Below are 113669 nucleotides of genomic sequence, written 5' to 3'. Positions count from 1 at the left end.
GGGCCCGGTCACCCGCAGCCGATGCCTGGGCCACGGCCTGCAGGGGTTCGACGCGCCGACCCGCCAGAACCACCCGGTACCCCCCCGCGAGCAGGGCCAGGGCCGCCGCACGCCCCACACCGCTGCCGGCCCCGGTGACCAGGGCCACCTTGCCCGTTGCGCCTGTCTGAGTTGCGCCTGTCTGAGTATTCATGCTGTTCTCCTTGAGCGAATGAGCCGCAGCACCAGCGGGATGATCCAGATGGCCAGCGTGATGACCCCCAGGGTACCCGCAATGGGCCGATCGAAGAAGGCGAGCAAGTGGCCATCGGACTTGATGAGCGAGCTCACCAGATTGCTTTCCAGCATGCCACCCAGGATGATGCCCAGGATGGTGGGCGCCAGGGGAAAGCCGTTTTCTTCCATGAGATAGGCGATCAGGCCGAACGCCAGGGTGACACCCACATCGAAGAAGCTGTTCTGGATGGAATACGAGCCCACCAGACAGAACAGCAGGATGATGGGCATGAGGATGTTGCGCGGCACCGAGAGCACCGTGCGCGCCAGGCGGATGGCCGCATAGCCCAGCGGCAGCATCAGCAGGTTGGCCAGGATGAAGATCAGGAAGATCGCATACAGCGGCACCGGGTTGACCATGAAGATGGTGGGCCCCGGATTCAGGTTCTTCATGTAGAGCACGCCGATCACGATGGCCGTGATCGAGTCGCCCGGGATGCCGAACACCAGCGCCGGTATCCACGCGCCGCCCAGCGAGGCATTGTTGGCCGAACTGGCCTCGACGATGCCTTCGACATGCCCGGTGCCGAATTTCTCGGGCTCCTTGGAGAACTTCTTGCTCAGCCCGTACGAGATGTAAGCCGCAATATCGGCGCCGGCCCCCGGCAGGGCCCCCACCACCACCCCCAGCGAACTGCCGCGCAGGACGGACACGGGATACTTGACGACCAGCCGGCCGATGCCCGAGAAAATCGGCCCCACGTTCGAGCCCACGCGCTCGAAGCCCTTGGCGCTGCTGATGGCATAGCGCAGGACCTCGGACACGGCAAACATGCCCACCATGATGGGGATCAGCGACAGCCCGCCCAGCAGATCACCCGAGCCGAAGGTGAAGCGGGGAAAACCGCCCGGGTTGTTCATGCCTATGGTGGTGACGAAGAGCCCGATCAGCAGCGACACGAACCCCTTGAGCGGGCTTTCGGAGGCGATGAAGATGGCGCAGGTAAGGCCCAGCAGAACCAGCCAGAAATACTCGTACGTGGAGAAGTCCAGGGCAAATTCGGCCAGCACGGGTGCAAAGAAGATCAGCACCAGAGTGCCGAACAGGCCGCCCAGCACGGAACACACCAGCCCCGCGCCCAGGGCCTTGCCCGCTTCGCCCTTGAGGGTCATCGCATGGGCTTCGTCGACATAGGCGGCCGAAGACGGCGTACCGGGAATGCGCAACAGGCAGCCCGGGATGTCGCCCGAGAAAATGGCCATGGCCGTAGCCGTGACCATGGCGGCAATCGCCGGCACGGGCGGCATGAAAAAGGTGACCGGAACCAGCAAAGCCACTGCCATGGTGGCACTCAGCCCGGGGACGGCACCCATGAACAGGCCGTACATGGCCGAGAACAGCACCACCAGCAATACGTAGGGGTCGGCGATCAGGGCCAGTGCGTTGAGCAGAATATCAAACATGTGTCAGCCCCTCTTACCAGGCAAAGGGTTCGAGAACCCCCCACGGCAGGGGTACGTGCAGCAGGGAATAGAAGATGTAGAAAATGACCAGGCTGCTCGCGATGGCGATCAGCAAGGCCTTGGTGGAGCGCACGCCGAACGCCAGGAAGAAGAACAGCAGGAACAGGGCCGAAAGAATGATGAAACCGATGAGATCGATGAACACCAGGTACAGCACGACCATGAGCGGCACCAGCCAGAAACGGAAGGTGGCGTGCGCGCTGCGGAATTCTTCGGCCAGTTTCAGCCACGGATCACGCGGATGCCTGGCAAGCCCCTGGCGCACCAGCAGTACGGCGCAGATCATGAAACCCACCCCGATCACGCTGGGGAAAGCCCTGGGGCCGAAGTCCTGGCCCGGGATATGGGGAAAGGTTTGCGAATACAGCAATACCGCCAGGCCAAAGAGCCCGAGGAACAGACCGGTCAAGACGTCGCTGACTTTCATGGAAGGACGTTTCCGAAAATTGAAGCCGGCGGGGCAGAACGCAGCCCAGCCGGCAAAGGTTTTACATCAATCAGACAATGGGCGGCAAGCCATTACTTCTTGGCCATGCCGAGCAGGTTCAGGACTTCGCCCATGTCGGCATCGCTCTTGGCCATGAATTCGCCGAATTTCTCGCCGCCATCCCAGGCGATCCCGTAACCCTGCTTGTTCATGAAGTCGCGATATTCTGCGCTATGGTTGATCTTGTCAAGGACTTCGACGTATTTGGCCGTGACCTCGGCCGGCAGGCCTGCAGGGGCCACCATGCCGCGCCAGGCCCCCATGGTCCAGTCTGATCCGGTGAGCGACTTGAGGGTGGGCACATCGGGATAGAGCACCGGGGGTTCGTTGGCCATCACCGCCAGCGGCTTGGCCTTGCCGGCATCGATCATCGAACGGGCCTCGGGAATCGAGACGGGCGCGACATCGACGCCACCGGCCACGAGTTCGAGCATGCCCGGCGCCGCACCATCGGAAGGCACCCAGCGGATGGAATCCGGCTTGATGTCGAGCGAATTGAGCATGCCGGCCAGCGCCAGGTGCCAGATGCCGCCTTCGCCGGTGCCCGATGCCTTGAGCTTGCCCGGTTCGGCCTTGGCCGCGTCGAGCAGATCATCCAGCGTCTTGAACGGGGAATTGGTGGCCACCGTGACGCCGGACGGATCGAAGTTCATGAGCGCCAGAGGCGTGTAGGCCTTGTAGGTGAGATCGGTCAGGCCGATGTAGTGCATCATGGTGATTTCCACCGTGGCCAGGCCAATGGTATAGCCATCGGGCTTGGCTTCGGCAATGGCCTTGTGCCCCACCACGCCATTGCCCCCCGCACGGTTGACCACATTGACGGGCTTGCCGAGTTCCTTTTCCATGATGCTGCCGATGATGCGCGCCGTGGCATCGGTGCCCCCGCCCGCCCCCCAGGGCACGATGAGGGTGATGGGCCTTTCCGGAAAGGCTGCCGTTGCCGGCACTGAAACCAGTGCGAGCGCCGTCGCCGTTGCAACCCCTGCCATTGAAAACCATTTCATGTCATTCTCCTTATCCATCGGATGATGCCAACAAGAGGTTATGATCCTAAAGAACATAGTGAATGCCCTACCACTAGGGATATCACCGACACCTCTGCCAAAAAACCTTGAAATACAGCCCTGCCATGAACCGCTCTCCAAGTCTGCTGCCAGAAGATCCAGCCCGGGCCCTGCTGATTGGCCGGATCCACGACCCCGAAGACCAGGGGCCCAGCATAGTGGCCATATACCGCGGCGCCGTGCATGATCTGACCCCCGTGTGCCCCACGGTATCACGCCTGCTCGAGCGTGACGACATCGCCGCCCTGGTGGCGCAAAGCGCACCCAGCACCCGCTGGGCGCTGGATGATCTGTTGCACCACACGCTCGAACCCAAGCCCCGGGCCGCCCACTTCGTGGCGCCTTGCGATCTGCAGGTGATCAAGGCCTGCGGCGTCACGTTTGCCGACAGCATGCTCGAGCGCGTCATCGAAGAACGGGCCGGGGGCAGCCCCGCCGAGGCCGCCCGCATCCGGGCGCAGATCGGCCAGGCCATCGGCACGGCCGTGTCCGACATCCGCCCCGGTTCAAAAGAAGCCGCCCAGGTGCGCGAATACCTGATCCAGGAAGGGCTCTGGTCACAGTACCTGGAAGTCGGCATTGGGCCCGATGCCGAAGTCTTCACCAAGGCCCCGGTGCTGTCCGCCGTGGGCACGGGCGCCGAAATCGGCATCCTCGAGGCGTCCGAGTGGAACAACCCGGAGCCCGAACTGGTGCTGGCGGTGAATTCGCGTGGCCAGATACGCGGCGTGACGCTGGGCAATGACGTCAACCTGCGCGATGTCGAAGGGCGCAGCGCGCTGCTGCTGGGCAAGGCCAAAGACAACAATGCCTCATGTGCCATCGGCCCGTTCATCCGGCTGTTCGACGCACAATTCACGCTCGACGAAGCGCGCCACCTGGAAATCCGCCTGAATGTCACCGGCACGGATGGCTTCGAACTCAATGGCTCGAGCTCGACCCATCGCATCAGCCGCGATCTGGAAGACCTGGTGGCCCAGACCTGTGGCCGCCACCACCAATACCCCGATGGCTTCATGCTGTTCACGGGCACGCTGTTTGCGCCCACCGACGATCGTGATGCCCCGGGCCAGGGCTTCACGCACCACCTGGGCGACATTGTGCGCATTTCATCACCCCGCCTGGGCTGCCTGGTGAACCGGGTCACCCATAGTGAAAAAGCCCCTGAATGGACGCGCGGCATCCACTGGCTCATGGACAATCTGGCGCGCCGCGGCCTGCTGGGCTGAGCGGTGGCAACAGGCGCGGGCATCAGCCGATCACCGTCATGAGGCGGGCATGCGCGCGTTTCAGGTGGCGCTGCATTGCCGCCATGGCCTGCAGCGGATCACGGTCGGCCACGGCGTGATAGATATCCGTGTGCTCCTGCAAGGCATCATCCCAGACTGTCTGCTTTTCGAACAGCCGGTGCATCGAGCCGGCGATGGGCATGTAGCGCTGATCGAACAGTTCACTGACCGTCTGTGAAAGCAGGCGGTTGTCGGCCGTGGCTGCCAGGGTCAGATGAAAGCTGCGGTCTGCATCGGCCAGCGTGCGGTCGCCCGGGCCACGCCGACGTTCAAGCGCGGTACGCATGGTCGCCAGGCTCTCGGCCAGATCCCTGATCTGGCTGCGCGAGATGTGGCGGGCTGCATGCGCCGCCACGCCGCTTTCCAGGAAGAAGCGCATCTCGCTCACCTCTTTCGGGCTGTAGCCCATGATGGTCTCGTTGACGGCATGGCCGACATCTGCTGCGGCCTCCTGGCGCGCCGCAGCCTGGCACAGGTAGATGCCCGAGCCCACGCGAATCTCGATCTCGCCCTGGAGTTCCAGCACGACCAGTGCCTCACGCAGGCTGGGCCGGGATACCCGCAGGCGCAGCGCCAGTTCACGCTCGGAGGGCAGGCGCGAGCCGGCCGGCAGGGACAGCCGGCTGATTTCGCGGCGCAGTGCCTCGGCGATCTGCAGGTAGCCCCGCGTCGACTCGACGACTGCCGGATGCTGGCTCGGGATCATGGCGCCTGCTCCTGTAGTTCATCAAAGCCCGCCCATTCTAGTCGCTCATGAGGTGTTGCAGACTACTTTGGTCAGACAGGTATCCATAAACTAGGGAAATCCATAACTGGTATTACCAATTTTTGTGTTTAGACTGTCGCAATGGGCCGTCAATTGCTTACTGGGGCCCGGTTCTTCTTGCCGCTGGAAAGCCCGCATGTCTTACCAATTCGACTTTGGCACCGTACTCGAATACTGGCCCATGCTGCTCGACGGCGCCGAAACCACACTGGTCATGTCGTTCTGGTCTACCCTGGCTGGTTTTGTGCTGGGTGTTGTCTGCGCCATTGCGCGCAGCTCAGGTGGGCCCGTGGTACGCAAGGCAGTCGGCGCCTATGTAGAAGTCATCCGCAATACGCCGCTCATCATTCAAAGCTACTTTTTCATCTTCGGCCTGTCCAGCGTGGGCTATACCATGTCCATCCTTGCGGGCGCCATCCTGGCCCTGGTCATCAATATCACCGCCTATACCTGTGAAATCGTGCGCGCCGGCATCGAGTCCGTGCCGCGCAGCCAGCGCGAAGCAGGTGAATGCCTGGGGCTGTCGCCCCTGCAAGTGTATTGGCACGTCATTCTGGTCCCTGCCCTGGAACGGGTCTATCCAGCGCTCACCAGCCAGTTCGTGCTGCTCATGCTGGTTACCAGCCTGCTGTCGGCAGTGGGCACCGAAGACCTCTTCGGCGTGGCTGAAAACATTCAGGCGCTGACCTTCCGCAATTTCGACGTATTCGTCGTGCTCTGGGTGATGTATCTGATCATGTCCGCGCTGGTGCGCGGCATGTTCATCCTGGCAGGCAAGTTCATGTTCGTCCGCAAACGCAAACTCGGCACGCTGCTCTGAGACCCTCTCATGAATCCCGACCAGATCCTGTATCTGCTGCAAGGCGCCTGGGGCACCGTCCTGCTCTCGGTGCTGACCTTCCTGTTTGCAGGCCTGCTGGGTCTGTGCATGGCATTGATGCGGGTATCCGACAATCGGCTGCTGCGGTACGGCGCATCAGGCTACATCCAGATTATCCAGGGCACGCCTTTGCTGGTCATCATGGGCCTGTGCTTTTATGGCCCGTCAGTCCTGGGGCTTGGCGACACGCCCGCACTGTTTGCCGCTGTGCTCGCCCTGACCATTCACTCGGCGGCGTTTCTCGGTGAGATCTGGCGCGGCTGCATCGAGTCAGTGCCACGCAGCCAATGGGAAGCGGCCGAATGCCTGGGCCTGAATCGCCTGCAGCGCATGTTCAAGGTGATTCTTCCGCAAGCCATCCGCATTGCGACGCCATCCACGGTGGGGTTCATGGTGCAGATCGTCAAGAACACCTCGTTTGCCTCATTGGTGATCGGTTTTGCCGAGCTCTCCTACAACGCCAAGATCCTGAACAACTCGACCTTCAAGCCATTCCTGTATTTCGGTGTGGCCGCCATGCTGTATTTCATCATCTGCTATCCGCTGTCCTGGCTCAGCCTGCGTCTGGAGCGCAGGCTGACGCTGGCAGGCTCCTGAGGAGGCCCGCATGACAGAAGTTGTACGCCTGACGAATGTACACAAGTGGTTCGGTGACAACCATGTACTCAAGGGCATTGACCTGAGCGTGTCCAGAGGCGAAATCATCGCCATCATCGGCCGCAGCGGCTCGGGCAAGAGTACGGCCCTGCGCTGCATGGATCACCTCGAAATCATCGACGAGGGCGAGATCATGGTGTGCGGGCATACCTTCGGCGCCGGCATGCGCAGCAAGGATCTCAAGCGCCTGCGCCTGGACGTGGGCATCGTCTTTCAGAGCTACAACCTCTTTCCGCACCTCACGGTTGAACAGAACATCACCCTGGCGCCGCGTTCGGTACGCAAGATGCCCCTGAGCCAGGCCCAGGACGTCGCGCGCAGGGTACTCACACAGGTGGGCCTGCTCGACAAGCTCCTGTTCTACCCCGAACAATTGTCCGGCGGGCAGCAGCAGCGCGTGGCCATCGCGCGGTCACTCGCCATGGATCCCAAACTGATGCTGTTCGACGAAGTCACCTCGGCACTGGATCCGCAACTCACCGCAGAGGTGCTGCGCGTCATTGAAACGCTGGCCAGCGAAGGCATGACCATGGTTCTGGTGACACACGAAATGGCTTTTGCCATGAGGCTTGCACATCGCATCATCTTCATGCACCAGGGCCGCGTGCATGAATCAGGGCCACCAGACATTCTGCGCAATCCGGGCACGCCCGAACTGCGCGATTTCGTCAGCAATGGGCTCTGACCTCCAACCAAGCCCGCATCCACTCGTCAGGAGACTGAAATGAAAACTTTTGCTCTGCATCGCAACATGACCACTCTGGCCATTGCCGCTTCCGCACTCATGCTGGCGGCTGTTCCCTCCTGGGCCGCCTCACTGGATCACGTCGAGCAGCAGAAAGTGCTGCGCGTGGCGGTCGACCTGAATGCGCCCCCCTACGGCATGAAAGATGCTGCGCTCAAAGAAGTCGGCTCCGACGTTGAAAGCGCGCAGCTGCTTGCCGGGGATCTGGGCGTGGCTCTCGAGATCGTGCCCACCACGCAGGCCAACCGCATCCCTTTCCTGCTCACCGACAAGGCCGATGTAGTGATCTCGAGTCTGACCATCACCCCCGAGCGCCAGAAAGTGGTTGACTTCACGATCCCCTACGCCGTCATCCAGTCGGTCATTGCAGCACCCGCCGATGTGGTCATCAAGAGCATGGACGACCTAGCCGGCAAGACAGTGGTCACGGCGCGCGGCACCACCAACGATGCCAATGTCACGAAAATGGCCCCCAAGAGCACAAGCATCGTACGCTACGAAAACGACGCAACAGCCATGACGGCCGTGACCAGCGGACGCGGCAACATCTACTCTGGTGCCCCCGCGATCATTGCCTCGCTCAACAAACAGCTCGAAGCCGATGGCAAGGCACCGCTGGAAACCAAGATCGTCATGGCCACCTCGCAACTGGGGATCGGCGTGGCCAAGGACAACCAGGCCCTGCTCGACAAGATGAACGAGCTGGTCCGCACGAACCTCAAGAACGGTGAGCTCAACACCATCTACAAGAAATACCACGGTGCGGATCTGCCCGACGAAATCGTGAACTGAGGGATCCCGCCGACGCGCTGCCCGGTTCGCCCCGCCGCCTGCTGCCTGCCGCCTGCCGCCTGACCCAGGGCAGCAGGTTCTTCCACTTACTGACGCCATAAGGTCGCCCCATGCCTGTCATCCAATCCATAGAAGTCCTGGATATCCGTTTTCCCACCTCGAAAAACCTCGATGGCTCGGACGCCATGAATCCGGATCCCGACTATTCAGCCGCCTATGCCATCCTGCATACGGATCAACCCAGGCTGCAAGGACACGGGCTGAGCTTCACCATCGGCCGGGGCAATGAAATCGTATGTGCCGCCATCGACGCTCTCAAGCCCCTGTTGCTGGGCCTGGAGCTGAAATGGATCACCGAGGACATGGGGCGCTTCTGGCGCCACATCACGTCAGACAGCCAACTGCGCTGGATCGGGCCCGACAAGGGGGCGATCCACCTGGCCACCGCCGCGCTGGTCAATACCGTCTGGGACCTCTGGGCCAAAGAACAGGGCAAGCCCGTCTGGCGCCTGGTAGCCGACCTCTCACCCGCAGAGTTGGTGCGCCTGATCGACTTCCGCTATATCACCGACTGCATCACGCCCGATGAAGCCCTGGCGCTGCTGACCCGACAGGCCGAAGGCAAGCAGGCACGCATCGACGAACTGACGGCCCACGGCTACCCCTGCTACACCACATCGGCGGGCTGGCTGGGCTACAGCGACGACAAGCTGCGCCGGCTGGCCCAGGAAGCCGTAGACGCGGGCTTCTCGCATATCAAGCTCAAGGTCGGTCGGGATCTGGAAGACGACATCCGCCGCCTGCGCATCGCGCGCGAGGTCATCGGGCCGGAGCGCCACCTGATGATCGACGCCAACCAGGTCTGGGAAGTCGACCAGGCCATCGATTGGCTCAAGGAACTGGCCTTTGCCCGCCCCTGGTTCATCGAGGAACCCACCAGCCCCGACGACATAGCCGGCCACCGGCGCATCCGAGCCGCCATGCAGGACAGCATGCAGGTGGCCACCGGCGAGATGTGCCAGAATCGCATCCTGTTCAAGCAGTTCATCATGGAATCCGCCATCGACGTGGTGCAGATCGATGCCTGTCGGCTGGGCGGGGTCAACGAGGTTCTGGCCGTGATGCTCATGGCCGCCAAATACGGCCTCAAGGTCTGCCCACATGCCGGCGGCGTCGGCCTGTGCGAATACGTGCAGCACCTGTCCATGATCGACTATCTGTGCTTTTCGGGCACCAAAGAGGGCCGCGTCATCGAATACGTCGATCACCTGCACGAGCATTTCGTGGATCCCTGCAGCATACGCAATGCGGCCTACATGCCGCCTGTCCAACCCGGCTATTCCGTCGAGATGAAACCCGCCTCGCTGGCACAATATCGATTCGGGGCATGAGCCGCGAACGGCTCACCATCGACCCTGAACACGCAGAAACTCGCACGCCCACACCTGATCCAGCGGTTGTAGCCCAGGGCACCACCGCCGGATCCGCACTTTCAGGAGGCCTTTCGCCATGTCCGCTTCAGAAAAACCCCGGTTGCGCAGCCGGCGGTGGTTCGACAACCCCGACAATCCCGGCATGACGGCGCTCTATATCGAGCGCTACATGAATTACGGCATCACCCGCGCCGAATTGCAGTCGGGCAAGCCCATCATCGGGATTGCCCAGACCGGCTCGGACCTTGCCCCCTGCAACCGCCACCACATACAGCTGGCCGAGCGCGTGCGCGACGGCATCCGCGAAATGGGCGGCATCCCGCTTGAATTTCCCGTCTATCCCATCCAGGAAACCGGCAAGCGCCCCACGGCCGCCATGGACCGCAACCTGGCCTACCTGGGCCTGGTCGAAGTCCTGCACGGCTACCCCATCGACGGGGTCGTACTGACCACCGGGTGTGACAAGACCACGCCCGCCTGCCTGATGGCGGCCGCCACGGTCAACATCCCGGCCATCGTCCTGTCGGGCGGCCCCATGCTCGATGGCTGGTGGCGCGGCAAACTGGCCGGCTCGGGTACCGTGATCTGGGATGCGCGCAAACATCTGGCCGCCGGCGACATCGATTACGAAGAATTCGTCGAAAGCGTGGCCAGCGCCGCACCGTCCGTGGGCCACTGCAACACCATGGGCACGGCCCTGTCCATGAACTCGCTGGCCGAAGCCCTGGGCATGTCCCTGCCTGGTTGCGCCGCCATTCCGGCCCCCTATCGCGACCGCGCCTGGATGGCCTATGAAACCGGCAGGCGCATCGTCGCGATGGTGCACGAAAACCTGCGCCCCTCAGACATCATGACCAAAGAGGCGTTCGACAATGCCGTGGTGGCCGCGGCCGCCCTGGGCGCTTCATCCAACTGCCCCATCCACATCATCGCGATCGCCCGCCACATGGGGGTGGAACACAGCCTGGCCGACTGGCAGCGCCTGGGGCCGGACATTCCCCTGCTGGTCAATTGCCAGCCCGCCGGCGAATACCTGGGCGAAGCCTTCTACCGGGCCGGTGGCGTACCCGCCGTCATGCGCGAACTGATGCAGGCCGGCAAATTGCATGGCAACGTCAAGACCGTCACCGGCAAGACGCTGGGCGAGGACCTGGCCTCGGTACCCGAGCCCGATCGCGAAGTCATCCGACCCTGGGACAACCCGCTGATGAAGGCAGCCGGCTACGTGGTGCTCACGGGCAACCTGTTCGACAACGCCGTGATCAAGATCAGCGTCATCGACGAAAAATTCCGCCAGCGCTACCTGAGCGATCCCGAACACCCCAACCGGGTGGACCTCAAGGCCGTGGTCTTCGAGGGCCCGGAAGACTACCACGAACGCATCGAGGACCCGGACCTGGGCGTGGACGAACACTCGCTGCTCGTCATCCGCAACGTGGGCCCGGTAGGCTACCCGGGGGGGCCCGAGGTGGTCAACATGCAGCCACCCGCCGCCCTCATATCGCGCGGCATCGATACGCTGCCCACCATGGGCGATGGGCGCCAGAGCGGTACCTCGGCCAGTCCGTCGATCCTGAACGTCTCGCCCGAATCGGCGGTGGGCGGGGGCCTGGTCCTGCTGCGCAGCGGCGACACGGTGCGTATCGACCTGAATGCCCATCGGGTCGATGTACTGATTTCCGACGACGAACTCACCAGCCGCCGCAATGCCTGGAAGCCACCCATCCTGAAGAACCAGACCCCCTGGGAAGAAATCTACCGCAAGACGGTCGGCCAGCATGGCACGGGTGCCTGCATGGAGCCCGCCACCCAGTACCTGGACATCATCATGCAGCGCGGTGAAGCCCGCGACAACCACTGAACACTGCATCCTGCGCTGGACGTGCCACCCTGACCCAGGTGCAGGATGGCGCGCACCAGGACCAGGCTACCGGTTCAGGCCGCCGGTTCAGTTGACCCAGCCACCATCGATGATGTTCGTGGTGCCACTGGTGTACGCGGATTCATCGGCCGCCAGATAGGCTGCCAGTGCAGCAATTTCCTCGGGCCGGCCCAGCCGGCCCACAGGCTGGCGCGCAATGAACGCCTGCCGGACCTGCTCGAATGTCTGCCCCTGTGCCCGGGCCTGTTCGTGCATGCGCTGCTCGAGCGAGGGTGACTCAACCGTACCCGGACAAATCGCATTGCAACGCACACGGCCAATGAAATCAGCGGCAATGGCTTTGGTCAGACCAATGACCGCCGCCTTGGTGGCGCCATACACAAAGCGGTTGGGTACGCCTTTTACACTGGAGGCGACCGATGCCACATTGATGATCGAGCCACCGCCATGCTCGAGCATGCCCGGCAACACGGCACGGCACATTTCATACATCGAGGTGACATTGAGCCGAAAAGAGAAATCCCAGGCCTCGCGCGAGCAGTCAAGAATGGAACCGCTGTCGACAAAGCCGGCACAGTTGAACAGCACATCGATGCGCCCCACGGCCTTCACCAGCGCCCCTATGGCTGCGGAATCGGTGACATCGAGCACATGGGTCTCGCAACCGGCCAGTGACTGCAGCGGCTCGGCCTGGATATCAGTGGCAATCACATGTGCCCCCTCGGCCTGAAAGCGCAAGGCGGTGGCCCGCCCGATTCCATTGCCGGCTGCCGTGAGCAGCGCGGTCTTCCCCGCAAGACGACCTGTCATAATAAACACTCCTCCAAATGCAAGAGCATAGGTCTTTCAGTCACCGGACCGCAACGCATCTCACACCAACCAGGAGCCCATGATGTCTGCAGATCACGCATCTCCCACCCCAGTCTGGTTCATTTCGGGTTGTTCTACCGGCTTTGGCCGCGAACTGGCTGATCAAGTCGTGGCATGCGGCTGGCGAGTGGTCGCCACCGCCCGCCGACCGGAAAACCTGCAGGCATGGGCGGCCCAACATCCCGGTCAGTCTCTGGCTCTGCCGCTCGACGTGACGCGGCAGGGCCAGATCGATGCAGCCGTCAAGCAGGCCCGCGCGCAATTCGGGCGCATCGATGTGCTGGTGAACAATGCCGGCTACGGCTACCAATCATCCATCGAAGAGGGCGATGAGGCCGAAATCCGCGCCATGTTCGATGCCAATGTATTCGGCCTGTTCGCCCTCACCCGGGCCATCCTGCCCATCATGCGAGAACAGCGCAAAGGGCACGTGTTCAACATCACATCGCTGGCCGGTCTGCGCGGGTATGCCGGCTCTGGCTACTATGCCGCCACCAAGCACGCCATCGAAGGCTGGGCCGATGCCCTGGCTCAGGAATGCAACCCCCTGGGCATCCAGGTCACCAACATCGAACCCGGCCCATTTCGAACCGACTGGGCGGGCCGCTCGCTGCACCAGACCCCCTCAGTGATCGAAGACTATGCAGAGACAGCACGTGCGCGCATGCAGAGCATCAAGGACATCAGCGGCAAACAGCCAGGCGACCCCCGGCGGGTGGGGCAACTCATGCTCGACCTGTCACTGGAAAAAGACGCACCGCTGAACATCGCAGTGGGCGCGGCAGCCATCCGGTTTGGCAGCGAGCGCCTGCAGGCCAAGCTCGACAGCATCCAGGCCAACAAGGCACGCGGTCTGGCCACGGATTTTCCAGACCAGTAAGGCGCATGCGGCAGACTGCTTCGCGCAGGTGGGGGAACCGGCCACATGAGGCCCCCACCCCGACAAGGGCGCTGCGGATGTCCCGAAGAAATCGATATCAGATCGTCAATCAATTTGCTAAACTGGCCCTTCCAAAAATCGACCCGAACATTCAATCGGCGGGCCTGCCGTGAAATTGATACGATGGCCCAGCCCCCATCACTCACAGGAGATACAAGCATGCTGTCCAAATACAAGAAACTGGCCTGTCTCGTGGCCCTCACCGTGGCCGCTGGCGCCGCCCACGCGGCCTGGCCCGAGCGCCCCGTCACGCTGGTCGTACCCTATGCAGCAGGCGGGGGCACCGACGCCACGGCACGCATCATAGCGGCCATGCTCAAAGACCGGCTCGATACGCCGGTCAACGTGGTCAACCATCCCGCAGGCGGGGGCGTGGTAGGCCAGGAAACCATTGCCGGCGCCAAGCCCGATGGCTACACCATCGGCCTGGTCAGTGCAGAAACCTTCATGAACCACAACCTTGGGCTGACCAAGCGCAGTGAAAAGGATTACACCGCGCTGGCACTGATGAACAATGACCCATCTGCCGTAATCGTCAGCACCGCGTCCGATTACAAGAACATGGATGATCTGGTCAAGGCCATCAAGGACAACCCGGGCAAGCTCAAATCATCCGGCACGGGCACCGGCGGGGTCTGGAATCTGGCCATGGCCGGCATGCTCGATGGCCTCGATCTCCCGGCTGATTCCGTCAAATGGGTGCCTTCGGCCGGGGCGGCGCCGGCCCTGCTCGAACTGGTCGCCGGCGGGGTAGACTTCGTTCCGGTCTCGCTGCCCGAAGCCCGTTCAATGATCGAATCCGGCAAGGCCACGCCCCTGGCCGTGATGGCAACCGACCGGGTCGCGCTGTATCCTGACGTACCCACGCTGAAAGAAGCCACGGGCAGCGACTGGCTCGCTTCGGCATGGCGTGGCATTGTGGCCCCGGTGGGTCTGCCCGAAGACGTCACCAAAAAGTACGAAGCCGCGCTCGATGACATCAACCACAGCGACCAATACCGTGATTTCATGAAAAACCAGGGCTACGAGGTGGTCTACCTGAACGGCGAAGAATTCGCCAAGTTCATGTCCGAGGGCAATGAAGCCACCGGAAAGGTCATGGACAAGCTCGGGCTGATCAAGAAGTGATCCATGGCCGGGCGGCAACAGGCCGGCCCGGCAGATCCGTCCTCAAAGAGCCGACCCTCCGTGCCAGGCTGCGGCGCGGGGCTCGGCTCGATTCATTTCAGGAGTCATTCAATGAAGGTCTATGAAGTCATTGCACGTGCGCTGAAAGATGCCATGGATGACGTCGGGATCGAGCATCTGTTCGGGTTGATCGGCGACGCCAACCTGTACATGGTCGACAGTTACATGCGCGATTGCGGCGGCACCTACGTGCGTGCTGTCCATGAAGCCGGCGCGACCGCCATGGGGGTCGGCTACGCGCAGGTCCGCAATACCATCGGCGTGGCCACCGTGACCCAGGGCCCGGGCCTCACCAACACCCTCACGGCCCTGCTCGAAGGCGTCAAATCCGCCACACCCATGGTATTGCTGGCAGGTGATACGGCAGAAGAAGACCACAGCCACATCCAGTTCATCAACCAGCGCGAGCTGGTGATGAGCGCCGGCATTGGCTTCGAACAACTGCGTACCCCGCATACCATCGTTCAGGACCTGCACCGGGCCTTTCGCAGGGCCTGGGTCGAGCGCCGGCCCATCGTGTTCAACATGCCCTACAACTTCCAGTGGATGGATGCCGATTACCAGCGCCACACACTGCGCCTGCCCGAAGTCACCCTGTCCCCCACGCTGGGCGACGACATGGATCACGCCGTGGGGATCATCGCTTTTGCGCGCCAGCCGGTGGTGCTCGCGGGCCGCGCGGCGGCCGACGAGGCCACCAAGCACGCCATACAACGCTTTGCCGCGCGAATCGGCGCACCGCTGGCCACCACCGTGCGTGCCAAGGATCTGTTCATCGATGACCCCTTCAATCTGGGCATCTGCGGCACGCTGAGCAACGAAATTGCCAGTGATGTCCTGATGAACAGCGACTGCATCATCGCCTTTGGTGCGGGCCTGAACAAATATACAGGCGGGCTGGGCAGTTTCTTCGATCAAAAGAAGCGCATCGTGCATATCAGCCCGCACGCTGGGGACATCGGCCGGTATACCCCGGTCGAGGCAGGTCTGGTGGGCGATCCGGGCAGGATTGCAGATCAGATGGTCGAACTGCTGGACGAAGCCGAGATCCCCGCGTCAGCCAATCGCAGTGATGAACTGGCCGAAAGAATCCGCAATTACAGGCAGAAACCCAGGCTGTCCGATCAGAACGCCCCCGGCACGGTCGATATTCTCGAACTGTTCCACGCCTTGAACACGCGGTTTCCCCACGACAGGATCTATCTGACCGACGGCGGGCGCTACGAATACATTGCCTGGGTGGATGTCAAGGTCAGGACGCCACGCGATTTCGTCCACACCATCTGTTACGGGGCCATCGGGCTGGGCTTGCCCACGGCGATCGGCGCGTCCGTAGCCGGCGCGGGCAAACCGACCCTGCTGGTGGTGGGGGATGGCGGGCTCGAGCTCGGTGGCATGACCGAACTCATGACTGCCCGGCGCCAGAACCTGAATCTCGTGGTGGTCGTGTGCAACGATGGCAGCTACGGCGCCGAGTACGAGCAGTTCGTTGCGAGAGGCCTGGATCCAGAGCTGACCATGCTGGGCTCGCCCGATTTCGCACCCATTGCACAGGCCATGGGGGTTGCATCCATGACGGTTCGCAGCACCGAAGATCTGGATGCCGCCATGCGTTTCATCAACGAGCGCGACGGGCGATCGCCCTGCCTGATCGATGTGAAACTCGACCCGCGGTACATGAACCTGTAGGCGGCTCCCGCGCCAACGAACAGGCCGCCCCAAGGGGCGGCCTGTCTTTTTACTGCCGATGGCACCCGATCAACGGACCTCGAGCCACTTCGAGGTGCTGTCGGCCACCTTCTTGGGCAGTGACAGTTCGAGCACGCCGTCGGTACAACGTGCTTCGGACCCGGCCACGTCGATGTCATGGGCCAGGCTGAAGCGCCGTACCTGCACGCCACGATAACGTTCGCGACGCAAGACGGTTTCACCCTCTTTCTCGATGTCTTCGGCCGTTTTCTCGACGCGGATGGACACCGTGTTGCCCTCGATGGCCACCTTGACGTCTTCCTTGCGCACACCAGGCACCTCGGCCTTGACGGTGTAGGCCGAATCGGATTCGGTCACGTCGATATTGATGCGTGGCTCTTCGGCGCGCTGGGCAAGCCGGGAGGCCACGGGAAAGCGATTGAACAGTTCTTCAAACCCCGACAGTTCTGCAAAAGGGTTGAAGCGAGCCAGATCGTTGGTCATCTCGAATCTCCTTTCTAACCATGCTGACGATCGATGCAGGCCCGCCCGGGCCCGCATCATTTCCATGCCATGCAAATGGGGGCAGCAGCAGAAGTTTCAAGAGGAAACCGATGGGTGAATTCGCAAGCCTGCGCCGACCAAACCTCGCCGAGTACCTCGGCTTGCCTCAGGACGAGCTCTACAGCCTCATCCGCTCTATCCGGAGGGTACTTGTACTTGCGCAATATCCGCTTCACTATCAGCCGCAGGCTGGCGCGCACACTCTCGCGCTTTGACCAGTCGACCGTGATATTTTTGCGCAGGCTCTCTGTCAACTCGTGGGCGATTTTCTTCAGCGTCCCATCTGTCAATTCGCGCACAGCTGACTCGTTGTTGACCAAGGCATCATAGAAACGGATTTCATCTTCGCTCAGGCCGAGTGCCTCCCCACGGTTCGCAGCTTCCCGGAACTTCTTGGCCATTTCGACCAATTCTTCCATCACCTGGGCAGTCTCGATACTGCGGTTCTGGTAGCGCGTGATGACTCTGCCCAGCATCTCCGAGAACTTCTTCTGCTGCACCACGTTGCTGGCGAACTTGCTCTTGATCTCGCCTTCCAGCAGGCGCTCCAGCAGCTCGACGGCCAGATTGCGCTCGGGCAGGTTCTGCACCTGGGCCAGGAATTCATCGTCAAGCAGCCCGATATTGGGCTTTTCCAGGCCCACGGCATCGAAGATATCGACCACGCTCTCACTGACGACCGCCTGGTTGATGATTTGACGAATGGCCACTTCGCGCTGTTCATCGATCTTCTTCTGCGCGCTGATGTCGCGCTTGGTCAGAATGACCTTCACCGCCTGCATGAAGGCAACCTCATCACGCAGCGCCTTGGCTTCTTCCAGCGTGCAGCACAGGGAAAATGCCTTGCTCAGCGCCAGCGCGGCATCTGCAAAACGCTTCTTGCCATCCAGTTTGGCATCCTTTTGCCCCGGCGGTGGACGCAGCGACAGGATGTGATTGGCGGCCCCTGCCAGGGCCTTGTGGCCGCCGGTCTTGAAGCCGGAATAGTCGTAGCCGTGCAGCATGGTGCGCAGGACATCCAGCTTTTCCAGCATGACGGACAGGGCTTCGCACGCATCCACAGTGGGTTTCCCGCGACCCTTGCTGGCCGTGTATTCCCTCATGGCGGCTTTCAGCTCATTGCCGATGCCGATGTAATCGACCACGAGACCCCCCTGCTTGTCGCGGAACACCCGGTTCACCCGGGCAATAGCCTGCATCAGGTTGTGACCCTTCATGGGTTTGTCGATATACATCGTGTGCACGCAGGGGGCGTCAAACCCGGTCAGCCACATGTCGCGCACGATGACCATGTTGAGCGGGTCGGACGGATCCTTGAAGCGTTTTTCCAGGCGCTTTTTCACCTGAGCGCTGTAGATGTGGGGGCGCAGCAGCGCCTTGTCGCTAGCGCTGCCCGTCATGATGACCTTGATGGCACCCTTCTCCGGGTCTGCCTCGTGCCAGTCAGGGCGCAGCTTGATGATCTCGTTGTACAGGTGCACGCAGATATCGCGGCTCATGGCTACGATCATCGCCTTGCCATGCTGGGCCTTGTTGCGCTCTTCAAAGTGCGTGACCAGATCAGCCGCCACGCTGGCAACGCGCCGTTCGGCACCGACCACTTTTTCCAGCGCCGCCCACCTGGACTTCAAACGCGCCTGGTCTTGCTCCTCTTCATCTTCGGCCAGTTCATCGACTTCATCGTCCAGGGTTTCCAGGTCGGCGTCATTCAGGCGCACTTTCGCCAGGCGCGATTCATAGTAGATGGCGACTGTCGCGCCGTCTTCCTTAGCCTGCTGCATATCGTAGACATGGATGTAGTCACCAAACACCGCCCGCGTGTCGTGGTCGGCACCTCTGACCGGGGTACCGGTAAAGGCCACGAATGTTGCATTGGGCAGGGCATCGCGCAGGTGCTGAGCGTAGCCGACCTGATAGCTGACCTGGTAATCCTGTGCGCCGGCAAACTCGGCGGCCAGCACCGTAGTGGGATGCTCACTGGCACCCAAATTCAGTACCGTGGTAGCGCCTGCTCGCTTGGGCTTGCGTTCTTTCAGCCGAGCCTCGAAGCCATACTGCGTGCGGTGGGCTTCGTCTGCGATGACGACGATATTGCGGCGATCGGACAGCTGTGGGAACGTGTCCTCGTCCTCACCCGGCATGAATTTCTGGATAGTGGCAAAGACAATGCCACCCGAGGGCCGGTTGGACAGCAAGGCGCGGAGCTCCTGGCGCGTGGTGGCCTGCACGGGTTGCTCGCGCAGCAAATCCTGAGCCAGGCTGAAAACGCCAAAGAGCTGCCCATCCAGATCATTGCGGTCCGTGATGACCACAATGGTGGGGTTCTGCATGGCGGGCTCCTGCATCACCCGTGCCGCAAAACACGTCATGGTGATGCTCTTGCCGCTGCCCTGGGTATGCCAGACCACGCCGCCCTTGCCGCGCCCCGCCGCACCGGCCTGCAGGTGGGATGCCTGCACGACGTGTTCCACGGCCAGGCGCACGGCATGATACTGATGGTAGCCGGCAATTTTCTTGACGAGCGTGCCGTCGTCTTCGAACAGAACAAAGTAGCGCAGGTAGTCCAGCAGCCAGGCAGGGGCCAGCAGCCCGCGCACCAGGGTTTCCAGCTCATTGTACTGACCCAGGGGGTCAAGCGTGACGCCATCGATGGTGCGCCATTGCATGAAGCGTTCGGCATTGGCCGACAGCGACCCGAAGCGGGCCTCCGAGCCATCCGAGATGACCAGGATTTCGTTGTATTCAAAGACGTCCGGAATCTGCGCCTTGTAGGTTTGAATCTGGTCGTAGGCCTTCCAGATGTCCGCGTTTTCATCAGTGTTGTTCTTCAGTTCCAGCAGTACCAGTGGCAGGCCGTTGACGAACAGGATGACGTCGGGCCGACGCGTGTGATGCGGGCCTTTGATGGTGAACTGGTTGACCGCCCAGAACTCGTTGTTGGCCGGAGTGGCCCAGTCCACCAAGCGCACCAGGTCGCCCCGGGTCTCGCCGTCTTTCTGATACTGCACAGGCACGCCGTTGATCAGCAGTTTGTGGAAAGCACGGTTGGCGGCCAACTGAACAGGGGTATCCAGGTTTTCCACTTGCTGGATCGCGTCTGCCCGGGCAACTGCAGGAATGTCGGGATTCAGGCGGTCGATGGCGGCACGCAGGCGGTACGGCAGAATGACCCGCGTGTAGCCGCTGCGCTGCGGGTCCGGGCCATCGTCGGCGATATCCGGGCCGCTGTAGATGCTGTAGCCGACTTCGGCCAGCCAGCCCAGGGCTTCCTGTTCGAGTTGGTCTTCGGTCATGGCTGATGCGCCGTTTGCCGGGCGTTCTTTATGGGTGCTCGTATTCAGCCGGATGAATGCTGGCCAGCACAGCAGCCAGCTTGTCCTTCGCGTGGGCCTGGTCATAATCCAGCTGCAAGCCAGACCAGAAGCCATCCGAAGTTCCGAAATAACGCGACAGGCGCAGACCTGTGTCTACCGTCACCGTTCGCTTGCCGGTGACGATTTCACCTATCCTGCGCTGAGACACGCCAATTTCCTTTGCCAGGCGATATTGCGTAATGCCCATGGGTTTCAGAAATTCTTCCAGCAGGATTTCGCCTGGACTGGGGTAGGGAACCACACGCATGATGCCTCCTAGTGATAGTCCACGATTTCGACCTGATCCGCCCCATGATCTGACCATCGAAAGCAGATACGCCACTGATCGTTGATGCGGATGCTGTATTGACCCTTCCGTTTCCCCTGCAACCGTTCCAAGCGGTTGTTGGGTGGTATGCGCAGGTCTTGCAGGTGGGCGGCGCGTGCCAGCATGGCAAGCTTGCGCATGGCGACAGTTTCGATGTTTACAAATCTGGGTACTCGTTGCCCCTCGAACAGCGACTGTGTGTCGGCGCAGGAAAAAGACCGTATCATGATGATAGCGCACCGCGTTAGTAACGTAAAGCGATATCATTGGCTGCATCCACTGATTCAGCATGACAGGATTCTGAGGGTAGGCGTAAGCGCCCGGAAATGAGGCGCGGCAGCAACGTATCACGGGCGCATATGAGGACCTTTGTTTGTGCTGTATTAGCGCTGATTTGATCGAACAGAGTCTCTGCAACTCGCATGAAAGCCACAACTACTGGGGCAGGTGGAGAGATCAACGGGATAGGTCTAAAGGCTTTTTTGCTAATTTCCATGAAGGTCGAACCATTGGCGTGGCCTTTTATGGTGCCCATATTGGTTTTACACCAGAAATACATGAACAACGGCGGCAACAGCCCGCCTGGTGGCATGGCAATATAGCCTTGATTGACCGCCACAGGAATCCGGCACACAGCAAGATAGCCAATAGGGGCCCTGGACGACATCAACAGAGTACCGCTCGGCAGTAAGCCAGAACTGATTTTTGCCAATCCTGCCGCACTGATGCGGCGCTCGGTGTCGAGCAGGATGGGCGACATAGCGCCTGACAAATCTTTTGGTGTCGCCCAGTTAAACTCTTCGGGCTCCCAGAAATCTCTATTCTTTGTATTGGGAGTGGCGCCTCCGTGAGTGTCGACGACATCATCAACTGTTTTTATCTGCCACCCCCTTGGTATCAACCCCAGCTCCGCCTCTTCAAACGAATCTGGAAACAGCGCAGCGGTTTCTTCATCCATGCCTTCAGGCTGAAGGCCTTCCATCTTGGCGCGCACGGGGTCGAAGTCCACGAACCAGGACTTGAAGATAGCCTGGGCGATGGATTCAAGGGTTTTATTGGTTTCGCGCAGGAGGGCGATGCGGTTGTCGAGAGCACCGAGAAATTCCGTGACCAAGTGCTGAGTCTGAAGTGACGGCAGCATGACGGGCACCGCAGCGAGTATTCCTGTATTCAGATTGGGCATCGTAGCGCCGACGGCATAGCGGATTAGCCAGTCTTTTATTTCCGGAGAACGCAGGTAATAGGAAATAAATTTAGCATTCGCGACCTTCTCCGTACCCATACGAACCTTTAGGCACCCCGTCCCACACAACCAGCCTGATTCCACTTCCCCAATTAATGCATTTTTTGTGACATCACCCCGACGGCTGAAAACGATATCTCCAACGTCTAGTTTGTGCTGCAACAGCCGTTCCACATCCTGCTGACCGACACGTGCGATATTTTCTAAGGAAATCCCTTGCGTGCCTATATTGGTTGGCATGACGACAGGCGTTCCTTTTTCCGTGTAATCGGACATATGCAGCTGGCTTCCAAATGGCCCAGTCTGAATTGAACCGCCTTGGCTATGACAGATGTCCCCTAAGGTGGTTTCTATCAACTCAGAACTCATACCCCAGCCCCCCCAGCTTCTGCCGAATCAATGCATCCAGCTCCGCACCTCTGGCCATCTGCTCACCCAGTTTGGCGGTCAGCCGTTCCATCTTCTCGGCAAAGGCTTCGTCGTCGTCTTCGACCTCTTCAGCACCCACATAGCGTCCAGGCGTCAGCACATGCCCATGCTGGGCGATTTCCGCCAGCGGCACGCTGCGGCAGAAACCGGGTACATCCTGGTATTCAGTGATCGTCGCGCCAGTCTCTACTTCCCCACGCCACGCGGCTACGGTGTCGGCGATGCGGGCGATGTCCTCATCTGCCAGTTCCTTCTGCACGCGGCTGACCAGGTGCCCCAGCTTGCGGGCATCGATGAACAGCACCTCGCCCTTGCGCTTCTTCTGCTTCACCAGGAACCACAGGCAGGCGGGAATTTGGGTATTGAAGAACAATTGCCCCGGCAGGGCCACCATGACTTCCACCACGTCGGCGTCAACCATGGCGGCGCGGATGACGCCTTCATTGTTCTGGCTGGAGCTCATCGACCCATTGGCCAGCACAATGCCGGCTCGTCCGGTGGGCTTCAGGTGGTACAGCATATGCTGCAGCCAGGCATAGTTGGCGTTGCCCTGCGGCGGGTCACCATAGGCCCAGCGAGGGTCGCCTTCCAGACTGCCGTGCCACCAGTCGCTGATGTTGAAGGGTGGGTTCGCCAGGATGAAATCCGCCCGCAAGTCGGGATGCTGATTACGGGTGAAGGTATCGGCGGGTTCCTTGCCCAGGTTGAAGTCGATGCCACGAATCGCCAGGTTCATGGCTGCCAGCCGCCAGGTGGTGGGGTTGGACTCCTGGCCATAGATGGACACATCCCCCATCCGGCCACCGTGCGCGGCGATGAATTTTTCCGACTGCACGAACATGCCGCCTGAACCGCAGCAGGGATCGTACACCTGCCCTTTATGCGGGGCCAGCACGGCCACCAGGGTCTTGACGATGCCGGCCGGCGTATAGAACTGGCCGCCCTTCTTGCCCTCGGCGCTGGCGAACTGGCCCAAGAAGTATTCGTAGACCTGGCCCAGGATATCGCATGCGATGTTGGCATCGTTGCCAAAGCCGATGGTGGAAATCAGGTCCACCAGTTCACCCAGCTTGCCATCCGGTAGTTGGGCGCGGCCATACCGCTTGTCCAGGATGCCCTTCAGCTTGGCGTTCTCGGTCTCGATGGCGGTCAGGGCGTCGTCGATGCGCTTGCCGATGTCGGGCTGCTTGGCGGCGGCGCGCAAGGCCTCCCAGCGGGCAGCCTCGGGCACCCAGAAGATGTTCGCGGCGGTGTAGTAATCGCGGTCTTCCAGCTCAGTTGACAGGTGTGCGGCACTGGCAGCGGGGAAGTGGTATTCGTCGACAGGGTCGGCGAAACGCTTCAGTAGTTCCGCCCGGTGCCCCGCGAACGTGTCAGAGATGTACTTCAGGAAAATGAGCCCCAGCACCAGGTGCTTGTACTCCGCCGCATCCATGTTGGCGCGCAGCTTGTCTGCCGCTGCCCACAGGGTTTTCCTGATGTCGTCAACCATCTGTCTGCTCTTGATGTCTGAAAAAAATTGTATGCTTATCCCAACGATAGTCTAAACGATGGGCGCACCATCAGAGGCCGCAGCGCAGGGTAAGGTGAACGCAAGCCGTTGTGGCGCAGTTCGGGAATTTGGCACAGAACGCCTTTTTCTGAGCCAGAAAGCAAAAAACACGGCTCGCACCGCGTTTTTAAACCCCTGATTTCAAGGATTTTTAGCAAAATGAAGTGGTCGGGGTGACATGATTCGAACATGCGACTCCTACGTCCCGAACGTAGTACTCTACCAGGCTGAGCTACACCCCGACGAGGGCTGCGGGCCGGCACGACGTACTGGCCCCCGGGAAGCTTTCAACGGTCTCGTTCGACCGCGAAAGCACATGATTTTAGCAGAGTCTGCCGATAAACGGAATCATCGAAGTGCATGATCGCCTGCCTCGCGAGATCGGCCTCGTGTTCGGCGGCCTGGCGCGTATACGCCAGGGCATCGGTGGCATGGATGGCGTGGGCCACAGCCTCGAAATCGGCTTCGCCGGTTTCGATCGCACTGCGTACCAGCCGGCGCTGTTCGGGTGTGCCGGTGTCCAGCACGCGGATCAGCGGCAAGGTGGGCTTGCCCTCACGCAGGTCATCACCCACGTTCTTGCCCAGCGCCCGCACGTCGCCACTGTAGTCGAGCACGTCATCGATCAGCTGGAAGGCCGTGCCCAGGTGACGGCCACACGCAGCGGCGCATTGCTGGCGCGACTCGTCGACCCCGGCGATGATGGCACCGACCTGCGCGGCCGCCTCGAACAGCTTGGCTGTCTTGTAGCGCACCACCTGCAGATAGCGCTCGAGCGATACATCGGGGTCGTGCACGTTGAGCAATTGCAGGACTTCGCCTTCGGCGATCACCGTGGTGGCCGCCGACAATACGGCCATCGCCGGCATGGAGCCTGCCGCAACCATCATCTCGAAGGCGCGCGAATAAAGATAGTCGCCCACGAGCACGCTGGCGGCATTGCCAAAAACGGCATTGGCAGTATCGCGGCCCCGGCGCAGATCGGACTCGTCCACGACATCATCATGCAGCAGCGTGGCCGTGTGGATGAACTCGACCACCGCAGCCAGGCCGTGGTGTGTTGCGCCCTGATAGCCCAGCGCCTTCGCAACCAGCAGCAGCAAAGCCGGCCGCAAGCGCTTGCCCCCCGCGCCGATGATGTAATCACCGATGGTGCGTATGAGAACGACTTCGGAATCCAGGCGCGCACGGATCTCTGCGTCTACGGCCTGCATGTCGGCGGCAATGGGAGCGAACAGTTCGGAAAAGTTCAAGGCAGACCTGGGTACATAAGGAAGCGGGGCGAAAAAAATCCACCACAAGGACCCAGATTATACTTTCCGCATTGTTTTCAGGAGAACCGTGTGTCCGACCCTCAATTGCAGACCCTGATCAAGCGTGCCAACGGTGTGCTGGCACAGCTCGAGGCCTGGCTGCCGCCCGCGCCGCCGGCCATTGACTGGTCCGCTCAGGCCTATCGCTGGCAACGTCGCGGGGCGCGCGGCTGGCTCGAAGCCATTCACCGGATCGCCCCCATCCAGCTCGACGACCTGCAGCACGTCGAACGACAAAAAGCCATACTCGAGCGCAATACCCTCGCCTTCCTGCAGGGCAAGCCCGCCAACAACGTGCTCATGACCGGTGCCCGGGGCACCGGCAAGAGTTCCCTGGTGCGCGCCCTCCTGGCTGCGCACGCCGCACGCGGCATGCGGCTGATCGAGGTCGACAAGTCGGATCTCGGCGATCTGGGGCAGATCATCGAACTGATCAGCGAGCGCCCCGAGCGCTACATCATTTTCTGTGATGACCTGTCCTTCGAAGAAGGCGAGGCGAGCTACAAGGCACTGAAGTCGGCACTGGACGGCTCGGTTGCGGCGCCCGGCGAAAACGTGCTGATCTACGCCACGTCCAACCGGCGCCACCTGATGCCCGAATACATGCACGAAAACCTGCAGGCCCAGCACCAGCCCGACGGTGAAATCCATCCGGGCGAAACGGTGGAGGAAAAGATCTCACTGTCCGAGCGCTTCGGCCTGTGGCTGTCGTTCTACCCGTTCGGCCAGCAGGATTATCTGGACATCGTGGCGCATTGGCTGCGTGCCCATGGCTGCCCACAAGAACAACTCGAAGCAGCCCGCGCCGAGGCGCTGCAGTGGGCACTCGAACGCGGCTCGCGCTCAGGGCGCGTCGCACGCCAGTTTGCGCGAGACTGGGCCGCACGCCATGCCTGACATCAAACCCCATATCCGCGTGGCCGCGGGCCTGATCTTCGATGCGCGCGGTCGGCTGCTGCTGGGCCAGCGACCCGATGGGAAGGCCTGGCCTGGCTGGTGGGAGTTCCCGGGCGGCAAGATCGAAGCCGGCGAAAGCGTCGAGCAGGCCCTGGTACGTGAACTCGACGAAGAACTCGGCATCCGGGCCACGCAGGTGTATCCCTGGGTGGTCTACGTGCACGAGTATCCGAAAACCGTGGTGGAGCTGTCCTTCTGCCAGGTCACGGCCTGGCTGGGCGAGCCCACGGGTCGCGAGAATCAGGCGCTTGATTGGGTGGATCCGACCCAGATCCGCATCGATGAATCCGACCATCCCATCGGGCCGGGGGGCGCGTCGCTGCTGCCAGCCGCTACGGCCCCCCTGCGCTGGCTGCGGCTGCCCGTGCGATATCGGTTGAGCCAGATCCAGGGCCCGGAGCAGATCGATACCTGGCTGGCTCGGCTGCGCAACGAACTGTTGCGGGGCCTGCGCCTGGTCCAGTTCCGCGAACCCGCCTGGTCCGGTGAACCAGCGCAACTGCATGCGGCGTTCCAGGCCACGGTGGCCCTTTGCCGCCAATACGATGCGCGCTGCCTGATCAACAGTCTGCATCCGCATGCCTGGTGGTCCGAGGCCGACGGCGTACACTTGCGCGCCACCGATGCGCGGCACGTCCTGCAACAGGATCTGCGCCCACCCGGATGGCTGGGGGTATCCGCCCATAATGCAGCCGATCTGGAATGCGCTGCAGAACTGAATGCCGACTTCGTGGTGCTCGGTCACGTCCTTGACACCCCCAGCCACCCCGCAGTGCCGCCTCTGGGCTGGGCCGGATTCAGGCAATTGGCGGCCAGCGCCGGCCGGCCGGTCTTTGCCTTGGGTGGGCAGTCGGCCGACACACTGGACACGGCTCGCCAGCATGGTGGCCACGGGATTGCCGCCTTGCGCGGCCCCCTGTTCCCGTGTCAGACCCCCTGAGCGGCCTCCTGTTTCCGCGTCAGACCCCCTGAGCCACCCGCAAGCGCACCGCGGCCGTCAGGCGTTCGAGGTGCAGGTCCAGCGCGGCCTGCTCGGCCGAGAGGGCGCTGGCCTGCGCCTGCACCACGTTCAGGTAGTCGACCAGACCGGCACGGTACTGGTCGGTGACCAGGCGCAAGGTTTCACGCGCCGCCGCGAGTGCCCGTTCACGCGCCTGCTGCTCGTCCACGAGGGCCTGCGACTGCACCAGCGCGTCCTCGACCTCGCGCAGGCCGGCCAGCACCGTCTGACGCCAGGCCGCCGCCTGCATGTCGTAGACCGCCTCGGCCGCGTGCGTCGCGGCACGCCGGGCGCCACCGTCGAACAGGGTCAGCGCCAGCGCCGGGCCCAGAGACCAGAAGCGCGCCGGCGCCGTGAGCCAGGTGGCCAGCTCAGCGGCCCGATAGCCCCCTTGCACACCCAGCGTGAGATCGGGAAACCAGGCCGCCCGGCTCACGCCCACCCGCGCGTTCGCCTGCGCCACCCGCTCGCGCGCGGCGACAATATCGGGCCGCTGCAGCAGAAGCACGGACGGCACCCCCACGGGCACCCCGGGCACGGGGGGCAAGGCGGCCGGCAGCGCCAGGCGGGCTTCGAAGTCGCCCGGCACCTGCCCCAGCAGCACCGCCAGCGCATGGACCTGCTGTTCAGTCTGCCACGCCAGGCGGATGCGCTGTGCCCGGGCTTGTTCGAGCTGTGCACTGGAGGCGGCGACATCGGCCGGCGAAGCCACACCCGCCTGCTGTCGATTGCGCGTCATTTGCAGGGCTTTTTCATATTCGGCCAGTGTCCGGTCGAGCAGATGCTCTTGAAGCCGTGCAGAAATCAGGCCAAACCAGGCTTGCGCCAGAGTGGACTGCAGACTCAGGTGCACGCCTTGCAGATCTGCCGCAGTGGCCTGCTCACCCGCCTGCGCGGCACTCACCGAGCCCCGCACGCGCCCCCAGAGATCGGCCTCCCATTGGACACTGCCGGACAGCGAGTAGGTATTGGCCGGGTTGTCTGGCCCGCCTGCGCCCTGGCCAGCCCGGCTCAGCGAACCCTGTGTGGTCACTGTGGGAAAGAAGCCGGCCCGGGCGGCCTGCAAGTCGGCCAGAGCCTCGCGGTAGCGGGCCTCGGCCTGGGCCAGATCCGGATTGCCTTCGGCCAGAAGGCTCATCAGGCGATCGAGCTCGGGATCCTTGAAACGCAGCCACCACTGTTCGGGCGCCCGTTCGGCCACCGAGTCGGCCGCCAGCCACTGGCCCTGCGGCGCATGCGCGTAGCGATCGGCCGTAAACACGTCCGGCAAGGGGCGATCCGGGGCCAGACTGCAGCCCGCCAGCAGTACGGTGGCCAGCGATACCAGCGCAACCGCCAGCCGGTGCCCCGCACGTGCGCATGCGTACGCGCTGACAGGCCCGCTAGCCATGCGAGGGCGCCTGCTGGCTGACGGGGGAGGACGGAGCTGTGCGACCGGCACGGCGCAAACGATCCAGACTGAGATAGACCACTGGCGTAGTGTAGAGCGTGAGCACCTGGCTGACCAGCAGGCCGCCGATGATGGTCAGCCCCAATGGCTGGCGCATCTCCACCCCCGCACCCGTGGCCAGCAGCAGGGGCAGCGCGCCCAGCATGGCGGACAGGGTCGTCATCAGGATGGGCCGCAGCCGCACGAGGCAGGCCTGGTAGATGGCGTCGCGCGGGGCCAGGCCATCGCGCCGCTGCGCCTGAAGTGCAAAATCGACCATCATGATGGCGTTTTTCTTCACGATGCCGATCAACAGAAACACCCCGATCAGCGCAATCAGCGTGAACTCCATGCCGACCGCCTGCAGAGCCAGCAAGGCGCCCACCCCGGCCGACGGCAATGTGGAAAGAATCGTGATCGGGTGGATCAGGCTCTCGTAGAGCATGCCCAGCACCAGATACATGGCCAGCAGCGCAGCCAGCAGCATCCAGGGCTGCTGGGTCACGGCGTCGCGCATCATGCCCGAGCTCTCATCGAGCCCGGCCTGCAGCTCATGGGTGGGCAGGCCCGTGCGCGCCACTGCGCGGTCTATGGCCTGCAAGGCCTGATCCAGTGCGACGCCGGGCGCCAGGCCAAAGGCAATCGAATCCGCGACCATCAAGCCCTGGTGATTCACCGACCGGGGCGCCGTGCCTTCGGAAATATGGGTGAACGCGACCAGCGGCACGCGCTCGCCACGCGCATTGATGACGTGCAGGGCCTGCAAGGAGTGCAGGTCGCGCGCATACTGCGGCGCCACTGCCATCACCACGTGGTACTGATTGAGCGGCTCATAGAGCACCGCCACCTGGCGCTGGCTGAAGGCATTGTTGAACACTGCGGCCAGATCGGCCATTTCCACCCCCAGATGGCGCGCCGCATCGCGATCCACCCGCAACTCGGCCTGGCGCCCCCGGTCGTCCGCCTCGTCATCCACATCCACCAGTTCGGGCAAGGCCGCCAGCGCGCGCCGCACCCGCGGCATCCACAGCCGCAGAACGTCCAGATCACTGCCCATCAGCACATACGAGTACGAGCCCGCGCGCGACGAATGGCCCACGAAGATGTCCTGCTGCGGCACCAGAAACATGCGCGCCCCTGGCGTGTGCTCGAACTGCACGCGCAGCCGGTTGACCACCTGGGTCGCGCTGGCGGTACGCTGATCCAGCGGCTTGAGCTGAACCTGGATGAAGCTGGAGTTGCTGCCGCCGCGCCCGCCCGCATGGGCCGTGACCGTATCGACCGCTGCATCCTGCAGCAATACGTTGCGAAACTGCTCCAGGCGAGCCTGGGTGTCCTCGAATGACATGCCGGTATCCACCCTGAAGAAGCCCATGAGCTGGCCTGTATCCTGCTGTGGAAAGAAACCCTTGGGAATCTCGACATAGAGGTAGACGTTGAGTCCGATGGTCGCCAGCAGGATCAGAAGGACCAGGCGGCCATGATCCAGCGACCAGCGCAGGGAGCGGGCGTAGATCTGCACACTGGCGTGCCCCAGGCGCGCCAGTGTGCGTCGCAACAACCCGCCTGGCCGGCCGCGCGAAGCAATGCTGGCCTGCGGCCCCGACAGCAGGCGGGCCGCCAGCACGGGCACCAGGGTGACCGACAGCAACAGCGAAACCGCGATGGCCACCGACAGCGTGACCGCAAACTCCTTGAACAGGCGCCCCACCAGACCACCGACCAGCCACAGCGGGATGAACACGGCCACCAGCGAGACACTCATGGCCAGCACGGTGAAGCCGACTTCGGCGACCCCCCGCAGGGCGGCGCGTGCGGGACGCACGCCACGCTCGAGGTGGCGCATGATGTTCTCGAGCACCACGATGGCATCATCCACCACGAACCCCGTGGCAATGATCAGCGCCATGAGCGAAATCGTGTTCAGCGTGAAGCCGAACCACCACATGAGGCTGAAGCTGCTGATCAGCGAGGCGGGCACGGCCACGGCCGGAATCAATGCCGCCCGCCAGCTGCCCATGAAGGCCAGCACCACGGCCACCACCAGGAGCACCGCCAGCACCAGCGTCAATTCGGCCTCGTACAGCGAGGCGCGGATGCTGGGCGTACGGTCCTGGGCGATGGTGAGCTTGACCGAATCGGGCAGCAAAGACTGAAATAGCGGCAGGCGGTCGCGTATGGCGTTCACCGTCTCGATGATATTGGCATCGGCCTGACGCCGGATGATCAAGAGCACGGCCGGATGCTCGTTGAAGTAACCCACCTGGTTCAGGTCCTCGACCGAGTCTTCCACCTGGGCCACATCCACGAGGCGCACGGGGCGCCCATCGCGCCAGTCCACGATCAATGACTCGTAATCGGCGGCCCGGCGCAGCTGGCCGGCCGAGTCGATCTGCCACAGCAGGGTGCCATCCTGGCCCACCTGCCCCACAGGCAAGAGGGCATTGACATCCTGCAGGACCTCCCGCACCCGATCCAGCGCAATCCCCATCGCATCCAGTGCACGCGGATCCAGCAAGACCCGCACGGCGGGCAATGAGCTACCACCCAGGGTGACCTGCCCCACCCCCTCGACCTGAGACAGTTTCTGGGCCAGGACAGTCGCCGCGAGATCATACAGCGCCCCGCGCGACTCGGTGTCGGAGGTCAGGGCCAGCGTCATGATGGGCGAGGAGGACGAGTTCACCTTGCGATATACCGGATTGCCCCGCATCCCCGACGGCAGCAGCGGGCGGGCGGCATTGATGGCCGCCTGCACGTCGCGCGCCGCCTGATTGATGTCGCGGTCCAGATCGAACATCAGCGTGATCGAGGTCTGCCCTTCGCTGCTGCGCGAACTCATGCTGTTGATGCCCGAGATCACCCCCAGCGACTGCTCCAGCGGCATGGCGACGCTGGAGGCCATGGTCTCCGGGCTGGCACCGGGCAAAGCGGCCGAAACCGAGATCATGGGAAAATCCACCTGGGGCAGGGGCGCCACCGGGATGAAGCGCAGCGCCAGGACACCGGCAAGCACCAGCGCAAGGACCAGCAGGCCCGTGCCTATGGGGCGCTTCAGGAAGAGGGCAAAGAAACGCATGGTTCAGGCCCCCGCACGGTGATGGCCGAGGCGATCGAACCAGAGATAGATGACGGGGGTGGTGAACAGGGTCAGCAGCTGGCTGAACGCCAGCCCACCCACCATGGCCAGACCCAGCGGCTGACGCAGTTCGGCCCCCGAGCCGGTGGCGAACATCAGGGGCAGTGCGCTGAAGAAGGCTGCCAGCGTAGTCATCAGGATGGGGCGAAAGCGCAGCAAGGCGGCTTCATGGATCGCCGCCTGCGGACTCAGGCCCCTTTCGCGCTCCGCATCCAGCGCAAAGTCGATCATCAGGATGGCATTTTTCTTGACGATGCCGATCAGCAGGATGATGCCGATCACGCCGATCATGTCGAGTTCGGCCCCGCCCAGCCACAAGGCCACAAGCGCGCCGATCGCCGCCGAAGGCAACGTGGACAATATGGTAATCGGATGAATCAGGCTTTCGTACAGCACCCCGAGCACGATATACATGGTGATGACTGCCGCCAGCAACAGCCACAGCGTGCTCGAGAGCGAAGCCTGGAAGGCCCGCGCAGCACCCTGGTACTGGAACTCGACCGCTGCCGGCACATCCAGCTGCTGGCGCAACGCATCGATGGCGGCCACCGCATCAGACAGGGCCACCCCGGGTTCGAGATTGAACGAGAGGGTCACGGCCGGGAATTGGTCCTGCCTCTGGATCGACAGGGGGGCCAGTGCAGGCTCGAAATGCACCAGGGCGGCCAATGGTACGACGCCCCCGCCGCGCGCGGCCACGTGCAGCGCATCGAGCGCAGCCGGCCCGGCATCGAGCAGGGCCGCATCACCCTCGAGCACCACCCTGTACTGGGCCGATTGCGTATAAATCGTGGAAATCAGACGCTGACCGAATGCGTCATAGAGCACGTCGTCGATGGCCGCCTGCGAGACGCCCAGCCGTGCTGCGGCATCGCGGTCGACCACACCCTGCAGCCGCAACCCGTGATCCTGCAGATCGCTGGCGACATCCCGCAAGCCGGGCAGTGCCCGCATGGCATCGCGCAGGCGTGGCACCCAGCGCGCGAGCGCTGCGTCATCGGGGCTCGACAGGGTCAGCTGATAGGCGGCGCGGCTGGGGCGGTCCTCGACCGAGAGTTCCTGCACCGGCAGCAGCCACGCCTGCAAGCCCGGGATCTGGCCAAGCGCATCCTGGAGGCGGCCGATCACCACATCGGCCGACTCATTGCGCTCGCCCGGGGGCACCAGAGACACCAGCATGCGGCCCGCGTTCAGCGTGGCGTTGTCGCCATCGATGCCAATGAAGGACGTCAGTGACTGCACTTCGGAATCCGCCAGCAGCCGTGCAGCCGCCTGGCGCTGCAGATCGGCCATGCGGGCAAAGGAGGCCGACTGCGGCCCCTGGGTCACGACCTGCAGCAGGCCGGTGTCCTGCTGTGGAAAAAACCCTTTGGGAATGCCCAGATACAGCCCTGCAGTGAGAAACAGCGTAGCCACGGCCAGCCAGAGTGTAAGCACCTGATGGCGCAAAACCCAACGCAGCCCCACATCGTAGGCCCGCAGCCAGCCCGAGCGCGCCAGTTGCGCCGCAGGCTCACCGTGGGCATCTGCCCCGACAACCGGCTCTGCAACCGGGCGCAGCATGCGTGCACACATCATGGGCGTGAGCGTGAGCGAGATGAGCAGCGACAACACAATGGCCACGGCCAGCGTGACCGCGAATTCGCGAAACAGGCGCCCGACCACGTCTTCCATGAACAGCAGCGGGATCAGCACGGCCACCAGCGAGGCGGTCAGCGAGACCAGCGTAAAGCCGATCTGGCGTGCACCCCGCAGTGCCGCCGACAGCGGCGTCTGACCGGATTCGATATGGCGCGCGATGTTTTCGATCATCACGATCGCATCATCGACCACAAAACCCGTCGCCACCGTCAGCGCCATCAGCGTCAGATTGTTGATGCTGAAGCCCAGCCAGAGCATCAATGCAAACGTACCCACCAGGGACAATGGCACGACCGCGGATGGAATCAGCGTGGCGCGCCAGGAGCGCAGGAAGGCAAAGGTCACGGCCACCACGAGGATAATCGCCAGGAGCATCTCGAGCTGCACGTGATGCACCGAGTCACGAATGGTCTGTGTGCGGTCGGCGGCCACCTGCAGATCCACCCCCTCGGGCAGACTCGGACGCAGGGTGGGCAACAGCGCCTGGACACGGTCGACCACTTCGATCACATTGGCCCCCGGCTGACGCTGGATGTTCAGCAGCAGGGCCGGCTGATTCCCGTACCAGGCGGCCTGCTCGCGGTTTTCGGCGGCCCGCTGCACGCGGGCCACATCGCCCAGCCTCAGAGGGGCGCCCTGTTCGTACGCCAGGATCAGTTCAGCGTATTCGGCCGGATCGTGCAGCTGGTCATTCAGGCTGATGGTGATGGCCCGTTCGGCACCATCCAGGCTGCCCTTGGGCTGGTTGACGTTGGCCTGCGTCACGGCACGGCGCACATCGGCGAGGCTCAGGCCATGGGCCGCCAGCGCCAGGGGATCGGCCTGGATGCGCACCGCAGGGCGCTGGCCACCCGCCACACTGACCAGACCCACGCCACGGATCTGCGACAGTTTCTGCACGACCCGGACCTCGATCAGGTCGCGCACCACGTCCAGGGGCAAGGTGGGCGAAGTGACGGCCAGCGTGATGACGGGCGCATCGGCCGGATTCACTTTGCGATAGATCGGTGGAGCCGGCATATCGCCAGGCAGCAGGTTCGACGCGGCGTTGATGGCCGCCTGTACTTCCTGTTCGGCCACATCCAGCGGCAGGCCCAGCTCGAACTGCAGCGTGATGCTCGATGCGCCGCCCGTGCTGGTGGACAGCATCTGCTGCAGGCCCGGCATCTGACCCAGTTGCCGTTCGAGCGGCGAGGTGACCTTGGCCGCCATGACATCGGGGCCGGCACCGGGGTACAAAGTGGTGACCTGGATGGTCGGAAAATCGACCTGGGGCAGGGCCGATACGGGCAACTGGCGCCAGGCCAGCATGCCGGCCAGGGCCAGCGCCACCATGGCCAGCGCGGTGGCCACCGGCCGCAGGATGAAAGGCCGCGAGAGATTCACGAACCGGCTTCCTGCGCTGCCCCCGTGACGATCTCGACCAGACTGCCATCGCGCAGGCGGTCGACCCCCTCGACCACCACAGTGTCGCCCGCCTGCAGCCCGGATTCGATCACCACCCGACGACCATCGTCCGCACCGGTGGTCACCGGTGCGGTCCGGGCCTGGCCATCGGCCGTGACACGGTACACGTATTCGCCGCTGGCCCCCCTCTGCACGGCACGGAGCGGCACAACCACGCCTTTCTGCACACCGAGCTCCAGGCTGACCTGCACGAATTCGTTGGGGAACAGGGCTTCATCCGTGTTGTCGAAGCGCGCCTTGAGCCGTACCGTGCCTGTGGCCACATCGATCTGGTTATCCACAGCCAGCAGGCGACCCTGTGCACGGATGACGTCCGCCGGCCCCGAATGCAGCCGTACCGGCAAATCGGCCTGCTGGCGCCGCGCCAGCCGCAACTCGGGCAGGCGCGTCTGGGGGATCGCGAAGAGCACATCCATGGGTCGGCTCTGGGTCAGCACGACCAGCCCCTCGGGGTCGCCAGCGCGGATCAGATTGCCTACATCGATCTGGTGCAGGCCCAGCCGCCCCTCGAGCGGCGCACGGATTTCGGTATAGCCCAGTTGCAGGCGCGCTTCGTCGACCGCAGCCTGATCGCTGCGCGCCTGGCCTTCCAGCTGGAGCACCTGCGCCCGCGCTGCATCGAGCTGCTGCCGGGCCACGGAATCCTGACGATACAGCGCTTCGTAGCGCGCCAGGTCACGCCGCGCGATGTCCAGTTGGGCGACCCGGCTGGTCTGCTGCCCGAGCGCCTGCTCGAGCCGGATGCGAAAGGGTTCCGGGTCTATCGTGGCCAGCAGATCATCCTGGTATACGTATTGGCCATCCTGGAAATGCAGAGCCAGCAAGGTGCCATCCACGCGCGCACGGATGGTGACCACGGCGGGTGCGGTCACCGTACCAGGCGCCCGCAGCAGACGGGCAATCTGCCCATCTGCTGCCACGGCCACGGCCACAGGTGTGGCCGGCGCTGCCATGCGTGCCATCTTCGGTACGGTATCCATGCCGGACCCCCAGAAAAACCAGGCCGCCCCCAGGCCAAGGATGATCAGGAGCCACAGGATGCTGCGGCGCAGTGCCCCGTGCTGCGTCGTGGTGTAAGCCATTGTATCTTGCCTACAGATTGCAGCGCGCCAGGCGGAACGCAATGGTGCACCCGGCCGGATGCGCCTTGAAGTCATTGTCCAGCATGGAAAAACGCACCCAGATGACATACTTGTTGGCGCTGATCTCGGGAAACACGAACAGTTTCGGATCGACCCACACCCGCAGCATCTGGAAACTCTTGCCGCCCAGCATTTCCTGATAGGCCCCTTGTTCGGCCTGGTGGTCGCTGGGCTGACCTGCGTCGCGCAAGAGCCTGAGGATGAGTGCCATGCAGCGCTGCAAAGGCATGAGCGGTGCCACCCACTGCTGCAAGTGCCTGTTGCGTTCTTCGGGGGCCCGCATCTGCCATGCGTAATAGGACGGCATATCCACCGGCGAGGAGCCGCCAGGTACGGTCACACGGCCCCGCAGGCTGACCAGCCATTCATTGTCGCGCAGGCACTGGCCGATACGCCCAAGCCCGGAGAGTTCGGACGATGTGGTGCGCAGTTCTTCAAGCAGCCCATCGAGCGTGTGCACATCGACCCCGGGATGGTCGCGCAATGCCCCCAATGACGCGCGATGCTTGTCCATATCCTGCAGGATGGCGGTGCGCACATCGGTACGCTCGCACACGTCGAGCAGATCGAACAGGGCCGCCAGGGCGATCTGATGACATCGTGCGTCTTCGCCCTTCATGAAATGGAACAGGCGGTCGAACAGGTATTCGACCCTCAGCAGGGAGCGTACTCGTTCGTTGCAGGGATACTCGTACAGAATCACGCGGCCAGGACCCTAGGTTTGATTGAAGTGCCCGTGGACGACCCGTGCATCCGAAAGCCTGCACCAGCCATCGTGCAAATGCCGCGTGCGTTGCTGCAGCGCAGCAAGATCAGTCGCCCCGTCATTGAGGATGATGTCATCGGCCACGGCCAGACGATCTGCGCGAGACGCCTGAGCAGACATGATACGCCCAATGGCCTCTGGCGTCAGCCCACTGCGCTGCATGACCCGGCGCACCTGGGTGTCGGGATCGCAGTCGACCACACACACCCGATCGACCCGGCCACGCCACTGCCCGGATTCGACCAGCAGTGGCACGACCGCCACCACATAGGGGCCCTGTGCCTGCTGCCCCAGAGCCTCCATGGTGGCGCGGATGCGGGGGTGCAGGATGGCTTCCAGATCCGCACGGGCGGATGGATCGGCAAAGACATGCTCGCGCATCCAGCGCCGGTCGAGCGCGCCATCGGGCGACACGGCCGCACGGCCGAAGCGCGCCTCGATCGCGCCCATGGCCCCCCCGCCCGCTGCGGTAAGGTCATGCGCCAGCACGTCGGCATCGATCACGCTGGCCCCCCAGTCGGCCAGCCAGCTGGCGACCTGCGACTTGCCCGAACCGATGCCACCCGTCAGGCCGATGGTGAGCATGCCGACTCCTTCAGGATGGTTTTGCAACCCCGACTGTAACGCAAGCGTGCATGCCATGTGACACAGGCGTGCATGCCATCTGATGCAGGCGCGCATACCATCTGATGCAGGCACCCACGCCATGTGTATGATGCAGGCACCCACGCCAGAACCGGCGCATGACCCCGGCGCAGGCTGAATTTCAGGGCCGCCGCGGCGGATGATCGCCAAGCCGCTGCCAAATGCGTAGAATGTAGGTTCCCTGACCCGACCGTACATGCCATGACGCGCCCCGCCTGGTCAACCATGACCCGCCTTTCTTCCATCTTGCTGCTGGGCCTGCTCGCAGCCTGCGCCCAGCAAAGCGAGCCCGGCTACTATGAAACCCAGCGTGGCAGCACCCAGACCGACGCAACCGACCGGGCGCGCGGCGACGGTGCGGCTGCAGTGGCACCTGCGCAATTGCAGTTCGGCTTTGGCCGGCAGGGTGCAGGCGCCGCACAGGCAGGCTCTGAAGCCGCCGCTGGCGACGCAGCCGAAACAGCTGCGATCGAGTCGCGCACGGCCGCACGCGCCCTGCCTGCCGAGCTTGCCGACACCCGCAGCTACCTGGGAACGATCGCCTGCCCGCCGGGCAGCGGCTGCACGGCCATGCGCATCAGCCTCACGCTGGCGCCCGACGGCCAATGGCGGGCCCGGCGCACGCCCCTCGATGGTGGGGGTGCGCCGGCGGCACAGATGGGGTGCTGGCACCAAACGGGTACCGAGCCCACGCGAATCGTACTGCAATCCGGCGGGCAGTCGCTGGCTACGCTGAGGTTCCAGCAATCGAACGTGCTGGCAATCAGCTGGCTGGGCGGCAAGGCCCCTTTGCTGGAGTCGCACCTGACCCGGCAAGCGGATATAGATCCCATCCCCGAGCTATCAGGGCAGCCCGCTGCCTCGTGCTCGGATCCGGCTGACTGACCCGCCCCGAAGCGGGCCTGCGGGCCGCCTCGGGCGGATGCCTGGTAGCCGCCTGCGCGACCGGCGGTGCCGGTACATGGCCAGACAGGCCTTCGGGCCGCAGTGCAACAGACTGCCAAAATGACGCGACGCGCCAGGCGAGCTGCACCGCATTGCGCACCCTGAATTTCTGGAAGACGCGGGCCCGGTGGGCCTCGATGGTGCGCTGCGAAACCCCCAGTTCAATGGCAATGACCTTGTTGGAACAGCCGCAGGATACATACCGGGCCACCTGCTGTTCGCGCAGGGTGAGGCCCGGAAAAAACGAACTGGGAAGGTCTGCCAGATCTTTGGCGCTTTGTGGCAATACTGTGAGGTGCTTCTTGGGGGATGGCCCTGTAGCGTGCATGACTTTGCTCCGGTGAATGCTGATAGGGTGTGTTTTCAGGCATTCTGGCACGCAAGGATCCAGCCCACTACTGCGATAACTGACAGCTTGACTAAATCTGGAATTCGAGATTGTCGATCAGTCGGGTATGGCCCAGCCGGGCCGCCGCCAGTACGACCAGGGGCTCGCCGGCGTGTAATTCATCTGCGGTGGGTTCGAGCAGATCACGCTGCCTGCGGACCGATAGATAATCCGGCGCCCAGCCGCGCTCACGCAGGTGCTGCAGTGCCTCGGCCTCGACCCGGACACGCTCATCAGGCACAGCCGCCAGCTGTTCGCGCACCCGCTGCAGCAAGGCATAGAGCCGGGGCGCCTCGGCACGTTCTTCGGGGGTAAGGTAGCGATTGCGCGACGACAGGGCCAGGCCATCATCGTCGCGCACGGTTTCGTGGGCAATGATTTCAACCGGCAGTTGGAATTGCCTGCACATGGCGCGCACCACCATGAGCTGCTGGTAGTCTTTCTTGCCAAAGACAGCCACCGTGGGCTGTACGCAGGAAAACAGCTTGAGCACCACCGTGCAGACCCCCATGAAAAAATCGGGCCGGAACTCGCCCTCGAGGATGCCCCCCAGGGTATTGCCAGGCTGTACGCGGAAATTCTGGGGCTCTGGATACAGCACGCTTTCGTCGGGCGCAAACAGCACGTAGACATCCCGCTCGGCCTCGAGTTTTTCGATGTCCTGTGCCAATGTGCGTGGATACTGATCGAAATCCTCGTTGGGGGCAAACTGCAGGCGGTTGACAAAAATACTGGCCACTACGGGATCCCCGTGCTGGCGCGCCAGGCGCATGAGTGACAGATGGGCCGCATGCAGATTGCCCATGGTGGCCACAAAGGCCACCCGCAGCTGGCCGCGCAGTTGATCACGCAGATCTTCGATGGAATGGACGACTTTCAAGCAGATCTCCTGATTTCAGGCAGCGGCCACATGGGCCGCACGGATATAGATCGGAGCGTACGGCTCGGCCTGGGTGATATCCAGCAAGGACTCACGGACCAGTTCGAGCAGGGCCAGGAAATGAACGACCAGTACCGCGGCGGGCAGGCCCGTGTGGATGCGTTCCTGGAGCAGCTCGGAAAACTCGACGAAGCGCGCACCCGACAGGCGGCGCAGGATATGGCTCATGTGATCCCGTACCGACAGCTGTTCGCGCGTAATGCGATGGCTGGCCTGCCACTGCACACGTTGCAGCAGACCCAGCCAGGCCGCATGCAATTCGAGTGCCTGCACGGTGGGCTGGACGACGGCTGGTGCCAGGCCGGCATGCACGCCGGGTACGTCGAAGTCGCGCCCCAGCCGCGGCAGGGCATCCAGGGATCGGGCCGCGTGCTGGATGCGTTCATATTCGAGCAGGCGGCGCACCAGTTCGGCCCGAGGATCCTCATCGGCGGCCTCGCCCGCCTCATCGGCCCGGCGAGGCAGCAGCATGCGCGATTTGATTTCGATCAGCAGGGCCGCCATCAGGAGGTATTCGGCCGCCAATTCAAGATTGTGCTGCTGAATCTGGTCCACGTAGGCCAGATACTGCTCGGTCAGCAGCGCCATCGGGATGTCCAGCACATTGAAGTTCTGCCTGCGAATCAGATAGAGCAGCAGATCGAGCGGCCCTTCAAAGGATTCGAGGAAAATTTCGAGCGCTTCCGGCGGGATGTACAGGTCGCGCGGGAGGTCGAACAGGGGTTCACCATACAGGTGCGCCAGCGCGGCACGCCCCCCCTGGCCGGCGCCATCGTTCTTGACGAACCCGTGGGGAATCGGCAGGGCCTCTTGCGTGGGCACGCCGTCGATCATCAGTCGTTCTGGTAGTACACGTAAGGATCCTGTGGCACATAGGCCGCACGGAACCCTTCCTGCTGCTCGGGATCGAGCTCGACATCCCACAGACGGCCGCGCCCGGCGCGCTGCCGCACCTCGGTATCGGGGTTCTGTGCCTTGTACTGTTTCAGGTATTCGGTGAGCGGGGATTCGTAATGACGGGCCATGGCGTGCTCATGAATCGGGGTGGATCAAATGGGCCCCAGTGTACTGCACTCGGCGCCCGCGTTGGGCCCATCGAGCAGAATGACCAGCTTGCAGTCCGGGCGCACCGCGAGCCGGAACGTGAACTGGCGCAACATCAGCCGGCCGCGTACGGGATGTTCGAAGGCGCGCCAGCCCCCTTCGCGCTCGGTCACCGCCTGGCCGTTCCAGAACCGGGCAAATACGAGGCTGGCGGCCTGCAGCTCGGCGACCAGAGCCTGGATCTCAGGGGCGTCCAGCACGCTGGCCACATCTGCCCGGAACTCGGCCACGACACGTCGTGCACGGGTTTCCCAATTGACCACCCGATCGGGTGCCGCAGGGTCGAGAAAGATGTAGCGCAGCAAATTGGCCGATCCTTGGCCCGGCCAGCCATGGAAGACATCGCGCAGCGCTGCGTTGGCTGCAAGGACATTCCAGGATTGATCCAGGATATAGGCCGGTGAGGTGATGCAGCGTACGCAATCATCCAGCCCCTCGGGCAAGGCGCCCGGGTGGCTGCTGCGCGCGCGCGGGTCCGCCACCGCGGCCAGGTTGAACAGGTAATGACGCTCGGCCGGCGACAGCGACAGCACGTCGGCCAGCCGGCACCAGACCTCTGCGGATACGGATACGGGGCGCCCCTGCTCGATCCAGGTATACCAGGTGACGCTGATACCGCACAGCTGGGCCAGTTCTTCGCGGCGCAACCCCGGTGTACGGCGGCGCACACCAGCCGGCAGGCCGTGATCGGCTGGCTGCAGACGGGCCCGCGCACTGCGCAGAAACGCCCCCAGGACCTTGCGCCGTTTGGCATCGGCCGCCACGATGTCGCCTGCTAGCGCAGCGTGCTGGCCAGGGTGCGCCGTACGTCGTCTTCGTCGCGCCCCGAGCGACGGACGTAATCGGCCACCTGGTCGGCGCCTATGTTGCCCACATTGAAATACCGGGACTGCGGATGGCTGAAATAGAAGCCGCAGACGCTGGAGGCCGGGATCATCGCATAGCCTTCGGTGAGCTGCATGCCGATCTCGGCGCAATCCAGCAGGCGGAACATGTCACGCTTGACGACGTGCTCGGGACAGGCCGGGTAGCCTGGCGCGGGCCGAATGCCGCGATATTTCTCGGCGATGATCTCTTCGTTGCTCAGGGCCTCATCGGGCGCATAGCCCCACAGGTCGCGCCGCACCCGGGCATGCAGGGTCTCGGCAAAGCCCTCGGCCAGACGATCGCCCAGTGCCTTGAGCATGATGACCGAATAATCATCGCCCTGCGCCTGGAACTGCTGCTCGTATTTTTCCATGCCCAACCCGCCCGTGACGGCAAACAGGCCGATGTAATCGGTGATGCCGGTCTCTTTGGGGGCGATGAAGTCGGCCAGGCACTTGTTGTCCACACCTGCACGCTTTTCAGTCTGCTGGCGCACCCCGCGCCAGGTCAGCAGAACCTCGTCGCGGGTTTCGTCGCGATAGATCTCGATATCGTCATCATGGATGCTGTTGGCGGGATAGAAGGCCACGATGCCGCTGGCCGTGAGCCAGCGCCCCTCGATGATGCGCTTCATCATTGCCAGGCCATCGGCATGCAGCTTGCGCGCCTGTTCGCCGACCACCTTGTCATCGAGTATGGCCGGATACTGGGCCATCAGGCCCCACGACTGGAAAAAGGGCGTCCAGTCGAGAAATTGCAGGATTTCGTTCAGGTCATAATGCTGGAACGTGCGCCGTCCAATGTATTTGGGGCGCGGCGGCGTGTAGCCCGCCCAGTCGATCTGCGGCCTGGCCGCGCGGGCCTCGGCCAGCGTGAGCATGGGATTGGACTTGCGCTTCGCATGGCGCTCGCGCACCAGCGCATATTCATCAGCCACATCCTGCAGATAGCTGCTCTTGTTCTGCGACATCAGGCTGGTCGCCACCCCCACGGAACGGCTGGCATCGGGCACATAGATCACCGGCCCCTCGTAGTGCGGCGCGATCTTGACGGCGGTGTGCACGCGGCTGGTGGTGGCCCCGCCGACCAGCAGCGGGATATTGCGTTCGAGAAAATACGCGTCGCGCTGCATTTCGGTGGCCACATAGGCCATTTCTTCTAGGCTCGGGGTGATCAGGCCCGACAGCCCGACCATGTCGGCCCCCACTTCCTTGGCCTTGTCGAGGATCTTGGTGCAGGGCACCATCACCCCCATGTTGATGACCTCGAAATTATTGCATTGCAACACCACAGTCACGATATTCTTGCCGATGTCGTGCACATCGCCTTTGACGGTGGCGATGACCACCTTGCCCTTGGAACTGACATCGCCCCCCGCCTCGGCCATGAGGCGCTTTTCTTCTTCGATGAACGGCAGCAGATGGGCCACGGCCTGCTTCATCACCCGGGCCGATTTGACCACCTGCGGCAGGAACATCTTGCCCGAGCCGAACAGATCGCCCACCACGTTCATGCCATCCATGAGCGGGCCTTCGATCACCTCGATCGGCCGCCCGCCGGCCGCCTCGATCTCGAGCCGCACTTCTTCGGTGTCTTCGACGATATGGCTGGTGATGCCATGCACGAGCGAGTGGGTGAGGCGTTCGCGCACCGTGCCCTCGCGCCAGGTGAGGTCTTCTTCTTTCCTGGCGCTCGAGCCCCGCAGGGTTTCGGCCAGTTCGACCAGGCGCTCGGTGGCGGTACGCTCGTCATCGGGCCCGCTGCGCCCCAGCGGCTCGGCGCGGTCGAGCACCACGTCTTCCACCAGATCGCGAACCCTGGGATCCAGATCGGAATAGACGCCCAATTGACCGGCATTCACGATGCCCATGGTCAGGCCATTCTGGATGGCGTGATACAGCACCACCGTGTGGATGGCTTCACGCATGGCTTCGTTGCCGCGAAACGAAAAGCTCACATTGGAGATGCCGCCCGAGACGCGCGCATGCGGCAGGTGCTCGACGATCCATCCGGTGGCATCGATGAAATCCATGCCATAGTGGTTGTGTTCTTCGATACCCGTGGCGATGGCGAACACATTGGGGTCGAAGATGATGTCCTCGGGCGGAAACCCCACCTGATTGACGAGAATGTCATAGGCACGGGCGCAGATCACCTGGCGCCGTGCGAGCGTGTCGGCCTGGCCCTCGGTATCGAAGGCCATGACGACCACCGCGGCACCATATTTGCGGCACAGGCGAGCCTGTTCGATGAACGGGGCCTCGCCCTCTTTCATGGAGATCGAATTGACCACGCACTTGCCCTGCACGCAGCGCAGGCCCGCTTCGATCACTGACCATTTCGAGCTGTCTATCATCACCGGCACACGCGAAATATCCGGCTCGGAGGCCAGCAGATTGAGAAAGCGCGGCATGATGGCCAGGGCATCCAGCATGCCCTCGTCCATGTTGACATCGATGATCTGGGCCCCGTTCTCGACCTGCTGGCGCGCCACCGCCAGGGCCTCATCGAACCGTTCTTCGCGAATCAGGCGCAGAAACTGCTTGCTGCCCGTGACGTTGGTGCGTTCACCCACATTGATGAACAGGCTCTCATGGTCGAAATTGAGCGGCTCCAGGCCCGACAGGCGGGTCTTGACCGGAACGACGGGGGGCTGGCGCATGGGCAGGCCCCGCACCTTGTGCACGATCTGGCGTATGTGCTCGGGCGTCGTGCCGCAGCATCCGCCGACCACATTGACCAGGCCATCGCGTGCGAAGCCCTCGAGCAGGCTGGATGTGTCTGCAGGCGTTTCATCGAAACCGGTGTCCGCCATGGGATTGGGCAGACCCGCATTGGGATAGACGCAGACCCAGGTATCGGCGATGCGAGCCAGTTCGGCCACATACGGACGCATCAGGGCGGCCCCCAGGGCGCAGTTCAGACCAATGGTGACCGGCCGGGCATGACGTACCGAATTCCAGAAGGCCTCTACCGTCTGGCCCGACAGGATGCGCCCCGAGGCATCGGTGACGGTACCCGAGATCATGACCGGCAGGCGGATCCCGCGTTCTTCGAAGAGCGTTTCAATGGCAAAGATGGCCGCCTTGGCATTGAGCGTGTCGAAGATGGTTTCGACGAGCAGAATATCGACCCCGCCATCGATCAGCCCGGCAAGCTGTTCTGCATAGGCCACCCGCAATGCTTCGAAGGTGATGTTGCGCGCACCGGGATCGTTCACATCGGGCGACAGCGAGGCCGTCTTGGGCTGGGGGCCCAGCGCCCCGGCCACGAAACGCGGATGCCCTGGCGTGGCCACCGCATCGCAGGCGGCCCGCGCCAGGCGTGCCGAGACCAGATTCAGCTCGTAGGCGATGTCCGTCAGGCCGTAATCGCCCTGCGCCACGCGCGTGGCGCCAAAGGTATTGGTTTCGATGACATCGGCACCCGCTTCGAGATAGGCCTGGTGGATCCCGGCGATGATATCGGGGCGCGTGAGCGAGAGCAGTTCGTTGTTGCCCTTCAGATCCTGGGCATGATCGGCGAACCGTGTGCCACGGAAATCAGCCTCGCTGAGCCTGTGCTGCTGGATCATGGTCCCCATTGCGCCATCGAGCACCACGATGCGCTGCCCGAGCAGATGCACGAACTCGCGCCCCCGGGTATAGGTGTCGACAGGATGGGGCAAGGCGGGATAGGTCACGGCAGGGTACGCAGGCAGAATGTCAAACGAGCATTGTATCGTTTCGGGTTCGGGCGCTGCTGTGTCGAGCGGTTCTCCTGTCGGATTCAGGGCCGGGCGCCACCCACGCGGGGCGGGGGGCCGCCATGCTAGAATCTGGCCACGATGCAGGCAGGCCGTCGCCCAGGGCGTGGCCTGCACATCGGGAAACAAGAGGGTCCTCTCCCGGAACCAGACTGTGCTGCCCCCGCAACGGTGTGCAAGTGCCCGACATGGCACTTGCCAGCCCGATACCGAACTGCGTCGCCACCTGAACCCCCCTCGACGGCCTGGCCAGACGCCATGGCATGAAGCATCCCGCGCACACTGGTGCCCGGGCAGCCGGCGCAGGGGCCTTTGGATCCGGTGTGCGGGGACGCGCACCTTGCGAGGACCTCTCCTGATGTCTACCTCCTCTTCCATCCGGCCCGGGCTGATGCTCGTGCCGCTTTTTCTTGCCTGTCCGTCCTGGGCGAACGCCCAATCCAACGCCGACCCCGTGCCCGTACTGCAGGACATCGTGGTGACAGCCAGCCGAAGCGCCGAACCACTGGCCGATGCGGTGGGTGACGTGACACTGATCGATCGGGCCACGCTGCAGAATGCCGGCGACGACAGCGTCGCCGAGATCCTCGGCCGTACCCCCGGGGTCCAGTTCACCGACTACGGCGGGCCACAGACGGCCACCAGTGTGTTCATCCGCGGGGCGGGCCCGAGCCAGTCGCTCATCCTCGTCGATGGGGTCCGCATCAACAGTTCGATCACCGGCCTGTCGCTGTTCCCGGTCCTGGATCCGGCGCAGATCGAGCGCATCGAGGTCCTGCGCGGCACCGCCAGCAGCCTGTACGGCTCGGACGCCCTGGGTGGCGTGGTGAACATCATCACCCGCAAGAGCCATGGCGACACCCCCCTGAGTCTCTGGGCCAACGCCGGCTACGGCAGCCATGGGACGGCCCGCACCAGCCTGGGGCTCTCGGGTGCGGCTGCAGGCTGGGACTACAGCCTCTCGGGCAGCACCAGCCAGAGCCGCGGTTTCGACGCCACGCGCAGCCATTATGCCGATGGCAGCCCCAACACCGAGCACTACGAGGATCGCGACGGCTATCGTGGCCACGCCTGGAACGCCACGCTTGGCCGAACCTGGTCGCCCGGACACCGCCTGGGCCTGACGGCATTCAACAGTTACAGCCGCGCCGATTTCGATTCGTCCCATTACGACGCCGATACCTTCATGCTGTATCCGGGGCTGGACAACGTAACCAGCCACTACCGCCAGCAGGTCTATGCGCTGAGTTCCGAGGATCGGATCACGGACACCTGGGACAGCGTGTTGCGCTGGACGTGGGCGCGGGAATCCAATGAATCGCGCACGCCGATGTCGAACAACCTGACGGCCAGCACACGCCAGACCCTGTCGTGGCAGAACAACTGGCAGTTCCTGCCGAACCAGCGTCTCTCACTGCTGGCCGAACACGGCACCGAACGGATTCGTGCCACATCCGCCTTTGAACACACGCATCGTCAGACCAACGCCCTGGCCTTGATCTACAAGGCACAACTGGGCGACTTGCGCACCCAGGCCAGCCTGCGCAACGACAACTACACGGGTCACGGCAACAAACCCACTGGCAGCCTGGCGCTCGACTATGATCTGACAGATCACTGGCAAGTCGGTGTGGCCGCCAACACAGGCTTTCGCATGCCAAGCTTCTCGGACCTCTACCAGGACCTTCCGGAAGCCTGGTATCACGGCAACCCCAACCTCAAGCCCGAGTCCTCGCGCAACTTCGAAGTCCATCTGAGCTATGAGGATGACACCACCTGGGCCAGCCTGACGCTGTACCGGAACCAGATCCGCGACATGATCACCTACGTCTCGAACCCCGTCACGTTCGAGGGGACCATGGACAACGTGAATCGCGCCACGCTCGAGGGCCTCACACTGGCGGGCAGAAAGCGCCTGGGGCAGACGACCGTGCACGCCAGCCTCGATCTGCTCAACCCGCGCAATGACAACCCGGCACCGGCGGATGCTGCAGCTGGTCTGCCCGCCGAAGGCGCCCAACTGCCGCGCCGCGCGCGCCAGGTGTTCAACCTGGGGGTGACCCACCGGATTCATGGCTGGAATCTCGGTGCAGAGTACCAATACACCGGCAACCGGTACGACGACCTGTACAACCGTACCCGCCTGGGCGGGTATTCGCTGGTCAACCTCACGGCGGAGTATGCCTTCACCAAATCCCTGGGGATGCAGATACGCTGGAACAACATCCTCGACAAACACTACACCCTGGTCAATGGTTACAACACGCCGGGATCCAATGTGTTCGTGAACCTGTCCTGGAAAACGCCCTGATGTCGCAGTGGGGCATGCCCTGCCTGGCCAGTCTGCTGAACAGGCTTGCAGCCGGCCTTGTGGCCAGCCTGCTGGCCCTGTCGCCGGGTGCGGCAGCCAGCCAGACCCAGGGCGCCGGCACCCCACGAGTGATCACGCTGGCGCCCAGCGTCACCGAACTGGTGTTTGCCGCGGGGGCCGGTGACCGGATCGTCGGCACCGTGCTCAGCAGCGATTACCCGCCGCAGGCCGCGCATCTGCCGCGCATCGGCGACGGCCTGCTGTTCAACGAAGAAGCCGTCCTGGCCCTGCAGCCCACGCTCGTGCTGGGCTGGCAGGATACGCCAGCGGCCAGGGCACTGGGCAGGCGCCTGGCCGCCCTGAACGTCCCTCTGGAGTATGTCGAACCCAGGAATCTCGACGACATTCCGCGGCTGATCCGCCAGTTGGGCCAGCAACTGGGGACCGAGGCGCAGGCCGATCGCAGTGCGGCCACCCTGGAAGCCCGCATCGATGCATTGGGCACGCGCCACGCAGCCCCCGTCACCGTCTTCATCGAGGTCGGCCATGCGCCGCTCTACACCCTGGGCAACGACCCGCTCGTCAACGATCTGATCCGCCGCTGCGGCGGGCGCAATCCGTATGCCGATCGAGCCATCGCCGCGCCACAGACCAGCGTCGAATCCGTGCTTCAGCAGAATCCGGACATGGTGATCGTGTCATCCGACACGCCCGAGGGGCTGGCGCGCCGCCAGGCCTGGTGGGCCGGCTATGGGCTGCCGGCCGCCCTGGCCGGGCGTGTTCACGCCATTGCCGCAGACTGGCTGTACCGGCCTGGCCCACGGCTGGTGGATGCGGCCGAAGCGCTGTGCGCGCTCATGCCCTGAACCCGATCAGGGCACCCGCGCCGGAAACCGGTCGTGAACACCAGCCAGATGGATTATCCTTGTATATGGCGCCTGCTTTCCGCATCCGCCCCGTCTTCCGTACTGCATGCCCACGCTGATCATGACTGCCTCCGATACCCTCACCATTGCCCAACGCACCTTTCATTCCCGCCTGCTCGTAGGTACCGGAAAATACCGTGATTTCGAAGAAACCCGCCTGGCCATCGAAGCCAGTGGTGCCGAAATCGTCACGGTTGCCATCCGCCGAACCAACATCGGGCAGACGCCGGGCGAGCCCAATCTGCTGGATTTCCTGTCCCCCGAAAAATACACGCTGCTGCCCAATACAGCGGGTTGTTATACGGCAGACGATGCCGTGCGCACCCTGCGCCTGGCCCGTGAACTGCTCGATGGCCATGCGCTGGTCAAACTCGAGGTCCTTGGAGACGCGGGCAACCTGTTTCCCAACATGCCCGAAACCCTGGCTGCAGCCCGTACGCTCGTGGCCGACGGTTTCGAGGTCATGGTCTACTGCAGCGACGACCCCATCCAGTGCCGCATGCTCGAAGACATCGGGGTGGCGGCCGTCATGCCGCTGGCCTCGCTGATTGGTTCCGGCATGGGCATCCTCAACCCCTGGAACCTGCGCCTGATCATCGATCAGGCGCGCGTGCCGGTGCTGGTCGATGCAGGGGTCGGCACGGCCTCGGATGCCGCCATCGCCATGGAACTCGGCTGCGATGCCATCCTCATGAACACAGCCATCGCGGGGGCTCGAGAGCCGATCCGCATGGCCCATGCCATGCGCATGGCCGTCTGCGCCGGGCGCGAAGCGTTTCTGGCCGGGCGCGTGCGGCGAAAATATTACGATGCAGACCCCAGTTCTCCCAGTGAAGGGCTGCTGCCATCCACCCACGCCGCCTGAGCGCACGCCCGTTTTCAGTCCTTTTCAAGGTCGTTCGAGCATGTCCATACCCAACACTCTGTCCATTGCCGGTGTCGACCCCTCCGGGGGCGCCGGCATTCTGGCCGATGTCAAGGCCATGAGCGCCCTGGGGGCTTACGGCATGGCCGTCGTTGCCGCGCTGACAGCCCAGAATACACAGGCCGTCACGCATATTGCACCGGTACCGCCCGATTTCGTGGCCGCCCAGATCGACACCCTGTTCAGCGATGTACGGGTCGACGCGGTGAAGATCGGCATGCTGGGGCAGGCCGGGGTCACGCATGTCGTCGCCGAACGCCTGCAGCACTGGCAACCCGCCCACGTGGTGCTCGACCCGGTCATGATCGCCAAAAGCGGCGATCATCTGCTCGAACGCAGTGCGGTCCATGCGCTGCGCGAGGCCCTGATCCCCCTGGCCACCATCATCACGCCCAATCTGCCGGAAGCCGGCGTGCTCCTCGAGGAAACCGCGGTGGACACCCCCAAGGCCATGCGCCGGGTGGCCGAACGCCTGCGGCGCCTGATGGCCGATGACGGCCACCGCTGGGTACTCCTCAAGGGGGGGCATTTGCCGGGCGACGATACCATCGACATGCTGCACGATGGCGACCGGCTCTTTGAACTGCCGGGCCGGCGCATCCATACCCGCAACACGCACGGAACAGGCTGCACGCTGTCTGCGGCCCTGGCCGCGCTGCTGCCCCGCGTCAGCCCGGTTCCGGAAGCGGCGCGCCAGGCCAAGGCATATCTGGAAGGCGCCATCCGGGCCTCGGACCAGCTTCAGGTGGGCTCGGGGCATGGCCCCGTGCAGCATTTCCATGCCTGGTGGCCAGGCATGGCGCAGCCTGGCCTATAATCGGAGCCACATGAAATTCCGGGTTGCGACATGAACGTCAATGACATTGCCGAGGCCGACCGTGCCCGTTTCAACATGGTCGAGCAGCAGATCCGCCCATGGAACGTGCAAGACGAGCACGTCCTGCAGGCCATCTTCGACATGCCGCGCGAGCAATTCGTGCCCCGGCACCTGCGTGCACTGGCCTTTGCCGACACCGAACTGCCGCTGATCATCGATGGCCTGGATACCCGCGAAACCATGCTCTCACCCAAGGTCGAGGCGCGGCTGGCTGAAGCACTGCAATTGCAGCCCACCGATTGCGTTCTCGAGATCGGTACGGGGTCCGGCTACCATACTGCCCTGCTGTCACGCCTGTGCCAGCAGGTTACCAGCATAGAAATCGAACACTGCCTGACCCACTTCGCGCGCGCCAACCTGACCCGCGCCGGGGTTGGCAATGTCACGCTGGAAACCGGCGATGCCCATGCCGGTTGGGGGTCGGCCGAATACGACGCCATCCTGATCACCGGCTCGGTACCCACCGTGCCCGATACCCTGAAGTACCAGCTTGCAATCGGCGGGCGGCTGGTGGCCATCGTGGGGCGCAACCCCATCATGACCGCCTGTCGAATCACCCGCACCAGCGCAGCCAATTTCGAGATCGTCCAGTTGTTCGATACCTGGGCCAAACCGCTGCGCGGCACATGCCGGTCACGGTTCAGATTCTGAACCTGAGCGCTCTGAGCCTGAATGCTCTGAACCTGAACACCTGCGGCCTGCATGTGGGGCGCCCGTCGCTCTGATCTTCTGCACCAGGGCGGTCGTCGAGCGCTGGTGCTCGAAGGCAATGGCCACGGCCTGCCCGCCCCAGCGGCGCACCGCAGCCGTTTCCGGCAGGGCCTCCATATCGTAATCACCCCCCTTGACAATCAGATCCGGGCGCAAGGCCTCGATCAACTGCAAAGGCGTGTCTTCATCGAACCATGTGACAATCGAGACGCAGCCGACCGCCGCCAGAACCGCAGCGCGATCGGCCTCGCCGTTCAGGGGCCGGTCGGCGCCCTTGCCCAGGCGGCGTACCGACGCATCCGTATTCACGGCCACGATCAGGGTGGCCCCAAGTTGCGCCGCCCGGTCAAGGTACGTGACATGCCCGCGATGCAACACGTCGAACACGCCATTGGTGAACACCAGGGGCCGGGGCCAGCGGTTTTCGCGCAGCGCCTGCAGGCAGGCCTCGCGGCTGAGGATCTTGGCCTCGAAACGGGGCGGCGGCATCAGGACAGCCCCCCGCCAGAATGCATCAACACCCAGACCGCCAGACCCAGCCCGGTGGCCAGGATCACGCATGTGGCCAGCAGAAGGCGATTGGTGCGTTCACGGCCGCGGGTCAGCGCCTGCAATTCGGCGTGCAGCGCGGCGCCCTGATCCGGCCGGTTCAGCTGCATGTAGACCAGACGCGGAATCTGCGGCAGCAATTGCGACCACTGGCCCGCCTCTTGATCGAGCCGCTGGCGCAACCCGCGCCAGCCGATGCGCTCGTGCATCCAGCGCTCGAGAAAGGGCTTGGCGGTCTGCCAAAGATCCAGGTCGGGATCCAGTTCGCGGCCCATGCCCTCGACATTGAGCAGGGTTTTCTGCAGCAGGACCAGCTGGGGCTGGATCTCGACATGGAATCGGCGCGAGGTCTGGAACAGGCGCAACAGCACCTGGCCGAGCGAGATTTCTGCCAGTGGCCGATCGAAATAGGGCTCGCAGACCGCCCGTACCGCCCCTTCGAGCTCTTCTTCGCGCGTTGTGGCCGGCACCCAGCCGGACTCGATGTGCAACTGGGCGACACGCCGGTAGTCGCGCCTGAAGAAGGCCAGGAAATTCTGCGCCAGATAGTTCTTGTCGAATTCGGACAGCGACCCCACGATGCCGAAGTCGAGCGCAATGTACTGGCCCAGGGTGTCGGGCTCGTCGGACACATAGATGTTGCCGGGATGCATGTCGGCGTGGAAGAAACCGTCGGTGAACACCTGCATGAAAAAGATCTCGACCCCCTGCCGGGCCAGCCTGGGGATGTCCACCCCGAGCGCCTGCAGGCGCGCCACCTGGCTGACCGGTACACCACGCATGCGCTGCATCGTGAACACGGGCGTGGCACAGTATTCCCAGACCACTTCGGGCACCAGCAGCAAATGCTCGCGCCCGGTACCCGGCCCGAAATTGCGCCGCAACTGGCTGCAATTGGCCGCCTCGCGCACCAGATCGAGTTCATCGTGCAGGTACTTGTCGAATTCGGCCACCACTTCGCGGGGCTTGAGCCGGCGGCCATCAGGTGCCAGCCGTTCGACCAGCGCCGCCAGGGACCGCATGAGGGACAGATCGCGTTCTATGGCATCGCGCATGCCGGGCCGCAGGACCTTGACGGCCACTTCACGGCCATCGTGCAGCACCGCAAAATGCACCTGAGCGATGGAGGCCGATGCCACCGGATCGCGCTCGAAATGTGCAAACAGGTTTTCAGGCGCATCACCCAGGGCCTCGTGAATGATCGCTGCAGCCACATCGGATGGAAAAGGCGGGACGCGGTCCTGGAGCAGGGCCAGTTCATCGGCAATATCGGGCGGCACCAGGTCGCGGCGGGTGGAGAGCACCTGCCCGAATTTGACATAGATCGGCCCGAGCGTTTCCAGGGCCACGCGCAGGCGCTCGCCGCGCGCACGGCGCGGGCGCATGCCCAGGCGTACGATACGCAATAGCGTATGGGCACAGGGATGCTGCAGACTGGACAGCACCAGATCGTCGAGACGATAGCGCAGGCCGATCCAGAGGATGTAGATGAGACGGAACACGGTCATGGCATGCCACGCTCGAACTTGCGCAATCGGGTCTGCAAGCCATCCAGCGCGCCGCGCAGGGCGCTTTGGCGCGCCTGAAGCGCCTGCAGATCCGCATGCCCGGCCAGCAGACCGGATTCTTCGCGCAGGTACCCGGCCAGCAGGCCCTGCAGGCCCTGCCCTGCGCGCTGCAGCCCCCGCCCCATGGCATGCCCCCCTTGCACCAGCCGCACGGCGGGCCAGTCACCGACCACGCGGGCGAGATCGTCTTCGAAATCCCAGCGCAGGGTGGCGGCCAGGCCGGACAGCACCTGGGCCAGGGCGGCATCCCCTTCGATACGGGCCAGATCGACCACCCCCGCGAGGCCTCGCTGCTGCCATGCAGGCAGAATTTCGGCGCGCCGGGCCACCGGAATGGACAGCACGACATCGGGCTCGGTATCGACAAGGCCCGCCTGCAGGCGCCCCTCGGGCGTGATGCTGGCCTGCCAGTGCAACGGCCGGCCTGCCGTCAGGCGCAGGGATTTTCCCGCATGTGCAGCCAATTGCGCGGCAGCCTGAGTGTGCTGCTGGAGTACGTGGTTGATGCCCCGTATCAGGTACGTGGAGGGTGTGGGCAGAAATGACGGGATACGCATGAAGGTGCACCGGAACCAGACCCGACACTGATGCACACAGGGGCCTGGCCGCGCGGGCGAATCGGCCCCTGACGCAGCAGGGCCAGCAAAGGCTCCAGTTTACCGGTTTTGCAACGCGACTACGCCCGGACCGCGCACGCAGAAGCGCAAGCGACCGCGATCAGCGGGGTTCGATCTGCTGTATGCCGGCCAGAAGCCAGCCGGCACCCTGTGCCTTGTACAGGTTCCAGACTTCTTCGAAGCGCGACGCCTCGGCCCCGGCGCTTTCGCGCAGCATGCCTGAATAGCGCACGCTGGCCAGATGGCCGCCCGCCACGGCCTCGATACCCATCAGTTCGGCGTTGAGCAGCACCACTTCGGTGTGGTTGCCTTCGTCGGGGTGCGGCAGGCTCGGGGTGATTTCGACCAGCATGTCATCGGTGAGCAATTCGCCCAGTTGATCGCGATCCCCCGCATCCCACAAGGTCTGGATCCGGATGAACTGCTGCTTGGCCTGCTCGAGGAAGACCGGCACATCGAAATCGGCCGGAATGAACCAGCTGGCATCATGCGCCGTGGTCGATGCAACGGCCTCGATGACGGGCGCTGCCCCGGCAGACGGCCCTGGACTGGAGACATCATGCGCCTGCCGGTAGCTTTGCGACGCAGCGCCCGCGTGGCCACCTGCGCGCGCCGTGGCCATGGGTTGCTGGCTGGCACGCAGGCGCCGCACCAGGAACATGACCGCAAAGATCACCAACCCGATCAGCAGGGCGCTGGACAGGAACTCGAGCAGCGCGCCGGACAGGCCCAGGCTGGACAGCAGGGCCGCAATGCCCAGCCCGGCCGCGATACCGGCAATGGGCCCCAGCCAGCGCGACATGCCCGAGCGCGCGCTCGCCCCGGCTGCCCGGGCGCCCGCCGCACCGGCAACGGGTGCCGCGCTCTGAGGTGTGCTGCGCGCAGCAGGCGGTGTCACGGCCTGGCGCTGCTTCATGATATTGGTGGACTGGCGGCCGAAGCTCAGGCCGCCACCAAGGCGGCGCGCCTCGGCATCGTGCGTGACGGTCAGCATGGCCAGGGCTGCAAGCATGAGCAGCAGGCCAGGGAGCAGGCGGGCAAGGGATTGATTCATGGTTTCTCCGTCACGTCAGGCATCAAGCTGACAAAAAGCTGAACGAGATGGAAAGGTACCACAGAATTCAGTTCAGGCGAACGCCTTCGTGCAGGGCGACCACGCCGGCAGTGAGATTGAAATACTGCACGCGCTCGAGGCCCGCGGCGCGCAGCATGGCTGCCAGCGTCTCTTGATCGGGATGCATGCGGATGGATTCGGCCAGATAGCGGTAGCTGGCTTCATCACCCGCCACGCAACGGCCCAGCCTTGGCAGGACGTTGAAGGAATACCAGTCGTATGCCGGCGCCAGCACCGGATTCACCCGCGAGAATTCAAGCACCAGCAGCTTGCCGCCCGGCTTGAGCACCCGCCGCATCTCGGCCAGTGCGCGCTCTTTGTGGGTCATGTTGCGCAGGCCAAAGGCCACGCTGACGCGATCGAACCAGGCATCCGGAAAGGGCAGATGCTCGGCATCGCAGACGACCGCCGGCACCACGAAACCGGCATCGAGCAGGCGGTCACGCCCCACCCGGAGCATGGATTCGTTGATGTCGGTGAGCCAGACCTCGCCCTGCGCACCCGCACGCTGCGCAAAAGCGCGTGCGAGATCCCCCGTGCCACCGGCAATGTCGAGCACTTTCATGCCCGCCCGCACCTGTGCCCGGGCCATGGTGAAACGCTTCCAGAGCCGGTGCAGGCCGCCGGACATCAGGTCGTTCATCAGATCGTAGCGGGACGCCACCGAATGAAAGACATCGGCCACCCGCCGCGCCTTCTCGGATTCGGGTACGGACTGATAGCCAAAATGCGTGTGCGGCCCGGAGCCAGCGTCTTGTACGGACTTGTGCATGGTAGGCGTATCGTACCGCATTCACGGCATGGGCTCGCAGGAATGAAATAATGACGGCATGGCCTTTCATTTCTCCGAACGCGCATGACTGCCACCATCCTGGTCATCGAAGACGAACCCGCGATTCAGGCCCTGCTGTCGCTGAACCTCCAACGGGCAGGCTATCAGGTGCACTGTGCTGCATCGCTCAGGCAGGCACAGGCCAGCATCGGGCACGCGCGCCCTGATCTGATTCTGCTGGACTGGATGCTGCCCGATGGCTCCGGACTGCGCCTGGCCCGGCAATTGCGGTCGCAAGCACGCACACGGGACATCCCCCTGATCATGCTGACGGCGCGCAGCAGCGAACAGGATATCGTGGCCGGCCTCGAGGCCGGCGCGGACGACTATGTCGGCAAGCCGTTTTCAGTGCGCGAACTGCTGGCCCGGGTCCGCTCGCTGCTGCGTCGGCGTATGCCGCAGCTGAGCCAGGACATCACACAGGCGGGCCCCCTGCGGCTCGATCCCCAGATCCTCAGCGCCAGCAGCCATGGGCAGGTGCTGCCCCTGGGCCCCACGGAATTCCGCCTGCTGCACTTTCTGGCCACGCATGCAGGACGCGTCTACAATCGCGCCCAGTTGCTGGACCAGGTCTGGGGGGAACACACGACGGTCGAGGAGCGCACGGTCGACGTGCATGTGCGCCGCCTGCGCAAGGCTCTGGCGCCTGCCGGGCTGCAGGACACCATCCAGACCATACGCGGCGCAGGCTATCGTTTCGTGCTGCCCGCCAGGCTGTAGGACACCATGAACAAAACCCTTGTTTCGATTGCGCTATGGGCCCTGGGCGGGTGGCTGCTGGGCACCTGGCTGGGCGCCGCCACGGGCTGGGCCCTGTTTGCCGCCGGCTTGCTGCTGATGACCCTGGTCAGTGGCGTGCAACTTTCACGCATTGCACGATGGGTGCGTCAGATCGACGATCCACCGCCCCCGTCCGTCGGCCCCTGGGATGAAATCCTGGCGCCCATCTACCGCAAGCTCAAGCAGAACCGTCTGGACCTGAACGAACGAACGCGGAATTTCAACCGTGCCCTGCTCGCTGCCGAGGCCCTGCCAGACGGCGCGCTGACCCTGGCGCCCGATCAGAGCCTGATCTGGTGCAACCAGACCGCAGCCAGGCATCTCGGCCTGGATCTGGAACGCGACCGAGGCCACAGCATCCTGAACATCCTGCGCGACCCCCGGTTTGGCCGCTACGCCAGCCAGTCGCACTGGGACAGGCCCCTGATCCTGCAGCGCGGCTACGGCGCCCATCAACGTACCCTGTCCCTGCACCTGGCGCCTTATGGCGTGGGCCAATACCTGATGGTCACGCGCGATATCACCCAGATCGAACGCCTGGAGACCACCCGCAAGGACTTCGTGGCCAATGTCTCCCACGAGATGCGCACGCCGCTCACCGTACTGTCGGGTTTCATCGAGACCCTGCTCGACACGCCCCCGGAAGAACAGACTCCGGACACGCAGCGCCACTACCTGGCGCTGATGGCTGAACAGGCCCGCTGCATGCAGGCCCTGGTCGATGACCTGCTCACCCTGTCGGCTCTCGAGTCCACGACGCAGCAAACGGGGGTGCCGGTCGATATGGCGGCACTGATTCATGCCGCGCTGGATCAGGCGCGGGCGCTGTCCCAGGGGCAACACCAGTTCGAAGCACGGCTGGACGCGCATCTGCAGATCTGTGGACAGGCAGGCGAACTGGCGTCCGCGATCGGCAACCTGCTCACCAATGCGGTGCGCTACACCCCGCCCGGCGGCTCGATCACCGTCACCTGGGAGCAGACCACCTCGGGTGCCGCGGCCTGCCGGGTGGCCGATACCGGCATCGGTATCGCATCGGCCGACCTCCCGCGGCTGACCGAGCGCTTCTTCCGCGCCGACCGGGGGCGCTCGAGGGCCACGGGCGGCACGGGCCTGGGGCTGGCCATTGCACGCCACGTCGCCATGCGCCATGATGCCGAACTGCAGATCGAGAGCACACTGGGGCAAGGCAGCACGTTTTCAGTCATCCTGCCGCCGGCCCGGGTACTGACGGCCACCACGCAGCATGACGCGCCGGATCCGCAGCCAGCACGAGCCGTACCCGAGCCGGATCCACGGCCTGCGCAAGCGACACTCGAGCCCGAGCCGCAACCTGCGCAATCAGCACCCGAGCCCGAGCCGCAACCTGCGCAAGCGACGCCCGAGCCGGTTCAGAGAAACAGCTGATAGGCCGGGTTGTCGGACTCGTTCCAGTGCGGGTAGCCCAGCGTCGTGAGGAACGCCCTGAATGCCTTTTTGTCCGATGGCGGTACCTGGATACCCACCAGAATACGGCCATAGTCGTCGCCCTGGTTACGGTAATGGAACAGGCTGATGTTCCATTCGGGGTTCATGGCACCCAGAAATTTCATCAGGGCCCCCGGACGCTCGGGGAACTCGAAGCGATACAGGACTTCGTGGCTGGCCAGTTCCGAGTGCCCGCCCACCATGTAGCGCAGATGGGTCTTGGCCATTTCGTTGCCCGTCAGGTCCAGCGTGGGGAACCCCTGCTTGCGAAAGTGCGCTGCCAGCTTCTCGATTTCGGCTTCCGAACGGATCTGCAGGCCCACATACACATGCGCCTTTTCGGAGTCCGAAATGCGATAGTTGAACTCGGTCACCGCGCGCTGCCCCACGGCTTCACACAGGCGCAGAAAACTGCCGCGCTGCTCGGGCAGGGTGATGGCAAACAGCGCCTCGCGGGCCTCACCCACGTCGGCCCGTTCGGCCACGAAACGCAACCGATCGAAATTCATGTTTGCCCCGCACGTGATGGCCACCAGCGTCTTGCCCTTCCACTTGTGCTGCGCCACGTAGCGCTTGAGCCCGGCAACGGCCAGCGCCCCCGCGGGCTCGAGCACGCTGCGGGTATCCTGGAACACGTCCTTGATGCCTGCGCAGATCGCATCGGTATCGACCGTAATGAAATCATCCACGTATTCGCGCACCAGCCGAAAGGTCTCCTGGCCCACCTGCTTGACTGCAGTGCCATCCGAGAACAGCCCGACATCGGCCAGCTTCAGGCGCCTGCCGGCCTGCACGCTGCGTATCATGGCATTCGAGTCGTCGGTCTGCACGCCAATCACCTGGATCTCGGGGCGCAGCTGCTTGATGTATGCAGCCACCCCCGAGATCAGCCCGCCCCCCCCGATGGCCACGAACACGGCATCGATCGGGCCGGGATGCTGGCGCAGGATTTCCATGCCGATCGTGCCCTGGCCTGAAATCACGTCCGGGTCATCGAACGGATGCACGAAGGCCAGGCCCTCGCGGGTCTGCAGTTCGGCGGCATGCTCAGCCGCATCCGTGAAGCTGTCGCCATGCAGCACGACCTCACCGCCCAATGCCTTCACGGCGTCGATCTTGACCTGCGGCGTGGTCACCGGCATGACGATCACGGCCCGACACTTGAGGCGACTGGCGGCAAGCGCCACCCCCTGTGCATGATTGCCGGCCGATGCGGCGATCACGCCCCGCCTGAGCGTCTCGACAGGGAGATTGGCCATCTTGTTGTACGCGCCGCGCAATTTGAAGCTGAACACGGGCTGGGTGTCTTCACGCTTGAGCAGCACCGTGTTGCCGATGCGCCGCGAGATGCGCGTGGCCGGTTCAAGCGCGGTTTCGTGGGCGACGTCGTACACTTTCGAGGTCAGGATGCGTTTCAGGTAATCGACGGACATGGCAGGACTATCAGGGGTGCAGCCCCACTGCGCGCATGCGGCCCGGATGGCCGACAACCTGGGTCACGCCGTGTGCGGGCACGAAAGACGTGGGCACACTGACAAGGGGGCGAAAGCAAAAAAGAATATCACAGCTCGACAAATCGCCTGCCAGATCGTAGAGTGGCCGCTCGTGCTGCAACACCCGTCTTATGGAACTCTGGCTGCATTCCTCGATTCAGGCCTTGCTGGCGGCCCTGGCCCTGCCCAGCGTGGGCCTGCCTGCGATTTTCTTCGTGAGCCTGATCTCGGCCACCCTGTTGCCTCTGGGCTCCGAACCCGCCGTCTTTGCGTTCGTGCAGCTGGCGCCGCACATGTTCTGGCCCGCGGTGGCCGTGGCCACCATCGGCAATACGCTGGGCGGGGCCGTCACCTATGTCATGGGCGCCGGCGCGGAAACCCTCTGGCACCAATGGCGCGGCGCGCCACGCCAGACACCGGCAGCGTACCCCCCGAGCGACATATCCACGAGCGGCGCTACCCCTGCCAGGCACTCACCCGACCAGGCCGGAGGGCGCTGGCATCGGCTGGGCACCAACTGGTTCCAGCGCCTGGGCCCGCCGGCCCTGCTGCTGTCCTGGCTGCCCATCGTCGGCGACCCGTTGTGCGCAGTGGCCGGCTGGCTGCGCCTGCCCTTCTGGCGCAGCATCCTGTACATGGCCATAGGCAAATGCCTGCGCTACATCATCATGACGGCCGCCCTGCTGCACAGCTGGCCCTGGCTGTCGGGCTGGCTGTGATCGCGGCTTGCCGCAATCGCCGCGCCGAAGCCAGCCCGGTTCAGTCGCCCGTGTCGGAACCAAACGCACACACGGTATACACGGGCAAGCCCGAATCCCGCACCGCACGCGAACCCCCGAGATCGGGCAGATCGATGATGGCCGCCGCCTCGGCCACGTTGGCACCCAGGCGCTGCAAGAGCCGTGCCGCAGCCAGCATGGTGCCCCCGGTCGCAATCAGGTCATCGATGAGCAGCACCCGCTGGCCAGGGCGTACGGCATCCGTATGCATCTCGACCGCTGCATTGCCGTATTCGAGCGAATACTGCTCGGCTACCGTACGAAACGGCAGCTTGCCCTGCTTGCGCACCGGGACGAACCCCAGATTGAGCTCATAGGCCAGCACCGAACCCACGATGAAACCACGCGCATCGATGCCTGCCACGAGATCGAGGCGTTGGCGCATGTAGCGATAGACGAACAGGTCGATCAACACCCTGAACGAACGTGGATCCTGAAATACCGGCGTGATGTCGCGGAACATCACGCCAGGCTGCGGCCAGTCGGGTACCGTGCGTATCGTGTCACGCACGTACTGGGCCGGATCGGTTTGCATGGCAACACCCTGAAGGGAAAATGATTCGCGCCCAGTGTAACAAGCCGCGCCCCTGCATGGGCCGGCCGCAGCCGGGTAAAATGCGCGCATGCACCCATGCCCCGAACTGCGCCCGGACGCCATGCGCGCCAGTGCCCAACGCACCTTCCAGACCGAAATCCAGGCCCTGCAGGCCGTGCAGGCCCGGCTGGGGCCGGCCTTCGAACACGCCGTCACGGCCATCCTGGCCTGTTCGGGGCGCGTCGTCGTCACGGGCATCGGCAAATCCGGGCATGTCGCGCGCAAGATTGCAGCCACACTGGCGTCCACCGGTACGCCGGCATTCTTCATGCATGCGGCCGAAGCCATCCACGGCGACCTGGGCATGCTCACGGGCCAGGACATCCTGCTGGCGCTGTCCTATTCGGGCTCGGCCCAGGAACTCATCACCATCCTCTCGGTGGCCAAGCGCCTGGGCACGCAAATCATCGCCCTCACCGGCCATCCAGGCTCGGAACTCGCACAGAATGCCGATTTCGTGCTCGATGCCGCCGTCGAACACGAGGCCTGTCCGCTGAACCTCGCCCCTACGGCCAGCACCACGGTCGCACTGGTCCTGGGCGACGCACTGGCGGTCGCCTGTCTCGAAGCACGCGGGTTCAACCGCGAGGACTTTGCCCGCTCGCACCCGGGGGGCGCGCTGGGTCGCCGCCTGCTCACCACGGCGGGCGATATCATGCGCCACGGCGCGGCGTTGCCCTGCGTACACCCGGACACACTGATTCCCGATGCGCTGGCCGAAATGTCCGCCAAGGGCATGGGCATGACGATCGTTCTGCGCGGGCGCACGCCCGTGGGGATCTTCACCGACGGCGACCTGCGCCGCCTGCTCACGCGCCTGGGCGACATCCGCCAGATGACGGTCGCGGACGGCATGAGCCCGCACCCGCGCAGCATCGCGCCGCAGGCATTGGCCATCGAGGCCGCCACGATCATGGATGCCCACAAGCTCAGCCAGATCCTGGTGGTCGATGCCGACGGGCTATTATTGGGGGCATTGCACATGCACGACCTGCTCGCTGCCAAGGTGATCTGATGAACGAGCTGCCTGGTTTCTCGCACCCTGCCGAAGCCCAGATCCTCGCCCGCATCCCGGCCGAGATCCTGGGCCGTGCACGCAGTGTGCGCCTGATGGTGTTCGATGTGGATGGCATCCTGACCGACGGCAGCCTCTGGTACGGCCACCAGGGCGAGGCCGTCAAGGCCTTCAATGCGCTCGATGGCCACGGCCTGCGACTGCTGCGCGAGCAGGGCATCCGGGTGGCCTGGGTCAGCGGGCGCAAGAGCGAGATCACGGCCCGACGAGCGGCCGAGCTGGGCATTTCACCCGCCCTGCAGGGTGTGCACGACAAGATCGGCACCCTCGAGCAGCTGGCCCGTGAAGCGGGGCTGAACCTGCAGGATACAGGCTACATGGGCGACGACATCATCGATCTGCCGGCATTGCGCGCCTGTGGCTTTGCGGTCAGTGTGCCCAATGCGCCGTTCTACATCCGGCAGGCGGCGCACTGGGTCACGGAACTCGGCGGTGGCCGCGGCGCCGTGCGCGAATGCTGCGACCTGATCCTGGCCGCCCAGGGGCGCCTGAGCGCCTGTTTCACGACCCGCCTGTCCACCCTCGGCGGGGCGATCCAGTGAAAGAACGCATGCCGGGCCTGGTGGCCATCCTGCTGCTGGGCCTGTTGGTGCTGGGCACCTGGTGGGCCTCGGATTACGCCCTGCAGTCGATCCAGATCGATCCACCGCGGCGCCTGACTCACGAGCGTGATTCCTGGTCGGGCGCCTTCGTCATGGTGCGCAGCGATGCCCGCGGCCAGGCCGTCAACCGCCTCGAAGGCACCGCCATGGAGCACTTCCCCGACACCGACAGCTACGAAATCGACCATCCTCGCGCGGTCGGGCACCAGCCGGATTCCCCGGTCACAGTCGGCACGGCCTTGCACGGCGAACTCGACCAGAAAGGCGAGCGCATCGTGCTCACGGGCGATGCCCACCTGCAGCGCCTGGCCACCCCCGAGAGCAAGCTGCTCGATGTGCGCAGCGAAAAGCTCGTGATCGAACCGGAGCACGACCTCGTGCACACCGACCAACCTGCCGTGGTCATCCACGGCACATCCACCCTGCGGGGCACCGGCATGCGCTACGATAACCGTACCCGCCAGCTGACTGTCACGGCAGGCAGCAATGTCAAGATTTCGGGCGAAGACCAGGCTGCCCGAACCTCTGGCCAAAAGGACCCACAGCCATGAAATCATTGCGATCGACCCTGCTGTCCGGCGCGACCATCGCCTTCCTGATCCTGTTCGGCACATCCGCCACCATGGCCCAGACCAGTGAACCCGAGCCCGAGACCGTCATTCTTGCCGACACCCTGCACTACGATGACATCAGCAAGGTGAGCACATTCACCGGCAACGTCATCCTGACGCGCGGCAACATGACGCTGCACGGCGAAAAGCTGGTCACCCGCGAAGATGACCAGGGCAATCAGTTCGGCACGGCCACACCGGCGCCCGGCAAGATGGTCACCATCCGTCAGGAAAACCCCGAAAAATACGAAACCCTGATCGCCACCGGGCTGCAGGCCGACTACGACGGCCGCAGCGGCGACGTGATCCTCACCGGCCAGGCGACCGTCACGCGCCAGATCTGCGGTGAAACCCTCGACAACGTTCGCGGCGCACGCATCATCTATCATCAGAAATCAGGTACATACGAAGCCTTCGGCGGGAAGGACTCGGCGGCCTCCGGTGGGCGCGTGCGCTCTCTGGCCCAGCCCCAGTCACGCATCGATCAGGCCACCGCGCGCTGCAAGGCGGCCGGCGCCAAACCCTGAACGTCCCTGCTCCATGCCCGAAAATGCCACTCTTGCACGCACCGGCGATGCGGACCTGCAGCGTACCCACGGCAGCCTGCAGGCGATCGGCCTGGGCAAGACCTTCGGGCGACGCACGGTGGTCCAGGATGTCTCACTGAAGGTCGACAGCGGCGAGGTGGTCGGCCTGCTGGGGCCCAACGGGGCCGGGAAGACCACCAGTTTCTACATGATCGTCGGCCTGATTCCGGCGGATACCGGTCGCATCCTGATCGACGATCACGAGGTCTCGGGGCTGCCCATGCACCGCAGGGCACGCCTGGGCCTGTCCTATCTGCCTCAGGATGCATCCGTGTTTCGTCGCCTGACGGTCGAACAGAACATCAGGGCCGTGCTCGAGCTGCAGCGCGATGGCGAGGGCCGGGCGCTTTCACCCGCAGCCCTCGAGGCACGGCTCGAGTCACTGATCGATGAACTCCAGATCGGCCATATCCGCAGCAACATGGCGCTGTCACTGTCCGGTGGCGAGCGGCGCCGCGTCGAGATTGCCCGGGCTTTGGCCACTCACCCCCGCTTCATCCTGCTGGACGAACCCTTCGCCGGGGTGGATCCGATCGCGGTGATCGAAATCCAGCGCATCGTGCAGTTTCTCAAGAGCCGCAACATCGGCGTACTGATCACCGATCACAACGTGCGTGAAACCCTGGGGATCTGCGACCGCGCCTATATCATCAGCGAAGGCCGGGTGCTGACCAGCGGCCACCCCGAAGAAATCGTCGACAACGAAGCCGTGCGCCAGGTGTACCTGGGCAAGAACTTCCGCATGTAGGCCTGGCACACGGCACGGTGCCTGCAGGCCCTGGCCCGGCATGTGGCGGGCCGCCGCAGGGCGCTGGACCCGATATGCAACAGGCCACCGCAGGGCGCCCGAGCCCGATAGGCGACGGACCGCTGCAGGCGCCCCCGACGCCGTATATCCCTATAGCATACAACGGCGCACGGGGCTTGCTGCAGGCCCCGCTTTGGGTACACTGGAGTGGCACTTTCACTGCGCAAGGAGTCCGCACCATGAGCCTGACCATTACTGGCCGCAATCTGGAAATCACCCCCGCCATCCGTGAGTACGTCAACACCAAGACCGCGCGCGTATTGCGCCACTTCGATCAGGTCATAGACAGTCAGGTCACCCTGTCGATCGAGCCGCTCAAGCATACGGCTGAAATCACCCTGCGCCTGCGTGGCAAGGATCTGCATTGCGAGGCGTCCGACCAGAACCTGTACGCAGCCATCGACCTTCTGGTCGACAAGGCCGACCGCCTGGTGATCAAGCACAAGTCCAAGGCGCAGGACCACGGCAATGAAGCGATCAAGCGTCAGGAAATCACGACCTGAAACGGGTCCGGTTCCCCGGGGCGGGCAACAGGCCCGCTTCGGGGTACTCGCACTATAATGTGCGCCATGAATCTCACCCCCCGTATCCTGCCACCCGAGAACATTGTTCTCGATCTGGCAGCCACCAGCAAGAAGCGGGCTTTCGAACATGCCGGGCTGCTGTTCGAGAACCATCAGGGCGTGGCACGCATGTCGGTCTTCCACAGCCTGCTGGCACGTGAACGGCTGGGTTCCACGGCACTTGGCCACGACGTGGCCATCCCGCACGGGCGCCTGAAGGATTTGCGCGAACCGCATGCGGCGTTCATCCGGCTGTCCGAGCCGGTCCGCTTCGATGCAAATGATGGGCGTACTGCACGCCTGCTGTTCTTTCTGCTGATGCCCGAAACCGCCACCCAGATGCACCTCGACCTGCTCGCCTGCATTGCCCGGCTCATGTCGGATGCCGAAATCCGGCACACCCTGGCGCATTCGAACGACGTGGCCGAAGTGCATCAGCTGATTCTCTCGGGCGGCAATGAGCCGCACATCGAACATGCTGAGCATCCCAGAGCTGATCCATGACAACCACGAGAAGATCCCCTTCTCGTGGGTGGCCGGCCAGGACACCGCCGACCAGCGGGTGATCCCGGATGCCCACGGCTCGGGGGCCGATCTGATCGGCCACCTCAATCTCATCCATCCCGGCCGCATCCAGGTGTTCGGCGCCGAAGAAATGGCCTACTTCAGGCGCCTGAACCTGCATCGGCGACACAACCTGCTCGAAGACCTGCGTGCGGGCAAAGTGCCTGCCATCATTCTTGCCGCCGGCACCGAAGCGCCCGATGACCTGCTGAACTACTGTCGCGAGCAGCAGATCCCCCTGCTCGCCACGCCCTTCGAGGCCGCTCTGCTGATCGACCTGCTGCGCATTTACCTGGGCAAGCGCATGGCACCGAAAATGACGGTGCATGGCGTCTTCATGGACGTACTGGGGCTCGGTGTCCTGATCACGGGCGAATCGGGCCTGGGCAAGAGCGAACTGGCCCTCGAGCTGATTTCACGCGGCCACGGGCTGGTGGCCGACGACGCGGTCGAGCTGTCACGCACGGCGCCCCATTTCGTCGAGGGTCAATGCCCGCCACTGCTGCAGAATCTGCTTGAAGTTCGTGGTCTGGGCCTGCTCGACATCCGCACCATATTTGGTGAAACCTCGGTGCGCCGCAAGATGAAGATCAAGCTGATCGTCCATCTGGTGCGTCTGAACGCCGAGCACTTCGAGCGCCTGCCCACACAGGATGAGCATCAGGATGTCCTTGGCATCCCCATCCGCAGGGTGATGCTGCAAGTGGCTGCCGGACGCAACCTCGCCGTGCTGGTCGAAGCCGCCGTGCGCAATACCATCCTGCAACTGCGCGGGATCGACACCATGGGTGACTTCATCGAGCGCCAGGCCCTGGCGATCATGCAAAGCAGCCGCGACGCTCTGGCCGACAAGCCAGGGGCGCGCTGAAGCCGGGGGCCGGCCATGCTGAACATCGTGCTCATCACCGGCATTTCGGGTTCGGGCAAGTCCGTGGCCCTGCGCATGCTCGAAGACACGGGCTATACCTGCATAGACAACCTGCCGGTGCGCTTCCTGCATGAATTCATCGCCAGCACACAGGACACTGGCCTGCAGCAGGTGGCCGTGGCCATCGATGTGCGCACCCCCGGTGATCTGGATGAACTGCCAGGCGTCCTGACGAGCCTGCGCGCCATGGGTCGGGCCCTGCACGTGGTGTTTCTCGAGGCCAGCGATGAAACACTGATCCAGCGCTACTCAGAGTCGCGACGGCGTCACCCCCTCACCGATCGCCTGCAGCGCGAGGGGCTGGACGCCTCATTGAAGGACTGCATCGCGCGCGAGCGCGACATGCTGGCCCCGCTGCGCAACCAGGAACACGTGATTGACACATCCGATCTCACCCCCGGGCAATTGCGCGCCTGGATACGCGACCTGGTGCGCGCCAACCATCGGGCGATCATCCTGACTTTCGAGTCATTTGCCTACAAGCGGGGTGTGCCCAACGATGCAGACCTGGTCTTCGATGTGCGCTGCCTGCCCAACCCCTACTACGACCGCACCCTGCGCCCGCAGACCGGGCGTGATCCGGCAGTGGCCGCGTGGCTCGAGGCATTCGAGGCCGTACCCGCGATGGTGGACGACATCGCCGGGTTCATTCGCAAATGGCTGCCGCTCTACATGCAGGATACGCGCAACTATCTCACCATCGCCATCGGCTGTACCGGCGGTCAGCATCGCTCGGTCTATGTCACCGAGCAGCTGGCCCGGCGGTTCAGTGACCACACCCCCCTGCTGGTGCGCCATCGCAACCCCCTGCTGCAGGATACAGACCCATGAACCCGCCCGTCCGGATCCCTCCGGCAGGCCGCGTGCCCGACGACCTGTCGCCCACCCTGCAACGGGCCGGCCGGCTGCTGCTGGCTCTGGCCTGCAGCGCGATCCTGGGTGCCTGTGCCTCGCGCCCGGGCGGCTATTACAAAGACGACGGGCCCGGGGCCCGGATACCCGCTGATGTCGCCGCCATCCCGAACGCCGTGCCACGCGTCGAACAGCATGCCCCGGCAAATTTTCGCCCCTACGAAGTCTTCGGCGTGCGCTACCAGCCCCTGGCCGAGAACCAGCCTTACGAACAAACGGGCACTGCATCCTGGTATGGCCGCAAATTCCACGGCGCACGTACGGCCAATGGCGAAATCTACGACATGTACACCATGACCGCGGCCCACCCGACCCTGCCACTGCCCAGCTATGCGATCGTGACACGGCCGGCCAACGGCCGCAGCATCATCGTGCGCATCAATGACCGCGGGCCGTTCCACTCGGGCCGCATCATCGATCTTTCGTGGGTGGCTGCCGCCAAGCTGGGTCTGATCGGGCCAGGCAGCGGCACCGTGGTGGTCAAGGCGATCACCAACTCGGACATCCTGGCCGGGCACTATCCGGGGGGATCGCCCGATACGGCGACGGCCATTGCGCGTGCACCCACAGGCTTCACGACGCCAGTCGCGACAGCCTCGCCACCCGTGGCGCCCGGTGAGGCGGCCGATCCGGCCGCGACCCCTGTCGACCCCGAAGGCCTGGCGCACGTCCGGCACGAGCCGGCCGGGGGCGGCATATACCTGCAGTATGGTGCGTTTTCCTCGGCTGACAATGCGCAGGCACTGGCCACACGGGTCAATACCAGGCTCGAGGGCCTGGGCATCCCGGTGTCGGTCAGCCGCCAGGCAGCCCTGTACAAGGTGCGCTCGGGGCCCTATCCGTCACGTGATCAGGCCGCACAGGATGCTGGCCTGCTGCTCGAAACCCTGGGCTTGCAGCCGGTGATTGCCCTGGATCAGGGCTTCTGAGCCACGCGGCTTCTGAGTCACACGGCTTCTGAGTCACGCGCGCAAGCAGAGTGCAAGAACGACACCCCCCGATCAGGACGCGGAATCGCAGGCCCCCCGATGTGCCAGTGCCCACGTGTACAGACTGTCGCGCGAAAGCCCGGTCAGCCGCGCGCCGATGCGCACGGCATCGCGTACCGACAGTTCATCCAGCAAGACCTGCATGAGGTGCTGGTCTGCTTCTGCAAGCCCGACAGAAGCAGCAGGCGGCACCGGCGGCGTGTGCACGACCAGCACGAATTCACCCTGGCGCCGGTGCGCATCGGCTGCGAACCAGGCCATCACGTGCTCCAGAGGCAAGGTCACGATCTCTTCGTGCCGTTTGGTCAATTCGCGTCCAATTGTGATATTTCGCAACGGCCCAGCCAGTTCGAGCAGATCCGCCAATGCCCGTTGCACCCGGTGCGGTGCCTCGAAAAAGACCACCGGGATGGGCAGCGCCAGCCAGTCGGGCAGCCATGCGCGCCGGGCCGCTGCCCTGGCCGGCATGAACCCCGCAAAGGCAAAACCCGGGCTCTCATCCGTCGTGGCCCCACAGGCCATGAGCACGGTGATCACGGCGCTGGGCCCGGGAATCGGTACCACCCGAAACCCGGCCAGACGCACCTGCCGCACGATGCGTGCGCCTGGATCGCTGACGGCCGGCGCCCCCGCATCGGACACCAGTGCAACCCGCGCCCCGGCCCGCAGACGCTCGAGGATGCGGCCGGCCACGGACTGTTCGTTATGCCGATGTGCGGCCAGCAGGGGCACGTCCAGCCCCCAGGCCTGCAGCAGGCTGCGGGTGGTGCGGGTGTCTTCCGCCGCGACCACATCGCACTGGCGCAGGGCTTCCAGTGCGCGCAGGCTCAGATCGGCCAGGTTTCCGATCGGCGTGGCCACCACATACAGGCAGGCCTCGGGCCAGGATTGCCCGGCGACCAGCCGGGCGTGATATTCCCATGCCGGCGTGCCCTGCCCGTCGTGATTGTTCGTCATACTGGCCTTGTGCATTCCCTGTGTTCCTGAATCGTGCCCCACCCGCCCGCATGCCCTTACGAAATTGCCCGACTGGCCCAGGAAAAGGCCCTGCGGCAGGTCTCGCGCCGCCGCGCCCTGCAGGGCCGCCAGCCGCCACGGCGACAGTTGTCCCTGGCCAGCGGTTCAGCCACCCAGCGCCAGGGCCACGCGGCCGAGCAGCGGGCCCGCGACTACCTGACACGGCAGGGCCTGCGGATCATTGCCAGCAACCTGCGCTGCCGCTGGGGTGAAATCGACCTGCTGGCGCTCGATGACCAGGTGCTGGTGTTCGTTGAGGTACGCGAACGCAATGCCCTTACCCACGGCAGCGCCGCTGCCAGTGTAAACCGCCGCAAGCAGTTGCGCCTGGTTCGCACGGCGCAGTACCTTCTGGCCCGGCTGGGTAGGCGGCTGGACATGCCCATCACCGGGCACGCGCCGGCTTGCCGCTTTGATGTCCTCACCTTCCAGGGCGGCCACGTATGCTGGATCCGCCAGGCCTTCGAGGCCTGAAACCGGGCCGGGATCCGTTTGGAATCTGTTACCTTGACAGCATTTCACTCATGCGATAATGACCCCATGGACATACCACAGCGCATGGCGGCGCATTTCGACGCGGCCATCCAGACCCTGCAGGCCAACGCCGGCACCCTGACCCCCATGCTCGCCTCGGGGGTGGATCTGCTGTTCTCGGCCATTACCGGAAATGCCCGTATCCTGGCCTGTGGCAACGGCGGCTCGGCCACCGACGCCCAGCACTTCGTGGCGGAACTCGTGGGCCGCTTCGAACGCGAGCGCCTGCCGCTGGCCGGTCTGGCGCTCAACAGCGACACCGCCATCCTGACGGCGGTCGGCAACGACTACGGCTTCGAGGCCGTGTTCGAGCGTCAGGTCAATGCCCTGGGGCAGCCGGGCGATGTGCTGGTGGCCCTGTCCACCAGTGGCAATTCTCCCAACGTGCTGCGGGCCATCGAAGCCGCCCACGATCGTGAAATGTCCGTCATCGCCCTCACCGGCAAGGGCGGCGGCAGGGTGGGCGAGCTCCTGCAGGCCACCGACGTCCATCTCTGCGTGGCACACGACCGTACCATGCGTATCCAGGAAGTCCACATCCTGCTCCTGCATGCCCTGTGCGACGGGATCGACGCCCTGCTCCTCGGAGATTCAGCCTGATGCCCCAAGCCATCCTGCACGCCCTGCGCATCGTGTCCACCCTGCTGGCCCTGAGCCTGCTGGCCGGCTGCGCCGCAGTGGTCGTGGGCGGTGCCACCACGACGGCGCTGGTGGCCTCCGACCGGCGCTCCACAGGCGAGCAGGTCGACGACCAGACCATCGAACTGCGTGCCGACAGCGAACTCGAACAGGCCTTCGGCGACCAGGCGCGCATCAGCGTCATGTCCTATGCGGGGCGGGTCCTGCTGATCGGCGATGTCCCCTCCGAAGCCGACAGGCAAAAGGCGACGGACATCGTGCGTGGCATCTTCCGCGTCAAATCCGTCGACAATTTCCTGCGCGTGGGCAACATCACGCCCTTCAGTGTGCGCTCGAACGACACCTGGATCACTTCGAAGGTGAAGAGCCAGTTGATCGCCACCAAGGATGTGCCATTTCGTACCATCAAGGTCATGACCGAACGCGGCACCGTATACCTCATGGGCAAGGTCACGGCCCCAGAGGGCGAGCGTGCAGCCAAGGCCGCCGCGACTGTCGCGGGGGTCAATAAAGTCATAAAATTGTTTGATGTCGTCACCCCCGAGGCCCTGAGGGAAGAATATTCCGATTCGCCCACCGCGGCAGAACCTGCAGCCGCCGGGTCTGGCTCGCAGGCCGCGGGTGACCCCGAAACCCAGGCACTGCCCGTGAAATGAAAAAACTGCTGATTGGGCTGGTGGTCGTGGCCGCCCTGGGCGCCACGGCCATCTGGCAATTCCAGGGCGCTGCGCAGGCCGCGCCACAGGTCACGTTCACCGCGCTCGATGGCCAGCAGGTCACCACCCACGACCTGCGCGGCAAAGTGGTGCTGGTCAAGTTCTGGGCGACCAGCTGCACCACCTGTGTCGCACAGATGCCCGATACCATCCGGCATTATCAGGATCTCAAGGCGCGCGGCTTCGACACCATCGCCGTGGCCATGGCCTATGACCCGCCCCGCTACGTCAAGAACTTCGCGACCACGCGCGCGCTGCCCTTTCCGGTCGTGCTCGATGCCGATGGGACGCTGGCGCAAGCCTTTGGCGACATCCGCCTGACACCCACTGCCATCCTGATCGACCGGCAGGGCCACATCATCAAGCGCTATCTCGGCAACTACGACGAACAGGCCTTCATGGCCACCGTCGAAAAAGCCCTGGCGTCCTCCTGATACTCACCGACTCCGACACACCGACTCCGATCCCCGAGATGAATCCCGAGAACCCGATGCCGTCCCTGCCCGATGCCGTCAAGGCCGAAGTCCTCTCCGAGGCCCTGCCATACATCCGGCGTTTTCACGGCAAGACGGTGGTGATCAAGTACGGCGGCAACGCCATGACCGACGAAGCCCTGCAGCGCGGTTTCGCCCACGACGTGGTGCTGCTCAAGCTGGTCGGTCTCAATCCGGTCGTGGTGCACGGTGGCGGGCCGCAGATCAACAGCGCGCTCGAGCGGCTGGGCAAGAAAGGGGTATTCGTGCAGGGCATGCGGGTGACGGATGCCGAAACCATGGAAGTCGTCGAATGGGTGCTGGGTGGCCAGGTGCAGCAGGACATCGTGATGATGATCAATCAGGCCGGTGGCAAGGCGGTCGGCCTGACCGGCAAGGATGGCTGCCTGATCCAGGCGCGCAAAAAACGCATGCCCGACGAACAGAACCCCGGCCAGATGCTCGACATCGGCTTCGTGGGCGACATCGAACGCATCGAGCCGGCGGTGGTCAAGGCCCTGCAGGACGATCAGTTCATCCCGGTGATCTCGTCCATTGGCTACAGCACCGACGACGGCCAGGCCTACAACATCAACGCGGATGTCGTGGCCGGCAAGATCGCCGAAGTGCTGGGCGCAGAAAAGCTGGTCATGCTCACCAACACCCCGGGGGTACTCGACAAGAACGGCCAGTTGCTGCGCAGGCTGTCGGCGCAGACCATAGACGAGCTCTTCCACGACGGCACGCTCTCGGGCGGCATGCTGCCCAAGATTTCCTCAGCGCTCGATGCGGCCCGTTTCGGGGTCAATTCGGTGCATGTCATCGACGGCCGGGTGCCCCACTGCCTGTTGCTCGAAATCCTGACCGATCGTGGCGTGGGCACCCTGATCAGCGCGCACTGAGCGCGCCACCGCGGGGCGCGCACGCCTGCTGCACACGGGGCAGCCGGGGTCCTGGCGAAACCGGATCGTCTGCCACTGCATGCGCAGGGCATCCACGGACAACAGGCGCCCCGTCAGGGGTTCGCCCATGCCCACCAGCAGCTTGATGGCCTCGGCGGCCTGCACGCTGCCCACCATGCCCACCAGAGGCCCCAGCACACCCGTAGTGGCGCAGCGCAGTTCTTCGGCAGAATCCGCCTCGGGAAACAGGCAGTGGTAGCATGGCGCGGCCGGATCACGCAGATCGTATACGCTGACCTGCCCCGAAAACCGGATGGCCGCCCCTGAGACCAGCGGCGTGCCGGTTGCCACGCAGGCCCGGTTGATGGCATGCCGAGTGGCGAAATTATCACAGCAATCAAGCATCAGGTCGGCCCGTGCCGCGAGTTCGAGCAGACGGGCGTCATCCAGCCGCTCGACCACGGCCTGTACGCGCACATCGGGATTCAGGGCGTACAGGGCATCGCGCCCGGATTCTGCCTTGGGGCGCCCCAGGCTGGCCGTATTGTGCAGGATCTGACGCTGCAGATTGCTGAGTTCGACCACATCATCATCAACCAGCGTGATCTGCCCGACCCCGGCCGCCGCAAGATACAGTGCCGCCGGCGACCCCAGGCCGCCCGCGCCGACGATCAGTACCCGTGCAGCCAGCAGGCGCTCCTGCCCCTCGATACCCAGTTCGTCGAGCAGGATGTGGCGCGCATACCGCAGGAGCCGGGCATCGTCCAGATGGTCTTCTGGCACCGGATGATCGGATGGCATCAGGGCACCTTGATCATCCCCTCGGGGGTGATGCGATAGCGCAGGATTTCGATGGGGTCCGTACCAACCGGACCTGAATCATTCAGGGTTTTTTTTTCACCTGTCGGCCCGGCCGTTTCGCTGGCGGATTTCTTGCCATCGCCCGCGCTGCCGGCCCGGTCACGCTCGCGCTTGACCTGCGCGGGATCGGTCTTGAGCACCGGCCGCCCCAGCAGGGCATTCAGCCCCTGTTCGAGCTGCCAGTCGTCTGCCCCGCCAAACTCGAACATATGGATTTCACCCTGGACGAAATCCTCATCGTTGTCTTCCCGGAGCGTTGGTTCGGGAATGTCCTGCGTCTTCAGGTGATGGCGCAGATCCACTTCGCGCTGCATGCGAAACAGGTTGCCTGCGGCGCTGTCGGCCACCTCGTGGTCGGGATCCACCCCCGTGTTCTGTATGCTGCGCCCCTTGGGCGTGTAATAGCGTGCCGTGGTCAACTTGATGCCCGTGTCATCGTCGAGTTGCAGGACCGACTGCACCGAGCCTTTGCCAAAGCTGCGGTTACCGACGATTCTGGCCCGCTTGTAGTCCTGCAATGCACCCGCCACGATCTCGGAAGCCGAGGCCGACCCGATGTTGATCAGCACGACCATGGGCACGGTGCGTGTCCAGGCGGGCAGCGCAATGCCCGCCCCTTCGCGGTCGAGGTGCCGGGCATAGAATGCTTCGTTCGATGACGGGATGCGCCCCTTTGTGGAGACCACGAGTGCACCCGGCTCGAGAAAGGCGGATGACACGCCGATGGCGCCATCGAGCAGGCCGCCGGGGTCATTGCGCAGATCGAGCACCAGCCCCCTGGGGGCCCTGTCGGGCGAAAGCTCGGCCAGCATGCGGATGAGATCGGCCGTAGTACGATCCTGGAACTGCGTCACCCTGACATAAGCGATGTCATCAGCCAGCATCTTGCCACGCACGCTGCGCGTCTTGATCATTTCGCGCACGATATGGAATTTCAGGGGCTTGCTGCTGCCGGCGCGCTGTATGGTGAGGTCGATGGGCGTGCCCGGCTCGCCGCGCATCTTCTTGACGGCCTCGTTGAGCGTCAGCCCTTTGGTGGGTTCGCCGTCGATCTTCGTGATGAGATCGCCTGTCAGGATGCCCGCGCGCGCGGCGGGCGTATCTTCGATCGGTGCAATCACCTTGGGCATGCCGTCCTGGGTGCCGATTTCGATGCCCAGCCCCCCAAACCCGCCACGCGTGATGTCCTGCATCTGCTTGTACGCCTCGGCATCGAGATACAGCGAGTGCGGGTCAAGATCCGCGAACAGGCCCTTGATGGCCTCATCGATCAGGGTCTGATCGGTGACCGGTTCGACATAGCTGGACTTGATGGCGCCATACACGTTGGCAAACTGCTGCAGGCCCTTGAGCGGCAGCGGCTCGCCTTTCTGCGCAGCGGCAGCAATCCCCAGGCTGACCAGGATACCACCCAGAAAGCCCACGAGTATCCAGCCCCAGGATCGCTTGTTGTTCAGGTTCATTGAAAGGCCCCTGGCCCGAAGTGTCGAACAAATATTGAATAGTACCGTACCGCCATCATGGCCGCAGCCACAGTTGCGGGTTGATCGGCGCCCCTTCGTGACGCAGTTCGAAATACAGACCCGGCTCGACCTGTCCGCCGGTGGCGCCGACCCGCGCGAGCACATCGCCCGCTGCCACGACGTCACCCACCTCGCGCAGCAGGCTGCGGTTATAGGCATAAACGCTCAGGTACTGCTGGCCGTGGTCGATGATCATCAAATTGCCAAATCCGGCCAGCCAGCCGGCATACACGACCCGGCCGGCTGCCACCGCATGCACCGGCGTATCCTCGGGTGCGCGCAGCACGACCCCGCGCCACAGCCCGCCATCGGGGCGCTGTGCGCCGAAACGGCCCTGCATTTCTCCGGCGACCGGCAGCGGCAAGCCTTTTTTCAGCCCTGAAAACCCACCTTCGGGCACGGTACGGGGCGTATTTTCCGGGGCGGCCTGCGCTTGTGTGACCTGCTCTTGAGCAGTTTGCCCCTCCGCAACCTGTTCCTGAGCGGCCTGTTCCTGAACGGCTTGTTCCCGAGCGGCCTGTTCCCGAGCGGCCTGTTCGCGCGCCGCCTGTTCTGCAGCCCGGCGACGCGCCTCTGCAGCGGCAATTTCTTTTTTGAGCGCCTCGAGCAACGCACCCAGTTGCTGCTCGCGCCCCTGCAAGCCCTGTGCCTTTGATCGCTCGGCCACCAATTGTGCGGCCACCCGGTCATACGCCTGGCGATGCGCCTGCTCTTGTGCCTGCAAGGCCTGCTGACGCGCCTGCATGTCGCCCTGCAGCGCCGCGAGCTCCGCCAGACTGGCATCGGTCTGTGCCTGCAGCCGAGCCAATTCGGCCAGGGTGCCCTGCAGCGCCGCCAGGGTCTGCGTACGCGCCCTGGCCACATAGCTGAGCCAGCCCAGTTCACGCCCCAGTTTCTGGGGATCACGCCCCGAAAGCAGCACGGACCAAGGTGAAAGGCCACTGGCATGGCGCGCGCGCAACTGGCTGGCGAGCGCCTGCTGCTGCACCCGCAGCGCAGCCTGCTGCTGTTCCTGCTCGCGAGACAGTTGGGCCAGCACGGCCTGCAAACCCTGCTGCCGCTCATCGAGTTCCAGCAGGCTGCGCGTCATGTCCGAGATGGCCTGCTCGGAGGCCTTCAGGACGCGGCTGGTGTCGGCCTGGCTGGCTTCGCTGGCGTCTATGCGTTTCTGCAGCGCATCAATCTGCCGGCGCAAGGCCCCGCGTTCTTTCTGTGCCTGCTGCTGGCGCGCCTGCAGAGGCGCCACTTCCGTGGGTGCTGCCGCCGCACCCGCGACAGACGACATGACCAACACACACAGCAGGCACAGCGCCCGGCGCATGCCTATGCCTTGCGGGCCTTGCCCTGATTGGCCACTGCCTGCATGGCGGCCTGGATCTGGTCGGCATCACCCAGGTAATAATGCTTCAGGGGGCGCAGGTCGCTGTCGAGCTCGTAGACCAGCGGCTGGCCGGTAGGGATATTCATGTGGACGATGTCTTCATCGGACACCCCATCCAGATGCTTGATCAAGGCGCGCAGGCTGTTGCCATGCGCCGAGATCAGTATGCGCTGGCCGGCGCGCAGGGCGGGGACAATGGCGTCTTCCCAGCAGGGCACCACGCGTGCCACGGTATCACGCAGGCATTCCGTGGCCGGCAGCAGCGCGTCAGCAAGGCCGCGGTAGCGCGAATCGAAACGCGGATGGCGCGGGTCGTCGGCGGCCAGGGGCTCGGGTGCGATCGCATAGGCACGACGCCACTGAAGCACCTGGGCATCACCATAACGGGCAGCGGTCTCGGCCTTGTTCAGACCCTGCAGGGCACCATAATGGCGCTCGTTCAGGCGCCAGTCGAGCGTGATGGGGGTATGCATCGCATCGAGCGCATCGAGCGTGATCCACAAGGTACGAATGGCGCGCTTGAGTACCGAGGTCCAGGCCAGGTCGAACACAAAGCCTTCTGCGCGTAGAAGTTCGCCTGCCGCCCAGGCTTGCGCATGGCCCGTCTCGGTGAGGTCTACATCCGTCCAGCCCGTGAAACGGTTTTCGAGATTCCACTGGCTTTCGCCATGGCGCATGAGAACGAGCTTGTGCATCGCAATCCTGAAAAAAGTTCAAAACCGACAACCATTTTATAATCACCGCTGCAGACCTGCCCGGCAGGTGCGTACGGGATCCCGACAAACCGCCGGTCTCGTGTCCCCAACCCCTCTCATCGACAGCCTCACAGGAACTTTCGTGGACTTCTTGCTCAGCCAGAACAATCTCTGGATCCTGCTCATCGCACTGGCCTCCGGCGCCCTTTTGCTCTGGCCCAATCTGATCGGCGGCGGGCGTGCCACCGCACGCATTGCCCTGGCCGATGCGGTCGGCCGGATCAACCGGGAAAACGGCCTGTTCGTCGATATCCGCCCCGAGACGCAATTCAAGGCCGGCAGCATCCCGCAGGCGCGCAATATTCCCATCGACACGCTCGAGGCGCATGCGGGCAGCCTGCCCAAGGATCGCCCGATCGTGGTCGTCGACACGCGTGGCCAAGAGGCCGGCAAGGCCGTAACCCAGCTTCGCAAGCATGGGCTGGAGCAGGTCTTCAGCCTGGAAGGCGGGCTCAATGCCTGGATCGATGGCGGTCTGCCCCTGAAAAAATCCTGAGAATCTCCCAATGTCCCAAGTCACCATGTACTGCACCCAGGTGTGCCCCTATTGCGTGCGCGCCGAAATGCTGCTGAAGCAGCGCGGCGTGACCGAGATCCATAAAATCTTCATCGACCGCGATCCTCGGCAACGTGTCATCATGATGGAACGTACGGGCCGACGCACCGTGCCGCAAATCTACATCGATGACCGTCACATTGGCGGTTACGATGATCTGTCCGCCCTGGACCGCGCCCAGGGCCTGCTGCCTCTGCTGCAGGCCTGATTCCACCCACCCTTTTTCCGGAACCCTCATGTCTGAAGAAAACCAGAAGCAGAATGGCCAGGCCCCCAGCTTCGGCCTGCAGCGCACCTACGTCAAAGACCTGTCCATCGAGATGCCCAACGCCCCCGAGATTTTCCTCGAAAAAGAAGGCCCGGCCGTCGAAGTGTCCATTCAGGTTTCCGGTCAGCGCCTGGCCGAAAGCGTCTATGAGTCCGTGGTGACCGCCACGGTCACCACGCGCATCGGCGACAAGGTCCTGTATCTGGTCGAACTCGCCCAGGCCGGCATCTTCGAAGCCGCCAACATTCCCGCCGAGCAGCTCGACCCACTCATCGGCATCGTCTGCCCGACGATGCTGTACCCCTATCTGCGCGCCAATGTCGCCGATGCCATCACGCGCACCTCGATGCCGCCCCTGCACCTGAGCGAAATGAACTTCCAGGCCCTGTACGAACAGCGTCTGGCGCAGCAGAAGCAACAGGCGGCCGAGGGCGATCAGGCAGACTCCGGCCTGATCCTGCCGCCCGGGGCCCGCAACTGAGCCATCCGCACATGTCCAGGCTGCGCGTCACCGTGCTGGGGGCCGGCAGCTGGGGCACCGCCCTGGCTGCGCTGGCCTGTCCACGGGCCGAGGTCATGCTCTGGGCCCGCGATCCCGCCACGGCACAGGTCCTGGGCCAGCAACACCGCAATCCACGCTATCTGCCCGACATCCCGCTGCCCGAAAATCTGCTGGCCACCCATGACTTCTCCACGGCGGTGGCGCACGCGCTGGGCGGGCCGGGCGATGCCGCCGGGCTCATCGTGCTGGGGGTGCCGATGGCGGGCCTGGCCGAAACCTGTGCCGAACTGGCCAGGCAGTGGCCCCCGCAATCCCCGGCACTGCACGTCCTCTGGACCTGCAAGGGCATCCAGGCAGATAGCCGCGAATGGCCGCACGAGATCGTGGCACGCGCGTTCGCCGGGCGTGCCGAGGCTCACGCCGGGGTATTGTCAGGGCCGTCATTTGCGCGCGAAGTCGCCCTGGGCCTGCCGGTTGCCTTGACCGTCGCAAGCCGTCACACCGCCACCGGCCATCTTGCACAGCGGGCCTTCCATGGCAATCAGGCGCGCATCTATACCTCGGGCGATATCATGGGGGTGCAGGTGGGTGGGGCCATGAAGAACATCGTGGCCATCGCCTGCGGCATCTCGGATGGCCTGCGGCTGGGTACCAATGCGCGGGCGGCCCTGATCACCCGCGGCCTGGCCGAAATCCGCCGTCTGGGCGTTGCCCTGGGCGCGCAGGCCGACACATTCAATGGCCTGACCGGTCTGGGGGATCTGGTGCTCACCGCCACCGGTGATCTTTCACGCAACCGGCAGGCGGGCGTCGCCATCGGCCAGGGCGAGGCCCCACACCGCCTGCTGGCGCGCGGCATCACGGTCGAAGGCGCGCGCTGCGCACAGGCGGCCAGAGCGCTGGGCGAGCAGCTGGATCTGGACATGCCGATCACCGACGTGGTCTGTCAGGTGCTCTTCGAGGGCCTGACACCCCGGCAGGCCGTCGCTACCCTGCTCGAACGCGAGCCACGCCCCGAATGAGGCCCGGGCTCAGACACCACCGGCAAACCCGGCCTGGCGCCAGGCCTCGAAAACGACCACGGCCACCGCATTCGACAGATTCAGGCTGCGCTGCGCCGGGCGCATGGGCAGACGCACGCGCTGTGATTCGGGCAGCAGGGCCAGATGCGCAGCCGACAGGCCGGCCGTCTCACGCCCGAAGATGAACGCATCGCCAGCCTGAAACGTCTGGGCACCGAGCAGGCGCGCGGCATGGGTCGTGAAGGCAAAGCAGCGGTCGACCGGGCGGCCCACAGCCTGCAGGGCCAGTGCCAGGCTGTCATGCACGCGCAGATCGGCCCATTCGTGGTAATCCAGGCCTGCGCGGCGCAGGCGGGCATCATCGAGCACGAAGCCCAGCGGACGTACCAGATGCAGCTGACAGCCGGTGTTCGCCACCAGCCGGATCACATTGCCGGTGTTGGGCGGGATTTCGGGTTCGACGAGGATGATATGGAACATGGCCCGAATTGTAGTGCCCGTGCAAGCACCCAGGCCTCGACCTGCACGGCCCCGGCCTCGACCAGCACTGCGCGGCAGGCCATCAAGGTGGCACCCGTCGTCATCACGTCATCGACCACCGCCACACGCAAGCCGTCCACGGGGCTTGCGCTGGCCAGCAGCCCCTGCTGTGAGGTCAGGCGGGCAGACCGAGGCAGGGCCGCCTGACGTGGCCCTTCGTGCAGGCGGCGCAGCGCACCGAGCCGGTAAGGGATGCCCAGGCGACGGGCCAGTTGACGGGCCACCTCGGCAGGCGGGCTGAACCCCCGCTGACGCAGTGCGGCCGCGCGCGCCGGCACCGGCACGATACACTGGGGCGGCCCCGCTGCCGCCCAGCCAGCGGCGAGAATCGCCGTTTCGAGCTCTTGGACCAGCAGGCTGGCCAATGAGAGCTGGCCCTGCAGCTTGTAGGCCTGAATCAGGCGCTGGCCCACCCCGAGGTAGTCAAAGGCGCTTACGATACGGTCACAGGCGGGCGCCGCTCGGCTGCAGTCCGGGCACCGCCCCTGCACGAGCGGATGCTGGCACCACGCACAGCGGGGCACCGAGGGGCAGCGCCCGAGCGCCCCGCGGCAGGCCGGGCACAAGCCCTGCCCCGACACCCGCCGGGCACAGCCGGGGCATTCGGCCGGGATCAGGTCACGCCAGCGCGCACGAAACAGATGCAGCATAATGATGGGTTCGGGGATCAGCAATGACGGGTTCAAGGATCAGGGCCCAGTATAGGAATCCGCCAGACCACACATCAGCCCAACGCATCATTTATGTCCCAGCTTCCACGCCTGCCCATCGATCCCACCGCCGTGCGCCGGCAGTTTGCCCGGCGCGCACCACTGGATGCCGCCCAGTTCCTGTATGGCGAAATAGCGCAACGCATGCTGCGTCGCCTGGCGTACATCCGCATCGCGCCCCAGGACATCCTGGATGCCGGCTGCGGGGCCGCCCATGCGCTGGATCCGCTGCGCGCGCGCTACCCGAACCTCAATTATCTTGGTCAGGATGCCTGCGAACCCCTGCTCGAGGTGGCGCGCCAGCGCTACGCGACCACGCCCGGTTTCTGGCACCGGCTGCGCAACAAGCCGACGCCCAGGCCTGGCTTCAGCCAGGCGGATCTCGCCGAAACAGGCCTGCCCGACCAGAGCCTGGATCTGGTCTGGTCCAATCTGGCCCTGCATTGGCACCCCGAGCCCCATATGGTGCTCCAGGAATGGCGCCGCATCCTGCGCAATGATGCCCTGGCCATGTACTCCAGCCTGGGCCCCGGGTCGCTGCGCGAACTGCGTGAGGCCGTCGCAGACGCGGATCTGGATACACAGCCGATGGAGTTCGTGGATATGCACGATTTTGGCGATCTCATGCTGCAAGTGGGCTTTGCCGATCCGGTCATGGATCAGGAAATCATCACCCTCACCTATCGCAGCGCCGAGAAACTGCTGGATGACGTCCGCATTCTGGGCGGCAATCCGTCCCGTGGCCGCAGGCGCAGCCTGAGTGGGCGCAACTGGCGCAATCGCCTGCTGCAGACCCTCGAACAGCGCCGTCATGACGACGGCACGATCCACCTGAGCCTCGAAGTGGCCTATGGGCACGCCTGGCGGGTGGCCGCCCGACGCGGCGTGTTCGGCGAACTCCCGGTGGCGACCTTCAAACGGGCCCGGCCCCTCGAGGCCGGCAAGCCGCCGCCCCGGGTGGTACCACGCAAGCCGGACGCAGACAGCTGAAGTGCCGCCCGGTCATTCCATGCGGCCTTCCATGCACACCGTTCATCCGACACCGGGACCAGGCCATGACCCGCGCACTTGATGCCCGTGTCACGCAACCCGGCCTGCACCAGCAACTGATGGCGGCTGGCATCGCCATCGAGGCGGTGCTGCGCGGGCAGTCATTGTCCGCTGCACTCGAGCACACCCCGAAGCCGTTGCGGCCTGCGGCACAGGCGCTGTCGTTCCATGCCATGCGCCACCTGGGTCTGGCGCGCGCACTGCGCGCCCTGATGGTGCCCAAAACACCCGGCTGCATGCTGGTCGACGCGCTGCTCCTGCTGGGCCTGAGCCTGCTCGAAACCAGCCTGCAGGCGGCAGCCGGCGAGCCGTTGCCGCCTGGGGCGCCACGCTACGCGGCCCACACGGTCGTCCACCAGATGGTCGCCGCGGCAGCCAGTGAGCGCCGCACACGCCCGGCCGGCAACCTGATCAACGCCATACTCAGGCGCTACGGGCGCGAGCGCAAGGCGCTGCAGGCCACCGTTGCCGACCAGCCGGAGGCACGCTGGAATCATCCCCAATGGTGGATCGATGCGCTGCGCCAGGCCTGGCCCGATGACTGGCAGGCCCTGCTGCACGCAGCGAACCAGATGCCACCCATGACATTGCGGGCCAACCGCCGGCGGATCGGCCGCGACGCGCTGCGCGCCCAATTGCAGCAGCAGGGCCTGGCCGCACGCCCCGTACTGCAGGATGGCCTGATTCTGGAGTCGCCCAGGCCCGTGCACGAGATTCCCGGGCATGCGCAAGGCCTGTGGTCGGTCCAGGACGCCTCTGCACAGCGTGCCGCCGCGCTGCTGCCACTGCGGCCAGGCGCGCGGGTGCTGGATGCCTGTGCCGCACCCGGCGGCAAGACGGCCCACCTGCTCGAGCACTACGATCTGGACCTGACGGCGCTCGATCAGGATGCAGTCCGCCTCGACAGGATCGCCGACAACCTGAAGCGCCTGGGCCTGTTCACCGACAGCATCCGGATATGTCAGGGCGACGCACGCACGCCGGAACAATGGTGGGACGGCGAGGCCTACGACGCGATTCTGGCCGACGTTCCATGTACGGCATCCGGTGTGGTCCGCCGGCATCCGGATATCCGCTGGCTGCGCCGCGCCAGCGATCTGGCGCGCACGGCCCGTTTGCAGGCCGAGATCCTGCGGGCCCTGTGGCCCGTGCTCAGGCCAGGCGGCCATCTGCTCTACGTGACCTGCTCGATCTTCCCCCAGGAAGGCGAACAGCAGATCCAGGATTTCCTGCAACACGGCCCGCAGGCGCGGCGCCTGGCAGCGCCTGGCCATCTGCTGCCGGGCGGCGCGGACGATGGTGATGGTTTCTTCTATGCATTGCTGCAGAAGGCACCCTGATTGCAGCCCTGGCACCCTGTGCACCCCTGGCGCCATGGCGCCGGCAGCAGCCAGAACAGGCCGGCGGCGCACCAGACCGGGCCAGGGCTTGCGTCCACACGGCGTCTCATCAATACTTCAGGGGTTTCGATCCGTTCATGCACCTGCACTCGCAATGTCCCGCCGCCTCCTGTATGTGCTCATCGTACTCGTTGCCTTGCTGCAAACCGGTCTGGCGCTGGCCAACGGCGGTGAGGTCACCCATGTTTCATTGCAGCAGACAGGCGGCCAGTGGATGCTCGATGCCGATATCGACATACACCTCGGAGACGAACTCGATGAGGCCGCGCACAAAGGCGTACCCCTGTATTTCACGGTCGATCTGCAGATCGAACGGCCACGCTGGTGGTGGTTCGATGAAACCGTGGTAGACGAACAGCGAACCTGGCGCATCCAGTACAACCCCCTGACACGCCAGTGGCGCACCGGCACGGGCGATCTCTCGCTGCCCACCCCCAACCTGGATGAGGCGCTGGATCAACTGCGCCATATCCGCCACTGGGCCATCGGGCCCACGGAACGTTTCGCGGCCGACCAGACCTGGCGCGGGCGCCTGCGCCTGCGCCTGGATACGGCGCGCCTGGCCCGTCCGCTGCAGGTCGATGGGCTGAACAGCACCGCCTGGGCCCTGACGACACCATGGAAATATTTCGAATTTTCGACTTCCGCCGACACGCACCCCGAATGACGCGCTGGGCCTTGCGCCTGGCCCTGGGGGTCGCGGTGATCAGCGCCGCAGCCTTGCTGGCGCTGCTGGTCTGGTCCACCGGGAATGCGTCGCGCTACGCCCAGCAATACGACACCCTGCTGCTGCTCAACGGCATTCTGGCCGTCGCCCTGATGAGCTGGGTCGTGATCCTCGCCTCGCGGCTGCTGCGCCAGATCCGCCGTCACCAGTTCGGGGCGCGCCTGACCGCCCGATTCACACTGTATTTCACACTGATCGGGGTCCTGCCCGGGCTGCTGATCTATGTCCTGTCCGTGCAGTTCATGTCCAGATCCATCGAATCCTGGTTCAACGTCAGGGTGGACACCGCGCTGGAAGCCGGCCTGAACCTGGGGCGTGCGGCGCTGGATACACAGCTGGCCGAACTCGATGCCCGGGCACGCGGCATCGCAGTGCGGCTGAACAATGCCAGTGACGCAGAAATCGCCCTGCTCATCACCACCCTGCGCGCCACCAACGAAATCGACGAGGCCATGGTGTTCAGCGGTACCGGCCGGCTGATCGCTTTTTCATCGACGGATTTCAGCCAGCTGCTGCCCGATCTGCCCCCCAGCAGCGTCTTGAACCAACTGCGCGTGTCGCAAGGCTATGGCGCCGCCGAAGAAGACCACCCCGAAGTCGATGGCCCAACCCATCAGGGCCTGCATCTGCGTGTCATCGTCCCGATCGAGGCCAGTTCAGAGCGCCTCGGAACCCCCATGGGACTGGGCAGCGACTCGCGCTGGCTGCAGGTGATCCAGGCAGTGCCCGAGCGCATCGCCCAGAATGCGAGCCAGGTCCAGCGGGGTTTCCAGGATTATCAGGAACTGGCCCTGTCGCGCCTGGGCCTGCGCAAGCTGTATGGCATCACCCTGACCCTGGCCCTGATCCTGGCCGTATTCGCAGCCCTGGTGGCCGCCCTGGCCGTTTCGAGGCGCCTGGTACGTCCGCTGCTCAGGCTGGCTTCAGGCACCCAGGCGGTCAGCGTGGGCGACTTCCGGCCGCTGCCCGAGCCACCGGCACGCGACGAGGTCGGCCAACTGACGCGCTCATTCAATGCCATGACGCGCCAGCTAGATGAAGCACGCCGCATGGTGGACCGTCACCGGCGCCAGCTGGAACAGAGCAATCTGTACCTCGAATCCATACTCGGCAATCTCTCATCCGGGGTGCTGGTGTTCGATCGCGCATTTTGCCTGACCCTGTTCAATCAGGGGGCCCAGAACATCCTGCACGTCGATCTGCGCACCCACCAGGGTCGCCCGCTCGAGGTGGTCGAGGGCGCCCTGCCCATGGCGCGCCTGATCCGCCAGGCCTTTGCAACCCACGATGCGGTCGAATCCACCCGTCCCTACTGGCAGCAGCAGTTCGAGATCGAGCTGCAGGACGCGCCGGACAACGAACGCAAGAAGCACGTGGTCACGCTGCTCGCACGGGGCACCCGCCTGCTGCTCGATGGCCGGGAAGACGGTTTCGTCGTCGTCTTCGATGACATCAGCGAGGTCATTTCCGCAAGCCGCACGGTGGCCTGGGGCGAGGTCGCCCGCCGGCTGGCCCATGAGATCAAGAATCCGCTCACCCCCATACAGCTGTCGGCCGAGCGCCTGGCCATGAAGCTGGGCGACAGGCTGCCCGCCGACCAGGCCGAGATGCTGCTGCGCTCGACCCAGACCATCGTCAATCAGGTGGCCTCGCTCAAGCGCATGGTGGATGATTTTCGCGACTATGCCCGTACCCCCAAGGCACGCATGCAGGCCATCGATCTGAATGCCCTGCTCGCCGAAGTGCTCACGCTGTACGGCTGGGATCCAGCCGATACGCAGGGGCCGGTCAACGACAGCCATGCGGTTCATTTTCATGCCCGCCTTGCAGAGGGTTTGCCAGCCATCCTGGGCGACCCCGCGCAATGGCGCCAGGTGATCCACAACCTGCTTGCCAATGCACGCGATGCCAGCGCACAGACCCCGGGCAACACGCAAGCCGAGGTCCGTGTGCAGACCCGCCTCATTGCGCCTGAAGATGACAACGGACCCGTACGCGTGCGCCTGACCGTATCGGACAACGGGCCGGGGTTTGCGCCTGAGCTGCTGAACCGTGTCTTCGAGCCTTATGTAACGACCAAGCCCATGGGTACAGGCCTGGGGCTGGCCATCGTGAAGAAAATTGTCGAGGAGCACGGCGCCGAGATCGACATTTCGAACCGGGCGGATGGCGGCGCCCGCGTGTCGATCCTCTTCAACGTGCCCGAAGATCACGCAACTGGACGATCCCGATCAGGCACAGGATAATACACGGAACATCAAGCGAGGTGATATGGCCAGGATTCTGGTGGTAGATGACGAAATCGGCATTCGCGAATTGCTGTCCGAAATTCTGTACGACGAAGGCCATACGGTAGAACTGGCAGAAAGCGCAGCACAGGCCCGTGAGTACCGGCTGCGTCAGCGCCCGGATCTGGTCCTGCTGGACATCTGGATGCCGGATATCGATGGCGTCAGCTTGCTGAAAGAGTGGTCCGCGCAGGGCCTGCTGAACATGCCGGTCATCATGATGAGCGGTCATGCCACGGTCGATACGGCGGTCGAGGCCACCCGCATCGGGGCCATCGATTTCCTCGAAAAGCCCATCACGCTGCAGAAGCTGCTCAAGGCCGTCACCGTGGGGCTGGCGCGCTCGGTGATCCCGCCTGCCATGCGCCAGCGTACCGAACGGCCCCTGTATCCACCGGCCACCGAAACACAGCCGGCATACAGTGAATCGTCCGCCCCAGCCGGATACATCGGGCGCCCCGGGGCGACACTACCCAGCCATGAAGGTCGCGTGAACAGTATTTCGTTTGACCAGCCGCTGCGTGATGCCCGCGATGAATTCGAACGCCAGTATTTCGAATATCACCTGCAACGAGAAAACCACAGCATGACGCGGGTCTCCGAGCGCACCGGGCTCGAGCGCACCCATCTTTACCGCAAGCTCAAGCAACTGGGCATCGACACGTCGCGCAAAAAGGCTTCGGCGGGCTGACGCCGCCCGCCCGGCTTCTGTACGACCTTCAGGCGCAGGGTACCCTCTGCTGTCACCACATCGAAATGCCCGCCCGGCAGGATGCTGCCCGGCACAGACCCGGCCGTGGCCGGCGATGGCAAGGCCTCGGCCGCCCAGACCTTGATGGCGCCCAGGCCGGGGAACTGGATCGAGCACCCTGGAAACGGATCGAACGCCCGGATGCGCCGCGCCAGCACTACGGCGGGCTGGTTGAAATCGAGCGCAGCCTCGGATTTGAGCAATTTGGCCGCGTAGGTGATGCCGGTGGCCGGCTGTGGCACCCGCGGCAGCGACCTGCCCGCTTCGAGCTGCGCCAGCACGTGCACGATGGCGGTGGCGCCATCCTGCGCCAGGGCATCATGCAGGCTGGCTGCGGTTTCATCAGCCGACAAAGGCCGCGCGGTATGGTACAGCATGTCTCCAGTATCCAGGCCGGCATCCATTTGCATGATGGTGATGCCGGTCTGTGCGTCACCCGCCTCGATGGCTCGCTGGATGGGGGCTGCACCACGCCAGCGCGGCAGCAGGCTGGCATGGATGTTCAGGCAGCCATGCTGCGGCAGATCGAGCACCCATTGCGGCAGGATCAGACCATAGGCGGCCACCACGAGCACGGCGGGCCGGGCGGCCAGCAGGGCATCCCGAGCCTGATGCGCGTCTTCAGGGTGACGGCCATCGAGGCGCAGGCTGCGAGGCTGCATGATGGGCAGCCCATGGGCCATGGCCAGCTGCTTGACAGGGCTTGCAGTCAGCTTCAGACCGCGCCCCGACGGACGATCCGGCTGGCTGAGCACGAGTGACACCACGTGCCCCGCATCCAGCACGGCCTGCAGCGCCCGGGCAGCGAAATCAGGGGTTCCGGCAAATGCAATGCGCATGCAGATCAGACCTTGACCGCCTCGCGCTGGGCTTCGCGCTGCTGCTTGCGCAGGCGGGTGCGGATGCGGTTCTGCTTGAGCATGGAGAGGTATTCGACAAACACCTTGCCCTGGAGATGATCGAGCTCGTGTTGCACACACACGGCCAGCAGGCCTTCAGCGTCGAACTCGAAGGGTTCGCCCTGCTCGTTCAGGGCGCGCACATGGATACGTGCAGCCCGCTGCACTTCATCGTACACCCCGGGCACGGACAGGCAGCCTTCTTCGTACGTCTGCTGCTCGTCGCTTTTCCAGGTGATGTCCGGGTTGATGAGCACATGCAGTTCGTTGCCTTCTTCGGACACATCGATGACCACCACGCGCTCGTGCACATCGACCTGCGTGGCGGCCAGACCCACACCCGGCGCGGCGTACATGGTTTCGGCCATGTCGTGCACCAGCTGACGGATACGGGCATCGACCGCCCGCACAGGGGCTGCAACCGTATGCAGACGGGGATCAGGGTATTGGAGTATGGGTAGCAATGCCATATTGCAAACTGGAATCAATCATGAATAATCTCCAATGATATCGCATGCCGCCCCATTGGAACCGCAAGAATCCCGGTTGACCCCTTCAAATCCCCACCATGCATACTTCCGCCATTCTTCCAGATGAACTGCGCGCCTGGTTGCGCCTGGGCGCCATCCCCGGCGTGGGGCCTGCCACCATCCACAAACTGCTGAAAGCCCTGCACACGCCAGAGGCCGTCTTCACGGCATCGCTCAGCCAGCTCGCGGCACTCGTGGGGGCCGACCTGGCCCTGCAGCTGCGCCAGCCGCCAGATGCAGGGCTCGATGCCCTGTTCGAGCGCACGCAGGCGTGGCAGGCGCAGCCTGGACACCACCTGCTCACCTGGGCCGACGCCGAATATCCAAGCGCCCTGCTCAAGACATCGGTCGCGCCACCCCTGCTGTATGCCAGCGGCGATCTGGCCTGCCTGCAGCGACCCATGCTGGCCATCGTGGGTGCCCGCCATCCAACCGCAGAAGGTGAATACAACGCCCACGCCTTTGCCGAGTACCTGGCGGCACAGGGCTGGTGCATCGTCAGCGGTCTGGCCCGCGGGATCGACGGGGCTGCCCACCGCGGCGCCCTGCAGGCGGGCGGCGGCGGTACTTTGGCCATACTGGGCACCGGCATCGACCGCGTCTACCCGGCCAGCCACCGCGAACTGGCCCACCGGATCGCCCATGAAGGCCTGCTGCTGTCGCAGTTTCCGTTGGGGGCACGCGGCCTGCGACACCATTTTCCGCAGCGCAACCACGTGGTGGCCGCCCTGGCGCGCGGCGTCCTGGTGGTCGAAGCCGCCGAACACAGCGGTTCATTGATCACTGCACGCGCCGCAGCCGAACTGAACCACGAAGTGTTTGCAATACCGGGCTCCATCCATTCACCCCTGTCTCATGGCTGCCACGCGCTGATCCGCCAGGGCGCCAAGCTGGTCGAGTCGGCCCTGGACATTCTCGAAGAATGGCCCGAGCATGCGGCGCAGGCGCCAGAACGCGCCGCGCGGGCCGGCGCACATGATGCAGACCCGCCAGGGGCCGCGCAGCGTGCCGCACTGCACACTGCGGGTGTACGGGCGCGGCCCGATGACGGCATCACCACCCCCGACATCGGCGAGCAGGAAACAGACGCGCTGCAGGAAGGGCTGCCGGCAGGGCTGGATGACGATGCCGCCGCCGTACTCTATGCGCTGGCCCACCAGCCCCGTGATGTCGATTTCCTGCAGGCCCGCCTGGGCTGGCCGCTCGATCGGCTGCAAAGCCAGCTGACGCGGCTCGAGCTGGCCGGCCATCTGGTGCGCACCGACGATGGCCGCGTACAGCGGCGGCCGGGCAGGCTATGATGACCCATCAACACCTGCACGCGCGCACATGCATCACGCGGGCGCCAGCTGGCAGGCCAGATTCCCGTCATACCCAGTAGAAAACCGCCATGAATACACACGTCAAGATCATCGAGGTCGGGCCACGCGACGGCCTGCAGAATGAAAAGCAATTTGTCGCCACCGAGGCCAAGATCGAACTGGTCGATCGCCTGAGCGCTGCGGGCTTCGAGAACATCGAAGCCGTATCCTTCGTATCGCCCAAATGGGTACCCCAAATGGCCGATGGCGGGCAGGTCATGGCGGGCATCCGGCGCCGCACGGGCACCCTGTACTCCGCCCTGGTACCCAATATGCGGGGGTTGCAGGGCGCCCTCGCGGCACAGGTCGACGAAGTGGTCATTTTCGGGGCGGCCAGCGAAGCCTTTTCGCAACGCAACATCAACTGCTCGATTGCCGAATCCATGGATCGTTTCCAGCCGGTGGCCGAGGCAGCGAAACAGGCCGGCCTGCGCCTGCGCGGCAGCCTCAGCTGTGCGCTGGGCTGCCCTTACCAGGGCGAAACCCCGGTCGCCGCCGTGGTCGACCTGGCCGAGCGCATGCTGCGGCTGGGCTGCGACGAAATCGACGTGGCCGACACGATAGGCGTGGGCACGGCCGGGCGCACAAAAGAAGTCATGCAGGCGGTGGGCCAGATCGCCGATCTGGGCACACAGGTGTCGGGGCACTTTCACGACACCTACGGCCAGGCCCTGGCGAATATTCTGGCAGCGCTCGAATGCGGTGTGCGCATCTTCCACAGCTCGGTCGCCGGCCTGGGTGGTTGCCCCTACGCCAAGGGCGCCACGGGCAATGTCGCCTCCGAAGACGTGCTCTACCTCATGCACGGCCTTGGCTTGCACACCGGGGTCGATCTGGATGCCGTGGTCGATACCGGCACCTGGATCTCCGCCCAGCTGGGCCGCGACAACGCCAGCCGCGCCGGCAAGGCCCTGGCCCTGAAGAAAGCCGGGTAACGCCTGCCTTGGTGTCCGCGCGCCCCACACCGCAAGAGCAGGCCCGGCTGCTCGAACAGATCGGCCCCCTGCCCTTGCGCGGTCAGGCATGGCCACGCTGGATTGCCGCCATCGCCTGGCTGATCATGGCGCTGATCGTCTGGCGTCTGGTGATGGTGCTGCAGCTGGCAGGCCCTCGGGCGCTGCCCATGCTGGTGATTGCCAGCATCCTGGTGTGCCTGGGGGCGCTGCTCTGGATGAGCGCCCACATGTGGACCTCGGTCACTGAAATTTCAGAGCACGGCATCCGCCAGAGCTGGATCTCGCGGCGCGAAGTGACCTGGGGCGAGATCCAATCGACGAAGTTCATCCCGCTGGTGGCTACCAAGAAACTGGTCTGCTTCGTGCCCAAGGGGCGCCCCGTGGTGTTTCAGGCCGGCACCCCTGAACTGCAGGCCGCTTTTGCCCGCATCAGCCTGGTGTATCGCAGGCGGCCCTGACCGGCAGGATCGCCCCGACCGGGCGCTGCGGGGCAGGCCAGCCCGAAGGTGCCCGTGCGTGATTCAGCCGACTGACCCGGACGGGTCTGCCGGCCACGGCCCGACCCAGTCTGGATCGGTCACGACCTGGGCATAGGGTTGGGCGAGTGCCGCCATGAATGCAGTGTGCACATCCGCAGCCGCCACCGTCCGGCCGCCCAGGGTGAGATCGCGCGTGGCACAGGCCTTGTCCACCACAATGCAGCGATACCCGAGATCAAAAGCGGCCCGTACGCTGGCATCGATGCACATGTGGCTCATGGCACCGCAGAAGACCAGCGTATCGATGCCGGCAGCCTGCAAGCGCTCGTGCAGATCAGTCTGACGAAAACTGTTGGGAAAATGCTTGAGTATCACGGGTTCAGCATCCAGCGGCGCGACGGAATGGTGAATCTCGGCCCCCCGGGTGCCGGGCACCAGAAAACCAGCACCTTCGCGCTGTGCCAGATGCCGCACATGGACAACGGGTGCAGCGCGCTCACGAAAGCGTGCCAGCAGCGCGGCGGCCCGCTGTGCGGCCTGCGCCATCCCCACACAGGGCAAGGCCCCGCCATAGAAATAATCGTTCTGGATATCAACCAGTATCAGTGCTGTAGTCATGAGCATGCAGGAATCAATGGACACAGGGGAACAATCGATACACGGGTCATGGCCTCAGTGAATGGGCAAGGGGTACATCAGCCCGCCATCCGTCCAGAGGGCATTCAGGCCGCGACGGATCTGCAGGGGGCTGCCCATGCCCACATTGCGCTCGAAGGATTCGCCGTAGTTGCCCACCTGCTTGATGATCCGGTAGGCCCATTGCTCATCGAGCCCCATGTTCTTGCCGGCGCTGCCGGTGACCCCGAGCAGACGCTGTACGTTGGGGTTCGGGCTGTCGAGCTGCTGATCCACATTGGCGGATGTGACGCCCAGTTCTTCGGCACCGGTCATGGCCTGAAATGACCAGGCCACGACATTGAGCCAGGCATCGTCACCCTGGCGTACAAAGGGGCCGAGGGGTTCTTTGGAAATGATCTCCGGCAGGATCACGTACTGATCGGGATCGGCCATCTTGGCCACCCGGATCGAGGCCAGCCCGGAGGCATCGGTGGTAAAGACATCGCAGCGGTTCGCGGCAAAGGCGTTGACGACCTCGTTGAACTGCTCGATCACGACTGGCTTGTACTGCACCTGATGCGCGCGCGCCCAGTCGGCCATATTCTGTTCATTGGAGGTGCCGGTCTGCATGCATACGGTGGCGCCGTTCAGATCCCTGGCCGACGTGATGCCCAGCGACTTGGGCACCATGAACCCCTGGCCATCGTAGAAATTGATGGCGGCATGAATCACGCCCAGCGAGGTGTCCCGCGACTGGGTCACCGATGTGTTGCGCGCCAGCAGATCGACCTCGCCGGATTGCAGCGCCGTGAAACGCTGCTGGGCGTTGAGCGGCACGATCTCGACCTTGCCGGCATCGCCCAGCACGGCCGCAGCCACGGCACGACACATATCGACATCCAGCCCGGTCCAATGGCCCTTGGCATCGGGTGCTGAAAACCCGGCAAAACCCGTGGTGACCCCACAGCGCAGCGCCCCATGATCCTTGACGGTGTCGAGGGTGCCGGCGTGTGCCAGAGGCAGCGCGGCCGCACAGGCGATGATGGCGGCCGCATATTTGTACAGTTCTTGCATAGCTTCTTGCTCCTGTTGTGCGATACGGACTTCCAATACCCGATGGTACCGCAAGCGCACCGGCTGCGCGCCATCTGCGCCGCACACCTGGCAGAACGCTGCACATGCAAGCCACAGGATCGTCGGCGCCTGCCCGGACGAACCCGCAACTAGGCCAATCGGCGCCTGTCCTCGATCACCTTGCCGTCATTGGGCAGACTGCCCATGTCCACCTGCTGGACCGACGCACGCAACTTGGTTTCTTCGCGCACCGTCTGCACAATGGAATCGATCTCGAGCGCGCTGTCGGACTCGACCTGCAGCATCATGGTGTCGTGCCCGTCATTGCCCGATACCAGCAGACGGGCGCGGCGGATCCGTGGGTGACGGGCCAGCACCCGGGCCACCTGCTCGGGATGCACGAACATGCCACGCACCTTGGTGGTCTGATCGGCGCGCCCCAGCCAGCCGCGTATACGGGCATTGGTGCGCCCGCAGGGCGACTGCCCCGGCAGGAAGGCCGAGAGATCGCCGGTACCGAAGCGCAGCAATGGATAATCGGGTTGCAGCGTGGTCACCACGAGTTCACCGACCTCACCCTCGGGCAGCGGCTGGCCAGTACCCGGGCGCACGATCTCGACAATCAGGTTTTCGTTGAGCACCAGACCATCACGGGCCTCGGTTTCGTAGGCCACCATACCCAGATCCGCACTGCCATAGGCCTGGAAACCCGTGATCCCATGCGCCCTCAGCCAGACCTGCAAGGCTGCGGGAAAGGCTTCCCCGGATACCACGGCGCATTGCAGTGAAGGCAAGGCCACCCCCATTTGATCGGCCTTTTCGAGGATGATGCGCAGGAAGCTGGGCGTGCCCACGTATACGTCGGGCGCCAGGTCGGCCATGACCCGGACCTGCTGTTCAGTCTGCCCCACGCCACCCGGAAACACCGTACACCCCAGGGCATGGGCGGCGGTTTCCATCATCGAGCCCGCAGGGGTGAAATGGTACGAGAAGCAGTTGTGCACCAGCATGCCCGGACGGACCCCGGCTGCATGCAGGGCGCGCGCAAAACCCCAGTAATCGGCCCGTGCGCCTTCCGGCTCGTAGATGGGCCCTGGTGATGCAAACACGCGCCGTGCCTGCCCCCAGCCAATCGCCGAGAAGCCGCCGAAGACACGCTTGCGGTCGTTTCGACCCACACGCTGCGCGGCGATGCGGGCGGCGTGCTGGGCTTCGAGGAGTTCGGACTTGCGCAGCACCGGTATCTCGACGAGTGCGGCACGGCTGTCGATCTGCGCCGGGTCAAGACCCCGCAGTTGGTGCGCGATGGCGGGCGCGGCTGCGCGAGCCTGTTCCAGGGCAGCAGGCAAGCGCTCGAAGAGTTGCCGTTCACGCTCTTCTGGCGGCTGCGTCTCGCGAGTGTCGTAATGATCGTGCATGGGTTCCCCAGTTACAGCCAGCGCTTGCGACGCTTGTAGCTCTTGATGTTCTTGTACGAACGGCGCTCTTCGCCCCCACCGAGATAGGAGGCCTTCACGTCTTCGTTGCCAACCAGTTCGGCCCGTGTGCCATCGAGCACCACCTTGCCGTTTTCCATGATGTAGCCATAGCTGGCCAGACGCAGGGCCCAGTTGGCGTTCTGCTCGACCAGCAGCATCGTGAGCCCCTGTTCGCGATTGATGGTCTCTATGATGCCGAAGACCTCTTTGGCCAGCAGGGGCGACAGGCCCATGGAAGGCTCGTCGAGCAGCAGGAGCTGGGGCCTGGCCATGAGCGCGCGACCAATGGCCAGCATCTGCTGCTCGCCCCCCGACAGATAGCCGGCCAGACCCCCTGCCCGTTCGAGCAGGCGCGGGAAATAGCCGAACACCATATCCATGTCACGCCGGATGTTCTGCTTGTCCTTGCGCGTGAAAGCCCCCAGGCGCAGGTTTTCGAGTACTGTCATGTCCTCGATGACACGGCGGCCCTCCATGACCTGGAAAATACCCTGCTCGACGATCGCCTGAGGCGTCTGGTTGCTGATGGTCTGCCCCTGGAACGTGATGCTGCCGCGCGTGACTTCACCATCTTCGGTCTTGAGCAGGCCGGAAATGGCCTTCAGGGTGGTGGACTTGCCTGCCCCATTGGCACCCAGCAAGGTGACGATCTGCCCGCGCGGCACATCGAGGCTGACCCCGCGCAACACCAGAATGACTTCGTCGTAGACCACCTCGATGTTGTTGACCGAGAGCATGATCTCGGCCGTATCGGGGGCCCGGGCCTGTTGTGCCATGATGATCTCCGTGTGGAGCCCGGGGCGCGCTGCCGCCCCGGGCCTGGGCCTTACCAGCCCAGATACTCTTCGCCGCGCGGCAACTGCTCGATATCCAGCATCTCGAACTGCGGATTGCCGTTGTTCCAGTTGTTGCGGTACATGGTGACCTGCGTGGTGGCGCGGTGATCGGTCGGCGTCCAGGTCACGGGCGGGCAGACCCCCTGGAGTTCGGCGGGTACGTGCTCGGTCATGGTCTCGAGAGCAGCCTTGATGCTCTGGCTGGTGACTTCGCCGGACTTGTCCGCCAGGAGCATCGCGTCACGCATCACGAACGCAGAGCAGACGCCGCGGATGTAGGGCAAGGCACGCGCCTTCTTGCCCTCGGGATCGGACATCTTCGAGACTTCATGCACGGTCTTCATGCCCGGGGCATCGGACGTCCAGGCGGCCATGGCCGGTACCACGATACCATCGCCATCTGCGCCAGCGGCTTCGGCCGAGGGCTCGTCAAAGCCCCAGTAGTTGGTCACGAACTGCACATCGGTGCCCACCGTCTTGCAGGACTTGATCATGGAGACGTTGCTGGCGGCCGTATTGCCCAGATAGGCATAGTTGACGCCCGCATCCTTGAGCGCCAGGCACTGGGACTTGAAGTCGGCCGGGGCCAGAGGGTAGACGATGGGGGGCAGGACATCGAAGCCGATTTCTTCGGCCCATTCGGTACAGGCCTCTTTGGGCGCATTTGGATAGGGGTGGTTGGCACCCATGTGGACCCATTTGGGCTTGCCTTCCTTGCCCGATGCCTTCCAGTCTTTCATGGCCCATGAGGCCTGGGCGCGACAGGCATCGGAATACGTGGCGCCCACGAAGAAATTGTAAGGCGTGGCCGCCTTGCTGCGCGGTGCCTTGCCGGTGGGATCGGTCAGGTGGCCGGAATACGACGCCGAGAAGAACACGATCCCGTCCTTGGTGACGAACGGCGTCAGCGCCTCGGTATCGGAGGTGCCCCAACCCTGGATCAGCACCGGCTTGAGGCTGGATTGCCAGCGCTTGTAGTGGGCCACCGAACGCGGAATTTCATAACCGTAGTCTTCGGACGGCATATCGATTTTCTTGCCGTTGATGCCGCCATGGGCATTGATGTAGGCCACCGCATCATCGATGGCATTGCCATAAGGCACCCCCACGTCGGACGTGGGCCCGGTGAACGCCGACAGATGCCCCACGGGTATGCTGTCGGCGGCCTGCGCCGGGCCTGCGAGCCCCAGGCCCATGACTGCGGCGGCAGCCAGTAACGGAGTCAGTTTGCTTGACATGTCAGATCCCTCCTCAAGGTTTGCATGCTTGCTGCTTGAATGTCGGCCAGGACAGGCCGGTTCACATCGAATGCGAGAGCGTCAATACGAGAACGGGTACAGCTTCCACCAGGCCTTGGTCATCTTCCAGCGATGAATCAGGCCTTCGGGCTCGAAAATCAGGAACAGGACGATGGCCATGCCCACGGCGATTTCCTGCATGTAGGACACGTTGGAGCCCAATTGAGGCGCCAGATGCTTGAGCGCGCCTGCGCCCCAGGTGACGACCTGCGGCAGCATGACCATGAAGATCACCCCCAGCAGGGTCCCCATGACCGAGCCCAGGCCACCGATGATGATCATGCCGATGAACTGGACGGAGAGCAGCAGGCCGAAGGCCTCGACCGACACATAACCCATATAGTGCGCATACAGCGCCCCGCCGATACCGGCATAGAACGACGAGATGCCGAAGGCCAGGATGCGGTACTTGTTGAGATTGATACCCATGATCTCGGCCGACAGGTAATGGTCGCGCAAGGCCACGAAGGCCCGGCCGTCGCGACTGCGCATCAGGTTGGTGACGAGCAGCAGGGTCAGGACCAGAAAGGCCAGCACCACATAGAAGTAGCGCCCGTCGGTATCGAAGGCAAACCCGAAGAGTTCGACCGACCCGGCCATGGTACCGGCCGTGCCGCCGGTGAACCAGTCGGCCCGGTTGAAGAAATCTTCGATGATGTATTGCGCCGCGAGGGTGGCGATGACCAGGTACATGCCTTTGAGGCGCCCTGCAGGCAAGCCGAAGATCAGCCCCACCAGGGTGGTGAACAGGCCAGCCAGCGGGATGCACAACAGCACCGGGATGCCGAAGCTGTTGTTCAGCCAGGCCGAGGTGAAGGCCCCCACCCCGAAGAACGCCGCATGCCCCAGCGAGATCTGCCCCGAGTAGCCCGTGAGGATGTTCAGCCCGAGCGCCGCAATGCTGAAATAGCCGATCTGGATCAGCAGACTGAGCCAGTACGCGTTCAGGTACAGAGGCCCCAGAGCCAGTAGCGCCAGACCCAGCAAGGCCATGTTGCGTGAAAAGGCGGTCGGGAAGATACGAATGTCGGTGCGATAACTGGTGTGGAATTCACCACACCGCATGCTGTCTGCGCCCAATGCCATGGCCCGGGTCTCCTTAGATGCGTTCGATGTCTTCGGTACCGAACAGGCCGTAGGGCTTGACCATCAGGATGATGATCAGCACATAGAACGGCACCACTTCGAGCAGGTTGCCCCAATGCAGGTATTGGGTATCGGCAAATGCGGCCAGATTCTCGATCACGCCCACGATGAGCCCGCCCACCATGCCACCCACGATGGAATCGAGCCCACCCACGATGACCGCCGGAAAGACCTTGATGCCATAGAAGGCGAGCGAGGATGACACCCCGTTGACCATGCCGATGACCACGCCGGCCAGGGCCGAGGCCATGGCCGAGATGGCCCACGACAGCGCGAACACCCGCTCGACCGAAACCCCGAGGCTCTGCGCCACCTGCTGGTCGAAGGCGGTGGCACGCATGGCCAGGCCCATGCGTGAATACTTGAAGAACAGGAAGAAACCGAGCACGACCAGAATGGCCAGCACGAAGCTGAGCACGTAGGGCATCTGCACGTTCAGACCGAGGATCTCGACGTGATCCGTGTCGAACACGGCCGGAAAGGAGCGCACATGCGAGCCGAAGATCCAGTTCATGGCCGAACGGAACACGATGGACAGCCCGATGGTGAGCATGATCACCGAAATGATGGGTTCGCCTATCATGGGGCGCAGCACCACCATCTGCAGCAGGACGCCAAAGAGAAACATGAAGGCCAGGGTGACCAGGAAGCCCAGCCAGAATGGCAATCCGAACTGTACGATGGTTGCCCAGCAGATCCAGGCGCCGATCAGGAGGAATTCGCCCTGGGCGAAATTCAGGATCTGCGTGGCCTTGTAGATGAGCACGAAGCACATGGCCACCACCCCATACAGGGCCCCCACGAGTATCCCGTTGACCGCGAATGCCAGCAGCAGGCTCCAGTCCATGGTGGTTTCTCCTCAGGACAGGTCGACGACCCGCAGGTCGGTGATGACCTGTGAACGGGTGCCGTCCTGGAATGTGATCACGGTATCGACGTGCACGGACTCGCGCCCGTCGTAGATGGCATCGATGATGTCGGCGTATTTTTCCTGCACCACCTTGCGGCGGATCTTGCGCGTACGGGTGAGTTCACCGTCATCGGGATCGAGTTCCTTGTAGAGCAGCAGGAACTTGCGCACCCGCTGCCACGCCGGCAGCCCGGCATTGACCTGCTCGATCTCGCGCCGGATCATGTCGTAGACCTGGGGCTGGGCCGACAGATTGGTGTAGTTGGTGAAGGCGATGCCCCGATGCTCGGCCCATTTCGACAATATGCCGTAGCGGATGCAGATCATGGCAGCCAACCACGGGCGTTCATGCCCGAGGATGACGGCTTCGGCGATGAATGGCGAAAACTTCAGCTTGTTTTCGACATACATGGGCGAAAAGCGGTGACCCAGCGAGGTGACTGCCAGATCGGACAGACGGTCGATCACCACCAGATGGCCGTTTTCTTTCATGTAGCCGGCATCACCCGTATGCAGCCAGCCATCGTGCACGGCTTCGGTCGTGGCCTGCTCGTTCTTGTAGTAGCCCATGAACATGCCGCTGCTGCGCACCAGAACCTCGCCCACGCCGTTTTCATCGGGCTGGTCTATACGCAGGCGGGTATTGTCGAACGGCACCCCCACGCTGTCGAAATCCAGGTCGTCGGGCTGGTGGCCCGTATAGACCCCGGCCATTTCGGTCTGGCCATAGATCTGGCGCAGGGGCACCCCCATGGCGAGGAAAAACTTGAAGGTATCCGGCCCCAGAGCCGCGCCGCCAGTGGCCGCCGAATGCAGGTGACTGAAGCCCAGGCGATCGCGCAGGGCGCGAAACAGCAGGACATGGGCCAGCCGCGACGGCCGGCCGTGACGCTCGAGCTGCGGCATGCCGATTTTCATGCCCAGGGCGTACATCCACTGCTTGATGCGCGAGGCTTCCATCATGCGCGCCTTGACGTCGGCGGCGATGGATTCCCAGACGCGCGGCGCGAGCAGCACGAAATTGGGGCCGATCTCGCGCAGATCCTGCATCATGGTTTCGGATTCTTCGACGAAATTGACCGTCATGCGAGTGATCAGCGACTGGGCCAGCGCGTAGACCTGCTCCATGATCCAGGGCAGCGGCAGCACGGATACGTAGTTGTCGCCCGCATATTTGGGGTCGGCCCGCAGATAGGCCGCGGTGTGATCGAGAAAGGAACGGGACTGGAACATCACCAGTTTCGGCCGGGACGTGGTCCCCGAGGTGGTGATCAGCATCGAAGGGCGTTCGCCCGGGCCTGATTCGACCAATTGGCGATAGCGCCCGGGCTCGCGCTGGCGTGCGGCGCCAGCCCGTTCGAAGAGTTCGTGCTGACTGATCAGGCGCGGGTCCGGGTACTTGCGCATGCCGCGGGGATCATGGTAAATGATGTGCCGGATTGCAGGGCAGTCATCGGCGATCTGCAGGATCTTGTCGACCTGCTCTTCGTCTTCGCACATGATGACCTGCACCCGGCCATAGTCGAGCAGGTATTGGACTTCTTCGCCCATTGAATCCTGGTAGATGCCAAGGCTCATGGCCCCCACGGCATGGACGGCGATTTCGCACTGCACCCATTCGGGCCGGTTGTCGCCCACGATGCCGACGATATCGCCAGGCTGCACACCCAGCTCGAGCAGGCCGAGCGCGAATAGTTCGACGGCCTGCTCGTAGTCGCGCCAGGTGACTTCGTTCCAGATGCCGAATTCTTTCTCGCGCAGGGCGATGTCGTCGGGCCAGTGACGGGCATTGTGGGCCAGCAGTTTCGGATAGGTATCGTGCTGCTGCAGGTCGGGCCAGGCGCTGGCGGAATTCATGCCGACTCCTCGAGCAGGGATTCTTCGCCCAGATAGGCCTGCCGCACGAAGGGATCGGCCATGACATCATCGGGCAGGCCCGAAGCGATGGGCTGGCCGAAGTTGAGCACGGTGACGTGATCGGAAATATCGACCACGACGCCCATGTCGTGCTCGATCATGACAATGGTGATGCCCCACTCTTCGTTGAGGTCGATGATGTAGCGGGCGATGTCTTCCTTTTCTTCGAAGTTCATGCCGGCCATGGGCTCGTCGAGCAGCAGCAGCCTGGGGTTCAGGGCCACGGCCCGGGCCAGTTCGACACGCTTGCACAGGCCGTATGACAGCGTGCCGGCAATGCTGTGGCGAATATGCGCGATTTCGAGAAAATCGATGATGTTTTCGACATGCCGGCGGTGTTCGAGTTCTTCGCGACGCGCCCCTGAAAGCCAGTACAGCGATCCGCTGAGGAAATTGTTGCGCATCAGATGATGCCGACCCACCAGAATGTTGTCGAGCACGGTCATGTGGCCAAACAGGGCCAGGTTCTGGAAGGTCCGCCCCAGCCCCAGCCTGCAGCGCTGATTGGGCTTGAGCCCGGTGATGTCGGTGCCGTTGAAGACCATGCGGCCCTGCTGCGGACGGTAGCGCCCGGAGATACAGTTGAGCAGCGATGTCTTGCCAGCGCCGTTGGGGCCGATGATGGAATAGATCTCGCCCGGACGCACGGCCAGATCGATGCCCTGCAGGGCCTTGATGCCGCCGAATGCCAAGTGCAGGCCCTCGACCGACAGCAGGATGTCATTGGCCGGATCGACAGAAGGGCTCGCAGCCCGATGGGTTTCCTGTACCATGATGTCTCCGTGGTGTCGATGCATGTGACATGCCATCCGTGGTGCATCTCTATGGATGCTGTTGTCATTCAAGATACCGCCCCCTTCGGGTTCCAACTGTCCCTTGTATGACATTCAAGATTGAACTAGGGTAATTCCTGATGAATGTGATTCAGGCCTTGCACCGGCATGCCGCATGGTTCGACCTGCTCGATGATGCGCAGCAGGCCAGGGTGGTGCGTGATACGGCCGTGGCACAGGTCGACGCAGGCACCATCATCGAACACAAGGGCGGGTTGGCCAGCGCGTGGATCGGTGTGTTCGCGGGCCTGATCAAGGTGTCGGTGGGCACCGCCGATGGCAAGATGGCCTCGCTCACCGGCGTGCCTGCGGGGGGCTGGATCGGCGAAGGCTCGCTGCTCAAGCGCGAAGCCCGCAAGTACGACATCATCGCGCTGCGCCAGAGCACCATCGCCCGCCTGCGCAATGACACCTTCTACTGGCTGCTCGATGCCAGCATCCCGTTCAACCGCTACCTGCTGCACCAGCTCAACGAACGCGTGGCCCAGTTCATCGGCAAGGCCGAATACGACCGCCTGCTCGCGCCGGATGCACGGGTGGCGCGCTGCCTGGCCGAACTCTTCAACCCGCTGCTGTATCCGGGCAACTCGATGCGCCTGGACATCACCCAGGAAGAAATCGGCTACCTGGCGCGGATCTCGCGCCAGCGTACCAACCAGGCCCTGCGCGCCCTCGAGGCTGCAGAGCTGCTCAAAGCGACATACGGGGGTGTCGAGGTGCTCGACCTCGAAGGCCTGCGTCTCTACGGGCTCTGAAGAACTCTGCGTTGCGCACTAAAATAGGGACCACATCCAAGATTTCCCTCTGATGCACGGCGCCTCGGGGGTTTTCGCACTTATTCTCTGACCAGGTCCCTTCATGTCTGCATCTTCAGTCTCCGATCTTCCTTCTTACCTGAATCCCCATGATCCCGGCCCCTGGGCCATCTATCTGCAGCAGGTCGACCGGGTCGCCCCCTACCTCGGGTCACTGGCCCCGCTGGTTGGCATCCTGAAGCGACCCAAGCGGATTCTGGTGGTCGATGTGCCCATCCGGCTCGATGACGGCACCATGGCGCATTTCGAGGGCTATCGCGTGCAGCACAGCCTGTCGCGCGGCCCCGGCAAGGGCGGGGTGCGCTTCCACCAGGACGTCACGCTGTCGGAAGTCATGGCGCTGTCGGCCTGGATGTCGATCAAGTCGGCCGCGGTCAACCTGCCCTTCGGGGGCGCCAAGGGGGGCATACGCTTTGACCCGCACCAGTATTCGCAGGCCGAGATCGAACGCATCACCCGCCGCTACACCAGCGAAATCCACGACATCATCGGCCCGCACAAGGACATCCCTGCGCCCGACGTCAACACCAATGCCCAGATCATGGCCTGGATGATGGACACCTATTCGATGAACGAAGGCGGTACCAATACCGGGGTGGTCACCGGCAAGCCCGTATCGCTGGGTGGCAGCCTGGGGCGCATCCAGGCCACGGGTCGCGGCGTCTATGTGATTGCCTGCGAAGCTGCGCGCGAATCGGGCATCGAAATCAAGGGGGCGCGCATCGCCATCCAGGGCTTCGGCAACGTGGGGGGCACAGCCGCACGCCTGTTCCATGATGCCGGCGCGCACGTCGTGGCCATCTACGATCACACCGGCATTGTCCATGCCGAGCGGGGCCTGAACATCCCCGCCCTGCTCGATCATGTCCAGAAGACCGGTGGCGTGGCCGGCGCCGCTGGCACCGAAACGCTCAGCGCACAAGAATTCTGGTCGCTGCCGACCGACATCCTGATCCCGGCGGCGCTCGAAGGGCAGATCACCGAACACAATGCCGACCTGATCCACACCCGCATTCTGGTCGAAGGGGCCAATGGCCCCACGACACCCGAAGCAGACGACATCATCTCGGCCAAGGGGACCGTCATTGTGCCCGACGTGGTGGCCAATGCCGGCGGGGTGACCGTCAGCTACTTCGAGTGGGTGCAGGATTTCTCGAGCTTCTTCTGGACCGAGCAGGAAATCAACCACCGGCTCGAAGCCATGATGCGCGCCGCCTATGCCGCCATGTCGTCGGTGGCACGCCAGCACGGCGTGTCATTGCGCACCGCCGCGTTCATCGTGGCCTGCACCCGCATCCTGGAAGCCCACCACGTGCGCGGGCTCTACCCCTGAGCTACGCGCGGGGGCGCCAGTCGAGGATCACCTTGCCGCTGGCGCCCGAGCGCATGGTCTCGAAGGCGCGGCGGTAATCGGCCACCGGGTAGTGGTGGGTGATGACGGGCGAAATGTCCAGGCCGCTTTGCAGCATGGCGGCCATCTTGTACCAGGTATCGAACATCTGGCGGCCGTAGATGCCCTTGATTTCAAGCCCCTTGAAGATCACCTGGCTCCATGCGATGCCCACGCCGTCGGGCAGGATGCCCAGCAGCGAGACCTTGCCGCCGTGATTCATCTGCGCCAGCAGGGCCGCAAGCGCATCAGGCACGCCCGACATCTCGAGCCCGACATCGAAGCCTTCGACCATGCCCAGTTCGCGCATCACCTCTGCCAGATCTTCGCGGGCCACGTTGACCACCCGGCTGGCCCCCATGCGTGCCGCCAGTTGCAAGCGATAGTCGTTCACATCGGTGATGACCACATGCCGGGCACCGACGTGACGGGCAATGGCGGCCGCCATGGCGCCGATGGGCCCGGCGCCGGTGATGAGCACGTCCTCACCGGACAGATCCCAGGCCAGCGCCGTGTGCACGGCATTGCCGAACGGATCGAAGATCGCCGCCAGATCGTCGGACACATCATCGGGGATGCGGAAGGCATTGAAGGCCGGGATGGCCAGATACTCGGCAAAAGCCCCCGGGCGGTTCACGCCCACCCCCTGCGTATTGCGGCACAGATGGCGCCGCCCGGCCCGGCAATTGCGGCAGTGCCCGCAGGTGATGTGGCCTTCTCCGGAGACGCGATCGCCCACCGAAAAGCCACGCACCTCCTGGCCGACCTCGACCACTTCGCCCATGTATTCGTGGCCCACGTGCATGGGCACCGGAATGGTGCGCGCCGCCCAGTCGTCCCAGTTCCAGATGTGGATGTCGGTGCCGCAGATGGCCGTCTTGTGGATGCGGATGAGCAGATCATTGTGACCCACGACGGGGCGCTCCACCTCGACCAGTTCGAGCCCGACGCCAGGCCGGGTCTTGACCAGCGCTTTCATTGGATGACCCCCATCGCACGGCCAACCTGTGCAAAGGCCTGCACCGCGTGTTCGATGTCTTCCGGGGTATGCGCCGCGCTCATCTGGGTGCGAATGCGCGCCTGCCCCTTGGGGACGACCGGGTACGAGAAGCCGATGACGTAAATGCCCTGTTCGAGCAGCGCATCGGCCATGCGGGCGGCCAGGGCGGCCTCGCCCAGCATGACCGGAATGATGGGATGCTCGCCGGGCACCAGATGAAAGCCCAGCGCCTGCATCTGCCGGCGAAAAAGCCGGCCATTGTGCTGCACGCGTTCACGCAGCCGGGCCCCTTCGGAGCCGCGCAACAATGTGAGCACCTGACGCGATGCCGCGACGATGGCAGGGGCCAGGGTGTTCGAGAACAGGTAGGGCCTGGAGCGCTGACGCAGCAGGTCGACCACCCGCGCATCGGCGGCCACATAGCCGCCCGATGCGCCCCCCAGCGCTTTCCCCAGGGTGCCCGTGAGCAGGTGCACGCGGCCCTGTACGCCACAGTGCTCGGGCGTGCCCCGGCCTTCGGCCCCCATGAAGCCCACCGCATGGGAGTCATCGACCATGACCAATGCATCGAATTCGTCAGCCAGATCACAGATCGCACCCAGGTTGGCCACGATGCCATCCATGGAGAACACGCCATCGGTTGCCACCAGGATGTGGCGCGCACCGCCGTCGCGGGCCGCCTGCAGCTGGCTGCGCAGATCGGCCATGTCATTGTTGGCATAGCGGTACCGGCGTGCCTTGCTGAGCCGAATGCCGTCGATGATGCTGGCATGGTTGAGGGCGTCGCTGATGACGGCATCCTGCTCATCGAGCAGGGCCTCGAACAGGCCGCCATTGGCATCGAAACAGCTGGAATACAGGATGGCATCACCCATGCCCAGCCATTGGGCCAGTTCGGCCTCGAGCGCCTTGTGCCCGGCCTGCGTGCCGCAAATGAAACGCACCGAGGCCAGGCCGAAGCCATCCTGCTCCAGGCCCCGGACCGCAGCCCGGATGAGGCGCGGGTCATTGGCCAGGCCCAGATAGTTGTTGGCACAGAAATTGAGTACGGACGAGCCATCGGCCAGGTGCACGCGGGCCGACTGGGGGCCGGCGATCACGCGCTCGGATTTGTAATATCCGTCGGTGCGCAACTGGGCGAGACGGGCCTGCACATCATCAAGAAAACGGCTGGACATGGGAGATTCGGGCCTGGATCGAAGATCAACACCCTGAAATTGTACGCCGCCTACCTGAACATATTGGTGTATTGGTCATCATCCGATGCATTCTTGCGAGCCTCACCGGCTGTGCCACTGGTGGTGGCCGGCGCACCATTGGCGCCGGAATCACCGCTGCCGGCCGGCCCGCCAGCGGCACCCGAATCGCCTTCGGCGGCGCCTGAAGGGGTCGTGCCTGACGCGTCGGTGCCATCGGCATCTTCATAACCGGACCCGTAGGCGCCAAACGCATCGCCATATCCCCCGCCACCGTAGTTGCCGTCATCGCCGATGTCGATGCTGATCTCGTCGAGATTGACGTCCGGGCGGTCGGCCTTGTAGTGCGTGACCATCTGCGGGTAGAGCAGCACGATCACCACCATGACGATCTGGATCAGAATGAAGGGCACCGAGCCCCAGTAGATCTGGCCGGTGGTCACCCGGGCGATCTTCTGGCCGGTGAGCTTGTCGGTGTAGTCGTCCTTGGGGGCGACCGAGCGCAGATAGAACAGCGCAAAGCCAAACGGCGGGTGCATGAACGAGGTCTGCATGTTCACCGCCAGCAGAATGCCCAGCCAGATCAGGTCGATGCCCATTTTGTCGGCCACGGGCCCGATCAGCGGCACGATGATGAAGGCCAGTTCGAAAAAATCAAGGAAGAACGCCAGGCAGAAGGTCAGGATGCTGACGACGATGAGAAAACCCATGTCGCCGCCCGCCAGGCTGGTGAGCAGGTGCTCGACCCACAGATCGCCGTCCACCCCGCGGAAGGTCAGGCTGAACACCGACGAACCGATGAGGATGAACACCACGAAGCAGGTGAGCGTGGTGGTGGTGTCCATCGCCTGGCGCAGCAACTGCAGGTTCAGGCGCCGCTTGATCAGCGCCATGACGAGCGCGCCCACGGCCCCCATGGCGCCACCCTCGGTGGGCGTGGCGACGCCGATGAAGATGGTGCCCAGCACCAGGAAGATCAGGGCCAGTGGCGGGATCATCACGAAGGTGACCCGTTCGGCGATCTGTGACAGCAGCCCCAGGCGCAGCACCTTGTTGAGCGTGGCCATGATGAAGGCCGCCACCCCCCAGATGAGGATGCTGGTGACGATCAGTTCGTCGACGTGGCCGCCGTCTTCGAGCAGGAATTCGACCCCGAGCAGCGACACGCCGACCGACAGGGCCATGAGGACGAGCAGCGAGGGGATGCCGTGGCTGCCATTGGGTTCGATGAAGGTGCGCGCCTCGATGGGGATGGCGGGCGCTGCCCTGGGCCGGAAAAAAGCCACGGTGAGCACATACACGATGTACAGGCCGGTGAGGGCAAACCCGGGCAGGAACGCCCCCTTGTACATGTCGCCGATCGAACGACCCAATTGATCGGCCAGCACGATGAGCACCAGTGAGGGCGGGATGATCTGCGACAGCGTACCCGAGGCCGCGATCACCCCGGTGGCCAGGCGGCGATCGTAGCCATAGCGCAACATGATGGGCAGGGAGATCAGACCCATGGAAATCACCGACGCCGAGACCACCCCTGTCGTGGCGGCCAGCATGGCACCCACGATGACCACCGCGATGGCCAGCCCGCCACGCATGGGGCCGAACAGTTGCCCGATGGTCTCGAGCAGGTCTTCGGCCATGCCCGAGCGCTCGAGAATCAGGCCCATGAAGGTGAAGAACGGGATGGCCAGCAGGGCCTCGTTGGACATGACCCCGAAGACACGCTGCGGCAAGGCCTGGAACAGGGCCGGTGACAGCAGGCCCAGGTCGACACCGATCAAGCCGAACAGAATGCCGTTGGCCGCCAGCGAAAAGGCGACTGGAAAGCCCAGCAGCAGGAGTACGACCAGCGTGCCGAACATGATGGGCGCCATGTAGGCAATCAGGAGGGCGTCCATGGTCAGTGCCTCTGTTGCGAGGCGGCCTCGCGCTGGGCCGCCTGACGGGCGATCTCGTCGGCGAGTTCTTCTTCGGCCGACTTGCCCGCATGCACCTCACGGGGATCGGGACAACGCCCCATGAGCGCGCCGATACACTTGATGAGATGCGAGAGCCCGGCCAGGATCAGCAGCGCAAAACCGATGGGAATCAGCAGCTTGGCCGGCCAGCGGATCAGCCCCCCGGCGTTCGACGATTGTTCGGCATTGACGAAGGCATCCATGAAGAAGGGCCAGCCCAGCCACATGATGAGCCCGCAGGCCGGAAACATGAAGAACAGCACGCCGAAAATTTCGATCCACAACTGACTGCGGCGGGACAGGTGGGCTGCAAGCACGTCCACACGGACGTGCTCATTCTTGAGCAGCGTGTATCCGGCCGCCAGCAGGAAGATGGCACCGAACAGATACCACTGCAGCTCGAGCCAGGCGTTCGAACTGACATTGAAGATCTTGCGCACCGTGGCATTGGTGGCGCTGATGACCACGGCAAGCAGAACCAGCCAGGTCACGGCCTGACCGACACGACGATTGATCGTGTCGATCAGCCGTGCCAGGGCAAGGAGAGCGTTCATGACGACCCGGAAAAAAAGAAACCAGACACCCGCACGGGCATCTGAGCCCGACGCGGGCCAGGTGCCTGTGCGATCAGCAGCCCGAGAGCGGGCCCAGACACCACGTTACCTGGTGTTACTTGATCATCGAAGCCATGTATTGGTCGAAACTGCCTTCGGCGATGCGGAACCAGGGGATTTCCTGATCGAGGAATGCCTTGTAGTGGTCGTACACCTTCTTGAAGCCGGGATCCTTTGCCGAGAGTTCGGCATAGGTTTCTTCGGAGGCCTTGAAGCAGGCATCCATGACCGGTTTGGGGAAGACCCGCAGCTTGGCGCCTTCGGCCACCAGGCGCTTGAGCGACTTGGGGTTTTCGGCGTCATACGTGGCCAGCATCACGCTGGTGGCACGTGCCGCGGCATCTGTGACAATATCCTGGTAGTGCTTGGGCAGGCCCTCGAACTTGTTTTTGTTGACGTACAGCGAGACCTGCAGCGTGCCTTCCCACCAGCCCGGAAAATAGTAGTAGGGCGCGACCCGGTGAAAGCCGAGTTTTTCGTCATCGTAGGGGCCGATCCATTCGGCTGCATCGATGGTGCCTTTTTCGAGCGACGGGTAGATGTCGCCGCCTGCGATCTGCTGCGGCACCACCCCCAGTTTCATGAGCACCGCCCCGGCGAAGGCCGCCGTACGGAATTTCAGGCCCTCGAGATCCTGCACCGTCTTGACTTCCTTGCGAAACCACCCGCCCATCTGGCAGCCCGTGAACCCGCAGGGAAAATTGACAATGTTGTACTGGTTGAACACTTCGCGCAACAGATCGAGCCCGCCGCCCTGCAACACCCAGGCGTTCATCTGGCGCGTATTCATGCCAAAGGGCACGGCGCCATCGAAACACAGGGTCGGATTTTTGCCGTAGTAGTAGTACGACGCGGTATGGCCGCACTCGACCGTGCCGTTCTGCACGCCATCGAGCACCCCCAGCGCAGGCAGCAGTTCACCGCCCGGAAAGACCCGGATCTGGAATTTGCCATCGGTGGCTTCGGAAATGTATTTGGCGACGTGCTCGCCGCCGGAATAGATGGCATCGGCGCTGCGCGGAAAACTGGATGCCAGACGCCACTGGATGACAGGTGAGTCCTGGGCGAATGCGGGGGCAGCGAGGGTAGCGCTGCCGGCAGCCGCACCAAGGGCTGCCTTCTTCAGGAAGGATCGACGTTGCATGAGAGAGAGCCCCTATGGGTGGTTGGTAAACCAGAATGCGCACCTTGCAAACGCGCGCGAGCATGCGCATGGTGCACCTTTGAAGGGTTTTCTCACAATCGGTAGTAATACGGAGCAGGGCCCCGCCGCATCGGATCAGGCGATGGCGCCCGCTTCTTTCAGCATCGGTGCCAGTTCACCGTTCTGATGCATCTCGCCCAGAATGTCGGTACCACCGACGAACTCGCCCTTGACATACAGCTGCGGGATGGTGGGCCAGTTCGAGTAGTCCTTGATGCCCTGGCGCACTTCGGCGTCATCGAGCACGTTCACCGTGACCAGCTGGGTGACACCTTCTTCTTTCAGAATCTGTATGGCACGCGCCGAAAAGCCGCATTGCGGAAATTGCGCCGTACCCTTCATGAAGAGCACCAGCGGATGCTCGGTGACGGTTTCGCGGATGAAGTTGTGGACTTCGGACTGTACTGTATCGCTCATGGTGCTCTCTGGTTGCTCTGTGATGAATCAGGCCGGCCACCGGCCCTGTGTAATGCGTTCGATGCCTGCCAGATCACGCTGGCTGGCAACCCCTGTGAAACCGGCAGCGGCCATCATGGCGCGCACGGCGGCGGCCTGATCCCAGCCGTGCTCGACGCACAATGCCCCTTGCGCGCACAAATATGCACCGGCACCGCGCACGATGACCTGCAGGGCCTGCAGGCCATCGGCCCCGTCAGTCAGGGCCGGGCCCGGCTCGAAGCGCAGATCGCCCTGGTGCAAGTGCGCATCCCGGGCCGGTATGTACGGCGGGTTCGATACGATCAGATCAAAGCATCTCGAACCCAACTCGACATCGTACCAATTTCCCTGCAAAAACCCCAATTGTGCACCCAGTCGGTCTGCATTGCCGTGCGCCACGGCCAAGGCCTCGTGGCTGCAGTCCGTGGCGAGCACATCGGCATCCGGACGCTCGAGCGCCAGAGTCACCGCCACGGCGCCACTGCCGGTACCCAGGTCAAGAATGCGGGGCTGGTGAACCCGTTGTACGATCTGCAGGGCGCACTCGACCAATCCTTCGGTTTCGGGGCGCGGGATGAGCACCGCCGGCCCGACAGCAAAATCCCGCCCGTAGAATTCGCGCACGCCCAGCAAGTAGGCCATGGGCTCGCCTGCCAGCCGGCGCGCCTGCAGGGCCTCGAATTGCGCCACCTGCGCGGCCGTGACCGGGTCCAGATCGTGGGCGATCAGCCAGGCTCGCGTCACCCCCAGAACCGTCTGCCACAGCAGATGGGTCTCGAGTCGCGGCAGCCGGCTGGCCATCAGTGCGGCGCGCAGAGAGATCGTATCCGAGACATCCATGGTTCAATCGTGCGCCAGCTCGGCGAGTTGGGCAGCCTGGTGCTCGGCCAGCAACGCCGACGTGAGCTCGTCCAGTTCGCCGTCCATGATCTGGCCCAGCTTGTAGAGGGTGAGGTTGATGCGGTGGTCGGTGACGCGGCCCTGCGGGAAATTGTAGGTCCGGATGCGCTCGGAGCGGTCACCCGAACCCACCAGGCTCTTGCGCTGCGCCGCTTCACGCTGTTGGGCCTCTTGCTGCTGGCGGTCCTTCAGACGGGCCGCCAGCACCTGCATGGCGCGATCGCGGTTGCGATGCTGCGAGCGGTCGTCCTGGCATTCGACGACCAGCCCCGTGGGCAGGTGCGTGATGCGTACCGCGGAATCCGTCTTGTTGACGTGCTGCCCCCCCGCGCCACTGGCCCTGAACGTGTCGATGCGCAGGTCCTGGGGATCGATGCGGATGTCGGCCTGTTCGTCGGCCTCGGGCATGATCGCCACGGTGCAGGCCGATGTGTGCACACGGCCCTGGGATTCGGTTTCGGGGACGCGCTGCACGCGATGCGCACCCGATTCGAACTTGAGCCGACCATACACCCCCTGCCCTGTCAAGTGTGCGATCACTTCCTTGTAGCCGCCCAGTTCGGCTTCACTGGCCGACACCAGCTCGACGCGCCAGCCCTGCAGCTCGGCGTAACGGCTGTACATGCGCAGCAGATCACCTGCGAACAGGGCACTTTCATCACCCCCGGTACCGGCCCGGATTTCGAGAAACACGCCCCGATCGTCGTCGGGATCCCTGGGCAGCAGCAGAACCTGGAGATCGGCCTCGTACTGTTCGAGCCGCTCGGCCGCGTCGCGCAATTCTTCTTCGGCCAGGGCGCGCATGTCCGGTTCGGACAACCACTCGCGTGCGGTGTCGCGGTCATCCTGTGCCTGCCGCCAGGCAGCAAACACGCGCACCACCGGCTCGATCTCGGCACGCTCACGCGTGAGCCGGCGCAGGCGATCGAGATCGGCCGCGCTATCGGGTTCGGCGAGCAGCGCATCGATTTCGACCAGCCGCAAATCGAGCTGTTCAAGCCGTTGGTGCACAGAAGCTTTCATGAGGTTTGGCGATCAAGAGCGAATCGGAATATTCAGGGCCCCGACCCCGGACATGGGACCGGCCGGCATGACGCTGGCGTGGGCGTGGGCGTGGGCGTGGGCGTGAAAGACGCTAATGCCGGCGCGCACCCGGTTCGGGCAAGAGGCGCGGCAACAGGGACAGCAGCTGGTTGCGCTCGACCCCTTCGCTACGGTTGAGCGCCGCCAGCGGACCATGCAGGTGCTTGTTGGTGAGGCTGTGCGCGAGGTATTCGAGCACGGCCTCGGGATCATCGCCGCGTGCCAGCAAGCGCCGTGCCCGTTCGAGCTCGGCCTGGCGCAGGGCCTCGGCATTGTGCTGGTAGTGCACGATGGCGGGCACGATCTCGCGGTTGCTGAGCCAGTGCATGAAATGCTGCACGCGCGCTTCGATGATCGCCTCGGCCTGCACCACGGCCGCCCGACGGGCATCGTTGCCTGATTGCACCAGGCGGCCGAGATCATCTACCGTGTACAGGTAGATATCGGCCAGCCGGCCGATTTCGGGTTCCATGTCGCGCGGCACGGCCAGATCCACCATGACCATGGGCCGATGGCGCCGGATGCGTGCTGCGCGCTCGACCAGGCCCAGCCCCAGGATGGGCAGCGAGGACGCCGTGCATGAGACGACGACGTCGAACTCGGCCAGATGCTCGGGCAGGGACGACAGCTTGAGCGTGCGGGCATCGAACTGCCCGGCCAGTTGCTCGGCCCGCTCGAGCGTACGGTTGGCCACTGCCAGTTGCAGCGGCCGTGCCGCCGCAAAGTGCGTGGCACACAACTGGACCATTTCGCCGGCACCGATGAACAGCACGCGCGACTGCGAGAGATCCCCCAGTACGCGCTCGGCCAGGCGCACGGCCGCCGCCGCCATGGACACGGAATGGGCCCCGATGGCCGTTTGCGAACGCACTTCCTTGGCCACCGAGAACGTGCGCTGGAACAACTGGTGCAGCAGGGTGCCCAATGCACCCGCCTGCTCTGCTGCGCGCACCGCCGATTTCATCTGCCCGAGGATCTGCGGCTCGCCCAGCACCATGGAGTCAAGCCCGCTGGCCACCCGGAAGGCATGGCGCACGGCGTCATTTCTTTGGTATTGGTACAGGTGGGGCACCAGTTCGCCGGCTTCGACCCGGTTGAATTCGGCCAGCCACGCGGGCAGCTGCTCGCCCACGGCCGGTTCGGCCGCGCAGTAGATTTCTGTGCGATTGCAGGTGGACAGGATCGCCGCTTCGCGCACCGATGCCCCAAAGGCCGTGCGCAGCGCCGCCAGCGCCGGCTTGACCAGTTCGAGCGGGAACGACACGCGCTCGCGCACCGCCACCGGTGCCGAGACGTGGTTCAGGCCGAAGGTGAGTACATCGAGAGACATGTGCGCCAGAATTGCCTTGCATTGCCAGACTGGGCGTATTATAAGGCGCCATGGCATGCTTGTCGCTCATGGGCGACTTTTGTGACGGGTTTGTGGCGGGTTCAGCAGTCGATTCCAATCCGTAGATGAGTCTGAACTTGGTAGCTGGCAGCCTGTGTTGATGTGTGCAGCCGCCGACCTGTGGGTAGACGGTGGGCAACGCCGTAGGCGTTGTCCACGGGCTATCCAT

Annotated in this window: 105 protein-coding genes, 1 tRNA gene and 5 pseudogenes (1 of these 111 running past the window's edge); 50 read left to right on the top strand and 61 right to left on the bottom strand. The window is 64.1% G+C overall.

Going from position 1 to position 113669, the window contains the following annotated elements; genetic code table 11:
* From WCY17_RS03200 to WCY17_RS03185, 4 genes are all read right to left on the bottom strand, one after another.
* Nucleotides 1-193, bottom strand: partial view of an SDR family oxidoreductase gene (locus WCY17_RS03200; protein WP_372700722.1) — the 5' end (the start) only. The gene continues 590 nt to the left of window position 1, outside the view; the window shows 193 of its 783 coding nt (coding positions 1-193); its start codon is at nt 191-193; the stop codon falls past the left edge of the window.
* Complete coding sequence (locus WCY17_RS03195) at nt 190-1680, bottom strand: tripartite tricarboxylate transporter permease (RefSeq protein ID WP_372700721.1); 1491 nt, start codon at nt 1678-1680, stop codon at nt 190-192. The genes WCY17_RS03200 and WCY17_RS03195 overlap by 4 nt, the downstream gene beginning before the upstream one ends.
* A 13-nt stretch (nt 1681-1693) precedes the next feature.
* Nucleotides 1694-2167, bottom strand: coding sequence for a tripartite tricarboxylate transporter TctB family protein (locus tag WCY17_RS03190; protein ID WP_372700720.1), 474 nt, complete (start codon nt 2165-2167; stop codon nt 1694-1696).
* A 92-nt stretch (nt 2168-2259) separates the two neighbouring features.
* Nucleotides 2260-3231 (bottom strand): tripartite tricarboxylate transporter substrate binding protein, encoded by a 972-nt coding sequence (locus WCY17_RS03185; protein ID WP_372700719.1) that lies wholly within the window; start codon nt 3229-3231, stop codon nt 2260-2262.
* A 125-nt stretch (nt 3232-3356) separates the two neighbouring features.
* Between WCY17_RS03185 and WCY17_RS03180 the strand changes: the two genes are divergently transcribed.
* Complete coding sequence (locus WCY17_RS03180) at nt 3357-4520, top strand: fumarylacetoacetate hydrolase family protein (protein WP_372700718.1); 1164 nt, start codon at nt 3357-3359, stop codon at nt 4518-4520.
* Between the two features lie 22 nt (nt 4521-4542).
* Here the strand turns inward: WCY17_RS03180 and WCY17_RS03175 are convergent, their stop codons facing one another.
* Entirely contained in the window at nt 4543-5286 is a 744-nt protein-coding gene (locus tag WCY17_RS03175; protein WP_372700717.1) for a FadR/GntR family transcriptional regulator, read from the bottom strand.
* Nucleotides 5287-5482: 196 nt separating this feature from the next.
* Here WCY17_RS03175 and WCY17_RS03170 point away from each other — a divergent pair, with 196 nt between their 5' ends.
* From WCY17_RS03170 to WCY17_RS03145, 6 genes are all read left to right on the top strand, one after another.
* Entirely contained in the window at nt 5483-6166 is a 684-nt protein-coding gene (locus WCY17_RS03170) for an amino acid ABC transporter permease (RefSeq protein WP_372700716.1), read from the top strand.
* Between the two features lie 9 nt (nt 6167-6175).
* The gene (locus WCY17_RS03165) at nt 6176-6823 is read left to right on the top strand and encodes an amino acid ABC transporter permease (protein WP_372700715.1); all 648 of its coding nucleotides are present in this window, start codon (nt 6176-6178) and stop codon (nt 6821-6823) included.
* Nucleotides 6824-6833: 10 nt separating this feature from the next.
* Nucleotides 6834-7568, top strand: coding sequence for an amino acid ABC transporter ATP-binding protein (locus tag WCY17_RS03160; protein WP_372700714.1), 735 nt, complete (start codon nt 6834-6836; stop codon nt 7566-7568).
* Nucleotides 7569-7607: 39 nt separating this feature from the next.
* Nucleotides 7608-8420: a transporter substrate-binding domain-containing protein gene (locus WCY17_RS03155; RefSeq protein ID WP_372700713.1), complete on the top strand. Its 813-nt coding sequence runs from the start codon at nt 7608-7610 to the stop codon at nt 8418-8420.
* Nucleotides 8421-8530: 110 nt separating this feature from the next.
* On the top strand, nt 8531-9811 hold the full coding sequence (locus WCY17_RS03150; RefSeq protein ID WP_372700712.1) for an L-fuconate dehydratase: 1281 nt from the start codon (nt 8531-8533) through the stop codon (nt 9809-9811).
* 118 nt (nt 9812-9929) lie between these two features.
* Nucleotides 9930-11714 (top strand): IlvD/Edd family dehydratase, encoded by a 1785-nt coding sequence (locus tag WCY17_RS03145; protein ID WP_372700711.1) that lies wholly within the window; start codon nt 9930-9932, stop codon nt 11712-11714.
* Between the two features lie 87 nt (nt 11715-11801).
* Here the strand turns inward: WCY17_RS03145 and WCY17_RS03140 are convergent, their stop codons facing one another.
* A complete protein-coding gene (locus WCY17_RS03140) occupies nt 11802-12545 on the bottom strand; it encodes an SDR family oxidoreductase (RefSeq protein WP_372700710.1) in 744 nt (247 codons plus the stop codon).
* A 79-nt stretch (nt 12546-12624) separates the two neighbouring features.
* Between WCY17_RS03140 and WCY17_RS03135 the strand changes: the two genes are divergently transcribed.
* The 3 genes from WCY17_RS03135 (at nt 12625) to WCY17_RS03125 (ending at nt 16422) form a co-directional block, all read left to right on the top strand.
* Nucleotides 12625-13485 carry an oxidoreductase gene (locus WCY17_RS03135; protein WP_372700709.1) on the top strand — a complete coding sequence of 287 codons (861 nt, stop codon included), beginning with the start codon at nt 12625-12627 and terminating at the stop codon, nt 13483-13485.
* A 219-nt stretch (nt 13486-13704) separates the two neighbouring features.
* Complete coding sequence (locus WCY17_RS03130) at nt 13705-14673, top strand: tripartite tricarboxylate transporter substrate binding protein (protein ID WP_372700708.1); 969 nt, start codon at nt 13705-13707, stop codon at nt 14671-14673.
* A 111-nt stretch (nt 14674-14784) separates the two neighbouring features.
* Nucleotides 14785-16422, top strand: coding sequence for a thiamine pyrophosphate-binding protein (locus WCY17_RS03125; RefSeq protein ID WP_372700707.1), 1638 nt, complete (start codon nt 14785-14787; stop codon nt 16420-16422).
* 69 nt (nt 16423-16491) lie between these two features.
* Here the strand turns inward: WCY17_RS03125 and WCY17_RS03120 are convergent, their stop codons facing one another.
* The 9 genes and pseudogenes from WCY17_RS03120 to WCY17_RS03080 form a co-directional block, all read right to left on the bottom strand.
* Nucleotides 16492-16926, bottom strand: coding sequence for an Hsp20/alpha crystallin family protein (locus WCY17_RS03120; RefSeq protein ID WP_372700706.1), 435 nt, complete (start codon nt 16924-16926; stop codon nt 16492-16494).
* 56 nt (nt 16927-16982) lie between these two features.
* Nucleotides 16983-18059 (bottom strand): annotated as a pseudogene (locus WCY17_RS03115) (DUF3387 domain-containing protein); the annotation flags it as partial.
* A 66-nt stretch (nt 18060-18125) separates the two neighbouring features.
* Nucleotides 18126-20279: pseudogene (locus WCY17_RS03110) on the bottom strand (type I restriction endonuclease subunit R); the annotation flags it as partial.
* A 28-nt stretch (nt 20280-20307) separates the two neighbouring features.
* Complete coding sequence (locus tag WCY17_RS03105) at nt 20308-20607, bottom strand: HigA family addiction module antitoxin (protein WP_372700705.1); 300 nt, start codon at nt 20605-20607, stop codon at nt 20308-20310.
* An 8-nt stretch (nt 20608-20615) separates the two neighbouring features.
* Nucleotides 20616-20894, bottom strand: a complete 279-nt coding sequence (locus WCY17_RS03100) for a type II toxin-antitoxin system RelE/ParE family toxin (protein ID WP_372700704.1) — start codon at nt 20892-20894, stop codon at nt 20616-20618.
* Nucleotides 20895-20911: 17 nt separating this feature from the next.
* A complete protein-coding gene (locus WCY17_RS03095) occupies nt 20912-22279 on the bottom strand; it encodes a restriction endonuclease subunit S (protein ID WP_372700703.1) in 1368 nt (455 codons plus the stop codon).
* Nucleotides 22269-23831, bottom strand: a complete 1563-nt coding sequence (locus WCY17_RS03090; RefSeq protein ID WP_372700702.1) for a type I restriction-modification system subunit M — start codon at nt 23829-23831, stop codon at nt 22269-22271. Before WCY17_RS03090 ends, WCY17_RS03095 begins: the two co-directional genes overlap by 11 nt.
* 225 nt (nt 23832-24056) lie before the next feature.
* Nucleotides 24057-24133, bottom strand: a tRNA-Pro gene (locus WCY17_RS03085).
* A 45-nt stretch (nt 24134-24178) separates the two neighbouring features.
* The gene (locus WCY17_RS03080; RefSeq protein ID WP_372700701.1) at nt 24179-25144 is read right to left on the bottom strand and encodes a polyprenyl synthetase family protein; all 966 of its coding nucleotides are present in this window, start codon (nt 25142-25144) and stop codon (nt 24179-24181) included.
* Between the two features lie 90 nt (nt 25145-25234).
* Between WCY17_RS03080 and WCY17_RS03075 the strand changes: the two genes are divergently transcribed.
* Both WCY17_RS03075 and WCY17_RS03070 read left to right on the top strand, forming a co-directional pair.
* Complete coding sequence (locus tag WCY17_RS03075; protein ID WP_372700700.1) at nt 25235-26101, top strand: ATP-binding protein; 867 nt, start codon at nt 25235-25237, stop codon at nt 26099-26101.
* Complete coding sequence (locus tag WCY17_RS03070; RefSeq protein ID WP_372700699.1) at nt 26094-27101, top strand: Nudix family hydrolase; 1008 nt, start codon at nt 26094-26096, stop codon at nt 27099-27101. Before WCY17_RS03075 ends, WCY17_RS03070 begins: the two co-directional genes overlap by 8 nt.
* 19 nt (nt 27102-27120) lie before the next feature.
* Here the strand turns inward: WCY17_RS03070 and WCY17_RS03065 are convergent, their stop codons facing one another.
* From WCY17_RS03065 to coaE, 6 genes are read right to left on the bottom strand one after another with little or no spacing between them, the layout of a single operon-like run.
* Complete coding sequence (locus WCY17_RS03065; protein ID WP_372700698.1) at nt 27121-28551, bottom strand: efflux transporter outer membrane subunit; 1431 nt, start codon at nt 28549-28551, stop codon at nt 27121-27123.
* The gene (locus WCY17_RS03060) at nt 28544-31669 is read right to left on the bottom strand and encodes an efflux RND transporter permease subunit (RefSeq protein WP_372700697.1); all 3126 of its coding nucleotides are present in this window, start codon (nt 31667-31669) and stop codon (nt 28544-28546) included. The genes WCY17_RS03065 and WCY17_RS03060 overlap by 8 nt, the downstream gene beginning before the upstream one ends.
* Before the next feature lie 3 nt (nt 31670-31672).
* Nucleotides 31673-34756: an efflux RND transporter permease subunit gene (locus WCY17_RS03055; RefSeq protein ID WP_372700696.1), complete on the bottom strand. Its 3084-nt coding sequence runs from the start codon at nt 34754-34756 to the stop codon at nt 31673-31675.
* The gene (locus WCY17_RS03050) at nt 34753-35919 is read right to left on the bottom strand and encodes an efflux RND transporter periplasmic adaptor subunit (protein ID WP_372700695.1); all 1167 of its coding nucleotides are present in this window, start codon (nt 35917-35919) and stop codon (nt 34753-34755) included. Before WCY17_RS03050 ends, WCY17_RS03055 begins: the two co-directional genes overlap by 4 nt.
* 10 nt (nt 35920-35929) lie before the next feature.
* A complete protein-coding gene (gene zapD, locus WCY17_RS03045) occupies nt 35930-36682 on the bottom strand; it encodes a cell division protein ZapD (RefSeq protein WP_372700694.1) in 753 nt (250 codons plus the stop codon).
* A 12-nt stretch (nt 36683-36694) separates the two neighbouring features.
* Nucleotides 36695-37330, bottom strand: a complete 636-nt coding sequence (coaE, locus tag WCY17_RS03040) for a dephospho-CoA kinase (protein WP_372700693.1) — start codon at nt 37328-37330, stop codon at nt 36695-36697.
* 261 nt (nt 37331-37591) lie between these two features.
* Here coaE and WCY17_RS03035 point away from each other — a divergent pair, with 261 nt between their 5' ends.
* On the top strand, nt 37592-38275 hold the full coding sequence (locus tag WCY17_RS03035; RefSeq protein ID WP_372700692.1) for a hypothetical protein: 684 nt from the start codon (nt 37592-37594) through the stop codon (nt 38273-38275).
* A gap of 148 nt (nt 38276-38423) precedes the next feature.
* Here the strand turns inward: WCY17_RS03035 and WCY17_RS03030 are convergent.
* The 6 genes and pseudogenes from WCY17_RS03030 to metH form a co-directional block, all read right to left on the bottom strand.
* Nucleotides 38424-38663, bottom strand: a pseudogene (locus tag WCY17_RS03030) (LuxR C-terminal-related transcriptional regulator); the annotation flags it as partial.
* A gap of 91 nt (nt 38664-38754) precedes the next feature.
* Nucleotides 38755-39603: a pantoate--beta-alanine ligase gene (gene panC, locus WCY17_RS03025; protein WP_372700691.1), complete on the bottom strand. Its 849-nt coding sequence runs from the start codon at nt 39601-39603 to the stop codon at nt 38755-38757.
* Between the two features lie 15 nt (nt 39604-39618).
* The gene (locus WCY17_RS03020) at nt 39619-40497 is read right to left on the bottom strand and encodes a ScpA family protein (protein WP_372700690.1); all 879 of its coding nucleotides are present in this window, start codon (nt 40495-40497) and stop codon (nt 39619-39621) included.
* Nucleotides 40497-40688 (bottom strand): DUF3460 family protein, encoded by a 192-nt coding sequence (locus WCY17_RS03015; protein ID WP_372700689.1) that lies wholly within the window; start codon nt 40686-40688, stop codon nt 40497-40499. The genes WCY17_RS03020 and WCY17_RS03015 overlap by 1 nt, the downstream gene beginning before the upstream one ends.
* 24 nt (nt 40689-40712) lie before the next feature.
* The gene (locus tag WCY17_RS03010; RefSeq protein ID WP_372700688.1) at nt 40713-41531 is read right to left on the bottom strand and encodes a helix-turn-helix transcriptional regulator; all 819 of its coding nucleotides are present in this window, start codon (nt 41529-41531) and stop codon (nt 40713-40715) included.
* Between the two features lie 11 nt (nt 41532-41542).
* Nucleotides 41543-45316 carry a methionine synthase gene (gene metH, locus WCY17_RS03005; protein ID WP_372700687.1) on the bottom strand — a complete coding sequence of 1258 codons (3774 nt, stop codon included), beginning with the start codon at nt 45314-45316 and terminating at the stop codon, nt 41543-41545.
* A 421-nt stretch (nt 45317-45737) separates the two neighbouring features.
* Here metH and WCY17_RS03000 point away from each other — a divergent pair, with 421 nt between their 5' ends.
* The 5 genes from WCY17_RS03000 (at nt 45738) to WCY17_RS02980 (ending at nt 51069) form a co-directional block, all read left to right on the top strand.
* Entirely contained in the window at nt 45738-47690 is a 1953-nt protein-coding gene (locus WCY17_RS03000) for a TonB-dependent receptor domain-containing protein (RefSeq protein WP_372700686.1), read from the top strand.
* Nucleotides 47690-48556: a cobalamin-binding protein gene (locus tag WCY17_RS02995; RefSeq protein ID WP_372700685.1), complete on the top strand. Its 867-nt coding sequence runs from the start codon at nt 47690-47692 to the stop codon at nt 48554-48556. The genes WCY17_RS03000 and WCY17_RS02995 overlap by 1 nt, the downstream gene beginning before the upstream one ends.
* A 121-nt stretch (nt 48557-48677) precedes the next feature.
* Nucleotides 48678-49481 carry a thiazole synthase gene (locus WCY17_RS02990; protein ID WP_372700684.1) on the top strand — a complete coding sequence of 268 codons (804 nt, stop codon included), beginning with the start codon at nt 48678-48680 and terminating at the stop codon, nt 49479-49481.
* Nucleotides 49482-49521: 40 nt separating this feature from the next.
* Complete coding sequence (gene thiD / locus WCY17_RS02985) at nt 49522-50358, top strand: bifunctional hydroxymethylpyrimidine kinase/phosphomethylpyrimidine kinase (protein ID WP_372700683.1); 837 nt, start codon at nt 49522-49524, stop codon at nt 50356-50358.
* A 30-nt stretch (nt 50359-50388) separates the two neighbouring features.
* Nucleotides 50389-51069 (top strand): protein-L-isoaspartate O-methyltransferase, encoded by a 681-nt coding sequence (locus WCY17_RS02980; RefSeq protein ID WP_372700682.1) that lies wholly within the window; start codon nt 50389-50391, stop codon nt 51067-51069.
* Between the two features lie 69 nt (nt 51070-51138).
* Here WCY17_RS02980 and rfaE2 read toward each other — a convergent pair.
* The 5 genes and pseudogenes from rfaE2 to ubiE form a co-directional block, all read right to left on the bottom strand.
* Nucleotides 51139-51618, bottom strand: a pseudogene (gene rfaE2 / locus WCY17_RS02975) (D-glycero-beta-D-manno-heptose 1-phosphate adenylyltransferase); the annotation flags it as partial.
* Nucleotides 51618-53186 carry a ubiquinone biosynthesis regulatory protein kinase UbiB gene (gene ubiB, locus WCY17_RS02970; protein WP_372700681.1) on the bottom strand — a complete coding sequence of 523 codons (1569 nt, stop codon included), beginning with the start codon at nt 53184-53186 and terminating at the stop codon, nt 51618-51620. The gene ubiB and the pseudogene rfaE2, both read right to left, overlap by 1 nt.
* Nucleotides 53183-53803, bottom strand: a complete 621-nt coding sequence (locus WCY17_RS02965) for an SCP2 domain-containing protein (RefSeq protein WP_372700680.1) — start codon at nt 53801-53803, stop codon at nt 53183-53185. Before WCY17_RS02965 ends, ubiB begins: the two co-directional genes overlap by 4 nt.
* 160 nt (nt 53804-53963) lie before the next feature.
* Entirely contained in the window at nt 53964-54917 is a 954-nt protein-coding gene (locus WCY17_RS02960; RefSeq protein WP_372700679.1) for a Tim44 domain-containing protein, read from the bottom strand.
* 67 nt (nt 54918-54984) lie between these two features.
* Nucleotides 54985-55749 carry a bifunctional demethylmenaquinone methyltransferase/2-methoxy-6-polyprenyl-1,4-benzoquinol methylase UbiE gene (gene ubiE, locus WCY17_RS02955; protein ID WP_372700678.1) on the bottom strand — a complete coding sequence of 255 codons (765 nt, stop codon included), beginning with the start codon at nt 55747-55749 and terminating at the stop codon, nt 54985-54987.
* A gap of 84 nt (nt 55750-55833) precedes the next feature.
* Between ubiE and phoB the strand changes: the two genes are divergently transcribed.
* Nucleotides 55834-56529, top strand: coding sequence for a phosphate regulon transcriptional regulator PhoB (phoB, locus tag WCY17_RS02950; RefSeq protein ID WP_372700677.1), 696 nt, complete (start codon nt 55834-55836; stop codon nt 56527-56529).
* 6 nt (nt 56530-56535) lie between these two features.
* Nucleotides 56536-57996: a phosphate regulon sensor histidine kinase PhoR gene (gene phoR, locus WCY17_RS02945; protein ID WP_372700676.1), complete on the top strand. Its 1461-nt coding sequence runs from the start codon at nt 56536-56538 to the stop codon at nt 57994-57996.
* On the opposite strand, the gene ilvA is transcribed toward phoR, so the two are convergent.
* Nucleotides 57981-59489 carry a threonine ammonia-lyase, biosynthetic gene (gene ilvA / locus WCY17_RS02940; protein WP_372700675.1) on the bottom strand — a complete coding sequence of 503 codons (1509 nt, stop codon included), beginning with the start codon at nt 59487-59489 and terminating at the stop codon, nt 57981-57983. The two genes, phoR and ilvA, sit on opposite strands and share 16 nt — an antisense overlap.
* A gap of 191 nt (nt 59490-59680) precedes the next feature.
* Here ilvA and WCY17_RS02935 point away from each other — a divergent pair, with 191 nt between their 5' ends.
* Nucleotides 59681-60268: a YqaA family protein gene (locus WCY17_RS02935; RefSeq protein WP_372700674.1), complete on the top strand. Its 588-nt coding sequence runs from the start codon at nt 59681-59683 to the stop codon at nt 60266-60268.
* Between the two features lie 40 nt (nt 60269-60308).
* Here WCY17_RS02935 and WCY17_RS02930 read toward each other — a convergent pair whose 3' ends face one another.
* The gene (locus WCY17_RS02930; RefSeq protein ID WP_372700673.1) at nt 60309-60863 is read right to left on the bottom strand and encodes an adenine phosphoribosyltransferase; all 555 of its coding nucleotides are present in this window, start codon (nt 60861-60863) and stop codon (nt 60309-60311) included.
* A gap of 88 nt (nt 60864-60951) precedes the next feature.
* On the opposite strand from WCY17_RS02930, the gene WCY17_RS02925 reads away from it, so the two are divergent.
* The 10 genes from WCY17_RS02925 (at nt 60952) to WCY17_RS02880 (ending at nt 68502) form a co-directional block, all read left to right on the top strand.
* Nucleotides 60952-61938, top strand: coding sequence for an SIS domain-containing protein (locus WCY17_RS02925; protein ID WP_372700672.1), 987 nt, complete (start codon nt 60952-60954; stop codon nt 61936-61938).
* Nucleotides 61938-62540, top strand: coding sequence for a KdsC family phosphatase (locus WCY17_RS02920; RefSeq protein ID WP_372700671.1), 603 nt, complete (start codon nt 61938-61940; stop codon nt 62538-62540). The genes WCY17_RS02925 and WCY17_RS02920 overlap by 1 nt, the downstream gene beginning before the upstream one ends.
* Nucleotides 62537-63151, top strand: coding sequence for an LPS export ABC transporter periplasmic protein LptC (gene lptC / locus WCY17_RS02915; protein ID WP_372700670.1), 615 nt, complete (start codon nt 62537-62539; stop codon nt 63149-63151). The genes WCY17_RS02920 and lptC overlap by 4 nt, the downstream gene beginning before the upstream one ends.
* Entirely contained in the window at nt 63148-63738 is a 591-nt protein-coding gene (gene lptA / locus WCY17_RS02910) for a lipopolysaccharide transport periplasmic protein LptA (protein ID WP_372700669.1), read from the top strand. Before lptC ends, lptA begins: the two co-directional genes overlap by 4 nt.
* Nucleotides 63739-63751: 13 nt before the next feature.
* Complete coding sequence (gene lptB, locus WCY17_RS02905; protein WP_372700668.1) at nt 63752-64546, top strand: LPS export ABC transporter ATP-binding protein; 795 nt, start codon at nt 63752-63754, stop codon at nt 64544-64546.
* A gap of 239 nt (nt 64547-64785) precedes the next feature.
* Complete coding sequence (gene hpf / locus WCY17_RS02900; RefSeq protein ID WP_372700667.1) at nt 64786-65109, top strand: ribosome hibernation-promoting factor, HPF/YfiA family; 324 nt, start codon at nt 64786-64788, stop codon at nt 65107-65109.
* Between the two features lie 66 nt (nt 65110-65175).
* Nucleotides 65176-65673, top strand: coding sequence for a PTS sugar transporter subunit IIA (locus WCY17_RS02895; RefSeq protein ID WP_372700666.1), 498 nt, complete (start codon nt 65176-65178; stop codon nt 65671-65673).
* Nucleotides 65645-66601 (top strand): HPr(Ser) kinase/phosphatase, encoded by a 957-nt coding sequence (hprK, locus tag WCY17_RS02890; RefSeq protein ID WP_372700665.1) that lies wholly within the window; start codon nt 65645-65647, stop codon nt 66599-66601. The genes WCY17_RS02895 and hprK overlap by 29 nt, the downstream gene beginning before the upstream one ends.
* Before the next feature lie 15 nt (nt 66602-66616).
* Nucleotides 66617-67492: an RNase adapter RapZ gene (gene rapZ, locus WCY17_RS02885; protein ID WP_372700664.1), complete on the top strand. Its 876-nt coding sequence runs from the start codon at nt 66617-66619 to the stop codon at nt 67490-67492.
* Nucleotides 67489-68502: a septal ring lytic transglycosylase RlpA family protein gene (locus WCY17_RS02880; RefSeq protein WP_372700663.1), complete on the top strand. Its 1014-nt coding sequence runs from the start codon at nt 67489-67491 to the stop codon at nt 68500-68502. Before rapZ ends, WCY17_RS02880 begins: the two co-directional genes overlap by 4 nt.
* A 72-nt stretch (nt 68503-68574) precedes the next feature.
* Here WCY17_RS02880 and rsmI read toward each other — a convergent pair whose 3' ends face one another.
* On the bottom strand, nt 68575-69534 hold the full coding sequence (gene rsmI, locus WCY17_RS02875; protein ID WP_372700662.1) for a 16S rRNA (cytidine(1402)-2'-O)-methyltransferase: 960 nt from the start codon (nt 69532-69534) through the stop codon (nt 68575-68577).
* Nucleotides 69535-69552: 18 nt separating this feature from the next.
* Between rsmI and WCY17_RS02870 the strand changes: the two genes are divergently transcribed.
* The 5 genes from WCY17_RS02870 (at nt 69553) to argB (ending at nt 72843) form a co-directional block, all read left to right on the top strand.
* Nucleotides 69553-70053 carry a YraN family protein gene (locus WCY17_RS02870; RefSeq protein ID WP_372700661.1) on the top strand — a complete coding sequence of 167 codons (501 nt, stop codon included), beginning with the start codon at nt 69553-69555 and terminating at the stop codon, nt 70051-70053.
* Between the two features lie 66 nt (nt 70054-70119).
* The gene (locus WCY17_RS02865; protein ID WP_372700660.1) at nt 70120-70713 is read left to right on the top strand and encodes a phosphoheptose isomerase; all 594 of its coding nucleotides are present in this window, start codon (nt 70120-70122) and stop codon (nt 70711-70713) included.
* On the top strand, nt 70713-71408 hold the full coding sequence (locus tag WCY17_RS02860) for a BON domain-containing protein (RefSeq protein WP_372700659.1): 696 nt from the start codon (nt 70713-70715) through the stop codon (nt 71406-71408). The genes WCY17_RS02865 and WCY17_RS02860 overlap by 1 nt, the downstream gene beginning before the upstream one ends.
* Nucleotides 71405-71902, top strand: coding sequence for a peroxiredoxin family protein (locus tag WCY17_RS02855; RefSeq protein WP_372700658.1), 498 nt, complete (start codon nt 71405-71407; stop codon nt 71900-71902). The genes WCY17_RS02860 and WCY17_RS02855 overlap by 4 nt, the downstream gene beginning before the upstream one ends.
* 38 nt (nt 71903-71940) lie before the next feature.
* Entirely contained in the window at nt 71941-72843 is a 903-nt protein-coding gene (argB, locus tag WCY17_RS02850) for an acetylglutamate kinase (protein WP_372700657.1), read from the top strand.
* Nucleotides 72844-72864: 21 nt separating this feature from the next.
* Here argB and WCY17_RS02845 read toward each other — a convergent pair.
* The 4 genes and pseudogenes from WCY17_RS02845 to gpmA all read right to left on the bottom strand — a co-directional run.
* Nucleotides 72865-73611 (bottom strand): annotated as a pseudogene (locus WCY17_RS02845) (ThiF family adenylyltransferase); the annotation flags it as partial.
* 32 nt (nt 73612-73643) lie between these two features.
* A complete protein-coding gene (locus tag WCY17_RS02840; RefSeq protein ID WP_372700656.1) occupies nt 73644-75167 on the bottom strand; it encodes a S41 family peptidase in 1524 nt (507 codons plus the stop codon).
* A gap of 55 nt (nt 75168-75222) precedes the next feature.
* Entirely contained in the window at nt 75223-76512 is a 1290-nt protein-coding gene (locus tag WCY17_RS02835; protein WP_372700655.1) for a murein hydrolase activator EnvC, read from the bottom strand.
* A 38-nt stretch (nt 76513-76550) separates the two neighbouring features.
* Nucleotides 76551-77303 (bottom strand): 2,3-diphosphoglycerate-dependent phosphoglycerate mutase, encoded by a 753-nt coding sequence (gene gpmA / locus WCY17_RS02830; protein WP_372700654.1) that lies wholly within the window; start codon nt 77301-77303, stop codon nt 76551-76553.
* A gap of 142 nt (nt 77304-77445) precedes the next feature.
* Here gpmA and WCY17_RS02825 point away from each other — a divergent pair, with 142 nt between their 5' ends.
* The 4 genes from WCY17_RS02825 to WCY17_RS02810 are packed head-to-tail and all read left to right on the top strand — an operon-like array spanning nt 77446 to nt 79711.
* Complete coding sequence (locus tag WCY17_RS02825) at nt 77446-77859, top strand: rhodanese-like domain-containing protein (protein ID WP_372700653.1); 414 nt, start codon at nt 77446-77448, stop codon at nt 77857-77859.
* Nucleotides 77860-77869: 10 nt separating this feature from the next.
* Entirely contained in the window at nt 77870-78127 is a 258-nt protein-coding gene (gene grxC, locus WCY17_RS02820) for a glutaredoxin 3 (RefSeq protein ID WP_372700652.1), read from the top strand.
* A 28-nt stretch (nt 78128-78155) separates the two neighbouring features.
* On the top strand, nt 78156-78668 hold the full coding sequence (gene secB / locus WCY17_RS02815) for a protein-export chaperone SecB (RefSeq protein WP_372700651.1): 513 nt from the start codon (nt 78156-78158) through the stop codon (nt 78666-78668).
* Nucleotides 78665-79711 (top strand): NAD(P)H-dependent glycerol-3-phosphate dehydrogenase, encoded by a 1047-nt coding sequence (locus WCY17_RS02810; protein ID WP_372700755.1) that lies wholly within the window; start codon nt 78665-78667, stop codon nt 79709-79711. Before secB ends, WCY17_RS02810 begins: the two co-directional genes overlap by 4 nt.
* A gap of 9 nt (nt 79712-79720) precedes the next feature.
* Here WCY17_RS02810 and WCY17_RS02805 read toward each other — a convergent pair whose 3' ends face one another.
* Together WCY17_RS02805 and WCY17_RS02800 are read right to left on the bottom strand one after the other, a co-directional pair.
* Nucleotides 79721-80191: a tRNA (cytidine(34)-2'-O)-methyltransferase gene (locus WCY17_RS02805; protein WP_372700650.1), complete on the bottom strand. Its 471-nt coding sequence runs from the start codon at nt 80189-80191 to the stop codon at nt 79721-79723.
* On the bottom strand, nt 80137-80937 hold the full coding sequence (locus WCY17_RS02800) for a ComF family protein (RefSeq protein WP_372700649.1): 801 nt from the start codon (nt 80935-80937) through the stop codon (nt 80137-80139). The genes WCY17_RS02805 and WCY17_RS02800 overlap by 55 nt, the downstream gene beginning before the upstream one ends.
* A 57-nt stretch (nt 80938-80994) precedes the next feature.
* Between WCY17_RS02800 and WCY17_RS02795 the strand changes: the two genes are divergently transcribed.
* The 5 genes from WCY17_RS02795 (at nt 80995) to WCY17_RS02775 (ending at nt 87117) form a co-directional block, all read left to right on the top strand.
* Nucleotides 80995-81951: a methyltransferase domain-containing protein gene (locus WCY17_RS02795; RefSeq protein ID WP_372700648.1), complete on the top strand. Its 957-nt coding sequence runs from the start codon at nt 80995-80997 to the stop codon at nt 81949-81951.
* Nucleotides 81952-82016: 65 nt separating this feature from the next.
* Nucleotides 82017-83351: a 16S rRNA (cytosine(967)-C(5))-methyltransferase RsmB gene (rsmB, locus tag WCY17_RS02790; protein WP_372700647.1), complete on the top strand. Its 1335-nt coding sequence runs from the start codon at nt 82017-82019 to the stop codon at nt 83349-83351.
* Nucleotides 83352-83505: 154 nt separating this feature from the next.
* Nucleotides 83506-84078, top strand: coding sequence for a DUF4390 domain-containing protein (locus WCY17_RS02785; protein WP_372700646.1), 573 nt, complete (start codon nt 83506-83508; stop codon nt 84076-84078).
* Nucleotides 84030-86384: an ATP-binding protein gene (locus WCY17_RS02780; protein ID WP_372700645.1), complete on the top strand. Its 2355-nt coding sequence runs from the start codon at nt 84030-84032 to the stop codon at nt 86382-86384. Before WCY17_RS02785 ends, WCY17_RS02780 begins: the two co-directional genes overlap by 49 nt.
* A 25-nt stretch (nt 86385-86409) precedes the next feature.
* Nucleotides 86410-87117: a response regulator gene (locus WCY17_RS02775; protein ID WP_372700644.1), complete on the top strand. Its 708-nt coding sequence runs from the start codon at nt 86410-86412 to the stop codon at nt 87115-87117.
* Here the strand turns inward: WCY17_RS02775 and fmt are convergent.
* A complete protein-coding gene (gene fmt / locus WCY17_RS02770; RefSeq protein WP_372700643.1) occupies nt 87057-88016 on the bottom strand; it encodes a methionyl-tRNA formyltransferase in 960 nt (319 codons plus the stop codon). The two genes, WCY17_RS02775 and fmt, sit on opposite strands and share 61 nt — an antisense overlap.
* Nucleotides 88017-88021: 5 nt before the next feature.
* Nucleotides 88022-88546 carry a peptide deformylase gene (gene def / locus WCY17_RS02765; protein ID WP_372700642.1) on the bottom strand — a complete coding sequence of 175 codons (525 nt, stop codon included), beginning with the start codon at nt 88544-88546 and terminating at the stop codon, nt 88022-88024.
* An 89-nt stretch (nt 88547-88635) separates the two neighbouring features.
* Between def and dprA the strand changes: the two genes are divergently transcribed.
* The 3 genes from dprA (at nt 88636) to WCY17_RS02750 (ending at nt 91381) form a co-directional block, all read left to right on the top strand.
* A complete protein-coding gene (gene dprA, locus WCY17_RS02760) occupies nt 88636-89907 on the top strand; it encodes a DNA-processing protein DprA (RefSeq protein WP_372700754.1) in 1272 nt (423 codons plus the stop codon).
* 89 nt (nt 89908-89996) lie between these two features.
* The gene (locus tag WCY17_RS02755; RefSeq protein WP_372700641.1) at nt 89997-90902 is read left to right on the top strand and encodes a hydroxymethylglutaryl-CoA lyase; all 906 of its coding nucleotides are present in this window, start codon (nt 89997-89999) and stop codon (nt 90900-90902) included.
* Between the two features lie 11 nt (nt 90903-90913).
* Nucleotides 90914-91381 carry a hypothetical protein gene (locus tag WCY17_RS02750; RefSeq protein WP_372700753.1) on the top strand — a complete coding sequence of 156 codons (468 nt, stop codon included), beginning with the start codon at nt 90914-90916 and terminating at the stop codon, nt 91379-91381.
* Nucleotides 91382-91444: 63 nt separating this feature from the next.
* Here WCY17_RS02750 and WCY17_RS02745 read toward each other — a convergent pair whose 3' ends face one another.
* The 9 genes from WCY17_RS02745 to WCY17_RS02705 form a co-directional block, all read right to left on the bottom strand.
* Entirely contained in the window at nt 91445-92020 is a 576-nt protein-coding gene (locus WCY17_RS02745; RefSeq protein ID WP_372700640.1) for a cysteine hydrolase family protein, read from the bottom strand.
* 54 nt (nt 92021-92074) lie between these two features.
* Nucleotides 92075-93094: an amino acid ABC transporter substrate-binding protein gene (locus WCY17_RS02740; protein ID WP_372700639.1), complete on the bottom strand. Its 1020-nt coding sequence runs from the start codon at nt 93092-93094 to the stop codon at nt 92075-92077.
* 149 nt (nt 93095-93243) lie between these two features.
* Entirely contained in the window at nt 93244-94512 is a 1269-nt protein-coding gene (locus WCY17_RS02735; RefSeq protein ID WP_372700638.1) for a phenylacetate--CoA ligase family protein, read from the bottom strand.
* Nucleotides 94513-94523: 11 nt separating this feature from the next.
* Complete coding sequence (locus WCY17_RS02730) at nt 94524-95309, bottom strand: ABC transporter ATP-binding protein (RefSeq protein WP_372700752.1); 786 nt, start codon at nt 95307-95309, stop codon at nt 94524-94526.
* Between the two features lie 89 nt (nt 95310-95398).
* The gene (locus WCY17_RS02725) at nt 95399-96646 is read right to left on the bottom strand and encodes an ABC transporter substrate-binding protein (RefSeq protein WP_372700637.1); all 1248 of its coding nucleotides are present in this window, start codon (nt 96644-96646) and stop codon (nt 95399-95401) included.
* An 81-nt stretch (nt 96647-96727) separates the two neighbouring features.
* Entirely contained in the window at nt 96728-97792 is a 1065-nt protein-coding gene (locus WCY17_RS02720; RefSeq protein WP_372700636.1) for a branched-chain amino acid ABC transporter permease, read from the bottom strand.
* Nucleotides 97793-97805: 13 nt separating this feature from the next.
* Entirely contained in the window at nt 97806-98699 is an 894-nt protein-coding gene (locus tag WCY17_RS02715; RefSeq protein ID WP_372700635.1) for a branched-chain amino acid ABC transporter permease, read from the bottom strand.
* Between the two features lie 12 nt (nt 98700-98711).
* Nucleotides 98712-100619 carry a long-chain fatty acid--CoA ligase gene (locus WCY17_RS02710; protein WP_372700634.1) on the bottom strand — a complete coding sequence of 636 codons (1908 nt, stop codon included), beginning with the start codon at nt 100617-100619 and terminating at the stop codon, nt 98712-98714.
* Nucleotides 100616-101452, bottom strand: a complete 837-nt coding sequence (locus WCY17_RS02705) for an ABC transporter ATP-binding protein (protein WP_372700633.1) — start codon at nt 101450-101452, stop codon at nt 100616-100618. Before WCY17_RS02705 ends, WCY17_RS02710 begins: the two co-directional genes overlap by 4 nt.
* 140 nt (nt 101453-101592) lie before the next feature.
* On the opposite strand from WCY17_RS02705, the gene WCY17_RS02700 reads away from it, so the two are divergent.
* Nucleotides 101593-102267 (top strand): Crp/Fnr family transcriptional regulator, encoded by a 675-nt coding sequence (locus WCY17_RS02700; protein ID WP_372700632.1) that lies wholly within the window; start codon nt 101593-101595, stop codon nt 102265-102267.
* 103 nt (nt 102268-102370) lie between these two features.
* Entirely contained in the window at nt 102371-103660 is a 1290-nt protein-coding gene (locus WCY17_RS02695; RefSeq protein ID WP_372700631.1) for a Glu/Leu/Phe/Val dehydrogenase, read from the top strand.
* Nucleotide 103661: 1 nt separating this feature from the next.
* On the opposite strand, the gene tdh is transcribed toward WCY17_RS02695, so the two are convergent.
* The 9 genes from tdh to hemA all read right to left on the bottom strand — a co-directional run bounded on the left by tdh (nt 103662) and on the right by hemA (nt 113440).
* Complete coding sequence (tdh, locus tag WCY17_RS02690; protein WP_372700630.1) at nt 103662-104696, bottom strand: L-threonine 3-dehydrogenase; 1035 nt, start codon at nt 104694-104696, stop codon at nt 103662-103664.
* Nucleotides 104693-105895, bottom strand: coding sequence for a glycine C-acetyltransferase (locus tag WCY17_RS02685; protein ID WP_372700629.1), 1203 nt, complete (start codon nt 105893-105895; stop codon nt 104693-104695). Before WCY17_RS02685 ends, tdh begins: the two co-directional genes overlap by 4 nt.
* 50 nt (nt 105896-105945) lie before the next feature.
* Complete coding sequence (locus WCY17_RS02680) at nt 105946-107811, bottom strand: TRAP transporter large permease subunit (protein ID WP_372700628.1); 1866 nt, start codon at nt 107809-107811, stop codon at nt 105946-105948.
* Between the two features lie 2 nt (nt 107812-107813).
* Nucleotides 107814-108425 (bottom strand): TRAP transporter small permease subunit, encoded by a 612-nt coding sequence (locus WCY17_RS02675; RefSeq protein ID WP_372700627.1) that lies wholly within the window; start codon nt 108423-108425, stop codon nt 107814-107816.
* Between the two features lie 115 nt (nt 108426-108540).
* Nucleotides 108541-109629, bottom strand: coding sequence for a TRAP transporter substrate-binding protein (locus tag WCY17_RS02670; RefSeq protein WP_372700626.1), 1089 nt, complete (start codon nt 109627-109629; stop codon nt 108541-108543).
* A 135-nt stretch (nt 109630-109764) separates the two neighbouring features.
* Nucleotides 109765-110106 carry a Grx4 family monothiol glutaredoxin gene (gene grxD, locus WCY17_RS02665; RefSeq protein WP_372700625.1) on the bottom strand — a complete coding sequence of 114 codons (342 nt, stop codon included), beginning with the start codon at nt 110104-110106 and terminating at the stop codon, nt 109765-109767.
* 27 nt (nt 110107-110133) lie between these two features.
* Nucleotides 110134-110967: a peptide chain release factor N(5)-glutamine methyltransferase gene (gene prmC / locus WCY17_RS02660; RefSeq protein ID WP_372700624.1), complete on the bottom strand. Its 834-nt coding sequence runs from the start codon at nt 110965-110967 to the stop codon at nt 110134-110136.
* A gap of 3 nt (nt 110968-110970) precedes the next feature.
* The gene (gene prfA / locus WCY17_RS02655; RefSeq protein ID WP_372700623.1) at nt 110971-112050 is read right to left on the bottom strand and encodes a peptide chain release factor 1; all 1080 of its coding nucleotides are present in this window, start codon (nt 112048-112050) and stop codon (nt 110971-110973) included.
* Between the two features lie 112 nt (nt 112051-112162).
* Nucleotides 112163-113440, bottom strand: coding sequence for a glutamyl-tRNA reductase (gene hemA / locus WCY17_RS02650; RefSeq protein ID WP_372700622.1), 1278 nt, complete (start codon nt 113438-113440; stop codon nt 112163-112165).
* Nucleotides 113441-113669: the final 229 nt, after the last annotated feature.

Source organism: Castellaniella sp., assembly GCF_041677825.1.
Taxonomy (GTDB): Bacteria; Pseudomonadota; Gammaproteobacteria; order Burkholderiales; family Burkholderiaceae_B; genus Castellaniella.
The sequence above is the reverse complement of the archived record's forward strand: the minus strand, read 5'-3'. Positions and strand labels throughout refer to the sequence as shown.

Excerpts from the sequence above, each read along its gene's own strand:
- WCY17_RS03195 (WP_372700721.1), bottom strand. The coding sequence starts at position 1,680 with ATGTTTGATATTCTGCTCAACGCACTGGCCCTGATCGCCGACCCCTAC.
- WCY17_RS03190 (WP_372700720.1), bottom strand. The coding sequence starts at position 2,167 with ATGAAAGTCAGCGACGTCTTGACCGGTCTGTTCCTCGGGCTCTTTGGC.
- WCY17_RS03185 (WP_372700719.1), bottom strand. The coding sequence starts at position 3,231 with ATGAAATGGTTTTCAATGGCAGGGGTTGCAACGGCGACGGCGCTCGCA.
- WCY17_RS03180 (WP_372700718.1), top strand. The coding sequence starts at position 3,357 with ATGAACCGCTCTCCAAGTCTGCTGCCAGAAGATCCAGCCCGGGCCCTG.
- WCY17_RS03175 (WP_372700717.1), bottom strand. The coding sequence starts at position 5,286 with ATGATCCCGAGCCAGCATCCGGCAGTCGTCGAGTCGACGCGGGGCTAC.
- WCY17_RS03170 (WP_372700716.1), top strand. The coding sequence starts at position 5,483 with ATGTCTTACCAATTCGACTTTGGCACCGTACTCGAATACTGGCCCATG.
- WCY17_RS03165 (WP_372700715.1), top strand. The coding sequence starts at position 6,176 with ATGAATCCCGACCAGATCCTGTATCTGCTGCAAGGCGCCTGGGGCACC.
- WCY17_RS03160 (WP_372700714.1), top strand. The coding sequence starts at position 6,834 with ATGACAGAAGTTGTACGCCTGACGAATGTACACAAGTGGTTCGGTGAC.
- WCY17_RS03155 (WP_372700713.1), top strand. The coding sequence starts at position 7,608 with ATGAAAACTTTTGCTCTGCATCGCAACATGACCACTCTGGCCATTGCC.
- WCY17_RS03150 (WP_372700712.1), top strand. The coding sequence starts at position 8,531 with ATGCCTGTCATCCAATCCATAGAAGTCCTGGATATCCGTTTTCCCACC.
- WCY17_RS03145 (WP_372700711.1), top strand. The coding sequence starts at position 9,930 with ATGTCCGCTTCAGAAAAACCCCGGTTGCGCAGCCGGCGGTGGTTCGAC.
- WCY17_RS03140 (WP_372700710.1), bottom strand. The coding sequence starts at position 12,545 with ATGACAGGTCGTCTTGCGGGGAAGACCGCGCTGCTCACGGCAGCCGGC.
- WCY17_RS03135 (WP_372700709.1), top strand. The coding sequence starts at position 12,625 with ATGATGTCTGCAGATCACGCATCTCCCACCCCAGTCTGGTTCATTTCG.
- WCY17_RS03130 (WP_372700708.1), top strand. The coding sequence starts at position 13,705 with ATGCTGTCCAAATACAAGAAACTGGCCTGTCTCGTGGCCCTCACCGTG.
- WCY17_RS03125 (WP_372700707.1), top strand. The coding sequence starts at position 14,785 with ATGAAGGTCTATGAAGTCATTGCACGTGCGCTGAAAGATGCCATGGAT.
- WCY17_RS03120 (WP_372700706.1), bottom strand. The coding sequence starts at position 16,926 with ATGACCAACGATCTGGCTCGCTTCAACCCTTTTGCAGAACTGTCGGGG.
- WCY17_RS03105 (WP_372700705.1), bottom strand. The coding sequence starts at position 20,607 with ATGCGTGTGGTTCCCTACCCCAGTCCAGGCGAAATCCTGCTGGAAGAA.
- WCY17_RS03100 (WP_372700704.1), bottom strand. The coding sequence starts at position 20,894 with ATGATACGGTCTTTTTCCTGCGCCGACACACAGTCGCTGTTCGAGGGG.
- WCY17_RS03095 (WP_372700703.1), bottom strand. The coding sequence starts at position 22,279 with ATGAGTTCTGAGTTGATAGAAACCACCTTAGGGGACATCTGTCATAGC.
- WCY17_RS03090 (WP_372700702.1), bottom strand. The coding sequence starts at position 23,831 with ATGGTTGACGACATCAGGAAAACCCTGTGGGCAGCGGCAGACAAGCTG.
- WCY17_RS03070 (WP_372700699.1), top strand. The coding sequence starts at position 26,094 with ATGCCTGACATCAAACCCCATATCCGCGTGGCCGCGGGCCTGATCTTC.
- WCY17_RS03065 (WP_372700698.1), bottom strand. The coding sequence starts at position 28,551 with ATGGCTAGCGGGCCTGTCAGCGCGTACGCATGCGCACGTGCGGGGCAC.
- WCY17_RS03060 (WP_372700697.1), bottom strand. The coding sequence starts at position 31,669 with ATGCGTTTCTTTGCCCTCTTCCTGAAGCGCCCCATAGGCACGGGCCTG.
- WCY17_RS03050 (WP_372700695.1), bottom strand. The coding sequence starts at position 35,919 with ATGGCTTACACCACGACGCAGCACGGGGCACTGCGCCGCAGCATCCTG.
- coaE (WP_372700693.1), bottom strand. The coding sequence starts at position 37,330 with ATGCTCACCATCGGCCTGACGGGTGGCATCGGTTCGGGCAAGTCGCAG.
- WCY17_RS03035 (WP_372700692.1), top strand. The coding sequence starts at position 37,592 with ATGACGCGCCCCGCCTGGTCAACCATGACCCGCCTTTCTTCCATCTTG.
- WCY17_RS03020 (WP_372700690.1), bottom strand. The coding sequence starts at position 40,497 with ATGATCGACGGCGTGCCCACGCAAGAGGCCCTGCCGATTCCCCACGGG.
- WCY17_RS03015 (WP_372700689.1), bottom strand. The coding sequence starts at position 40,688 with ATGGCCCGTCATTACGAATCCCCGCTCACCGAATACCTGAAACAGTAC.
- WCY17_RS03000 (WP_372700686.1), top strand. The coding sequence starts at position 45,738 with ATGTCTACCTCCTCTTCCATCCGGCCCGGGCTGATGCTCGTGCCGCTT.
- WCY17_RS02995 (WP_372700685.1), top strand. The coding sequence starts at position 47,690 with ATGTCGCAGTGGGGCATGCCCTGCCTGGCCAGTCTGCTGAACAGGCTT.
- WCY17_RS02990 (WP_372700684.1), top strand. The coding sequence starts at position 48,678 with ATGACTGCCTCCGATACCCTCACCATTGCCCAACGCACCTTTCATTCC.
- thiD (WP_372700683.1), top strand. The coding sequence starts at position 49,522 with ATGTCCATACCCAACACTCTGTCCATTGCCGGTGTCGACCCCTCCGGG.
- WCY17_RS02980 (WP_372700682.1), top strand. The coding sequence starts at position 50,389 with ATGAACGTCAATGACATTGCCGAGGCCGACCGTGCCCGTTTCAACATG.
- ubiB (WP_372700681.1), bottom strand. The coding sequence starts at position 53,186 with ATGACCGTGTTCCGTCTCATCTACATCCTCTGGATCGGCCTGCGCTAT.
- WCY17_RS02965 (WP_372700680.1), bottom strand. The coding sequence starts at position 53,803 with ATGCGTATCCCGTCATTTCTGCCCACACCCTCCACGTACCTGATACGG.
- WCY17_RS02960 (WP_372700679.1), bottom strand. The coding sequence starts at position 54,917 with ATGAATCAATCCCTTGCCCGCCTGCTCCCTGGCCTGCTGCTCATGCTT.
- ubiE (WP_372700678.1), bottom strand. The coding sequence starts at position 55,749 with ATGCACAAGTCCGTACAAGACGCTGGCTCCGGGCCGCACACGCATTTT.
- phoB (WP_372700677.1), top strand. The coding sequence starts at position 55,834 with ATGACTGCCACCATCCTGGTCATCGAAGACGAACCCGCGATTCAGGCC.
- phoR (WP_372700676.1), top strand. The coding sequence starts at position 56,536 with ATGAACAAAACCCTTGTTTCGATTGCGCTATGGGCCCTGGGCGGGTGG.
- ilvA (WP_372700675.1), bottom strand. The coding sequence starts at position 59,489 with ATGTCCGTCGATTACCTGAAACGCATCCTGACCTCGAAAGTGTACGAC.
- WCY17_RS02935 (WP_372700674.1), top strand. The coding sequence starts at position 59,681 with ATGGAACTCTGGCTGCATTCCTCGATTCAGGCCTTGCTGGCGGCCCTG.
- WCY17_RS02930 (WP_372700673.1), bottom strand. The coding sequence starts at position 60,863 with ATGCAAACCGATCCGGCCCAGTACGTGCGTGACACGATACGCACGGTA.
- WCY17_RS02925 (WP_372700672.1), top strand. The coding sequence starts at position 60,952 with ATGCACCCATGCCCCGAACTGCGCCCGGACGCCATGCGCGCCAGTGCC.
- WCY17_RS02920 (WP_372700671.1), top strand. The coding sequence starts at position 61,938 with ATGAACGAGCTGCCTGGTTTCTCGCACCCTGCCGAAGCCCAGATCCTC.
- lptA (WP_372700669.1), top strand. The coding sequence starts at position 63,148 with ATGAAATCATTGCGATCGACCCTGCTGTCCGGCGCGACCATCGCCTTC.
- lptB (WP_372700668.1), top strand. The coding sequence starts at position 63,752 with ATGCCCGAAAATGCCACTCTTGCACGCACCGGCGATGCGGACCTGCAG.
- hpf (WP_372700667.1), top strand. The coding sequence starts at position 64,786 with ATGAGCCTGACCATTACTGGCCGCAATCTGGAAATCACCCCCGCCATC.
- WCY17_RS02895 (WP_372700666.1), top strand. The coding sequence starts at position 65,176 with ATGAATCTCACCCCCCGTATCCTGCCACCCGAGAACATTGTTCTCGAT.
- hprK (WP_372700665.1), top strand. The coding sequence starts at position 65,645 with ATGCTGAGCATCCCAGAGCTGATCCATGACAACCACGAGAAGATCCCC.
- rapZ (WP_372700664.1), top strand. The coding sequence starts at position 66,617 with ATGCTGAACATCGTGCTCATCACCGGCATTTCGGGTTCGGGCAAGTCC.
- WCY17_RS02880 (WP_372700663.1), top strand. The coding sequence starts at position 67,489 with ATGAACCCGCCCGTCCGGATCCCTCCGGCAGGCCGCGTGCCCGACGAC.
- rsmI (WP_372700662.1), bottom strand. The coding sequence starts at position 69,534 with ATGCACAAGGCCAGTATGACGAACAATCACGACGGGCAGGGCACGCCG.
- WCY17_RS02865 (WP_372700660.1), top strand. The coding sequence starts at position 70,120 with ATGGACATACCACAGCGCATGGCGGCGCATTTCGACGCGGCCATCCAG.
- WCY17_RS02860 (WP_372700659.1), top strand. The coding sequence starts at position 70,713 with ATGCCCCAAGCCATCCTGCACGCCCTGCGCATCGTGTCCACCCTGCTG.
- WCY17_RS02855 (WP_372700658.1), top strand. The coding sequence starts at position 71,405 with ATGAAAAAACTGCTGATTGGGCTGGTGGTCGTGGCCGCCCTGGGCGCC.
- argB (WP_372700657.1), top strand. The coding sequence starts at position 71,941 with ATGAATCCCGAGAACCCGATGCCGTCCCTGCCCGATGCCGTCAAGGCC.
- WCY17_RS02840 (WP_372700656.1), bottom strand. The coding sequence starts at position 75,167 with ATGAACCTGAACAACAAGCGATCCTGGGGCTGGATACTCGTGGGCTTT.
- WCY17_RS02835 (WP_372700655.1), bottom strand. The coding sequence starts at position 76,512 with ATGTCGTCTGTCGCGGGTGCGGCGGCAGCACCCACGGAAGTGGCGCCT.
- gpmA (WP_372700654.1), bottom strand. The coding sequence starts at position 77,303 with ATGCACAAGCTCGTTCTCATGCGCCATGGCGAAAGCCAGTGGAATCTC.
- grxC (WP_372700652.1), top strand. The coding sequence starts at position 77,870 with ATGTCCCAAGTCACCATGTACTGCACCCAGGTGTGCCCCTATTGCGTG.
- secB (WP_372700651.1), top strand. The coding sequence starts at position 78,156 with ATGTCTGAAGAAAACCAGAAGCAGAATGGCCAGGCCCCCAGCTTCGGC.
- WCY17_RS02805 (WP_372700650.1), bottom strand. The coding sequence starts at position 80,191 with ATGTTCCATATCATCCTCGTCGAACCCGAAATCCCGCCCAACACCGGC.
- WCY17_RS02795 (WP_372700648.1), top strand. The coding sequence starts at position 80,995 with ATGTCCCAGCTTCCACGCCTGCCCATCGATCCCACCGCCGTGCGCCGG.
- rsmB (WP_372700647.1), top strand. The coding sequence starts at position 82,017 with ATGACCCGCGCACTTGATGCCCGTGTCACGCAACCCGGCCTGCACCAG.
- WCY17_RS02785 (WP_372700646.1), top strand. The coding sequence starts at position 83,506 with ATGTCCCGCCGCCTCCTGTATGTGCTCATCGTACTCGTTGCCTTGCTG.
- WCY17_RS02780 (WP_372700645.1), top strand. The coding sequence starts at position 84,030 with ATGGAAATATTTCGAATTTTCGACTTCCGCCGACACGCACCCCGAATG.
- WCY17_RS02775 (WP_372700644.1), top strand. The coding sequence starts at position 86,410 with ATGGCCAGGATTCTGGTGGTAGATGACGAAATCGGCATTCGCGAATTG.
- fmt (WP_372700643.1), bottom strand. The coding sequence starts at position 88,016 with ATGCGCATTGCATTTGCCGGAACCCCTGATTTCGCTGCCCGGGCGCTG.
- def (WP_372700642.1), bottom strand. The coding sequence starts at position 88,546 with ATGGCATTGCTACCCATACTCCAATACCCTGATCCCCGTCTGCATACG.
- WCY17_RS02755 (WP_372700641.1), top strand. The coding sequence starts at position 89,997 with ATGAATACACACGTCAAGATCATCGAGGTCGGGCCACGCGACGGCCTG.
- WCY17_RS02745 (WP_372700640.1), bottom strand. The coding sequence starts at position 92,020 with ATGACTACAGCACTGATACTGGTTGATATCCAGAACGATTATTTCTAT.
- WCY17_RS02740 (WP_372700639.1), bottom strand. The coding sequence starts at position 93,094 with ATGCAAGAACTGTACAAATATGCGGCCGCCATCATCGCCTGTGCGGCC.
- WCY17_RS02735 (WP_372700638.1), bottom strand. The coding sequence starts at position 94,512 with ATGCACGATCATTACGACACTCGCGAGACGCAGCCGCCAGAAGAGCGT.
- WCY17_RS02730 (WP_372700752.1), bottom strand. The coding sequence starts at position 95,309 with ATGCTCTCGGTCAACAACATCGAGGTGGTCTACGACGAAGTCATTCTG.
- WCY17_RS02725 (WP_372700637.1), bottom strand. The coding sequence starts at position 96,646 with ATGTCAAGCAAACTGACTCCGTTACTGGCTGCCGCCGCAGTCATGGGC.
- WCY17_RS02720 (WP_372700636.1), bottom strand. The coding sequence starts at position 97,792 with ATGGCATTGGGCGCAGACAGCATGCGGTGTGGTGAATTCCACACCAGT.
- WCY17_RS02715 (WP_372700635.1), bottom strand. The coding sequence starts at position 98,699 with ATGGACTGGAGCCTGCTGCTGGCATTCGCGGTCAACGGGATACTCGTG.
- WCY17_RS02710 (WP_372700634.1), bottom strand. The coding sequence starts at position 100,619 with ATGAATTCCGCCAGCGCCTGGCCCGACCTGCAGCAGCACGATACCTAT.
- WCY17_RS02705 (WP_372700633.1), bottom strand. The coding sequence starts at position 101,452 with ATGGTACAGGAAACCCATCGGGCTGCGAGCCCTTCTGTCGATCCGGCC.
- WCY17_RS02700 (WP_372700632.1), top strand. The coding sequence starts at position 101,593 with ATGAATGTGATTCAGGCCTTGCACCGGCATGCCGCATGGTTCGACCTG.
- WCY17_RS02695 (WP_372700631.1), top strand. The coding sequence starts at position 102,371 with ATGTCTGCATCTTCAGTCTCCGATCTTCCTTCTTACCTGAATCCCCAT.
- tdh (WP_372700630.1), bottom strand. The coding sequence starts at position 104,696 with ATGAAAGCGCTGGTCAAGACCCGGCCTGGCGTCGGGCTCGAACTGGTC.
- WCY17_RS02685 (WP_372700629.1), bottom strand. The coding sequence starts at position 105,895 with ATGTCCAGCCGTTTTCTTGATGATGTGCAGGCCCGTCTCGCCCAGTTG.
- WCY17_RS02680 (WP_372700628.1), bottom strand. The coding sequence starts at position 107,811 with ATGGACGCCCTCCTGATTGCCTACATGGCGCCCATCATGTTCGGCACG.
- WCY17_RS02675 (WP_372700627.1), bottom strand. The coding sequence starts at position 108,425 with ATGAACGCTCTCCTTGCCCTGGCACGGCTGATCGACACGATCAATCGT.
- WCY17_RS02670 (WP_372700626.1), bottom strand. The coding sequence starts at position 109,629 with ATGCAACGTCGATCCTTCCTGAAGAAGGCAGCCCTTGGTGCGGCTGCC.
- grxD (WP_372700625.1), bottom strand. The coding sequence starts at position 110,106 with ATGAGCGATACAGTACAGTCCGAAGTCCACAACTTCATCCGCGAAACC.
- prmC (WP_372700624.1), bottom strand. The coding sequence starts at position 110,967 with ATGGATGTCTCGGATACGATCTCTCTGCGCGCCGCACTGATGGCCAGC.
- prfA (WP_372700623.1), bottom strand. The coding sequence starts at position 112,050 with ATGAAAGCTTCTGTGCACCAACGGCTTGAACAGCTCGATTTGCGGCTG.
- hemA (WP_372700622.1), bottom strand. The coding sequence starts at position 113,440 with ATGTCTCTCGATGTACTCACCTTCGGCCTGAACCACGTCTCGGCACCG.